Genomic DNA, 115,343 nt, shown 5'->3' with positions numbered 1-115,343 from the left:
TCTAGCCAGGTTAACCAATTTGGCAATAGTGTGTTTAGATAATTAAATCCGTCGACGAGCCAATCGTATAAGAAAAATAATGAACTACCAAAGAGTAAAATATTAATTAGTAGAGGAATAAAAACAAAGCGCTTTAGACCTTTTTGCGTAATTAAAGAAAAGCCGGAAAAAAAGTATTCCATACCTTGGGCTAACTGCACTTGACACCTCAATGAAAGTTTAAGAGATATATTTGTCGCCAAGTATATCTTAGTCAATGTATGAAGTATGCCTAATTAAGTAACAAACTGTTGCAGAAATCGGAGTTTAGGATTGTAGGTTTTTTTTAACATTATGAAATTAATGTTTTTATTTGTTTTTCTGTATTCTGCTATGTCATCAAAGCGAGATTTATTGATGGTAGTGACTTGTTTATCACGAGTGATGACCATACACTATTATACAAGGTTGAAAGTCATTTATATTTGAGCTTGGAGCTTTATAAACGTGCAGTTTCCTAAGTGGTTTATTATATCTGTGTTGTGTGTATTGTTATGTTTAATAGCAAACGCACCGCTTGGTTATGCATCCACTGAGTTAAGTTACCAACAACAGCTTATTATTTTTGATGAATCTAATCAAAGCGAGATTGAGCCAGATGAATTCACGGCTTCAGAACTTTTACAACCCAACCATGTTCAATATCCTGAGTGTGATAAGCCGTGCTTAGTAGCACAAAATTTTGATAGACATACGATTTATATAATACGAGCGCCGCCTATAATTTAAGCAAAAAACATAATACATTTTTTTGTCAGCTTAAATTATTAATAGGCGGTAGTATGTCAGTTTATACTTCAATTAACACTCAAAGTTTATCTAAGTATGACCAAGTTGGTTGGTTGTTACATAATGATGCTCAGTTGTCATTAGACAGTCCTGCATTTCAGGCTATGCATTGCTTCAACTTAATACCAGTGCAAGTGATCGAAGGGGGTATTAATTTAAATGAGGCTGCGCTCATTTTAGATAAAACGCATATACGTACGAGTTTTGTTATTGATCAGCAAAGCTTAATACAAGGTATGATTTCAAGAGCGCGTTTATCCAGTCGTCACATATTAAAAATAGCAACTAAGTTAAGACTCAAACGTCACGAGCTTACAGTATCTCAAGTAATGATCACTTTGCCACAATTACATAGCATATCAAGCCATATTGTCACTCAGTTACAAATTGGTGATATTTTAAAGACGATGGAAAGTGCAGGTCATGAATATTTATTAGTAACCGATGAAGAGAATGGTCAGCTTTGTGGATATTTTGACTTAATCAATTTGTCAAAAATGATCAAACGACCATTAAATCAAGCAAAGCAGGCGAACACTTTTAGTGAAATTGTTGACTCTTTGTGGCACCACACTGAAATATAACGTATTTCCAACCATAGGGCGTACAGTCGTGCCAGATGGTTAGATTGTCCAAAAGTAATGTAAATTAAAGAAAAGCCAAGGCGCCATTAGGCGCCTTTTTCATGAATGTAACTATCGGGAAAACATCACTTGCCATCGTTTAGCGTACCAAATGAACATAGGTACTTGTAATATGATAAACGTCAGTAAGGTGAACCAAAACCAGTTTACATTAAATGCGAGTAAGGTGAAGCTAAGAGTTGTGTTCATGAAGCTTGTTCCAATTACAAGCAGCGATACACTGAGTGCCATTACATCTTGCATCAATATCTTACGTAAACAATTACCAGCAAAGCTTGGGTTCAGTAATCCATAGGCAATGACCAGCACTATCATATTTAGTGTGAGCACCGCGAACTCAATACCCATTAAATTTATGCCTTTTATAATTAGTGATTATTCAAACAAGCTATCGACCTATAAAGTGAATACTTTAGAAAAATCATGATTTATTTTTAGCAAAAGTCAGTATCAAGAAAAGAAACTGAATGATAACAAGAGTAGATGTACCTTTTTGTACGTAAGAGTGAATGCTTTTGTTAAAATAAATCGATAAAATGTTTGCTGTCAATACAAGTTTTTTTGCTTTTTTTTGCTTTTCATTGAGTGCTCTTGAAGATGTTTTTATGATATATCAGTATGTTTTAGATGGTTTTAATTTTTACTTCGGTATTTATTATTGCATTTGATAAACTATTTTGTAATAAAACATAATATTTACATATATGTTTTTTTTGTGTAGTTTAATTCTTATCGGAACAGAAACAAGTTCATCGGGTGCTTGTGGAAAATGAAAAGGTAATCACATGGGAAAAGCTGCGCGTTTGGCTACAATTGTTACGGCACAGCAAACGATAAAAGAGCAGAGTAATTTATATTATTTACGAAGTATTTTACTCATGCTGGAAGTTGAGTGTGTTTTTTCATTGAATCTTGATATGGCTATTGAGCAAGTCTCAGATGACAATATTCATGATGTCGTGTTTATTGATATGGTTGGGGTTAAATGGAATGAGTATATCCCTGCAAATATAAGTGCACTTGCAAAACGAAACTCTATTGTATTAGTAAATGTAAAAGAGACAGCAGTGTCTGAAAGGAGCGCATTGCTGGCGGGTATTAAAGGTGTGATTTATGATACTGATACGCCTGATGTACAGCTAAAAAGTATCCGTTCTATTATCGATGGTGAGTTGTGGTTTCGTCGAAGCATAATTAGTAGCACATTCTCAGAGTTGTTATCGGAACATTTACAAACAAAAAATATAACACCTGCTGCAGAGATTGATGAAACGCAATATAACTTAACTAAGCGTGAGAAAACAATTATTAAGCTGATTGCAGAAGGGGCTCAGAATAAGGAAATAGCCAACAAATTGCATATTAGTGATCATACGGTAAAAACACACTTATATAGTGCTTTTAAGAAGACAAAATCGCGTAATCGCATCGAGTTACTTAATTGGGCCAGACAGTTTTTCCCCGATGCGTTAACTCGTTACCATACTAACTGAGTTTTTTAGGTGACCAAATTCCTTTTTTGATACCACTTTGAATTAAGTTTACCAGCGCTTTTTCAATCGCCTGCTTTACACAAATATGCATAGGTTCGTTATTTGTGTAGCCGGCTTCAGCTTCGGCTAAGCGCTTATAACTAACGAAACGGAAAAATCCAGCTCTAACCTCATGGCTCAACACCGTTTTGGTTGTTGCAACTGATGTGAGAACAACCCCAGTTCTTACGTCAACAGCACGCATATAGATAGAAATAACATCTTCTCGGTATAATTCAGAAGTGCTTATACCAAAATATTCGGCCCCTAGACCGCCGGTTTTTGTGTTGGAATCGTAACTAATAATACCACCTTCAATCAGTATTTTTGCTGTTTTCAATGGAGGAAGTTTATTCTTTGCGCCTGTATTGCTGTCTTGCGCAGCTCGTATTATTTTTCGCTCTGTTAAGATATTTTGTAAACCTTCTCGCTCAACAGGTATAAACCAATCTGTTTCATTGAGTGCTTGTACTAATATAGCTGAAGCACCTTGTGTTACAGCCGTCGAAAATGAGCTTACATTAGCAATTGGCTTATATTGACCTGTTTGGTCTCGAAATGAGTAGACCGATACAGGGATACTCCCCATCGGTTCAGGTAGCGTTTGCAATTCGGAGAACGTATCTGTTTGTTCTAATGTTTGGGCTATTTTAATATCCGGGGGAAGCACTTGCGATATGTTTGAACAGGCTACAGTGCACCCTAATAGTATAGTCATCATTATTATTTTTATTGTGTACTTTATCATGGGTTAAACCTAGGTACTTCGATGGTCACAATCTCACCATCAATTAAATTAGTGATCTGTACAGTGATACTGTCAGAGTTGCTGGTGATCATCTTAATTTCGTAGTCACCACTTATAAAAGTTGAGTCTTGTCCGAATACATTATCAGCTGGGTTTTCACCAAATGCGAGGTCAGTGAGCTCTCGAACGATTTTATTGATGTATGAACGCTCTAATGACTCTTGTAATCGTTCCGCATACGTCTTTTCTGTTGTATGAGCTTTATGCTTATTCTGAGATTGTGCCTTATTCATGAGCATGCTGGCATTGAGAGGGCTGCCGCCAAAGCTCGGGTTTATTGGCGTATAGACCAATTCACTTGCCAGTAAGTGTGGTGAGATGAATAGGGTAGTAATGAGTATTTTTTTCATATTAAAGACCACTGCTTGCCATGTCTTGGTTAAATTCACTGAAGTTGTTTGATGCGATGAGGTTGACCAGCGTAATGGCTGCCTGCTCGACTTGTTCATCAATCGGTTTGAGTCGTCTCCCCATAAATGTTTGATAAACTATTTTGTTATTGAGCTCAACTTTTAAAACTGTCCCAGCACGAGGAATTAAAGTTTCTTTTATAACAACACTTGCACCTGATGTATTGGGGATATCTTGCCACAACATGCTTAATTGATAATAAAACTCGTATCCAGATCGGCTAATGCTTTGATCTAATAAAAAACCACCAATATCTTCTTGTGCACGAATGGAATTGGAGGTAGAAATAATTATGAAAAAGAAAATTTTCAGTACTGCATTCATAATAATGACTCTTAAATTGTATGAAAGCAGCACGGGAGCTGCCCGCACTGCCTTGTCATACTCTATTACTTTTGTGTTACTGTCGTTGTATTAAAGTCGCCAACTTGCGTAATTGAAACATCGCCATTTAATTGAGACATACCACCTTCGACAAGGTTACCAGTACCTGTTTGGTTGATTGTTAAGCTCAGCTCATTGCCAGCCAATAGGAATGCCCCACCATCGATACCTGAGACCATGTTCATGTCTCCAATTTGTGCAATGTCAATGCTATTACCTGTGCCTTCAAGCATTAAGTCTATGGCATTTAGGCCACCATCTTGTACAAATGTAACTGTGTTGTCGTTACTTGCAATTACACTACTAAGTGTAACGCTCACGTCATTCTCACTGCCTGTTTGTGTTACATCAATAGTGTTGTTAGACGTTTCTAATGATGTATCAGGGTAAGAGGTTTGGATTGTTGCGTGGTTTAAATCCCCACCAGTTTGAGCAATCGAGAATGTGTTATTTGAGCCATTAAAATTTGCGATATGGCTATTGTTTTCATTGCCATCTTGCATCGTTGAGAAGGTATTATTATCACCAATAACACCTAAATAGGCTTTGTTATCATCGCCTTTTTGTCGAACATCAAAGTCATTGTCGTTACCTTGTATATCCAATTCTAGCGTATTGGTATTACCAACTTGATTTGCAACAACTTCGTTATCATTGCCTTCAAATAAGCCACTTGTTAGCGTATTGTTATCGCCATTTTGTTCAAGTGATAGGTTATTATCATCTCCTGTTACAGCTGCAAACTCTAACTTATTGCTATCGCCAATTTGTTCAACTTTAATGTCATTGTCGTCACCAACAATGGCTTCAACGGTTAGACGGTTTCGGTCGCCTTCTTGTTCAAATTCAATTTCGTTTTCGTGTCCTTCTAGGCTATCAACCGTTGCAACATTCCAAAACCCATCTTGCTCGACATCAATTTCATTATCATCGCCTTGAATGCTATTTAAATGAACCTCGCCCCATTCGCCATTTTGGGTAACGTTAATTTCATTTTCGTTACCTTGTAAATCTCTCACAAATGTCCAATGACCACCGTCGCCTTGTTCAATGCTAAGTTTGTTGTCAGTACCGTTGATATTAGTGATTACTTGACTACCAATGTTACCCAAGCCCGCTAAGCCGTCTTGAGTAATCGCAAGCATATTCGCGTCACCGGTAATGTTGATTTGTGTTTTAGCATCACTGCCATTTTGATTATTGGCAAGGTGGTTATCGTTACCAGTGATGGTGGTCGTTTGTAAGTTATTGTCACCGGCTTGTACACTGCTCAGCTGGTTATCGTCACCGGTGACAGTAATTTGTGCACCATTGACAGTACCTGTTTGTGTTACAGAAACGGCATTGCCTATAGAAGGGTTAGTAGACGTTTGACTGATCTCCACTTTATTTTGTTGTGCATTTGCCATAAAGTCTGAGTGAATTGTATTGCCTGTGTCTTTTGAATCAGCAGCAAGTGCTGCATTACCATAACCAAGAGCAAGCGCAATGGCACATGTAATGAGTGATTTTTTTAGCATAGTAATATCCTGTTCTATATTGAATTATTTTGTAACGCTGACGTTCACTATCATATCGTTACCTTGCTGATGGATAACGAATGCGTGTTCGCCTAATTGCGTTAGGTTGACGATATTTGCATCACCTTCTTGTATAATTACAGCAGAGTTATTACTGCCTTGCTGTAGTAAGTTGATGGTGTTATTTGATCCTACTTGTGTAATGTTTGCGAGGTTGTATCTCCCAAGCTGTAATACATTCACGGAGTTCAAATCGTCACTAGATTGATATATTGTTGCTTTATTAAATGTACCGTTTTGTTGAACTAGCGCACTGGTGTGTTGAGCCCTAGCTAAAAAAGACGGGTGTATGCTTATTGATAGTGGAGATTCTTGTAAGTCATGGCTATTGGCACTGATTTTTAACGATACAAAAAACAAATACAATACACAAAGAGCAACACACTTTTGCATTGGCAAGAGTAATTGTTGATGTGCATTGTCCTTTGAGTTTTTTGTTAACATTTTATTTTTCGTGTGTTCACTTATGACCTGAACTCACTGTAATAAAGCAGTAACCTATAATATATAGGTAATTTTATTGAATTATTTATTGTTTTAAATCAATTGATTGGTGTTTTTTGTGTTAGGTTTTTAAATTTTCAGTCAAAAAGGATGGCTTTTTTGGCATGATAGCTAAGAAGTAGACTCATACTATTTTGTTAAAAAAATGTATTTTTTAAATGTGCTAATCAGTTTTTACTGTTTTTCATATTTACGCTTGCAGCATCAATTTTTTTAATGTTATCTATTAGTCGTTGCTTATTTTATTGCTTGTTGTAAGGCGTGCTGACCTTACACGTGATAGCACTCTGTTTTTTACAGGTGTTCGCGAAAACGAGTATGTTATTGATATTGAGAGATCCGAAAACGAGTGTGACGAACACTAAAAATTAATTTAAATAATATTTAAATGGTGGGCAAAACCATTTTGAGTATTATGAGAAAATACTGGATCTAACAATGAAATTAAAACTATCTGCTTTGACGCTTGCGTTACTACCGTGTTTTTCGCAAGCTGCTATCAACGTTGTAACTGATACTGAACATTCAAGTGCAACAAATGACTCTGTTATTGTTGTATTTAAAGAAAGTGCAACCAAAGCGCAAAGGTTGGCCGCTCGTCAATTAGTCAGCGCAAAAATTACCGATGTAAATAAAGACGAAATAGACGACGGCTACAAGCACGTCTTAAAAGGTCGCTTAGCTGAATTTAAACTAGATAAAAAGAATCCAAAAGCCGTTATAAAGGCACTTTCTGAACATGAAGCAGTGCAGTATGTTGAGCCAAATTACCGACTAACAATTCAAGGTACTCCAGATGACCCTAAGTTTTCTGAGCTTTGGGGCCTTCATAATACAGGTCAAACAGGCGGTACAGCTGATGCAGATATTGATGCCGTAGAGGCATGGGATATTTCAGTGGGTAGTCGTGATGTTGTGGTAGGGGTTATTGATACAGGTGTTGATCATACTCACCCAGACCTCACTGCCAATATGTGGATCAATCCAAATGAGATAGCTGGAGACGGTATTGACAATGATAACAACGGTTATATTGATGACATGCATGGGATCAATGCGATAACAGATGTAGGTGACCCTATGGATGACCAAGGCCATGGTACACATGTATCGGGTACGATTGGTGCGGTTGGTAACGATGGCGTAGGTGTTGTTGGTGTAAATCAACAGGTATCCATAGTTGGTTGTAAATTCTTAGATGCGTCAGGCAGTGGTTCATCAGCAAATGCAATAAAATGTATCGATTATTTAGTGGGCTTAAGAAATGCTGGTGTTGACGTCAGAGTCTCTAATAATAGCTGGGGCGGCGGTGGTTTTAGCCAAGCAATGTCAGATGCATTAACCAGTTCAGAAGAAGCGGGCATTTTATTCGTAGCAGCAGCAGGTAATAGCGCGGTTGATAATGATACTAACCCACACTACCCATCAAGCTATGAGCATGCATCAATATTGTCAATTGCCAGCACAACACATACTGATGCTATGTCGAGCTTCTCGCAATGGGGCTTGACCAGTGTTGATTTAGGTGCACCTGGCTCAGCGATTGTGTCAACAGTCCCTGGCGGTGGTTATGATAGTTACTCTGGTACTTCCATGGCTACTCCACATGTTGCTGGCGCTGCAGCATTAGCGTTATCTGTTAACCCTGATTTAACGACCGCAGAGTTAAAAGAGTTACTTATGAACTCTGGTGATGATAATGCAGCTTTAAACGGAAAGACCGTGTCAGGCAAACGCTTGAATGTCGCAACCGCGTTGGAAGAAGCTGATCCAACGCCAGGCTTCAGACTATCAGCAACGCCTGTATCGCAAGAAATTACTGCGGGTGAAACAGCTTCTTATACTTTTGAAGTTGCGTCAGTTGCAGGATGGAGTGGTGATATTAGCTTGGCTGTAACAAGTGATTTAGCCGGGGCTGTGTTATCAACAAGCACAGTGCAGCCAGGCGGCTCATTCACATTAACAGCGCCAACAACAGCGGATACTCAATGGGGCAGCTACTCATTTACTGTTGAAGCAACCAGTGGTGATTTGCGTAAAGACAGTCAATTATCTTTATATGTAAACCCTCAAGGATTAACTGAGTTTGATTATAGTAATAATGAGAAAGTTGATATTCCAGATAATGATCCTACAGGTGCATCTTCTATCATCAATGTGTCAGACGAAGTAACCATATTTGGTTCAGACACATTAGTTGATATATCACATACTTATATTGGTGACTTGGTTGTTACGCTAACCTCACCAGCAGGAACTACCGCAACATTACATAATAAAGCAGGCGGTGGCGCGGACGATATCAATCAATCCTTTGCATCCAGTGCATTTAATGGTGAAGTTGCACAAGGTGATTGGACACTAAAAGTGGTCGATACGTATGCTGAAGATACTGGGTCAATTAATCAGTGGGCATTAACACTGACAGGTCTTGGTGAAGTAGGTCCAAGAGCCCCTGAAGCAGATTTCTTAACTGTTGTAGATTCGTTACAAGTCAGCTTTTTTGACGGTAGCCGAGATGCAAATGATGACATTTCGACTTGGGCATGGGATTTCGGTGATGGCAATACATCATCAGAACAAAACCCTGTACATGTCTATGGCGCAACGGGTTTATATCCAGTGACGTTAACCGTAACAGATGCCACGGGATTGACTGATTCAAGATCTATGGATGTGGTGGTTGCCGGTGATTCAGATACTGCACCAGAGCTAAAAGTAAAGCGTGCAAACAAAACAAGGTTGGGTTTTGCTCGTATCGAATTATCATATCAAGGCGCGGCGACATCAACCGTTGATGTTTACCGTGATGGCGAGCTACTGGCGACGACTTTGAACACAGGTGCGTATCGTGATTTCATTCGTCGCGCTACACAAAGTCAATATGTATATAAAGTATGTACATCAGTTAACTCTGTAGACATTTGTTCTGAAGAAGTGACTGTTACTTTTAATTAATCACTCCCCAAGGTACAAAATAAGGCTCATATGAGCCTTATTTTTTTGGGGAATGGATCAACCACTGTTTCGCCTTTTCAATACAAAGAGATATTCGCAATCTTCTTTACCTCAGGTATAATCTTCGTCACTCAACATTGAGGTGGCTATGATCACTAAGAACCAATCCAAACTCTTGCGTGCTTTAGCGCAAAAAAAATACCGCAAACAGCATCAATTATATTTAGTTCAAGGAGAAAAGAATGTCCTTGAATTACTAGATGCAGGCCTGAAAATTGAACAACTATTTGCAACGGCAGAGTTTTTGTCTTGCTATCACCTAAAGTTGCAGGGCGTTAACGTAACAGAAGCGGATAGTGAAAGTTTAACAAAAGTAAGTACGTTAGTGAGTAATAGTGCAGCAATTGCTGTGGTGCCGTTTCCAAAGGGGAGCGAGATAGATACCTCAGGTATGGTTTTAGCTTTAGACGGTGTATCAGATCCTGGCAATCTGGGGACGATTATTCGTGTTGCTGATTGGTACGGATTAAAGCAAGTTATTGTCAGTGAAGATTGTGCCGATCATCTAAACCCAAAAGTGATCAGTGCAACGATGGGGTCTTTTGTTCGCGTTAATGTGGTGCGTTGTGATTTAACTGAGTTTTTAGCGTCTTACTCGGGTGCTATATATGGTGCGTATTTAAATGGCGAAAATGTACATAAAACGGTGTTTTCCACTCAGGGTGTACTCGTGATGGGAAGCGAATCTCACGGTATCCGAGAGCCCATAAGTAAGTACATAAATACACCTATAACCATCCCTGCGTTCGGTGTTGCGGAATCTCTTAATGTGGCAATGGCGACAGGGATTATTTTAGATAATATCAAACGTCACTAATAACTATGTTTTTGTTTGTACATATTCATATTAATGAGTAGCTAATTAGTATATGCGCTTAAGTAGTATTAAACTTGCGGGCTTTAAGTCTTTCGTTGAACCCACGAAAATTCCATTTGTTGATCAAATGACCTGTGTTGTTGGTCCCAATGGCTGCGGTAAGTCGAATGTTATTGATGCCGTACGATGGGTACTTGGTGAAAGCTCGGCGAAGAATTTGCGTGGTGATGCGATGACTGACGTAATTTTCAACGGCTCAACGAATCGAAAGCCTATATCACAAGCGTCAGTTGAGCTCATGTTTGATAACGCACAAGGTCGTTTACCAGGAACCCTGGCCGACCGAAGTAAGGTGTCTATTAAACGACTCGTAACGCGAGACGGTCAATCACTTTACTTTCTTAATGGCAGTAAATGTCGAAAACGTGATATCACGGATATTTTTCTTGGTACTGGCCTTGGGCCTCGTAGTTATGCCATTATTGAGCAAGGCATGATTTCGCGGCTGATCGAGAGTAAACCACAAGAGTTGCGTACTTTTTTAGAGGAAGCGGCTGGGGTATCAAAATATAAAGAGCGCCGGCGTGAAACTCAAACTCGAATTAAAAGTACCAGAGAAAATTTAGAACGTCTACTCGATGTCCGGAAAGAGTTGCAATTACAGCTAGGTAGGCTTGCAATACAAGCAAAAGATGCAAAATCATACCGTACACTTAAACAGCAAGAACGCACTTATAAAGGGCAACTTGCGGTGCTTAAATGGCAAAATTTTCACGAAAAACAGCAACAAAAATTACATCATATAGAAAAGGTACGCTCAGAAATCGATTTTTTGAACGTTGCGCATAGTGGGCATAACGATATTTTGGCAACCCTTGATACCCAAATTGCGCAGCTTACAGATAGTGTGGCTGAACAAAGTCAGAGCCTGCATAAAACACATACTAGTTTGACTAAAGCAGAACAACAAAAAATACATTTTATAGACAAATCTCGCGGCTTACAGGCGCAAATAGATAAACACCGTAAAAGTGTCATAGAAGAGCGTGCGCAGCTAGAAATCAATCAAGCTGATATTGTTGTGCTAGATGGGGCGTTACAAGACTGTGTAAACAGTGTGCTTGCATCACATACTCAATTAGAAAAGTTAGAAGTATATTGTCAGCAGGTATTGCAAGAGTTTCAGAGCGTTGAAGCGCACCAACAGCAGTTGGCCGACGAAGTAGCACGTGCGCAATCATCTCATATTAAAGCGGAGCAGCAGTATACACAATGCCAGCAGCATGAAAAGTATATAGTAGAAAAGTATCGCGAATGTGAAGTGCAATTACAAGTTTTAGGGCAAGAAGATCCAAGTAAAAAGCTTACAGATGTGCAACATGAATTAGCGGCGAAAACACGCCAGATTGCTAGGTTGCAAGCCTCAGTTCAAGACCAGCAAAACGTAACAGACACACTGACCGGTAATTTAAATGTGGCTAGACAGGCGTTTAATAGTCGCCAACAAAAGAATACAGCTTTAGTTGCAAGTATAGAGGCTCTGACTGGAGTACTAGATCCAGAAAACAGCGAGCCTTATGTTTCTTTACTGAGTGAATTAAGAGTGAAAGCAGGGTATGAAATACCTGTGGAAAGGGCATTACTTGGGTTAAATCATTTGAAAGTCACCACATCTGCTGCAGATGATGCAGTGTGGCCTGATGCTTCTGGTGTAATAAGTGGGTCTGTCGCGGAAGTTATTGTAGACGGTGTGTATCCAGCACTATTAAATCACATTCAGTTGTTAGCGCAAGGGGAGTCATTTAATCCCTCTCAGTTTTGGGTTTTGGGTGTCGATAGGGCTGGGACCTTATATGGAAAAAATTGGCGTGCGACGCTCAAACACACTGATTCAGATAGCTTGTTGAGCCAACATGCAAAGTTAAGGGCGTTGCAGCAACAAGTACCGCAAGCGGAATCTCAACTGACTAAGCTGGAAGAGGAAGTGGAGACTTTGATAGCCCAAAGGGCACAAAGCGCCCATGCTGAAGTTGTTGATAAGGAAGAAATACACGCTTTAGCGCAACAAGTTGCAGGATTGCAATCACGCCACGAAATGCTCAAATCAGCCGTGGAACAGTGGCATGAAAGTTATGCCATGCTGGAAAAAAAACAAGCTGAGTTGTCAGGTCAGTTACGTACTGAACAAGCTGCATTAGCCAAACTACAAACAGCATATGAACAATCGCAAGCACGTTTATCACAGCATCAACTGCACATTACAGCCTCTAAAGCCGATTACGAGCTAAAAGCACAATCTCAGCAGCATGTGCTGCGCGACAAAGATCGTGTATTAGCGAATGTACACGCACAAACCTTGAAAGAACAGCAAGCTAGAAATACCCTGCAACTAGCACAATCAAAAGTTGACCATGTGCAAAAAAGTCTTGATGTGGCACATGAAAGGGCGCAAGGGTTATTGGATGAGCAGCAATTACTTCAGGAGCCTATGCTTGATGTCGATGAGCAAATTGTCAGCTTATTGGCCGAGCAGACAAAACAACAGGCTGCTATCGATTCACTGACTGTACAATTACAAGCAGCGAAAACTCAGCTACAACAAAAGCAGGTGAGTTTAAAGGGATCAAGCAGTGAAGTGTCTCGACTTAAAGAGTTATTGCAAAAGCATCTGCTAGAGGAACAAGGGCTGGCGATTAAAGCACAAGCGGCGTTAGAGCCCCTTGAGGCATTAGAGCAAGACTTGCAAAAAGTACAGGCCAACTTATTTGATGGCGCACATATTTCGGGTTTACAAACTATGTTAAACCAGACGGCTTCTTCATTAAATGAACTCGGTGCGGTTAATTTAGCCGCCATTACAGAATTTGATGAGGCTGCGCAGAGAAAAACTTATTTGGATGATCAACTGGATGATTTAACATCGGCACTAAAGACATTAGAGAATGCAATCCGCAAAATAGATAAAGAGACGAAAATACGATTTAAAACCACATTTGACCAAATAAATGATGACTTAAAAGAGTTATTTCCTAAAGTTTTTGGCGGAGGTAGTGCATACTTAGAACTGACAAGTGATGACTTATTAGAAAGTGGCGTCAGTATCATGGCGAGGCCACCGGGAAAGAAAAACTCCACAATTCATTTGCTAAGTGGTGGAGAAAAAGCGCTGACCGCATTATCATTGGTATTTTCTATATTTAGACTGAATCCAGCACCTTTTTGTATGTTAGATGAAGTTGATGCACCGTTAGATGATGCCAATGTTGGACGCTTTTGTCGTTTAGTGGAGGAAATGTCACATTCGGTGCAATTTATATACATCAGTCATAATAAAATAGCGATGGAAATGGCTGGTAGGCTGACGGGGGTAACTATGGCGGAACCTGGTGTTTCGAGAATGGTTGCCGTTGACGTAGAACAAGCAGTGCAGATGGCACAAGCATGAGAATAAAAAGGTGAGCAATGGCCACAGAATTGAGATGGGCGCTAATCGTGATCAGCGCGTTAGTAATTGGTGGATTACTGATCCATGGTTTATGGTCTGTTCGCAAAAAGGAACAGCCACAAGAACAGCAACGAGAAAAAGAGCTTGAACCTGTGCAAACAGACTCTTTGCGAAATAATGATGAGCCTGACATGGGTGAAATGAATTTTGCGGCTGTTGATGAGGGAACTGTCATAAATAGCTCTGAAGAAGATACGAATGAGCACTCTCAAAATGTGTCAACAGACAGTGAGACTGAAACGCCAACGACAGGCGCTTCAGAGCACTCATCACAAGAACCAAGTGATTTTATTATATTGCATATAGCGATGCCTGAAGGGCTGACAATGGCTGGTTCTCGTTTGTTACCAACAGTATTGAGTTTGGGTTTTAAGTATTCAGATGAAGGCTTTTTTAATCGTCATGTAGAGCCTTCAGGTAATGGGCCAGTGCTATTTCGTTTAGTTAATATGTTTAACCCAGGCACATTCGATATAGACAATATGGAACAGTTTGGTACTGCGGGTGTGAGCTTATTTATGACGCTGCCATGTGAAGGTGATAGTTTAGCCGCTTTTAACATGTTGCATGGTGCGGCTAAAAAGTTAGCAGATGAGTTTGGCGCGACAGTGTTAGATAGCAATCGAGAGCCCTTGTCTGTGAACGCTGTGCGTGCCTACGTAGAAAAAGTACGTGAATACGCAGCATAGTTAAAGTTTAGGCGCCATCGCCGTTTTTATAAGCCACGAGTTGCAGCCGCGCACACTCGTGGCTTTTGTTTTTCCAGAGGTTGAGATGTCAGAGTCAATTAATAAACAAATTCAGTTATTAAAGCAGCAATTAGAGGAACATAATTATCAGTATTATGTGCTAGACAACCCTTCTATTCCCGATGCTGAGTATGATCGTATCATGCGTGAACTAATGGCATTAGAGCAAGCTCACCCTGAGTATCTAACTCCAGATTCACCTTCACAAAAAGTAGGCGGTGAAGCACTTGGTAAGTTTGAGCAAGTTAATCATCAGGTGCCTATGTTATCGTTAGATAATGCATTTGATGAATCAGAGTTCAGCGCATTTAACCGTCGCATCAAAGAGCGATTGCTTGAAAGTAAAGAGTTAGAGTTTTGTTGTGAACCCAAGTTAGATGGGTTAGCGGTGTCTATTTTGTATAGAAATGGTGCGCTTGTACAAGCCGCTACACGTGGTGATGGGCAAGTAGGTGAGAATATAACGGCGAATGTTAAAACGATACGCAATATTCCACTGCGTTTGCGGGGAGACAATATTCCTGAAGAAGTTGAAGTGCGTGGTGAAGTATTTATGGATAGCGCAGGGTTTGCACGTTTAAATGAAACGGCAGCCGCGAAAGACGAGAAAACGTTTGCAAACCCTAGAAATGCAGCCGCAGGGAGCTTGAGGCAACTCGACTCCAAGGTCACAGCTAAAAGACCTCTGATGATGTACGCTTACTCTATGGGGGTTGTCACTGGGGTTGATTTACCAGAAACGCATTTTTCGCAGCTTGAACAGTTGAAAGCATGGGGACTGCCTATGTGTCCAGAAACAAAGTTGGTTTCTGGAGCACAGTCTGCATTGGCATATTATCAAGATATTATGCAGCGTCGTACAGAGTTACCCTATGAGATTGATGGGGTCGTTATTAAAGTGAATGACAAGGCTTATCAACAGCAGTTGGGCTTTGTTGCGCGAGCACCGAGGTGGGCGATTGCATTTAAGTTTCCAGCTCAGGAAGAAATCACGCAGCTACTTGATGTGGAATTTCAGGTAGGCCGAACGGGGGCAATTACACCCGTCGCACGCCTTGAGCCCGTATTTGTGGGAGGAGTGACTGTGTCTAACGCGACTTTGCACAACCGTGACGAGGTTGAACGATTAGGCGTTAAAATTGGTGATACTGTCATTGTGCGCAGAGCAGGGGATGTGATCCCACAAGTGACGCAAGTCGTGTTAGAGCGGCGTCCGAATGATGTAAAAGACATTATATTTCCTGATTCATGCCCAGTGTGTAGTTCTCATGTTGAGCGAGTAGAAGGAGAGGCTACAACGCGATGTACCGGTGGTTTAGTATGCCAAGCACAACGAAAGCAAGCCATTAAGCATTTTGCATCGCGCAAAGCGTTAGATATTGATGGCTTAGGGGATAAAATTGTCGAGCAGCTGGTTGACCGAGAGCTGATACATACACCTGCTGATTTGTTCATATTAAAGCAAGGGCATTTTGAATCATTAGAACGTATGGGGCCAAAATCAGCGAAAAATTTGGTGGCTGCGTTAGAGGACGCCAAAACAACGACTTTGGCCAAATTTCTTTATGCGCTCGGTATTAGGGAAGTCGGTGAGGCAACGGCACAAAATCTTGCCAATCATTACTTAACGCTTGAAAAAGTCTCAGTAGCCACCATTGATAGTTTACAAGAAGTCAGTGATGTGGGCGTTATTGTTGCGCAGCATTTACATGCCTTTTTTAATGAATCGCACAATCAAACCGTCGTGAGTGCGCTTATTGAAGTCGGTGTTAACTGGCCAGACATCGCTGAAAAGTCATCATTAAGTCAACCGCTTGAAGGGCTGACCTATGTGCTGACAGGGACTTTAACTCAGCTAAATCGTAATGATGCTAAAGCACGCTTACAAGCACTCGGTGCGAAAGTGTCAGGCAGTGTTTCTAAAAATACTCATGCGCTCGTTGCAGGTGAAAAGGCGGGGTCTAAATTAACGAAAGCACAAGATTTAGGCATTGATGTGCTCGATGAAGATGCACTTGTTGCATTATTTTCTGAGCACGAATAATTGAAACTGAAGCGTTACCAGTAATGACTCATTAATAGTGGGCTCCTTGCTGGTGGCTGGAGTGTTGTTATGAAGCAATATGGCCCAGAGTATTGGGATAAATATGGCGTGTATAGAACCCCAATTGGATTTAATCTTACTCTGTTAGTATTACTACGTGCTTACTTGTTGTGGATTTTTTCTGCGGTAGCTAGGCGGCCTGATTTAGATTTTATGTCACTATTTTTTCAGTCCAAACAACACTTTTTTGTCTCTTTGGCCATTGGCACAATTGCCTTGGTCCCGACGGTCATTTTCTCATTGCGCAGGCCAACAAGTTCGCAAGTGTTGGCTAAATACTGGCGGTATATGCGTTGGCCTTTACTCATCACGGCAGCAGCTGACCTAATATGGTTAATTTTGCAAGCATCACAAAGTTACTATCAATTTTCATTTTATTTAGCGGTGCAGATGGTGATGCTGTTATGGGTGATTTTGTATTTAGTGAAAAGCCGTTATTTGGTCTGTTTTTTCAATGACTGGCCAGAACCCGAAAGTAAATTAAAAACCTAGAGGTCTTATTGTACGGGTGTAACGGAGTATATTGATTGTAATAAGGTAGATGGTGAGTCTGTTGATATTGATGTTATGGCTTGGTGGGGCCTATCACAGATGTACAACAGAAGCCGTTTTATGTCGATACGTGGTGTGTGTAATGTGGATCAGGGGTATTTGGCGCTGCACACGCCTAACGAGTTATTTTCAGAGGGCGTGAGGGCAACATTTGACGGCTAAATAGTGCCTTTGTCAGTACTGATCAAAGTATACTCAATGATTTATAGTGCAAAAGCTGAGCACCAGTTACGGCGTAAATATCATAGTGCTGTTTATTGTGTTAGCTCGGCTCAAAAAAACAGATGTGATTGACTTACTCTCCAAGAATGGGCTGTGGAGACTCTGGTATTGGGTTTACGCTTGTTTGTTTCATCAGAGGAGCATTATCAGTATTATGATATGACTGATCCGCCCTGACTTTTGTATGACTCGAATTCAGCCGCAGCTTGAGTGTTTAGCAAATGAATTTCCAAATTATTTTAATGATGGATTAATTAACTGAGGTAATAAACATGCTTAAATGGCGCGATATATTAAGATTCAGTAATGAAGGCAACCCAACACCTTCGCGCAGAGTCGAAAAAACAGCGGCTCAGTGGCAATCTCAATTACCAGAAGAGGTATATTATATTACGCGAAACAAGGGCACGGAACGGCCCTTTAGTGGCGGTAGTTGTACTTTATTTGAGCCTGGTAAATATGGCTGTGTATGTTGTGATAACCTGTTATTTGATGCGCGAGAGAAGTTTGATAGTGGCTCTGGTTGGCCTTCATTTACGCAACCTGCAACTGAAAATGCAATTGCGTATATTGGCGATGACTCACATGCGATGCAACGTATTGAGATCGTATGCAATGTATGTGATGCTCATTTAGGGCATGTTTTCCCTGATGGGCCAAAGCCTAGTGGCTTAAGGTACTGTGTTAATGCGCTTTCAATGGTAAAAGTGTCAGATTAATCCACTGATAAGCCCATTTCTTTAAGTTGGGCTATTAGTTTATCCAATCGAGTGATTTGTTCGGGTTCTAATGTACTGCTGCTGTTCAATGTTGAAATGCACTTTTTTGCCAATGCTGAATTGAATGTTTGGCCATTCTTACCCGTGTTATCAAGCAAACATTGCAGGAGGTTAAGGGCAATGCTCGCGTTTTTTGGCATAATCCGAAAAGCTTGTGAAAATGCTTCTAAAGCCATATCAAGATGGCCACGATTAAATTGATTGACCGCGTGATTGTTTAACTCTTTTGGACCCATGGTGATATCACGACGTTCACTTTGCTGCTGCTGAATATAATGCATGGTAATAGGATCACTTACATTATCGTGGCGTTCACAATGTGCCACAATTTGCGCGAACAGCTCTTGAGCTTTGTGGTGGAACCCCAGTTCATGGTACGCCTTCGCTTTATCCAAGGAAGCGTCAACTGAGCGTATGGATGGCTCATCTTCTAATTGCTCAATGAGTTTTCGGGCGTTTCTACTTTCATCTTTTAAATAATGAATACGAGCATTAAGTACATCTATTTGCGCTTGATTATCAGCGTTTGGGAATTGCTTTTTTAGTTCACCCAAATATTGCTGAGTTTGCCGGGTAATACGGCTGATCTGTTCAGTTTGGTCTGTGCTTAAGGCGAAGTCGATTCCGGCTCTCACAGTGTTTAGATATATTTCGGGGTTATCATGAATTGAATGCTTAGCGTATTGGGCGATGTCTTTTTGTGCATGATAGCTGCGTTCATAGTCGTGGTTTATCAAAGCAATGCGGCTTAGAGACTTTTGTCTATCAATATTACGGGGGGCAATTTTGGATGCTTCACTTAAGAAGCCCTGAGCCGTTTCAAACTGGCTTAACTTAATTTCTAATCGCCCAAGTAGGTCTAGGGCAATTAAACGTGTCTCAGAGCGCTCAAGCATGGTTTTAAGCATACGCTGAGCAAGCGCATCTTCGTTATTAGCTATAAGTGCTTCGATAAGTCCAATTTTTGCCCATGTAAATTTCTGTACATTCAAGGCTGATTTATAAAATTGTTTTGCATCTTTAACTCGGCCAAGGCGCAGTAATGCTTCCCCTTTGAGTTTTAGTAAAATAGGGCTGTGGGTATGTCCACGCTTATCGAGTTCTGCATCAATGAACCTAACCGCTTTTGAATCATTGCCATCATCAATAAAGGTGTAGATTTTTTTTAAAGATTGTTTACGTTTAAGAACGCGCTCAATCCTACTTCGAAGTTCTTTGATAGTGAATGGCTTTACTAGAAAGTCATCCGGTTGCAATTCAATAACACTGTGGACCAATTCTCCACTGGTTTCGGCGGATACAAAAATAAAGGAAGTGGCATTTCTGACAAGGCGTTTACTTTTTAACTCTTCGTAAAGTTGATAACCATCTTGACGTTTAGTTAAATCAAAAGAGCAAATGACGAGGTCAAATTTATCAATTCGGCAGTGTTCTATCGCGGCTTGTGCATGTTCAGCAAATTTCAGGTTACGAAAATCTAACTGCTCTAGTGAGCGCTTCATATGGCTAAGCGCCAAAGGTTGCTCTTCAACAATTAAGATTTTGGTGTTGATAAATGGCTGAACACTCATGCAAATGAATAACTTATAATAAATAGTGCTGTGAATAGTTTAGTCGGTTAATGCGTTTTTTGAAATAGCTTTTATGTGGACAAAAAAATTTAATTCGCGTAATTGATTCAGCGAAAAATATAGCTGAAAAGAGAGATGAAGTATAAGGGTAAAAAGGATTCTAAACCTATATGTGGTGGGTGATACTGGACTTGAACCAGTGACCCTCGCCTTGTAAGGGCGATGCTCTCCCAACTGAGCTAATCACCCACATATAGTTTTTTGATTATTTGGTGGGTGATACTGGACTTGAACCAGTGACCCTCGCCTTGTAAGGGCGATGCTCTCCCAACTGAGCTAATCACCCAAATAATCAATATTTGCAACCACCATAATAAAAATGGTGGGTCGTACTGGACTTGAACCAGTGACCCTCGCCTTGTAAGGGCGATGCTCTCCCAACTGAGCTAACGACCCGCAAATGTTTCTAAAATGGTGGGTCGTACTGGACTTGAACCAGTGACCCTCGCCTTGTAAGGGCGATGCTCTCCCAACTGAGCTAACGACCCATTTTAGAATTGCAAAATAACCTGATGTCCACAAAAAGTGGTGGGTGATACTGGACTTGAACCAGTGACCCTCGCCTTGTAAGGGCGATGCTCTCCCAACTGAGCTAATCACCCAGATTATAATCCTATTTGGTGGGTCGTACTGGACTTGAACCAGTGACCCTCGCCTTGTAAGGGCGATGCTCTCCCAACTGAGCTAACGACCCAAATAGAATATTTAGATAATGGTGGGTCGTACTGGACTTGAACCAGTGACCCTCGCCTTGTAAGGGCGATGCTCTCCCAACTGAGCTAACGACCCATATCTAAATCAACAACGTTTGCTGCGTCATTGTGGGGCGCTATTATAGGGAGACTTGAAATAGAGTCAACACTTGAAGTTACAAAATTAGTTTATATGCGGTTTTTATCGCCAATTTTCTTTAGCTCTTCATTTATTACCTATAGGGAATTTATTTTTTAGTTGAATTGAGAAGGCGCTCAATGTTGCTGCAATATGGAGTATGCCATTAGCTTTTACGTGTTGTTTTTATAGCCATTTGTTGTCACTCTTGCCGATTAGGTAGGGGTTAATCTATAAGTTGGCAGTATTGAGCTTCATATGAATGAGCAGCATAGAGGTGCCAATGAGTAAGAATTATCTAGGGGCTGTTGAACTTTGCTGTTCTATTTTTGTTCTCTTTTATCGCGGCGCTTAATGTGGCTTAGTAATCTAAGCGAATATTAAGCAACAAAGAGAAAGGGGTGCTCAAAAGAACCGGTAGGCAGCGCTTGATTGGCTTTTCTACTGTGTTATCGGCTGACTCACATGGAATAACCATGCCACGCAACCTCTGCCTTGTATAAAACCCAATCAAACGGCTGCAAAAATGAACCTGAAAGATCAACAGCCCCTAATCAGTAAGAGTAACTATAACGAGTAAAGCAACACGGGGAGGTCAACAAGAAGCACGCATAAATAGCGCAGCTTGTTACGGTGTCATTTTTTGAGCTGAGTCGTGTAATAGCCGCCGTATTTGTTAATGGCTGGCGAACCACTTTACTTTGATGTTGGGAGTTAAATTGATTGTGGTTACGTGAATCGTGAAAGTATTCCTCTGAATCGGCATTCTCTATTTATGGTGGAGAGCTGGTTACCTATAGAAGTGGAATGGCTTCATAGGTGATAGAAGAGAGGGCTATGGGTACTTACGCATACTTTCATTGGCCAATGACTGTAAATAAAATGAATCAATCGGGTGCTTACTGTTGGATTATCATGTTAAATCACTCATATACTTATGATTGATTATTACTTGAGTGGACTATTGGTAGTTTTTTGAACAAAAACAAGGGTTTTAATTGAAACATGATGGTGGTGTGGTTATATTAGCACCAAGTTGGTGGTTTTTAGAACGCTCGATAAAAAGTTCCGTGAAAACTGTTGACTTTGTTTGTGTGCCTGCATAGAATGCGGCCCGCACTCAGCGATACAGACACGAAAGATTAATCTTTCAAAGTTTGCTAGGTTTGGGGCTATAGCTCAGCTGGGAGAGCGCTTCGCTGGCAGCGAAGAGGTCTGCGGTTCGATCCCGCATAGCTCCACCAAATTATCATAGTGCATTGTCCTAGAGTACACATTTAAGTGTCCCCATCGTCTAGAGGCCTAGGACACCGCCCTTTCACGGCGGTAACAGGGGTTCGAATCCCCTTGGGGACGCCATCTATTTATTAGATGATGTCATTGCTGTAAATTCTCGAGTAATTTATAGTAAACAAACTCATATGGTGAGAGTTTAAATAACCAGTCCTAGTGACACAGATATTTTTCTGCAATTAAGAGTAAGGTCATTCGCCTCACAGGCTCGGTCTCATCTAACGCAGAAATAGCAAAAATTATTTGCAAAAAAATTTCTGCGTCCCCATCGTCTAGAGGCCTAGGACACCGCCCTTTCACGGCGGTAACAGGGGTTCGAATCCCCTTGGGGACGCCACTTTACTTCGGTAGGGTACGTTAAACTCATATGGTGAGAGTTAAAATAGCCAGTCCTAGTGACACAGATTTATCATCTTAAATGATACATTGTGTCCCCATCGTCTAGAGGCCTAGGACACCGCCCTTTCACGGCGGTAACAGGGGTTCGAATCCCCTTGGGGACGCCACTTTACTCCGGTAGGGTACGTTAAACTCATATGGTGCGAGTTAAAATAGCCAGTCCTAGTGACACAGATTTTATTCTGCAATTAAGAATAAGGCCATTAGCCTCACAGGTTTGGTCTCATCTAACGCAGAAATAGCAAATAATAATTTGCAAATCAATTTCTGCGTCCCCATCGTCTAGAGGCCTAGGACACCGCCCTTTCACGGCGGTAACAGGGGTTCGAATCCCCTTGGGGACGCCACTTTACTTCGGTAGAGTACGTTAAACTCATATGGTGCGAGTTAAAATAGCCAGTCCTAGTGACACAGATATTTTTCTGCAATTAAGAGTAAGGTCATTCGCCTCACAGGCTCGGTCTCATCTAACGCAGAAATAGCAAATAATTATTTGCAAATCAATTTCTGCGTCCCCATCGTCTAGAGGCCTAGGACACCGCCCTTTCACGGCGGTAACAGGGGTTCGAATCCCCTTGGGGACGCCACTTTACTTCGGTAGAGTACGTTAAACTCATATGGTGCGAGTTAAAATAGCCAGTCCTAGTGACACAGATATTTTTCTGCAATTAAGAGTAAGGTCATTCGCCTCACAGGCTCGGTCTCATCTAACGCAGAAATAGCAAATAATTATTTGCAAATCAATTTCTGCGTCCCCATCGTCTAGAGGCCTAGGACACCGCCCTTTCACGGCGGTAACAGGGGTTCGAATCCCCTTGGGGACGCCATATCTTCTTTCTTCTTAAGATTCATAAACCTCATTAAATTTAATCATTTAAATTACTTTTCGGTAATTTTATTTATTTCTGCTAGCTTTAATCATGCGTCTGCTTTTTGCTTGTTTAAATATTAATCTAAGTGTTGCTGTTTTTGATCCGCAACAAAGTTTTCTTAGTTTTTGTCACATTCAGGCTAAAGTAATGATTTATTATTGTTTTTTAATCGTTTGAGTGAAGACTATGGCAACAGGAAGATCCGACTATACCAATCGAGAATATGATTACCCAAATACCTATAACTTACTCTCTACTACCAATGTAAATGGTCAAATCAAATACGCCAATAAACAATTTTGTGAAGTAGCAGGGTTTGAACTAAAAGATTTGGAAGGGAAACCACATAATATTGTACGACATCCCACTATGCCCAAAGTTGCGTTTAAGAACTTATGGGATTTTATTGGCTCAGGAAAGCCTTGGATGGGGATGGTAAAAAATCGTTGTAAAAACGGCGACCATTATTGGGTGAATGCTTATGTAACACCAATTGCAGATAAAAACGGGAAAATAGTAGAGTATCAGTCAGTTAGGACCAAACCTGACAGAAATGTAGTGAATAGAGCTGAAAAAGTCTATGCACAACTAAATAATGGCACACCACCTGAATCAATTGCTAGGCAATCATGGTCACTATCTAGTCAAATGATAGCAATTATTATCGCGTTTTATGTACTCACATTATTTTTAACATCGTTAGCTTCTCCTTGGTCTTATATATTGGAGACGGTTCTTGTGATAGGTATTATTGCGTTAACGTATTCTCGTTTAGCGCCAATTAGAGTGTTGAGTGAAAAAGCAAAGAAAGTATATGACAACCCGCTTATGCAAAAAATTTATCTAGATCGCGTTAATGATATTAGTGCCATTGAACTGGCGCTGTTAGCCAGAGAATCCGAGTTAAGGGCTGTGTTAGGTCGAGTAAAAGATTCAAGTAGTACAGTAACAGAGCATGCTGATGAAACGGTGGCTGAATGTAATCGCAGTGCCGACTTATTAAACTCTCAGCAAGCTCAAACTGGGTCGTTAGCAACAGCCATTAATGAGATGACGGCCACCATTGCCGAAATTGCCAGTAATACAACCAATGCGGCGTCTCAATCAGAGTCCGCATTAGAATCGGTTAAGGCTGGAAGCATGGCTGTTAACGAAAATATGGAGAACAACTATGCACTTTCGGAAGAACTATCAAAAACCCAAAAAGATATAGAAGATTTAAACGCGCAAACCGTTAACATTGGCGGGGTTGTTGACGTTATCCGTGGGATATCTGAACAAACAAACTTACTCGCGTTAAATGCGGCGATTGAAGCGGCAAGAGCAGGTGAGCAGGGAAGAGGGTTTGCGGTTGTGGCTGATGAAGTAAGAGCTCTTGCACAAAGAACTCAAGAATCTACTAAAGAAATTGACAGTATCATAGCGGATCTTCGCCAACGCGCTGAGCGTGCCGTGGGTGCAATTCAAAATGGTGTTGATAAGTCAGGGGAATGTGTTAGTAAAGCTGAAGGGACGAAACACAGCTTGGAGAGTATTAATGCACTCGTAAATGATATTTCAAGTTTGAACTACCAAATAGCGACGTCAACAGAAGAAATGTCGGGGGTATCGAATGAGCTCAATAACAATGCAGTGACCATTTCACAGTTAGCGAATGACTCGCTTGAAAGCTCAGATAGAACACTAAAAACCATGTCAGATACGCAAACTTCTTTGGTTGACCAAGAGAGTTTAGTGGATCAGTTTATGGCAAAATTTATTCGATAGAGTTTTTGCATACCAGTAGGGCCTGCATGATTTCAGGCTCTTCTTAATTTACTGTATATTTTTATCGTTGCTGGCCGACGCGAGTTGGGTAAAGATTAGTGCTATTTTTCAGTCAGATAAAGTTTCACATTTGTACTGATGTATTTATAGTGGGGACTTTTCCTTGTCTGAAGTATTGTCTCTTTTGTTCAATAATTCATTTTTTACTTCCTTTAGCATAACGGTTATCAGCCTAAGGTAACTTAATAGCGGTGCTCTGTACTTTTATAAATCAAATATACCGGTAATTTTTAATCTGGTTAATGAATCATTTAGCCCGTTAAAAGAACAATATTTTTGTTAATTTGGTAAAATAAAAGCGCTGAATTTTAGCACCTGACTTAGGGCTGCAGAGCTTAATTTCAATCTATAGATCATAAAAAACTCTTTGGCTAGCGAACATTCAATATCATTGCTTTTTGACAACGATAAAGTAACTCGAAGCACCTTTATATATTTGTTCACTTTCAACTAGTTGGAAGCTTTCCGTGGTAATGAGTTCATCGATGTGAGCACTTTTGTATCTACGTATTGCAATTGGAATTACCCCTATTTTGGATAATATTGTGACCAGATACATTTGCAGGGAAACGAGTAATGATCTCTTGTCAGCTAGGCAAGGGGTTGAAGAAATAAAGAGACCATCATGTTTGAGCAGTTCATGTATTCTTTTGATAACTTTGAGTGGGTTGTCTACGGTATGTAGCATATTAAACGCGAGGACGACCACCTTGCATGTCAAAGGCAGCTCATGCATGCCAAAGACAGATTATTGAATGCGTATAGCACACGCAAATTAAATGGATTAGGAACGAGGAAAAATCAGGGTTAACCGTCAATATATTAGGGGCTGTTGATCTTTTAGGTTCATTTTTGCAGTAGTTTGATTGGGTTTTATACAAGGCAGAGGCTGCGTAGCATGGTTATTCCATGTGAGTCAGCCGATAACACAGTAGAAAAGCCAATCAAGCGCTGCCTACCGGTTCTTTTGAGCACCCCTTTCTCTTTGTTGCTTAATATTCGCTTAGATAACTAGGCCACATATTAAGCGCCGCGATAAAAGCATGCTCAAAGAGAACAAAAATAGAACAGCAAAGATCAACAGCCCCTAAGGCTAACACCCTGACCTTGAGCCATTTCAGATTATTTTAATCGCGTTTGTCGTGTGAATCATCGTTTGAATTGGTTATAGGCAGTGGCCGTTTATTTACGCATATAACGCGTAAGCCAATAGTCGACACTCGCATAACTTCCAGCACCATTAAAAAACAATACCAATAGCATAATAAAGTACGTGGCAGCAAACTCAATGCCATTTTTTAACACAGTCAGGTGTCCCGCTTCTGATAACCACGCATAATTTCCGTGTTCTTGTATAATTTCAATAGCTCTATTTTTACGAATACCGGCTTCAGCAATGAGATCAGTTCGCCATTCCCAGGGCACGGTTAACTCCGCTTCTGGTAAAACATGCCAACCAAACTGCCAGTGAGCGCTAACTGCAGCTACCACCATTATGACCATGAGCGGGATTGAGATTAAGCGTACAGCGAAACCAAACAATAATATAATACCGCCTCCAAACTCTGTTAGCGCAGCCAGCCAAGCCATTAATTCTGGCGCTGGAATACTCAAGCTATCGAACCAAAAGGTTACATTCTCAATGTTGTTTAACTTGTTGTATCCTGCGAGTATAAAGATAGGCGCTAAATAAACACGCAGTAATAGCGGACCAATAAAGTCGACTCTTCCTAACTGTTTGATGACATGTTGATAAGTGGGATAGATTTGATTCATGACCATTCCTTAAGCTATCTCTAACTGATTGAACGGAAACTTTTTACTCGAGAAGCGAGATTGTAAATCGTCAAAGCCACCGATATGCGTGTTACCAATAAAAATTTGCGGCACCGTTCTACGGTCACTTTTTTTAACCATTGCGGCGAAGGCAGCTGGGTCATTCGTTACGTCAATGGCGTTATATTCAAACCCTTGCTGCGTTAATAGTTGCTTAGCTGCTTTGCAGTAAGGACAGTAATCTTTATGGTAGATAGTTACTTTATTCATACGAAGTTTTCTTACTCTGTTTAACGTAAATTAAGTATACTGTTTGGTAATTCAATCCTTTGTATTCCTAAAGCCTGAAACTATGTCAGAAAGTCCTAATATTTATTTGAGCGATCCTGATCCGCTGAGTGTTTTGCTTACACGCTTAGATTTAAAAGCAGAGGTGTACGTCAATGGTGATTTTTGCGGCGCTTGGGCGATTGATACGGGTGGCAGTAAGCGTATTCCATTTCATTTAGTTGGTTCAGGTAGCGCTTGGCTGCATTTTGACGGAAAAGACGCTCAGCAGTTAAACGCACATGATTTAGTGGTATTTCCTAATGATGCCCACCACATTATATCAAATTCAAAAGCAAAACCTGCCCTTGAACTCGTTAATACACCAATGAGCAATGATGGCGATATTACTAATATGGTGTGTGGTTTTTTTGAATTTCGAAACCCACTGTTGTTTCCAATATTAGCTGCTTTACCTCAAGTTGTTGTTATAAAAACTGGAGAAAAGCAGGATGAGAATAGAATTGCGTTTTTAATAAAGCAGATGTTAAATGAGTTAAAATATGAACGGCCCGGTTTCTATACAGCGATTGATCAAATGGCTTTTTTGATTTTTATCGAAGTGGTGCGCCAGCAAGTCGAAGTGGGGGATTTAAGCAAAGGTGTATTGAGCGCCTTATTTGATCCAAGGTTAGGTAAAGCATTAAATGCGATTCATCAACGGCCTGAGTCAGCTTGGACATTGGAGGGGTTAGCACAAGAAGCATTTATGAGTCGTTCGACCTTTGCGGATGTGTTCAGTAAAACAGTAGGCTTAACACCCATGAAATATTTAACACAGTGGCGAATGAGCCAGGCGAGACACCTTTTAAAAACGACACAATTATCCGTTGCGCACATTGCTCAGAAAAGTGGTTATGATTCTGAAGCAGCCTTTCGAAAAGCGTATCGGAATACGTTGGGTGAACCTCCAGGCGTTGTTCGAGCACATTAACTTTAGTAACAATGTTAACCGTGGCGCGCATTGCCGATAAAACCAAAGAACAAAACGCCGTCGGATAGACGGCGCGCTATTGAAGTTGGTTATAGTTTGTTTGCTGGCACTTTTTCAACAGTTGGCCATTGTTGGTTCGCTTGTGAGATGTGCTTGGGAACATCTTTTTTCCATGCTTTGTAAACACTCAGGTTTTTGTTTACAAATAACTTACCGTCAACGATTTCAAACGCTTTGCCATCGATTTCAAACTTTTTACCAAAAGTCATACCATAGGCACAAAACCCGCCATACTGTGGTGCGTATTTTGATGGGTTGGCTTTAAAAGTATCACGGTTTTTTGCACTACTAAAACGATAAATTGCATCATTGTGAACGGCAGTAAACTTAGCAGAGCCTTCGACTGGCTTATTATCGGTAAAGTAGGCAACAGCATCATGTCCGGCAAGGATGACACCATTGGCATCTGTATCGGTATCAGCACCTGCACTCGCAAAAGCGCTGACACTCAGAGCCAAAATAGCAATAAGGTTTTTGAAAGGGGTTTTAAAAAATGTTGAGAATGACATGGTGTCTTCCTTTTGGGTTATTGTTAAGTACAGGGCTAGTTTAGAGAAAATGGTGTTTAGGGGATATGTTCAAAAGTCAGGTTGTTGTGTCTAAAAGTCCGTAGATCCATTAAAAAATGATTGAGACCCAGCATGTATAGTTATGTGGATATAACCGATGTTAAATACGTGATATGCAGTGGAGCAATGAAGTCGTAAATAGGCTGTCAGTCAGAGTGGGCATTAGCTCGCAAGTTACCATTGGCATAGTTTGTGAGCTTCTTTGTTGTATTACTGGCGTACCATCAATTTTAACTCTATGCGTATCAATAATTAGTGCGAGTGAGTTGAAAGTGTAATAATGAACTGCTCATTATGCTCTGTCAGGTGAAAGCCGATATTAAAGCGTTGCGCTAGCTTTGTGACTAAAGTTAACCCAATACCAAAATGTTCATTGGCTTGAACGACATTTTCTTTGGATATTGCGTTTAAAAATTGTATCTTCGTTTGGTCAATTAATATTGACCAGTGTCGTTGTTCTAGTTCCGCAGATGCGTGGTGAACGACATTATTGAATAAATTAAATACGAGTAATTCAAGCACTTCTTCTGGCATGGCGATTGGGCAAGGGTGTTTCACTTCTATGTTTGTTTTTACTTGATGGACAGCCATCAAATCTTGCATGCTGTTGATTGTCTTTCGTATGATGGCAGCTGCATCAATGTGACAATCATAGGTGTGCTGTGACGTGAGCCATAAAAGGCCGTTGCTTAGTCTTTGCATTCGTTGAACTGATTTTTCTAATCGCTTAAAAGCGGGCACTGAGACTATTTCATTCTGAGTATGCGCTAATAACTCTATAGAGTTTTGCATAACTTGCAGGGGGGTGCGTAATTCGTGTGCCATACCTTGATTGAAGCTTTCCTGTTGTGCTAGAAGTGCCGCTTTTTGATGTAATGCACGATGCAATTCTTCGGCTATCTCCCTCACATCTACTTCTTGAATATTGTTAAACGTTTTGCGCTCCAATGGATAAGTGCTGGATTTTTTTAAAAACATCTCACGCAGTTGATGAAATGGTTTCAATGCATGCTTAGCTGTCAGGTGCGCTACCCAGTAGGTGAGTAATGCACTGGGAATTAAAAGTACGCATAATATTAGGAAAATATCATCTAAGGCACGTTGTATTATGGCCGCTTCTGTTGTGTCGTATAGTAAAGTACCTTGCTCGGTTACCAAATAGTGATAGTGGTGGTTACCGACATTAAACTCTCCGCGTTCTTGGTTACTATCTAATTCAAGGTAACGTAGCTTTTGCAGCAAATCAGGCTCTAGAGTTTTATGGGTTTGTATTAAGGTCATATTGTTAGGTGTTGGGCCGCCATTTTTTATTTGCTCGTGTGCTTGCTTTAGCCTGTCATTTAATAATATATCTTCAAAGGCATACGAGATCAGCAAGATGGCGCCAGTAAAAAGCATCACGATTGAAAAGCTAAGCAGTGATAAAACTCTGACGAGTCTACTTGATAAACTTGGCGCTTCAGTCAGTTTTAGATTAAGGATCATAATAGATAAAGCCTACTTTTCTTGGTCGTCGAGTTGAAACTTATAACCGACACCGCGAATGGTGGTAATAAACTCTTGGCCAAATGTGGTCTTAAGTTGTTTTCTTAACTTGTACACATGTGCCCTGAGCGGATCACTGTCTGGTGTATCCTCATTCCATAAAAATCTATGAATATGCTCGGTTTTCACGGTATTGGGTGCCTTTTGCAATAAGAGTTTTAGTAACTCAAAACCAACCCGATGCAATTGCGTGGAGGTATTGTTAAACGACATAGTCATATCATCGCAGTTCAAGGTAACATCATTTAAGTTAATTTCATTCTTTGAGCTACTGTTATTAGATACCTTTGCTAAACATACGGTAATTCTTGCTGACAGCTCGGCAAGGGAAAATGGTTTCGCTAAATAATCCCAAGCACCGCTATCAAATCCAGCTAAGATATCTTTTTCAGTATTTCTAGCTGACATAATGACCACAGGAACTGACGTGAGTTGCGTGGTTAGCAGTGTACGACATACATCTAACCCATCGACAAATGGCAGATTTAGATCGAGCAAAATCAAATCGTAACTATTGGTGGCAATAAAGGTTAATGCTTGTTTGCCGTTATAAGCAAAATCAAGTACGTGTTGGTGTTCAAGGAACTCTGCTATGCCACGTGAAATATCAATGTCGTCTTCTACACACAGTATGTTAGCCATCGTTTTCCCTTTAAAATGCGTTATTCTCAATAAACAGGAGTGTGTTAGTAGGCGAGTAGGTTTCACCTAACTCACCTTGTTTAGCGGCTAATTATTAATTAGTTGGTATACCTGTGGGATCAACCACTTTTCAAGACCAACCCAACCATCTTCAACTTGCATCATAGCAACGACTTCTAGCTCAGATTGCGGATCGCCCCAAAATATGGTGCCACCCATCCCGCCCCAGAAAAAAGTGCCTTGTTTTCGGGTATCTCCAGTCACTTCTTTAATGCCAATACCATAGCCAAAGCCTGTGCCGTTATATACGCGTGGCATAAAGTGAGTATCTAAGCCTTTGGTGTGCGAGCTCAGCATTTTGTCGATTAATTCTTCTGACAATAATTGTGCGTTATTGTGCTTACCTCGATTAAGTAACATACTAACAAACTGACTATAGTCTGTCGCAGTAGAAATTAGGCCTCCACCGCCTGATAATAGGGTTGGTTTCTCTAGAAATTTACTGTCACTGCCTTTTTCAACAAACAAGATTTTTTCTTTGTTAAAGATATAAGCTTGTTCAAATGTCCCAGCGTCATATTCATACATATCAACTAATCGCTCAGCTTGTTCTGTTGGCACGCTGAAATGTGTGTCTTTCATATTGAGCGGTGTGAATATATTACGAGATAAGTAAGTGTCTAATGGCATGGCAGCGACTTTCTCAATGATGGCACCTTGAATGTCACTGGCTATGCTATATTCAAATTTTTCACCCGGAGCGAACTTTAAATCGATACCAGATAAGTCATTAACAAGGTCCTCTAAGGTATTATTTCGACTGAGCGGGTTCGCAAGTAAATACCTTATATCGACCCAGTTTTTAATGCCCCCGCCATAGCCAAACCCCGCGGTGTGTGAGAGCAACTGATGAATGGTCACCACCTGTTTTACACCATCAACTTCAAATGGTTGGAATTTAGGCAAATATGTTCGAATGTCGTCTTCTAGCGATATTTTTCCGCTATCAACAAGTTGTAATAACGCAAATGCAGTAATCGGTTTACTCATTGAATAAATTCTAAATAATGCATCTTTGGTAATAGGCTTGTCGTTATCCACATTTACTTTTCCATGTGCGGAGTAGTGAATAATTTCACCTCGATGTTTTATTTTTAATACTAAACCCGGCAAATCATATTTATTGAGTAATGCGTCTATATTTTGATTGAGAGCTTGGGTCTTGGTTGCAACAATCAACGCTTGTTCTACAGGTTCACTGTAGGCAGCGACGACAGCAGGTTGAATTAACAGATTCATACCAATCGAGCATAAAGCGAATATAACCTTTCGTTTTAAATTGTTCATTTTGATCCCTTAGTTATTAGGTCTACGTTGTTTCGATGAAAGTAATATAAGCGAGTCAATGTAAAACCAATGTAAACTCAGAGGAATGTTGGATGAATATTGCTGTTTAATGATGCCTTCACCTTAGCGCTCAGTGTGCTTATCTCTATTTAAACGTCGTTTTTATTTATGGCAAATTGCGTGTCGCACAGTAAGGTGGCCAAATTCAATGTATCACTACAATACGATGACAGTGAATCAACCGAATACTAAGTGCGTATTAACTGCAATAGGTAAGTTGTGAGGATTAAACAATCATTCGATTTGTCACGTTGGTTGAGTTAGTTGTTGGGCCCACTTTTCCTGTGTGTACTTGAAATGGTAAGGCTGTAATTAGATGAATACGAGTTACCCGTGCTCCACGATGGGGAGTGTGACAGTGAACTCGCTGCCTTTCCCTATTTCACTGCTGACACTTAATTCACCCCCATGGACCAAAGCAATGCGCTTGCATAAAAACAGCCCTAGCCCAACCCCCTGGCTGTTTCGGTTATCTACTCCTGTCGCTTGTGAAAAAGGGTCAAATATTTTCGGAAGAAACTCAGCTTCTATGCCGGAGCCAAAGTCTCGAACGCGAATAAATAACTCCGTGCTTTCTTTCGAACAGGTTAGGATCACTGGACTCGAACTGTGCGAATGCGTGAGGGCATTCTCGATGAGATTACGAATCAAGAATTTAAAGCGCCCGAAATCAATATCTATGGCTATTTCTGGAATTGTACCTTCAACCCTTAATGCGGAATTGTTATCGAAACTATCGAGTATGCCAGTGAGGACATTTGGGAGAAAGTAAGTTTCAAGATTCACTAGTTTGTGAGAGTCTTTCAGGCGTTCACTTTCTAATAACTGTTCGACAATCTCGTCCATCTTGTTAATTTCACTATTTAACTTCGATACGGTTTCGTTATGAGTGAGTAGGGCTAGTAGCACTTTCATTCTGGCCATAGGAGATCTCAACTCATGACTGACGGAAAGCAGTAGCTCATTTTTGGAGGAAAATAACTGTTCTATACTCTCCGCCATGGTGTTTAAGCCCCGGGTTAAATTACTTAGGTCGTTTTTTGGGTGCTTTTCAATTCGAGATTTAAAGTTGCCTTGGCTTATTTGTATTGCGCTATTGATGGCGGTGTTTATGGGCTTTAATTGACTATTAAGCACTTTATAGCTGATCAGTAGCACACATAATGCTGCAAACCAAGGCCACAATGTTAACCCGTTGGAATAGACAATCAAATTAGCAATTTGCGACGTAACGACAATCGTAGTGTTGTTCGATATGGTGTATACGAAATATTTAGCGCCGACTTTGGTAAAGTAGATCTTGCCAAGTGGTGTAGAGTTTTCTTGTAATACGGTTATGGTTGGCAGCTTGCCCCCCGTGTTCCAGTGTTGTGTGCCGCGCGTTATTTGTATTTCAACACGGTTTTTTTTCGCTTCTACTTTGAGCTTTTTAATATCAATAGGTCCTGCGACAAGTTTGGCCATTATCTCGTATAGTGCGTCATGCCGATCGTAAACTATTTTCTTTGCTTCTTTTTCTGACAGAGAAAAACTCCCCAGCAGAATGAATACCACCAATAGAATTGTTGTCACAGTGAATAGCAAAAAAAAGCGGCCATACAAGTTTAAATGAGGTAGCGTCATAGCGGTGTGCCAATAAATGTGTAGCCAATACCTCTTATCGTTTTCACAAACCTAGGCGTTGATGGGGAGTCGTGTAGCTTCTGTCTTAATCTACTTAGCAATATATCGACTGAGCGTCCAAATAGGTCGATTTCAACTCCTTTTAAAGCGCCTATAATTTGCTCTCTATTGAACACTTTGCCAGGATGGGTGGCTAGCGTGTAGAGTAAATGATACTCCATGCCCGACAGCTTTACTTCGCTGCCGTCGACTTTGACGAGTTGTTGTTTAGGGACTATTTCTAATCCAATAAATGTGATTAGTTCAATGGGCTCAAACTGCTTGGTATTATTATCTGTACTTCTGCGCAGTAACGCGTGTACTCGAACCAATAACTCTAATGGTTCGAATGGTTTAGGCAAATAATCATCGACACCAATTTCGAAACCTTGGATCTTGTCTTCTAACCGACCTCGCGCTGTGAGCATAATTATAGGCAAGCTATGGGTTGTTCTAATCTTTTTACATAAAGTGAAACCATCAATTTTGGGCATCATCACATCTAATAACAATAACGCGGGAGATTCAGTTTCTAACAAGTCTAATCCATGCAATGGATCATTGGCATAAATTAACTCAATTTGGTGCTGATGGAAAAAAATGGATAAGCTTTCAGTTAAGCACTCGTCGTCATCAATCATTAGTAACTTTTTCATAGCAAATAACTTGGTAATTTGTTGAGTACCATACTCCCTGATTGGCTGCCTAAAAACAATTCTACTGATGTCATTGTTACACTATGTTACCCAATGCTGATATAGAAACGGGTAAGATTTCTCCAAGTTAATTTTACGGAGTGACTCTATGTCATCAATCAATTACCCCAATCACAAGGTTGCGGCAAAAACGATAGCGGGATTAATGCTGTTGCAAATGGCGTTGGGGTTACTGCTAAACTTCTACTTTTTAACGCCCATTCTTACTTACGATGGTTCGGCCTCTATAGAGGAGATCACAGTCATTTTGGGATGTGCCACGCTCGTTGCTTTGCTGATCAGCGCAATTAATTTAGTGTTCGGGCTGCTTTTACCAAAAAGTCGTATCAAGGAATATGAAGGAACATTTATCTCCCTTATCGTATTCGCTGCGGTAGGAATAGTCTTATGCGCATATGAATATGCAAAACTTGCTGAGTATGTCTCCTTTTTATCCTCTTTTTCTGTCCACGAGTCTAATACGAGTGTCATGAAAAAAATGTTAGCCGTGGGGAGAAACGAAGCCCATTTTTTTTCTATTTTTATGTCAAGTTGTAGTCTAGCTGCGTTCTATATTTTACTGATCCGTGCTGAGCTAATCGCGAAATGGATTGCTTACCTTGCACTCGCATCGTGTGTATTACAACTGATTGCGGTTGGACATACTTTTTTTCAAGCACCGACCCCAAGCTTAGCTCAGCTACCGCTGGCACTGTCACAATTATTGGTCCCCATTTATCTGTTAGCCGCTGGATTTTTAACATCACTCGGCGCACGTACAGATAACCTTCAATCAAATAGCTAGGAGAACAATTATGTTTTTATCAGTAATGACGTTACACATTTTGTCGGGCGCGATGGCTTTACTCGCAGGTTACGCCGTCATTCTTTTCCCTAAAGGAGAAAGCAGTCATAAGTACTTGGGAAGAGCATATGTCGGCGCAATACTAACACTTGGTATAACAGGTACTTACATTGCTATATTACGAGATGTTCCGATATCTATCATGAATGGCTTGGTGTTATGTTATTTTGTATTGTCGGCGTTAAATACGGTCTGGCAGCCTGTAAATCGCATCAATGTATTTGATAAAGCGCTTTTTGTTTTCGCCTTATTGTTAACGGTGGGTTTTATTTGGTATTCATATCAAACAACCCAAGTTGACGATGGAAAATTGGGGGGCTTTGGTATTGAAGCATACTTGGCTTTTGGTAGCGTCGTGGCATTTTGCACCGTGGCCGATTATCATTATATCAAGTTGGGAGGGCTAAGAGGCCGCCGCAAGCTGGTTAGGCACTTATGGCGTATGTTCTTTCCTCTTTTTATGTCAACTGCCGCTTTCTTCCTTGGACAAGCTAGGCATTTACCTGAAGCGTTGCAAAGCATAGAGTTTATTTTACTCCCTGTTGTATTCGTTATATTGTCAGCGGTTTACTGGGTAATAAAAGTAATGGCTAGGAAGCGCAGCCAAGCCATTTCATGGTCTCAGTTTGATAAGGAATAAATGAATTTGCCTTTAGAGGCCGCTTTTTCTCAACGCGGTCTGCGACTCATATCACTTTAAGTCAGTGCGCAAAACCAACAATTAGGTAAGAACGACATTTAGGCTTGCTGGTGGTGTATACATTGCAGCTGCGTAAAATTAATGTTTAGTGTGCGCCGACTTTGAGCTTTTTGGTTCGCGGCAAATTCAATACGTATAAAGCCACGATTAATACTCAGATTTACTAGGATCACTTTAGTCTCGGAGGCTAAAAATGGTTTTTACTTCTTTTAGGTATTTTCGGCCAACAGGGACATGGGTTTGATTGAATACCAAATCGTAATCAGCAGAAGTTCTTCGGTGAAGATGAAAGCCAGTTTTTAAGCCTATAAGGTAAGATTTATGGCAACGGGTCAGCTTTGTTATGGCAATAGAATTTTCGATGGCCTGAATGTTGGTATCAATTAGCGCTTCTTGAATACCATGCGCGTTTTGATAAAAAACGGTCGAATAGTTACCAGCAGCTTTTATGTATAAAGTGTGCTCTAGCAAAGATACGACCTTGGCAATGTGAGGGCATAGAGAGTTATTCGATTCAGTGATACTTAGCTGCTTTTCTGTGTCTGCTAATTGCTGCTCTGTTGTTGCTAATTTGGATTGTAGGTTTTTCCTGTGTGTTTGTTCATATGAAAAATGACTCAATGATTGTTTATACCAATACATTAATCCTGTGGCTAATAAGGTCATATCAAGCGCTGAGCCTATTTTTATCAGCGTCCATTTTACTTGATAGTCTATTAAAGAGGTCATAGATAAACCTGAGATAACACCGCAGAGAAAAAGTATACACAGTGCAGAGATATAAAATAGACTGTGCTTATGCTCGCACTTATAAGATAACATTGCAGCGGTGAGTGACGTTGTGAGAATAGTAAAACAAACGAGCAGTGCACAGCCATAGATAATTTGATAAAGCGTTGGTTCGGCGCTATTAAATGACAAGCAGTAAGAAAGCCAGATAATTGAAAGTATCAACTGACAGCGTTTAAGTATGCAGCCAAGCAGGCGCTGTTGTTTGCTAAGTTTTAGGTAATCATAACTAAAAAGGGCGAACGAAATAAAGAAAAGTAAGCCCAATGAATTGGCTGTAAAAAATGGCTGATGTGTAAAGTACGGTATAAAATGCGTCAGCCACCCTTCACCGGCAGCAATCCATACGGAGATAGAAGCCAATAAGATGGCATACTTTAGGAAAATGGCATGACGAAATAGTAAGTAGCTAATCAAGCTTAACGTAAAGATCAGCGCCGTAAAGCCAAAATATAGGCCATCTTGAACTGACGTCCATTTAATATAGTCGGTAAATTCCTGAGTATTTAAAATTTGGATGTCACCTCTTAAATAACGACCAGTGACTAAAATAAACAGCGGTTCAGAAGATACGTTCTTAGGCATGGCAATGCTGAGTATTTTTGCATCTTTAGAAGATGACTTCATAGGCTCTGTATACGGCGTTGCATTGACCTGATAACTTAAGCTGGCTTGTGTAAAAATATTATTTTTGGATAGAACAATCGTCAATTCTTCACTCGCACTAGTGAGTTCTGTGCGGCGGGGCATAATTTTAATGACTCCATGCTGGTGGGAGCCGAGGTTAAATGTGCCAGCATTAGATTTATGCCAGGGAATATCTGCATTTAATACATAGTCAGTGTTTTTATGGTGACTGAAATGCGTGAAAATAGAGAATCGATTTTTCGAGTCTTTTACTCCTTCCTCAGACAAGTGAGTTGAACTGAGTAAAGAAAAAGCCAATACAACGACAGCTGCTATCAAAATCAGTAAAACAGCATACTTGGGTGAGGTGAACTTTATACTGTTTATCAATTTATAATTAGACCATGAATTATTATTATTCAACTTAATCAATTGGTTAAGTGTATTCTGTTGCATGCTGTATACGGTTGGTAAATAATATTGAATGACACCTCAAATACAACCGCTGTATAAGTTAATCTAAACATAATTAGCATAAAAATTAAATGGAAAGTGATGTATGAAGTGCAGAAATTGTTTTCAGATGTTGATGATTATCAGTGTGTTGTTATTTATTACTGGGTGCAATAATAGTGGAAAGTACAAAACAATCGAAACGGGTGTGCAAACGAATCTAGTGACAACACTTGATGCAGTGCTAGAGGCCAACCTCAATGCGGATGGACCCGGTTTGATTGTTTCTGTATGGCAAAATGATAAAAACCTTTATACAGGAATGAAGGGTGTTGCACGTCCAATGCAGCCAATTAGCGAAGATACGCAGTTTCGTTTAGCGTCTGTGAGTAAAACGTTTACCGCGGTGGCAATTCTGAAGCTTTACGAGCAAGGTCTTTTGGGACTACACGATTCAATTGTTGATTATTTGCCTGAGCTAGATTCATCTTGGCAAGAGATCAGCATTCATCATTTACTTACTCATCAGTCAGGCATACCCGATATATTTAATGACTTAAATACCCATGAAGTTATTAATAATGACATTACCAATCCAAAAATATTACAGTACTTCATAGAAAACCATCAACTTGAATTTGGGTCTGGACGTAAAGAAGAGTACAGCAATACGGGGTATATTCTGTTAGCTGAAATAATTACAAAGGTGGCAAATATGCCATTTCCAGAATTTATGGACCTTGAAATATTTGCCCCACTTAATATGAATAACACATATATACTTGATGAAGACGTTGATATAACCGAACGCACAGCGATGAATCATGCACAGCATCATCAAATTTATGGACGTAATGTGTTTGCTGTAGGCTCATCTTCGCAGGTGAGCTCAATGCATGATATGGAGCGCTTTATGTATGCCCTTATGGCAGGGAAAATACTACAAGCTGAAACAATGCGTTTAATGTTGAAAGCGCACATCAGTAAGGCCGATTCCTCGTTGAATGGCACAGGGTACGGGATCTTTTATTTCAGTGGCGATGGTAAAACAGCATATGGTCATAGCGGCAAGCATGATGGATTCAGAACGATATATGCAATAAACAGAGATAAAAATGCTTTTATTATCATGCTGGGTAATGGTGGCGATTATATGCCTGATTTTACTTATGTGATGGACTTAGCGGGTGAGTTTTTAGAGTAAAGCGGTAAGGTGTCTAATAAAAGCCCCATTGTATTTGGAAACTTATTACCAAATAGATACGCAGAACAAGGGGCTTTCATACTCAGTACTTTTCATCGCTTAGTGTGCATAAGTGCAGCAGTGATATCTTGAGTCAAAAACTCGTCTTTTAACTCTGCTTTTGCCATTTGTATAAGACCATAAAGCGATATCAATAAACGGTATTCTTGAAGAAACAGTACAAAAAATGGCGTAGCATATTCATCAAATATTTAAATAAATGGATGAGACGTTGAAGCAGAGAAAATGGTGAGTTGGTAGAGTGTATTCCTTAGCGGATATAGCATAGATTCCGTAATATTTATTGCCTAGCGCTATAAGGTTTTTATTACAGCAATACCATTATGTAACGGCTAGGGCTGATATGATTAAAATTCGCCCAGCATATAAGAGGCTATTAAAAATTGGCAACCAAGTGAACCTATGTGGCTATTGAAGCAGATAATGCGCGTTTGATCTGATTTACTGCTAAGACTTGTTATTTTATCGTATAACGAGGAAGGTGAAAGGGGCATTGAATATGATTTATAAAACGCATGCTAACCTTCACATTAGTAATGATCGTGTGTACATTTGTGAGCGTGAGTTCATCACCCCGATGAGAAATACCACTAAAGTGTTAATAGGTGCTTCACATTAATACTCATTACTCTAATATATAACCAAACTCATAATGAAGCACGGCCATATATTTTCTGCTATTATGAAAAATCAATTATCCATTCGCTCTTATAGCACAAAGCCTGCACGGCATTCACATCACTTTAATCAATTAGTTTTACCTATACGTGGTGTGATAAATATATGCGTTGGTGATTTCAACGGTAAAGTTGCACCGAGTGAATGTGTTGTCGTGAAAGCGAATGAAGTACACATGTTCACTGCGCAGACTGAAGCTAGATTTGTCGTGGTAGACATGGAAAATCTACCACCGAATATTCTATCTTCTCATTGTATTGTTTTTATGATTAATGCATCTCTTAGAAGCTACTTAACTTTTATTGAAAATCAGCTCGAAAACAAAGTGAATGTCCAATTAGAACAGGCGATGTTTGACATGTTTGGTTTATTGCTAGCAGAGCAACCTTTATTGCCAAAAGTTGATACACGCCTAGGTATGGCTATATCCGTTATAGAGCAAAATATTGACGAACAACTGTCAATTAAATGCTTGGCTGAATCCGCTTGTTTGAGTGAAACACAGTTTAAGAAGTTATTTAAACAACAAATGGGGATGACAGTGATGACATTTATAACAAAAAGGCGGATGGAAAAAGCAGAAGCTTTACTGACGCATACGGATTATCCGTTACAAATTATTGGTGAAAAAGTAGGTTATAAAGCACTTTCAGCCTTTAGCCGAAAGTTTTCACAGTACTTTGGCTTATCTCCAACTCGGTTCAAAAAGTAAACTTAGTCTGAATGGTCAACAATAGCGTCTTAATTGTTAAAAACACACTGTATTACTCGCGTACTATTTCTGTATTGAAGTTATCTAAACAGGTTTCACTATGGAAAATCATCACGGCAATGTTAAAGGGGTTATTGCAATTGTTATGGCCAGTTTTTTATGGGGAACAACTGGTACTGTCGCAAGTTATTCTCATGATGTAAACGCTTTAGCCATTGGTGCATTCTCTATGGGAGTAGGGGGAGTGTTACTTGTCATTATGGCATGGAAAAAATTAGTTATTGATTATAAGCGCATGTTTAAACGGCCTAAAGTATTATTTTTAGGGGTTAGTTCTGTGGTTACTTATCCGTTATCATTTTATTCCTCAATGCAGTTATCTGGTGTTGTTATTGGCACGGTCATATCTATTGCTATGGCGCCGTTTTTTACCGCAATCCTTGAACGTCTAATAAGTCATAAAAAGATATCACTGCAATGGGGCGTGAGCTTTGTCATTGGTGCGATAGGAATTGCTTTTTTGACGTTTGGCAAAGAGCAAAACAGTGGTACTGCTTACAACATGTATCAACAGAGCATGGGGGTTTTTTTGGGGGGTATTGCCGCATTGAGTTATGCCGGTTATTCATGGGCAGCGAAGCGCCTAATTGAAAGTGGCGTTCATTCTCAATCATCCATGTCTGGGCTGTTCGGGTGTGCTGCTTTATTGTTGCTCCCGTCGTTATGGTTTACAGGAGGTAACTTATTTTCAAGCCCAACGAATGTGTTGGTATCTTTGTATACAGCCGTGATCCCAATGTTTTTAGGGTATTTGTTATTTGGATTTGGCTTGGGTTTTGTAGATGCAAGTAAAGCGACACTCATAACCCTTATTGAACCTTTAGTTGCAACTGTTTTCGCTGTTTTGATCATCGGCGAAAAGCTTAAGGTCATTGGGTGGGGAGGTATTACTTTAGTATCATTGTGTTTAGTGATCCAAACCATTCAGCCGCAAAGTAAGTTATTTTATATGCTGAGCCCACTAAGGTTAAAAAAGAGCATGTGACCTTGGTTTCATCTAAGATTCAGCGACCGCTTTAGAGTCAATGCGGTCAAACATTATTTCGTCTTATTTTTAATTCTTCAATAGGACAAGAACCAAAAATAGGTTTACGAGCAATCTTTTGACATGTGCGGTGCTTATGATTGAATTACATCGTTTAAAGTAATCTATGATTTTTTCATATATCGCTTCACATAGCCGGACCAAAGCACGACTGAAGTGTAGCCTAAAATATTAACCTGAAAATTGATGAACTTTCTGATTTAAAGTATCAATTAATACTTTACGTAAAAGCTTTACCTTCATTGAGTTTTTCACGTCGACATGGTTAAGTACCCATAAGCCCCAATCAGATTGAAGGCTATCAACATAACCTAGTAACTTGATATTCTTATCTGACAGTAAGCGGGGTAGGTAACAAGGCATGCAAGCGACTCCAAAGCCTGCACTAACGGCTTTATACATGCTTTCTAAATCATCCACTTTTAATGCGATATGACATTTCTTAAATCGTTCAGTCGCCCAGGAGGGAACCACTACTTCATCGTTCCATAATATTAAGTTTTTAGACGTTTCAGTGTCGTTATCAAGTTTTTTGCTGGAATAGACAGCATGTTGCAACATAGCAATATTATACCCAACGAGATCTTCTGGTGGTTTTTTAGTAAATCGAATCGCAATATCTGATTCACGAAGTGATAAGTTTTGAATGCTATTGGTAAGACTTAGATTCAGCTCTATATCAGGGTACTGCGCTCTAAATTGGACCAGACAATCAGAAAGATAATAATTAAAGAGATCATGAGGCATGGTGATAGTGATTGATCCTGATAATCGCTGATCTTTCCCAACTAATTTTCTTGCAATCGTATAGCTAATATTATCAAGTAATCTTACGTCTTCAATAATTTCTTCTCCGGCTTCTGTTAACTCAAAGCCCTTTGGCGTATGCAATAAGAGTTTAACGCCACTCGTCTGCTCCATCCCTTGCACTCTTCGAGATACAGTTGTGTGGTTTACTTTTAGGACCTTAGCGGCTGAAGAATAGCTCCCTGTATTTACTACATGAAGGAAATAACGTAAATCATCCCAATTAAACATATTAACCTCTGCATAAATGCAGAATTATAGTGCATTTATGTGTATTTTTGAATGCGAGATATTGCTCTATCATTCTCTGTATAGAACTTGGAGTGGTTAATTTGAATACCGTGTTGTTTAAACATTTGCAAATGACAACTCTACAGTAAATTAATTTTAGGAAAAATCTAATGAATAAATTTACCAGCTTATTTTTATTACTATCACCAATATTATCAATGGCATATGCACAGAGCTCATTGCCAACCACGCCTACTGATGTACATAAACAATGGGTCCAAGCGTTCAACGAAAAAAACATATCATGGCTATGTGCTCTATACAAAAATGATGCGATCGTTCAACGTTTAGATGGCACCGTAGCAAAAGGAAAAAAAGAGTTATGTCAGGATCTAACGTTGCTAATCAACTCAGCAAAGAGTATTGAAATGGTGACAGCCTATGCAGTTGCGGGAGAAAAGCTCACAATTTTACGATCTAAATATATGTTTGTTTTAAAGGCAGCTAATAAGAGTGAGCAGAGGGTATTTGGAAGCGGAATAGAAGTTGTTCAAAAGCAAAATGATGGCACATGGCTTATCGTTGCAGACCACCCTCAAGGTGGAAACTAACCAGCAGTAAGTTTAATAGAAATTAGTGAGAGGAGATGCATAAATGAAAATTGCAGTCATTGGTACAGGTATGGTTGGTCGCAGCATATCAGCGAAGCTAGTACAAGTAGGGCACGAAGTGGTAATGGGTACGCGTGATGTTCAAAAAACGTTAGCACAAAATGGAACAGATGTATTTGGGAATGTACCTTTGGCACAATGGCAAGGGGGAAATAATAAGGTCACTCTAAAATCAATTACTGAGGCAGCCAAATTTGCTGAGCTGTTGTTTGTATGCACACATGGATCGGTTGCTAAAAATGCTTTGGATTTAGCTGACTTTGGTGATTTAAAAAGCAAGACTGTTATTGATGTATCAAATGGGCTTGTATTTGGTGCTGAAGGCGAACAACCGTCATTGTCCCCCGTAAATACGACCTCAATTGGTGAAAAGCTACAAAAAGCATTTCCTGAGGCACATATAGTAAAAACGTTAAATAATATTCAGCATACGGTTATGGTGAACCCATCTCTCATCGAAGGGCAGCATAATGTATTTATGAGTGGCAACAACAAAGAAGCGAAATCAATAGCGCAGAAAATATTGAATTCATTTGGCTGGGAAAGTGAGCAGGTTATCGATTTAGGGAATATTACGTACTCACGAGCTATGGAAATGAATGTCCTTCTTTGGTGGCGTATGTATGAGATATTAGGTACGGGAGAGTTTAATTTTCAGCTAATGAAAAAATGATTAATGCGTCGTTATGGTTGGCTGATTTAATTACAGGTCAATATTAAGCCAATCATGCGTTAAACTCTATTAGTACTGATTAAACCTTACATATCACATTGAAAAGGTGAGAGTTACCTGTGTTATTAAAGGTGTTGAATCTTTAATCTAAATAAAAACAGGTCGCTCTCATGTTGACCCTGTAATAGCTTGTAACAGATTCAGTGTAACTGCTTATGTGCAATTGATTTTCACAAGACCTCAAGCAAGGTTATAATTTCTTCCCACAAACTGCGAGACTTGATGGCGTTATTTCTGAGCTCTTTTAAAGTTTCTTTAGAATAAAAAATACCATGTTTAATCACCGCTTCAGGCGATTCAAGTACCGATAAATCCTGTAGTGGGTTTGTTTTGGACAAGATTAAATCTGCATTGTAGTTCTCTACGATACGACCAATATGACTATCTAGTTTGAGTGCTTTAGCGGGGTTAATCGTCGCAGCAGCTAATACGTCAAAAGTACTCAAGCCTGATTCAAGCATCAATTGCATTTCATTGTGGGTTGCCAAACCATGTGGTGACAGTAATACACCAGAGTCAGAACCAACGAGTAACGTGATCCCTGCATCATGGAAAACTTGGGTAATATGTTGCAAAAATTGTAACGTTTTTTGATTGTGCTCAGCCATTTTTTTTGATGCATTTAGCCAACGCTTTACCTGATTGTGTGATGTTTCCAGCGCGATGATATCAGAGGTGTATTCTGTCGGGATCGAATTTAAAAACTGCGCTTTTCCATTACTGAGTTGAGTGAGTTGATAATATATATTCAGGGTGGGTGTGACAGGCACGTTAGTCGCTTTTATGTCATCAGCAATTGTTGACAAGCGGCTGGGGGCAAACTTGTAATTGAGCGGGCCTTGATAAATATCTTCAACATGTTCAAAAGACTGAAGTCCAACGAGCTTAGAGACAGGCATGTTACCAGAGGCATGAGGGCCATGTTTGGCGATAGGAATATTGTGTGTCATGCTTGCTTTAACAAGTGCGGTTAACGCTTTTTCGCTTAAGTTCCCATAGGCTTTGATCAAGTCATAACCTTGTGATTGATACAACTTAACGGCTGCTGTTGCCTGATCAGCAGTATGCACTGTATGGTGTAAATACGCACTGTCATAGGCTGAGATGATCGGACTACTCACGGTTGCACTGCTGCCAATTAATTCCCCAGCGGCGACCTGATCTCTCCATTTTAATTGATTTGGTACCCCATTCATTATACGTACATGAGTGACCCCATGACTGAGTGCTAGCGTCAATGCCGCTTGTTCATACATGTGAACATGCATATCAATAAGACCGGGTGTTATGTACCCACCATCACCTTCGATAACCTTGATTTCTGTTGATATATATCGCATTGGAGACGGGGCAATTTTTTGGATTTTACCTTTACTAATCAAGATTGACTTATTGAGTCGAACCTTTCTGTTGGCAATATCGATGATATTGATATTGTTTAGAATGAATGGTTTTTGTTGCGGTTTTAACTGTGAGTGTGAACTACAACTTATAAGGGTAAATACAGAGATTAAAGTGATAATTAGTTTCATGGTTAACGCCTTCTAAAGATTAAAAGTAAGCTAACAATGATTGTCTTTTCGAGCGTCTAATATCTTGCTTTTAGCCAGCTACAATCCTGATCTTAGACCTTATTTTGAGACTTGTACTCACTTGGTGTCATGCTTGTGTAGTCTTTAAAGACTTTATTAAACGAGGCTTTAGAGCTAAAACCTGCATCGGTGTATAGTCGGGTGAGTGTGAGGTGGGAGCCTGCATCAAGCGCTTGACAAATATGTTTAATGCGATATTCATTGATGTATTCATTAAATGGTTTGTTGGCGACGGTATTAATTGCACGAGAGATATCTCTTGTTTGTAACCCCGAGAGTTCGCTCACATCAGTTAACGTTAAACGAGGCTTTAGAAACCATTGGTTTATTGTGATTAGTTTATCTAATTCAGCAAAGGTTGATAGGTAATTTTCTGGTGCTGGCTCCTTGCTTATTTCTTTGTTTTTGGCTTGTGCCAATGTAGGTGGTGACTTTTGCTCTATGAGCTTAATCGCTATGATCATGACCGCCAGCAACCAAACACTGTTGTTAATGCCTTGACCGATAATATTCAGCTCATAAGAGATATAAGGCTGGCTATTTAGTCTAATTAAATCAATTAAATTAAATAGTGCCATCACGACAATAACCCAAACTAACCAGTTAAAAGAAAACTCCTCTGAATCAGAACGCTCTTCATCTAACGTACGTTTATATTTAGTGAGTAGTGTAGCCGTAAAATAGGCGTAGATTAACCGCCAAATAGTCCCTATGGCTATCACAATAGAAACGTGGGAACTAAACAGCAACAGGGGAGCGGCTGGCAATATATGCACCCAATCTCTTTTTGTGAGTTTTTCATTGGTGAGATGTTTAGAGGCTAAATAACCTGCGGGCCCAAAAAGAAGAATGAATATAGGGCTGATGATGTAGGTATCACGAGTAATCCCTGTTTCTTCTAGAAGATTAACAAGGGTTGCAAAGGCAATGAGTCCAAGGAGTAGAGCAATGCCATCAAAAGTGCCTTTTCGCCATAACAATAGGCTAGCCAAGATAGAAACGCCGACAGTTGCTGCTTGAATTAAATTAACAAAGTTGAGTGAATCCATACTGTCTTTTAAAGTAAAAATTAGGATATTCTACTTAGAGTTTCTCATGTATATTAAAGCACGTAAACGGCTGCTAAGAGGAATATCACTTGGGCGCTATCACTCACTAACATATGACGAAAATGAATGTTTGGTATAAATCTTCATTGGTTACGTTGTTATTCTAACTTGTATTTAAGCTCACACACGTCTTCAATGAGACAACAGCCACATTTAGGTATACGGATGTTACAATATATAACGACCATATAAAATAAGCCAGAGGTGTACATCCACTTTGAATTTGGCGGGTACAACTTTCTAAAGCTATTTTACCTATGGCAAATTTGATACGGTTTGAAACGCGAACGATATGAGTGTCCACCGCTATTGTTGGTTAGTCAAAGTATAACCATGGTAGAGCTTAGCCTAGTTCTGTTTTGTCCGTGTTTACGATTTTGTTATAAGCCTTTTAGTCACCGCCTTCAGAGATATTTTAACGGCTAACCGACATAGCGAAGTTGAACAGATTTAAAATTGCCAATACAAATTAGCTGCTTAAAAGCAGCTAAAAAGAATCGTTATGCTTACTTGGCTGAAGGAGGTTCATATGTGTTAAGTGCCAACATAACTCACTTTTGTTTTAGCAAAATAATCATGCAAACACCTACGTTGTTTACCGAAAATAAATATTGGATCAATAAAGCCAGAAATGAATTGACCGACACCTGGTATGAATGAGCATAGACTCATTGGTAATATTCTAAGTAACAATATTTTTTTGATATCAGCTTTAGTACCATCAAGGTTTTCAATACGAGTGCCAATGATATGTTTACCAATAGTTTGTCCATAGTGAAATAGTAGATAGCCCTGTAATATTAGAGTCGTGAATAAACCGTAAATCACTGCGATAACTATTGTAAAAGCACTCGGCTCTTTAAATGCTTCCATTCCGAAATACCAAAATAGAGGTACCGTAGCTACCATATGAACTACCGCATCGATTAAGCCAGCATAAAGTCTGTCCCATCTAGTTGCCTTTTCACCTGCAACCTTATGTTTAGAATTATCTTCAACTTCACTTTGTGGTTGTTCATTCTGGCGTTTAACTATGAGTTCATCAATTTCTTTAGCTCTATCGGGATATGCATCACGATCGATTGATTGAGCAGAGTCATATAGCTCTTCTAAGGTGTAATTATTGAAGTTTATTTTAGAATCCAAATGTAGAACACTCCTTGGGACTTAACAATTTAGTATTTATGCAGCACGTAGTTTGTGTTGCATAATCGCTTGTTGGACTGAGTTGCTTCTTGCACAAGCTGTTTGGGTTGGCGTATTTATGCTATTGGAATTTGCTTTTAGTGGCTTAAATTGTATTAAGCCAAATTAGTCGGCTTATTGAACGCTTCCACGCTATTTCTAGGATGCTCAGTACTTCTTAAAGCTTCCATTACACCTAATTTTCAATGTTTTATCGAGGATAATTATTTAGCTCTTTTCTAAGTAGCCCCAATGACCGTTTCTCGCTCTAAACAGGCCTTGGCTTAGTCTGTTTTATCTTTAAACTCACACAAATCTTCAATGAGGCAAGAGCCACATTTAGGTTTTCGGGCGGTACAAACATAACGACCATGTAAAATAAGCCAGTGATGTACATCGACCTTAAACTCTGCAGGTACAACTTTCTCAAGCTTTTTTTCGACTTCAACTACGTTTTTACCCATGGCAAATTTAGTGCGGTTTGATACGCGGTCGATATGTGTGTCTACAGCAATCGTCGGCCAACCAAAAGCGGTATTCAGCACAACGTTAGCCGTTTTTCTGCCAACTCCAGGGAGAGCTTCGAGGGCTTCACGATTTTCAGGCACAATAGAGTTGTGTTTTTCAACAAGAATATGGCACATCTTATAAACGTTATTGGCTTTTGAATTAAACAAACCAATGGTTTTTATATAGTCTCTCAGTCCTTCAAGGCCAAGGTCAATGATGGCTTGTGGTGTATTAGCAACCGGAAAGAGTTTTCTGGTGGCTTTATTAACACCTACATCAGTGGCTTGTGCTGAAAGTGTGACGGCCACTAATAGCTCAAAAGGGGAAGAATATTCAAGCTCAGTTTCAGGATGAGGGTTGTCATCTCTTAACCGAGTGAGAATTTCATAACGTTTTACTTTATTCATGACGGTAGATACTTATTGTTACGTTAAATTGGTTACTCGGGCTCGCGGCGCTTTTTCTGGTTGTGCCACAGGGCTTGCCTTTGCTTTTATTTGTGTATCAATCACGTTTTTCCCTGCAATGAGCAATCCTAATCCCAAAAAGGCCCCTGGGGGTAAGATTGCAACGAGAAATTGATTATCAAAAGTGAATAGCTCGATGCGCAGTACAGTTGCCCAAGCGCCTAACAGTAGGTCGGCCCCATCAAACAAAGTACCTTGGCCAATTATTTCACGCATTGCCCCTAGCACGATGAGTACCACCGCAAAGCCCAGCCCCATCATCACGCCATCCCATGCAGAGAGCAGCGGGTTGTTTTTTGATGCAAATGCTTCAGCACGACCAATAATAGCGCAATTAGTCACGATCAAAGGAATAAAGATCCCGAGGGATTGATACAAGCCAAAGGTATACGCATTCATTAATAATTGCACTATGGTGACAAACGCCGCAATTATCATCACGAAAACTGGGATCCGAATGTCTTTAGGCACCCAATTTCTAACGACAGACACGGTAATGTTAGAGCCAACCAATACTAACAACGTTGCTAATCCCAGTCCAAGTGCATTCGTTACTGTACTGGTGACTGCCAGAAGAGGGCATAGCCCGAGCAATTGCACAAGTGCAGGGTTATTACCCCACATGCCTTCTTTCATTAGTGACTTAAATTGACTCATTGTGTATCTCCACAGGCATTCTCAGCATTAAATAGCGCTTCAAAATTTTGTTTGGCGTACCAAGCTGCTTGCTTTACTGAACTTACAACAGCACGTGGGGTGATCGTAGCCCCCGTAAATTGATCAAATTGACCCGCGTCTTTTTTCACAGCAAAGCGTGGATCTGTTTGCGATTCAATTACCATACCATTGAAAGTCGTGATCCAATCAGATTTAGCCAGTTCCACTTTATCACCAAGCCCTGGCGTTTCCTCGTGGCGTGTGACACGGACCCCCGAAATTCTGCCGTCAGCATGTATGGCGCTGAGTACATCTATGTTACCGCTGTAACCGTGCGGTGTTGTATGACGCACAAGCACAGCGGATGGCGCATCATTCTTGTAAGCTCTATATAGCGTGTACGGCCCATTAGGGCCAAGTTCAGGTGCATTACTGAGCACACAATCTTTATAAAGCACATTATCATATTCATTATGTGGCAATACTTGTCCTAACAGCCCCATTAAATGTTGCTGCTCTTGTTCATTGATGCGCTCAGCAGTGAGTGTTTGTACCAATGCCACACTTCCTGTCGTTATTAAAGCAAAGGCAGTAAGAATTGCGCCATTTTTATACATAGATTGAACAATCATTTACTCGCTCCATGTCCGTATGTGCGTGGCTGGGTATAGTGGTCAATCAAAGGCACGGCCATGTTGAGCAGTAATACAGCAAATGCGACGGCGTCCGGATACCCGCCAAATTGGCGAATTACGTACACTAACACACCAATGCTAGCGCCGAAAATAAGCCTGCCTTTGTCGGTGGTACAGGCGGAGACAGGGTCTGTTGCGATAAAAAACGCTCCCAACATCGTAGCACCACTGAGTAAGTGAAATAATGACCCTGCTTGAGATCCTGAATCGGCAATGTATCCAATTGCGCTACATAAAGCTAATGCTCCTATGAAAGCGGTAGGAATGTGCCAATTTATAACTTTGGCCTTCAATAAATACAGACCACCGATTAAGTAAGCGACGTTCACCCATTGCCATCCAAGGCCTGCATAGGCTGAAAATTGCAATTGATTCATTGCTTCTGACACAGTTAAATTTTGGCTCACTGCGGTTTTTACCGTGTCTAGAGGCGTTGCCATTGTTGTACCATCGATTGATGTACGCAGTGTATCGAGCGTCAAGCCTGTGCTATTTGTTTGAGTGAAAATGATGGTTAATTGATCTAAAAAGCTAATAGGGGAAGCTAATAAGTGATCCACAGGCATCCAACTTGTCATTTGCACAGGAAAAGAGATCAGTAATAAAACATACGCCCCCATTGCTGGGTTAAATAAATTAAAACCCAAACCACCATATAACTGCTTTACCATACCAATCGCAAACACAATACCAACGACAATAACCCACCAAGGAGCGAGCGAAGGGATACTGACTGCGAGTAAAACTGCGGTTAACCAAGCACTTCCATCACTTAGTGAGGGCAAAATAGGTCGATTGCGTAACTTTAAAATAGCCGCTTCTACAAGAGAGGCCGTAATAATGGCAATAATAAGTTGTATGAGTACGCCAAAACCAAAAAAGTAGGCTTGTGTGAGTATGCCCGGAATACATGCGCACATTACCGTAATCATTAACTTACTCACAGATTTTTGGCTGTGATTATGCGGCGATGAAGCCATAGTCAGTTTCATGACGGGTCATTTCCTTCTTGTTCTTTGGCTTTTTTCTTTGCTTTTGCACGTGCTATTGCAGCGGCAATGGCGGCTTTACGTGGGTCAACTTCGGTTGCTGGTTGTTCAGCATCTATTGAGTCAATTGGGGGTTCTATTGTACCCCGTATTGGTTGCGAGTCTGTATTGTTAACCTCAGCTTCATTCGCTTGCGCAAGCTTTGCGGCTTTTTTGGCCTTAGCACGGGCAATCGCTGCGGCAACGGCCGCCTTACGCGGGTCTTCCTCTGTAGCTGCTTCTTCTTCAGTGGCAACGGCGTGAGCAGGGGGGTTAACAGGTGCCTCACTGGCATCATTAGTTTCGCTGGCTTTTGCGGCTTTTTTGGCCTTAGCACGGGCAATCGCTGCGGCAACGGCCGCCTTACGCGGGTCTTGCTCTGTAGCGGTTTCTTCTTCAGTGGCTACGGCGTGAGCTGGGGGGTTAGCAAGGCCCTCTCCCGCATCATTAGTTTCGCTGGCTTTTGCGGCTTTTTTGGCCTTAGCACGGGCAATCGCTGCGGCAACGGCCGCCTTACGCGGGTCTTCCTCTGTAGCTGCTTCTTCTTCAGTGGCTACAGCGTGAGCTGGGGGATTAACAGGGGCGTCACCCGTATCATTAGTTTCGCTGACTTTTGCGGCTTTTTTGGCCTTAGCACGGGCAATCGCTGCGGCAACGGCCGCCTTACGTGGGTCTTCCTCTGTAGCGGTTTCTTTTTCAGTGGCTACGGCGTGAGCTGGGGGATTAACAGGGGCGTCACCCGCATCATTAGTTTCGCTGACTTTTGCGGCTTTTTTGGCTTTAGCACGCGCTACGGCGGCAGCAACGGCAGACTTGTTGTCATTGCTATTTACTTCCGCGGTTTGCTTTTGCGCTTTATAGTTACGGGCTTGTTCTTTACGTTTGGCACGCTCTAATACCACTTCACTGTTATCAGGCTCGAGACTGCCATCCGCCATTTTCTTCGCTTTCGCACGCTCAATTGCGGCCTGTACGGCTGATTGTTCACCCTGCTTTTTAGCAACACGGGATAACGCATCGGCCACTTTCGCTTTTTCTGCTGCAGGCTTAGCCGCTCGGGAAGGTGAGCGTGTATGTCTATTCTTACGCTCAGCTTGCTCCTGCTCTAATCGTGCCTTTCTCGCTTCAAATCGGACTTTAGCGCGCTCCGCGTTTACTTGTTCTATTTTTTGTTCTCGGATTTCTGCTTTTGCAACACGGTAGTACTGTACTAATGGGATTTCGCTAGGACAAACATAAGAGCAGGCACCACATTCGATACAATCAAATAAGTTGTAATCTTCTAACTTGTCGTACTCTTTGCCTTTGGCAAACCACTGTAATTGTTGGGGCAATAAAGTCTGCGGACAAACATCTGCGCATGCACTGCAGCGTATACAGGCTTTTTCTTCTCCTGGTTCTGCAAGCTCAGTATTATCTGGTGCCAGAATACAGTTAGTTGTTTTGACAACAGGGATCCTCACCGAGGGAAGGGTAAAGCCCATCATTGGACCGCCCATAACAACACGTTGTGCGTCTACAGGTTCGAAGCCTTGGCTATCAAGTAGGTGTTTAATTTCAGTACCAATGAGCGCCCACACATTTTGTGGTCGCTTTATGGTGTTACCAGTGACTGTAACAACACGTTCTATTAGTGGTTTACCGGCAAATACTGCTTCACTAACAGCAAACAGTGTTCCAACATTTTGCACTAGAACACCGATATCAGCGGGGATCCCGCCACTGGGCACTTCCTTTGAAGTGAGTACACGTATTAATTGTTTTTCCCCTCCAGAGGGGTAAAGAGTGGGAATCGCTTTTACGAGAATTTTTTTATTGTGCTGGCAGGCTTGCTGCATCGCGCTGATAGCATGCGGTTTATTATCTTCTATACCGATGAGGATGAGCTCTGGAGTCAAAAGTTGCTGCATCACTTCAATACCTTTGACTATTTGGTCTGCGTGTTCACGCATTAACATATCGTCAGCGGTGATATAGGGTTCACACTCAACACCATTGATGACAAGAAACTCAACAGGTCGTTGGCTATCGGCTTTGATATAAGTTGGAAAACCCGCGCCTCCCATACCGGCTATACCAGCGTTATGAATAATATCAATCAATGCTTGGTGCGATAGAGTATCAATATGTGTATTTTCAGTTAGGGGTATCCATGTATCTTTGCCATCAGGCGTTAAAATAATACTGAGCTCAGGTAAGGCTGAAGGGTGCGCTGATGGCATGGCTGCAATATTGGTTATCTCACCAGAGGTAGGTGCATGAATAGGCAAAGACCAGTTACCACTGGGCTGAGTTAAAGCTTGGCCTTTTAATACGGTTTGACCTTTACTTACAATTAACTGACCATTTGCACCAATATGCTGTTTGAGCGGTAGTATGAGCTTTTCGGGTAACGGTAAACGTGCAATCGGCGCGTGATTTGACAATGATTTTTGTTGTGGAGGATGGACGCCTCCTGGGAATTGCCACAATGTGCCATTTTCTATTTGTTCAAGTAATGTATCCACTTAAACCTCTTAATCTATTTGCGTCACGGCAATGGCGTTGATTTGCCATTTCCATGTTTGCTTAGTTTGTTCGACGGGAAGCATATCAATACAGTCAACTGGACAAGGTTCAACACATAAGTCACACCCAGTACATTCATCATCAATAACGGTGTGCATTTGGCGAGTGGCACCAACAATGGCATCCACAGGACATGCTTGAATACATTTGGTGCATCCAATACATTCATCTTCTCGGATATAAGCAACGGTTTTTATGGGTTCAGCTTCCTCACCGCCAGCAAGGGGTTTCGCATCGACACCCATTAAGTCAGCAAGTTTCTTAACCGTTGCATCACCCCCTGGGGGGCATTTATTGATTTCGTCACCATTTGCAATGGCTTCTGCATACGGGCGACAACCAGGGTAGCCACATTGTCCACATTGTGTTTGCGGTAATATAGCGTCGACTTGCTCTACAATAGGGCTACTTTCAACACGGTATTTTACGGCAGCGTAGCCTAAGATGAGTCCAAAAACGAGCGCTAATGAGCCAAGCGCAATTAAAGCGTACATCAAGGTCATGGTTATAATTTCACTAATCCAGAAAAGCCCATAAAGGCAAGAGACATTAGGCCAGCAGTGACCATAGCAATAGAAGCACCTTTAAAGGGTGACGGCACATCAGCAACGGCTAATCGTTCCCTAAGAGCGGCAAATAAAATTAATACCAGAGAAAACCCAACTGCCGCACCAAAGCCATAGACGGCAGATTCAATAAAGGAGTGATCGTTTTTTATGTTTAATAACGCCACGCCAAGCACGGCACAGTTGGTGGTTATCAAGGGTAAAAATATGCCCAGTAATCGATATAGAGTAGGGCTGGTTTTACGTACCACCATTTCTGTAAATTGCACAACAACAGCAATGACCAAAATAAAGCTCATGGTTCTCAAAAACTCAAGGTCGAGTGGCTGCAAAATATATTGATTGACTAAATAACTTGTCACTGACGCTAATGTCAGTACAAATGTGGTCGCTAAAGACATACCGACGGCGGTGTCGAGCTTCCCAGATACCCCCATAAATGGACATAAGCCAAGAAATTGCACTAACACAAAGTTATTTACCAGCACGGTGCCGATAAGCAACATAATATATTCAGTCATTACAGCCCCTTTTGCTAAAAACTGAGGTATTTTTTGTTTGGTCGCGATTTTAGCAATTTTAACCGAGAAGATCATAATTAATGTAAACACATTTAATGGATATCTTGATGAACTGCGCGCATTTGTTGACAGTTAAGTCTATTCATTTCAAAGTAAACAAGGCCAGAGTTGGCCTTGTTGGTTATACGGACTGACGTGGTATTTAGATTTCTTTTGGTTTTTCTATGTAATACCCTTGAACGCCATCTAAGCAAAGCGTTTCGACAATATGCTTTTCTTCTTGGCTTTCAACACCCTCTGCAAATACACTAACCCCAATTCGGTGGGCAAGGTCAACCATTAACCTCATGAAATATTGATTGTTTTTGTCTTCTTCTAAACCTCGCGTGTAACTGGCATCCATTTTTATAAAGTCGGGTTTTAGATCTCGGAAAAATTTGAATGAGGTTAAACCAACACCAAAACGTTCTACTGTGATACGTGCGCCAACTCTGTGCACCATATCAATAAAGCGCTTACTGGCCTTAATGTTTTGTTGTAATCCAAACTCACTGACCTCAAAGACCAATTTTGACGCTATATTGGCATCTTTCAATAAACGTCGTTCTAGCCATATAACGAATTGATCACTGTGAGCACTTGATGCAGTCACGTTAATACCAAAGAATTTTTCGGTAAAATTACGTGATTTAATAAGCTCAAGGGAGCTGTCAATAATTAATTTATCAATTTCAATGGCCATATCAAGCTTTTCAGCCATCGCTAAAAAAGACGCTGTTGGCAGCATTTGGCCTTCTTCAGTTTTGAATCTAGCTTGTATCTCAGCATAGGCTTTGACATTTTTGCCAATTGGCATGATGTTTTGCATCATTAAGCTTACGCGTTTTGAATCAATCACATCGTGAATAACTTTACGCCAGTTTTGGTTACCGAACCCAGCCCCTACATTATTAACCAGATCTGATTCTCGCTGAATATGCCATGCATTGGCTTGTTTACTTTGCGCCATGCTCATCGCGTTATCTACGACGGATAGGAGTTCACCAAGCGGTTTGCCGGTTTCGTATGGCACTATTCCTGTATTCGCTACAGAGCTTAGCTCTTGATTTTGTTGGAATTGTGTAAATCTTGCTTGTAAAGTCTCGCCAAAATGTTCCGCTTCTTTTGTGGGTACATTGGGTAATATAACCGCAAAGTCAGAACTATTTAGTCTGAATGTTTGGCTGCCGGTATAAGTGCCACTGACGTGTTTTATGATATCAGAAACCGACTTTATGTATTCATCGCCTTTTTGGTAGCCTCGTGTTTGGTTGATTACCTGCAATTCACTACAGCGGATCATCGCTAAAGTACCAAAACTTTTCTTACTGGTTGATTCAATTTGATGTTCGTAATATTCCACAAACATATTGCGATTACCTAGCCCGGTAATAACATCTTTATAAGCTTCTTGCTTTATACTCTGCGCCGCGGTTTGAATGTCTTCTTGTTTGCTTTTCAAAAAGTGTGCTAAGCGATTAAACGAAGGAGCGAGTTCGGCACTGAGGGCTTGCATTTTTGAGGTGTTAAATTCATTTTCAATGCTTTCAGTGACTTGGTTTTGCGTTATATAAACATCAACGGCATTTGCCACTGTAATACTGACATTACGATTCAAACGCTTATATATTGCTTTCATGTAAATTATTGGAATAAACGCAACCAAAGCTGTCAGCACAAAAAGTAGTAATAATGCTTGTTGTAAAAGCTGCGCTTGGCTTTGCGCATTGATCACAAATTCAATTTTAATGTCTTTGGCAATATTCACTGAAAACTGCGGGCGAATTGCATTGATGCTGTTTTCAATAATGTTTGTTAGAAAAGGTAGGGGAGTTGGGGCATTTATATTCAACACCGTATCACCATTAAAATCACGAACAATGAAGGTTGAGAATACGTTACCACTGGCCAATGCTTGGCGTATATGCTCAGGCGTTACGTTTTCCATTGTTTTGTTTTGAATATATTGGGTTACCATTACTTGAGAGCTTCTTTGTGCTTTGCTCACAGCTGAATCAAAACTTGAAGCAAAAAAGAATGTGCCTATAAGTGAAAATGTTAACCACAGAGACAATTGTAAAAATATAAGTTTTTTAAAACCAGCCATTGTTTTATCTATCTGTTAAGGAAGAGAAATTTTTGTATTTTTAGTAACCAAAAGAGGTTTTCAGAAAACTTTTGTAGAGTAGTGCAAATAAGAGGAAAAGTCTAATAGATTCGTTATATTGGCTCCCCCTCCCCGACTCGAACGGGGGACCTGCGGATTAACAGTCCGTCGCTCTAACCAACTGAGCTAAGGGGGAACTATATAAGATGTGTGATATTGGCTCCCCCTCCCCGACTCGAACGGGGGACCTGCGGATTAACAGTCCGTCGCTCTAACCAACTGAGCTAAGGGGGAACAATTATCACATAACGATTTGGCTCCCCCTCCCCGACTCGAACGGGGGACCTGCGGATTAACAGTCCGTCGCTCTAACCAACTGAGCTAAGGGGGAATCGTTATATTAAGAAATTTGGCTCCCCCTCCCCGACTCGAACGGGGGACCTGCGGATTAACAGTCCGTCGCTCTAACCAACTGAGCTAAGGGGGAATCGTTATATTAAGAAATTTGGCTCCCCCTCCCCGACTCGAACGGGGGACCTGCGGATTAACAGTCCGTCGCTCTAACCAACTGAGCTAAGGGGGAATCGTTATATTAAGAAATTTGGCTCCCCCTCCCCGACTCGAACGGGGGACCTGCGGATTAACAGTCCGTCGCTCTAACCAACTGAGCTAAGGGGGAAGCGTGTATCTCTCAACGGGGCGAAATATTAATGACACACGTGCAAGGTGTCAACTAATAAAATGCGAGAAAATCAAAAAACTGTGTTGTTCGGTGGATTTATACTCGATTTGATGGTTTTTATGGCGAATTTGCGCCAGAGACTTTTAGTTTTTTATAAATTGAACACAAAGCAAGTCGCGACAAGGGGATACGAAAGTGACAAATTTTAAGCGTTAAGTCTTTTTTTTAAACAAAAGCTCTGTTTTTACAAAATTAAATAAGATCTTATACTTACTATAGCGATCTATTTCTTAAGATCTCACATTTTGATAGACAAAACTTTGCATACTATAGGAATATGTCAGGTGATTTGTGCTGATTGATGAATCATTTTCAGTAGTTCTATCTAGCTATTTTTTTTTCTACTAACAAAACAGATGGTTATAATTTTTTTGTGTAGAGTGAAATGAAAGTAAGGTGTGCCCACATAGCATAAAAAAATTGTTTGGCAGGTCGAGATCAACAAACGTATGTATAAAGATCAAGCAAGGCGAAGTACAGGTGAATATTTGATCGTGCCGTAGGGCCTTATTTTATTGGTGTTTATAGAGTTACCCACAGAATCTGTGGATAACATTGTTTATTAATATTTAAGAAGTGTGTCAAAGCCATGAATATAGGGCCTTGTAGACATTTCAATAAGTTTTTATAAATTATTTTTATTGTTATTTATCAATGCTTTAAATATATGCCAAGGAAAAGAAAGATTATTTGCCATGAATGAACCTTTTGTGACCATACGAAGATTTTTCTGTGCAAAAAAAATACCGTTATTTGTCGAAATTGTAAGCAAATTGTCATCTAAAGGCTTTAGCGCTACTTTTAGAGCTTATTCCATGCAAAATAGCACTGAAAAGCTGATCCTTGCGTTTTTTTAGGCAATAAAGTAATTATTCGGCTTATTGTCTGGGTTTAGAAGAGGGGATGATCTAGAATACTTGGCTTAATAAGAGAGGCTTAAAACGTATGGCATCTGTGCAGCAGTCAGACAAAGTAAATGACATTCTTGAAGGGTCAATCCCACGAACTTTAAAGAGAATGACCATCCCCATGATATTCGGCATGATCACGCTGATGATGTTCAACCTAGTTGATACTTTTTTTATAAGTATGTTGGGGACCGAGCAATTAGCTGCAGTGAGTTTTACATTCCCCGTTACTTTTACTGTTATTAGCTTAGCAATCGGGCTCGGCATCGGCACGTCAGCCGTTATTGCAAAAGCCCTGGGGAGCGGCAATATAGAAGAAGCGAGGTTTGATGCAACGGTTGCACTGCTTATGTCAGCTGTATTTGTTTTTTTATTATCATTGATTGGTTTTTTGTTAATTGAACCAATATTTTCTCGCTTAGGTGCAAACCAAGATGTCATGCCTTACATTTATGACTACATTTCGATTTGGTTTTTAGGCAGCGTATTTTTAATAACGCCCATGATTGGTAACTCGGTGCTTAGGGCCAGTGGTGATACAAAAACACCGAGCTACATTATGGGGCTCGCAGGACTAATAAACGCAATATTAGACCCTCTTTTAATTTTTGGGGTAGGGCCTTTTCCTGAACTCGGTATTAAAGGCGCTGCGATTGCGAGTGTTATAGCATGGTCTGTCGCGGTAGGTATTATTTTATATCTATTGGCTGTCAAAAAGCGTCTCCTCAGTGTGAATCCAGGTCAACAGGGAGTGCTAAGTGCGAGTAAGAAAATTCTTAAAATAGGTTTCCCCGCAGCTGGTGCAAATATGTTGACGCCCATAGCGATGGCAGTAATGACAGCTATCGTTGCGTCGTATGGTCCCCAAGCGGTTGCTGCGTTTGGTGTTGGTAGTCGTATAGAGTCTATAGCGAGCTTAGTTGTGTTAGCGTTGTCGATGACACTTCCGCCTTTTGTTAGCCAAAATTATGGCGCACAAAACTTCGATAGAGTTAAACAAGCATATAAAAGCAGTTTAAAATTTGTGATGTATTTTCAGTTTGCAATTTATGCCGTGCTATTGGCGAGCTCTAGCTTAATTAGTCGCACTTTTGGTAATGACCCTGAAGTTATCCGTGTAATTGAGCTGTTTATTTATATTTTGCCTCTGAGCTATGGATTTCAGGGGGTTATTATATTGACGAACTCGTCTTTGAACGCGTTGCATAAACCGATGAATGCACTGGTGTTGAGTGTTGTTCGTTTGTTTGTTTTTTATGTACCATTGGCATTTGTTGGTTCGCACTTTTGGGGGCTACAAGGGTTATTTATTGGCGCTGCGTTTGGTAACTTATTGACTGCTATCGTGTCTTATCAGTGGTTCTGTCGCAGTCTGGAGCGTATGCATCGAGCATCTATAGAGAGGTCAACATCATGAGTGATGACGTGTTTGAATTGGTATCTGAGTTCACCCCAAATGGCGACCAACCAAGTGCAATAGCCCAATTATGTGAGGGGTTGGAATCTGGACTGGCACACCAAACTTTGTTAGGAGCAACAGGGACGGGTAAAACTTTTACGATGGCCAACATTATTAGCAATTTGAATCGGCCAACTATTATCATGGCGCATAATAAAACTCTAGCGGCTCAGTTGTACGGCGAGATGAAAGAGTTTTTCCCCAAAAATTCCGTCGAATACTTTGTCTCGTATTACGACTATTATCAGCCGGAAGCGTATGTTGTCGCCAGCGATACTTTTATTGAAAAAGATGCCTCGATAAATGAACATATTGAACAAATGCGCTTATCAGCGACTAAAGCATTACTAGAGCGCAGAGATACAATCATTGTTGCTTCCGTGTCTGCGATATATGGCTTGGGAGATCCTGACTCATATATGAAAATGATGCTGTTGTTAAAAGTAGGTGAAAGTATCAACCAGCGCGATATGTTAAGACGCTTGGCTGAATTACAATATACACGTAATGATATCGACTTTAGTCGAGGCACGTACCGAGTTCGCGGGGAGGTGATTGATATTTTCCCCGCAGAGTCAGATACATATGCGGTGCGGGTTGAGATGTTTGACGATGAAATTGAACGTTTAAGTATTTTCGATCCCCTTACTGGCGCTGTTGAGAAGCATCTCGTTAGAGCTACTATTTACCCAAAAACTCACTATGTTACACCAAGAGAGAAAATCCTTGGGGCGATAGACAACATCAAAGATGAATTGAAAATACGGCGAGAGCAATTAATATCTAACCATAAGTTAGTGGAAGAGCAACGTGTGGCTCAACGTACGCAATATGATATTGAAATGATGACCGAGCTTGGGTATTGCTCTGGCATTGAAAACTATAGCCGTTATCTTTCAGGCAGAAACCCAGGTGAGGCACCTCCTACTTTACTTGATTACTTGCCAGACAATGCGTTAATGATCATTGATGAGTCTCACGTGACAGTATCTCAAATTGGCGCGATGTATAAGGGGGATAGAAGCCGCAAAGAAAATCTGGTTGAGTATGGATTTAGATTGCCTTCGGCAATGGACAATAGGCCATTAAAGTTTGATGAATTTGAATCAATTGCACCACAAACGATTTATGTGTCGGCGACCCCAGGTGACTTTGAATTAGAACGCTCTAATGGCGATGTCGCAGAGCAAGTTATCAGACCTACGGGGCTATTAGATCCGCTGCTTGAAGTACGCCCTGTTGGTACACAGGTGGATGACTTATTGTCGGAAATTTATATACGAGTCGCAAAGCAAGAGCGTGTATTGGTGACCACATTAACCAAACGTATGTCTGAAGATTTAACCGATTACTTAAGCGACCACGATGTAAAAGTGCGTTATTTACATTCAGATATAGACACGGTTGAACGAATGGAGATCATCCGAGACTTGCGTAAAGGGGTGTTTGATGTGTTGGTTGGCATCAATCTGCTAAGAGAAGGCCTAGATATGCCAGAGGTTTCTCTTGTAGCGATACTTGATGCTGATAAAGAAGGTTTCTTACGCTCGGCACGGGCCTTAATTCAAACAATAGGCCGTGCAGCTCGCCATCTAAATGGAAAAGCAATCCTCTATGGAGATAAAGTCACCAAGTCAATGCGAAAAGCTATTGATGAAACTGAGCGCCGCCGTGAAATACAGCAAGCCTATAACGAAAAGCATGGCATTGAGCCACAGGGGCTAGTGAAAAAGATCATTGATGTGATGGATGTGGGAGAGGAGATAACGGATCAGTCATCTGTAAGCTCGGCAACGCACGATGAAAATCGTTCAGGTGGCACTTTGAATGCGACGCAGCTTGCACATAATATTAGTGAACTGGAAACACAAATGATGCATCATGCGCGTGAGCTTGAGTTTGAAAAAGCGGCCCGAGTTCGAGATGAAATTCATGAGTTGCAACAGCAATTAATGCGCGTTTAGTCATTGAGGTAGTACATGTTATGACTATTAATTGGGTATATTCATACTTACTCCATGATTACAGTCTAACCTTTACTTGGACTTTGTAATTTGCAAAGATTAATAATCTACATGCAGTATATTACCTTCATATGAGACTTAGCTTTTTATTTCAGTACATGATAATCGGTGCGTTACTTTGCATGAGTAGCGCCGCTTTATGTGTGCAAGAATTAAAAAGCATGCAAAATTTACTGGCACATAACCCCACCGCTGCTTTAAAAGAAGTTTCAACTAAGCTCCACTCACTGAATAACTCGTCTTTACCAATCAATCAAGAGGTTTGGTTTTCATATAAAAATATAGAGATTTCAGCACAAATTAAGTTGGGTTTATTAGATGAAGCAAAAGCGAATGGGCTCGTTCTTTACGCAAAATATGATGCCGAAAACTATCCTTTATTTCGTGCTAAAACGGCGTTTTTATTAGCGGTTGTGAATCAATCTACGAGTAACTCGCAACAAAGCCTAGCGTATTTAACGGAAGCGATGGCACTTATTGAGAATAAAGATGAGCCAGAATTAAAAGCCGATTTATTTGCTAATTTGGGTAGGATATATCGTTATCAAGCGGACTACCAACAAGCATTAAGTTATACGTCACGTGCTTTAGATATGGCAAATGAATTACGCAATAAATTAAAGCAAGCCAGTTTCCATAATCAAATAGGGGTGATTTATGATTACATTGGAAATCTAGCATTATCTCTTGAGCATCATGAACAATCATTAAGGCTGCAACAGCAGTTGGGTAACCAACAGGGTATTTCAGACTCATTATATAATATTGGAGAAATTTACAGGGATTTAAATAAATTGCCGTTGGCATTGTCTCATTTTAGCCAAGCTTTAGTGGTTGATCAATCTTTAGGTAACCCCATTCATATCGCCAATAGTTATAGCAAACTTGCTCAAGTCAATATGGCGCTCAATAAGTTGGATGTGGCAAAGTCACACGTCGAACAGGGTTTAGCATTGGTGCGTAAACTGAATGTACCAAGTGATATAAGTTGGCAGCTGAGTATATTAGCCAGTATTTACATGGCGATGGGGGAATTGCCTCAAGCGAAAGCGTCAGCTAATGAAGCACTTGAGCTGGCTCTCTCTGCGCAGGCAAAAAGGACAGAGCGCTCGGTACGAATGATACTTATTGAAATCGCGATTGCACAAAAGCAAAGCAGTAATGCACTCACTCAAATAGCAGAAATGCTGGCACTACCCGGTATCAGTCGTATTTATCAGAGTCAGTTATATAAGTTACAAGCTGAGTTGTATGAAAAACAAAATGAACTGGTGCGTGCGATTAAAAGCCACAAAGATTACCAAGAGGTTCAGCAGCAGCTTTTTGAACATCTAGATAAACAGCAAACTGAGCGGATGAAAAAAAGTGTTGAGGTCATTCGCCAAGATCAGGAATTGTCAATTTTACAAAAAGAGCAAGCACTGCAAAAAGCAAGTCTGGCAAATTTAGAGTTACAGCGCGGGATTGTTATTTTACTGCTTTTGTTATTGTTTGGCGTACTCTGCCTTATTTTTACGCGACAAAAACAAAAACAGCGTTTGTTTGATGTTAAAGCTAAATTATTAGCTGATAATTTAGAGCAAAAAAACCGACTATTAGCCGATGTGTCTCATGAGCTAAGAACACCTTTAACGGCATTAAAACTCTCTATTGAAGTATTGCAGTTTAACTTAGAACCGAACATTGAGCGTGCGTATATCAAAGTGCATAGTAAAATTTCGCAATTGGATAACTTGATAGCGGATATATACCGTTCTGCACAGTATGACAATAATACGCTACGGCTAGATAAAGATGTATTTTCAATCAATGAGCTTATTGAAGATGTTCATCAAGACTTTATCCCTCGTTTTAATGAAAAACCTCAAGGGCTGGCTGTGAACAGCCAAGATAATGTCACAATTGGGGTCGACGCAGAACGTATTAAACAGGTCATTATTAATTTGTTAAATAATAGTTTGGCGTATACGAATAAAGGTGGCGAAACTCGTTTGGCAATGTATGAAAATCATAGTGGGATCAGAATAACGGTTGAGGATTCAGCGCCAGGTTTAAGCGATGAAGACTTGGTCCGAGTATTTGAACGGCTGTACCGCTGTGAAGAGTCAAGGAGTCGAGATTTGGGGGGATCAGGTCTTGGGTTATCAATTTGCCAGCAAATAGTCCTTGCCCATGACGGTCGTATTTATGCTGAGCATAGTGAACTTGGTGGTGTTAAATTTGTTGTATTGTTACCCAAATAAGCTATTTTATTATTTGGTATTGAGGTGATAAAGAAACGCCAGTGGGCGTTTCTTTATGCATATCGTTAAATTAGAATCGATAACTGATGCCGGCACCTAGAGTGTTTACATCTAAATCACCCATGTCAATGTATTGCCAAGCGACATTTACGGCGACGCCATTGTCCCAGTCATATTGCCAACCGGCCTCAGCAAATAGCCCTACGCCATCTTCATCAACGAGTTTATTATTACCTCTGGCGATTTCATAGTTATAAAACTGAGCGCCTAATTTTCCGTAAATATAATTGTTCTCGGTTAGTTGATATTGACCTTTACCAGCTGCAACAAAGTTCGAGTAATCTACTTTGTTGGCATTGAGATCAAACAACAATTCATCATTACGGTCGCAGACAAATTTACTATTGGTAAGCTCTTTACACGTCCAATCATCGGCTTCAGAGCCTGTACTGATACCAGCCTCAAGCGCCCACGTTGAGTCTAGTTGGTAATTATAATAAGCATATACTTGTCCTACTCCATCACCGTCTTGGCTAGAGCTTTTATAGGATGCACCACCGCCAGAAACTTGTATCCCAACACGATGTTGTTCATCATTTTGAGCTGCTTGAGTGTTAAAAGCCAAAGCGGTTAATAGTGAGATTAAAGAGAGTGTTTTCATCGTTTCCGTTCCTGAATGTTTAACTTGGTACTTATGTTATAAAGTTCTACTGTGAGAGTCTGTTGGAAGCGTGTTAGTTGATGTAGGGAGAGTGTGAAAATCTGTAAAAGAGTGATTAAATAACATGCTTTTAAGTGTGTCAGCCCCCCTAGCTGTGAGCCTGAGTGCAGCAAAGGAAAGGGTTAACGCACTTTTTACTGAGTATCAGTGATAACAGTATCTATAAAGTGTATTACGCCGTTGGAGGCATAAATATCCTGGTTTGTGATGTTAGAGACTGTTTCGACGAGTGTGCCAGTTAAGTTCATTGCGGCGGCGGCATCAACTTCTCCTGACACGACATGATAGGTCAAAATGCTGCTGAGCTTGTCCGTATCTGCCAGTACAGCAGCAATGGGGTCTTGCCCTAGGCCTGCAAATGCTGTATCAGTGAGGGCAAATACGGTGAATTTTTTCTCAGGGTTTGCCAAGGTGCTGTTAAGATTCGTGATTTAAAGAGTTGCAATCGGTGTATTATAGCTATCTGCATTTTTTTTCGAGATCAACAATAGTTGATGTCTTGATTGACTCACACGGGTAGCTGCATTGCGATCATTATCGCTGTTACAGCTCATTAAAATCGATGTAGTAAATGGCATAGATAAGGTGTGCATTAGTCCTGTAAATGTTCCGTTTCTTCAAGTTAATAACTAAACGAACAATATTTTGACTGATTTATAAACGCACTAAAATAGCTCAGCCTCTTGATGGGCGAGATTTCCTCGTAATTTCTCTACCATTATATTGAGATCATGATTGGCATTAGCAACGGTTTTACTGACCTTATCGCTTTGTGCTAACTGCTTATAGTTTTCAGAGATTTGCTGAAGTTGAAGTAAAGTGTGTTGTAATGATTCAGTGATGTTCGATTGTTGTTCTGCAGCGTGTGCGACTTGGTTATTGAGATGTGTCATTTGCTCCATTTCTTGAATAATTTCTCTCAATGATTGTTGCGCGAGAGAGGTTTGCTCTGCATTTTTGGTGGTGATCGAAATTTCTTCTTGCATGGCACTGACTGCATTTTGTGCTGCGCTTTGCAGGTTGTTGATCACAGACGTAATACTTAATGTTGATTGTTGTGTTTTTGATGCCAAGCTTCTGACTTCATCAGCAACCACGGCAAAACCTCTACCCGCTTCCCCAGCTCTCGCTGCTTCAATAGCAGCGTTGAGGGCCAGTAAGTTAGTTTGTTCTGCAATACTACTGATCACGTCTAATACCGAACTAACACTGCCAGCTTGCTGTTCTAAGTCTTGGATCACAGCTGAGGTTTTTTCTACTTCTGAGACCAGTATTTTCATACTATTTGCAGAATTATCTACAATGTCAGCACACTGAGTTGCTTGATTAGTAACCGTGTTGGTGGAACCAAGCGCCATTTGGCTATGTTGTTGTAATTGTTCTGCAATTTCGGCTAAACCGGCAATGGTATTTTCCATATCAGTACTGCAGCGTGCTTGGTCATGTGAGCCTTTCGAAATTTGTTCGCTTACATTATCAATTTCGCTAAAAGCTTCTTCAACTTCACCTTTTACTACGGTGATGTTAGAGACCGCTTCAACAATATGTGTTTTTATATCGACGATGGCATTAGATAAATCTCCCAGTTCATCTTTGTACGGATACGCCATGGCTAAATCATATTTTCCTTCAGAGATTAAAATGGTGTTGGAGATCAAGCCACGCAGAGGCCGAATAATTGTTTTTTTAATCAGTTGCAACATTACTACGATGACGACGATAGAAATGATTAAGGCAATAATGGGGTACACGGTCATGACTAAAGTTTGCTGTTTATTGATTAATACAAGGTGTGCATCAGAGGCGCTTTGTACATTGAGGCGTGTTGTTTGTAATAATTTGGCTAAATCTCGGTCTATACCTCGGACGAGTGTATCTGCTTGAACAAGGTTGTTAGTTGTTTGTAAATGTGCATGACCTTGCTGATATTTAGAGAGGAGCTGAGCGTGTTGTTGTTGTATGCTCTTTAGTGTGGAGGCGTGTGAGCTCCCTGTGCCGCCAAGCTGGCGGATAGTGTTTGTTAAGCTGTTTTGAACCTCATTGTGATGCTCATTAAAGCGCTGCCAATATTTTTCTTCATTGCGAATAAGCACGTTCTTCCAAGCTTGGACCTGGCTTTTGAATGTAGATTCAATGCTGGCAATGTGGTTTAAGCGGTGAATATCTTGGTGAAATAAGTCTTGATATTGATGAATTAAAAGTTCCAATCGAACAATACTAAAAATACTGCATGTTAAAACCAGTGCCATTGCACAGACAACAGGAAGGGTAATTTTGTATCTGATATTCATAACAACCTACTTCATCAATCAGTCACCATCAAGTGTTGATGACATCGTGAAGTTTGTCTAATTTAAAATCAGTTAATGCAAAAGTTGGTGTCGTAGCATTCATCGAAAAATACGAAAGTACAGGCTCAATCTTTAACCGTGGTGTCTTTATTGCGTATATCAGTGTATCGATGGTGTCATGCGCAGGCTAAGGTGAGTGCAAAATAATCATCACTTTATTGTTGACTTATTACTCAGTTTTGATAAAAAGGTTGTTCATTAATATTTTCAGATAGATACAATGAATATACTAACCTCAGCAATGATTAATCGACCTTGGCAACTTCTGTGTGCCACGCTGTCGTGCATGCGCTGCGGTTAACGTTTCGACTAACCGCGATGATAGAAGCGGTTAGTAATCTTAGTTTTTCTCCCACCACTTTTATCGTCCTTATTTAAAGGAATGGCATTATGCCCGTTCAGGCATCATACATGTTTGTTATTTTTATTTGGTCAACAACCCCATTGGGGATAGTGTGGAGTAGTGAGTCTATGCCGCCCACGCTAAGTGTTTTTATTCGCATGAGCATCGCGCTGGTTTTGGCGGCATTTGTTGTCTCACTGAGCAATATTAGAGTGCCTTGGCATAAACGGGCTTGTACTTTATATACGTATTCAGCGCTGGGTATTTTTGGTGGCATGCTGATGAGCTATATGGCTGCACAAACAGTGCCATCCGGAGTGATTTCTCTCATTTTTGGTATGGCGCCTATTATCTCTGGTTTATTGGCTCAACGGCTGTTAGGTGAAGCACGTTTTACAGCCATTAAATTTGTGTCGTTAGGGTTATCTTTGATTGGCTTATATTTAATTTGCGCGGCGCAAATTCAGACACTGAATTTACCACCAAAAGGGCTGCTTTACGTATTCTGTGCGGTGTGTAGCTTTAGTTTAAGTGGCGTTATGATCAAAAGAGTAAAATTAGCAATTCACCCTATGGCAACCACGTTTGGCGCATTGGTATTTGTTACACCGCTGTTTGCGCTTTTCTGGTATTTGATTGATGGTGAATTTAACCCTGAGATATGGAGCGAGCGGTCGATGTGGGCAACGGTATATTTGGGTATATTTGGGTCTTTATTGGGGTTTTTGGCCTATTTCCATGTGTTACAAAAACTCTCAGCAAGCACCGTCGCATTATCCACCTTGATCACACCCGCTTTTGCTGTTGGCTTGGGGGCATGGCTTAATAATGAAACGATTACAGTGACCTTGATTGTGGGGGCCGTGACCGTGTTATTGAGTTTAGCCTTGTTTATTTTTGGCGATCAATGGTTAGTTGGTAAAGCAAAGTGTGCGGATTAATATCGTTATGTCATACGGTTATGAGAATAAGTCAGGCTTTATTCATGCAGGGTATGGTAAATGAAAGGGCAACCATGCCCTTCTCATACGTATTGTGCTGTATAGAATCAATCATTATGTGCAGAATTCAGGTGTGGATAATAATTTTTACTAGGATGGAGCCACTTTTGACGACAATTGCTTTTCATTACCCAAGTCAGACTATATGTACCGATAGCTATACGACTACACATGATTGTATTGTGACTGCGCGAGCGCAAAAATTTTTTGATGTTGCACAAGGGCGCGTCTTTGCGACCGGCAATTGTGCGGAGATATACCACTTAAAAGAATGCTGGTACACCGGGGAATTCAAACCGATCACCTGCGAGTTTTTAATGGTTGATCAAGAGAATAAGGTGTTTTTTGGTGAAGTTAGGCGTGGCTTTAAATATCTTGAACCTTTAGAGCAAAGTTGGGCGATTGGATCTGGCGCTAAGTGGGCTATTGCCGCAATGGATTTTGGCAAAAATGCCATAGATGCCTTGAGTTACGCGTGTACGAGAGATAAATCGACCGGTGGTCAGTTGCAATCGTTTCATGTCAATGATTGTATTGCGATTGAGCAAGGTCTAACATAAAGTTTCTAATTATCAATGGTTTGATTTTATGGCAACATTATATATTACCGGAGCGGGCGTAAGTGCTCAAAGTGGTATTCCCACATTTAGGGGAGATGAAGGTTTTTGGACTATTGGCAGCAAAAACTATACCCCACAAGAAATGGCCACACGCTCAATGTATATCGAACATCCGCTAGAGTTTCTGACCTGGTATTATCATCGCTTTGTGTGCTATCGAAATCACGGACCTAATGACGTTCATCGGTGGTTGGCTGATAAGCAATTAATAACACAAAATATCGATGGACTGGATGGTAAAGCGGGTAATGAAAACTATATTAGTATCCATGGTAGAATTGATGAAGTGACGGTATTCCACTCTCAAGGTGATAAGGTAAGTCGTACTCTTGCACCATGGGCGGAAATAGATGAAGCGCACTTAAGTGACTCTTTATTATCTTTGTTTAGAATCGGTAAAAATGGCCCACAATTAAATGAGTCTTTGAAGCCGTATGTACTTTTGTTTGATGAATACTACACCGACCTTTATCAAATTAATGTCGCCCAAGAGCGCATGTTAAATGCGGATAGAATCGTTTTTATGGGGACATCGTTCAGCGTCAACATTACGCAAATGGCGTTAGATATTGCACGGGAAAAGTCGATACCGGTAGAAATTGTCGACCCTGATCCCGCGCATATACTTTATCATAATGTTACGGTTCATCGTATGACTGCACAACGCTATATAGAATATATAAAATGACCCTGGTTACAACGCTTTGCAAATGGCTTTATGAAGCGCTTTAATGTCTATTGGCTTCGCGAGGTAGTCATCCATGCCAGCAGCTAAGCATTTTTTAGCTTCTCCACTCATGGCGTTCGCGGTTAACGCAATAATATGACTGTTCCGGTCATCACTAGAGCGTTGACGTATCGCTTGTGTAGCTTGATATCCATCCATGTTGGGCATTTGGCAATCCATAAGAATAACGTCGTAAGGTGTGTCGGATGCTTGCTCAAGCCTCGCTAATGCTTGTTCTCCGTCAAATGCAAAGTCGTACTGGAGTTGCCACTTTTTCAAAATCTGAGCGAGAACAATGCGATTTACAGCGTTATCTTCTACTACTAATATTTTGAAATCAGTCGGGATGTCTTGTTGATTTCGAGCTTGCTGAGACGTTAAGTCAGGCGCTTCACCAATTCCCAGAACCAGTGTAAAGCTAAAGACACTGCCGATGCCAAACTCGCTGGTGACACTAATGCTGCCAGACATGAGTTCACACAAGCGCTTGACAATTGATAGCCCTAAACCGGTACCACCATACTGACGCGTCGTGCTTTGATCTGCTTGTGAAAAAGGAGAGAACAGCGAACTTTGTACTGTGTCACTCATGCCAATGCCTGAATCGGAGACTTGACCATTGATAATGCATTTTCCATCATGCTCTACGCTGCATAATGTGACTGTGATATGACCTTGTGCTGTGAATTTAATCGCATTACTAATTAAGTTTTGCAGCACTTGCTTTACGCGAACAGGATCACCGACCAGATACTGATGTTTTAAATTTGATAAGTTAAAATCAAGGCCGATGCCTTTTTCATTACACTGAGTTTGATAAGCTAATTTGAGCCCGTTAATTAAATGATGTAGTTCAAACTCGGTTTGTTCTAACGATAGCATACCCGCGTCAATTTTAGAGAAATCTAAAAAGTCATTTAACAAGCGGGTGAGAGATTGTGTACTGCGGTTTGCCACGTCGACCATATTTTTTTGAGTATCATCTAATGTTGATTGCTCTAGCAGTTGCAGCATGCCAACAATCCCGTTCATTGGCGTACGGAGTTCGTGACTGACATTGGCAAGAAATAAGCTGCGAGTTTGTAACATTCTTTCGGCAAGATCTTTTTGTTCAGTTAACGCAATTCGGGTTTTTACCCGCTCATCAACATTCTGAATTGCACCATATAATCGAATGCACTGGTCATTCTCAAATACCGCTTTACCTTGTGTTTCTACCCAGACTTGATTCCCAGTGGCGGTATTTAATAAAAACTCCGCTTTCCATGGAGCGCCGGTTTCAATCGCGGTATTGACTAAACTTGTTACCGTGTCGCGGTCCTCTTCTTGATAGAATTGAATCGCAGTTTCTAAAGTCGGTTGAAAGTCATCCGATACTTCGTGGATTGCTCGAGTTGTGTCAGTCCATATCACCGTATTATTGAGCAAATTGACTTGCCAACCACCAATGATGGCAAGTTCACCCATTGCATGCTGAATTTCCTGGTTTTGCTTCATGAGCAAAAGCGATTGGTTACGTGTTATTTCATTACCAATCCACTGTGATAATAGCCATACAAAGTCATGATCGTCTTGTGTAAATTGACCTTTATGAATATCAGGTGATGAAAAGTTTACTGTACCATAGCGATTACCTTGCACTAATAAGGGGGCGCCAATATAGCTTTCGAGACCAAAATTTAGATAGCAAGGGTGGGTTGCAATGTGGCTGTCACTGGCATGATCAAATGCCAAAGACGAGTTGGCTGCTAAGGTATGACAGCAGTATGTTTCGCCCAGCGGGAATTGCGCACCGACAGGTAAGCTGTTATCAGGTGTATGAACATGTTCAACATAGTAAGTTTGTGCCTGGATCTGGCTAACAATCGCAATTTGACAGTTAAAGATGCGGCACCCTAATTGCAAAAGCTCTTGGATTTTTTGCTCAAATGGTAATGTGTGGTCCGCAGTAATTGAATGCAAGAGTTTTAATTTATTCATGGGCATACGCCTTCCTAAGCAACAACATTTGGCAGTATAACGAAGCGTGTTAAAAAAGCGAATTTCTGTGTATTGGTAAAGTTTATGCGCTTAATAAACTCAGTACTTCTTTTGTAGTCAGATTATAGGTCGTAGCCAGTAGCAAAACTCGGTGATTTTGACTATCTAATTTTGTGGCATTATTACACTGCTTGAGTCGTTTACATATGGCGGCTAAAACTTGGCTTTGCTGAGATATAAGCTGAGCTTGCGCTTCTATTAATGCCAAAATTGCCGAGAGTTCATGCCTTGGTAACGCTGATAAGTGCGGATTGTAGGCAAAATAGCACTCAATCGCAGTGAGCTGCTGTTGATTGCGCTGCTGCAGCGCTTGGATAAGCCCTTCATTACTTTCAAACAGTAGCAATGAGCGGATGTAATTAAAAGGCGGTAGAATGTTGTTTGGGTTAGCAAATAATACATGCAGTACCGTATTGCCTTGGGCGTTTTTCTGCGAAAAGCCGCCATTATGCTTTAGCGATGGCGTAAAAAAATTAAACCGTTCGCTGTCGTTAATTCCGGCTATTAAACCAGTAGGCAAAGCTTTACGCTGTGCTAGCTGTTCACATAAATCTTGATAAAACCCATAAACTTGTGGGTTTTGTTGTGCGCTTTGGTAGATGAATTTCAATTGCAGTATGTTATCTGGTTCTTTTGAATTCTCATATAGTTCATACACAGCAGCAATGTCTTGCTGTTTTATCAGTGTAATCAATGCTGATATACAGGGTTCCACAATATATTACCTCTTAATAATAATCGCTTTATGCTATGTGAAAGCACGACAAAGAAAAAGGCTTGAACTCTAAAATTTAACGCCCATATATTTAATTTTGGTAGGGAAAGGAAGTGATATGACGTTATTTATTTGGCTATTTGTTTATGTGACTATGATTCCCCTGATTATTTATATATTCATAAGGTTGGTTAAATGGGCTAAAGGTATGCCTAAAGGGGCATACCTTTTTATCGCGTTCATGCCATTGATTTCATTGTTTCCGATACCTCCAACGGTATTTAAAAATGTTGCAAAAGCAAAGCAGGAACAGCGGAAAAAGCAAACAGATAGTGATCAGTAAAAAACTATCGCTAAACTATGCGGGTTACTTGTTTATGCGTCCTATGGGTTATGACTTACCTTCTGATATGACTAACCTATAACCCCAGATATAAAATAGACCACATAGGAACCAGAGCATGCCTGCAATAACCGCAAAAATACTTGCTAATGCGGGTTGTAAGATTAGCAAAGGCAATGTTGCCCCACCACGCACGATGCATAAACTGCTAATAGTAAATATAGCAAAGCGTGTTAAAGGGATATGAGGGATCAGCTTGGCAGCACTGAGGGCATACAACGCACATAACAAAAATAAACTGGAAATAAACAGCGTTGCCAATGGTGCAAAGTATGTTCCTTGTAGTGCGGAGTCAATAATTATGTTCGGCGCTAACTGGGCTCGATAACATTGCTCACCCAGCACAATGCATGACATATGTGCAACTGCAGTAACGGTTGCTGTGAATGCGCAAAACAGCAGTAGAGCGCGGGCAAATACGAGGGATTTGATCTTCATTTATTGGTGTCTCTTAGTAAATGTTCCTAAAAATACGATTGTGCTCGCGGAATGTAAACGGGTGTGCAACTAACCAAGCTATGTACACTTAAGTATTTTGTATTAATGAAACCAACCAATTTTTAAATATAAGGATACGCTGTATACGAGGCGATGATGGGTCATGTAAGCAGGTATAGCGTATCTCTGGTTTGGCGCGGATATCAAACGGCGCCACTAGCAGTCCTTGGTCAATAAAATGCTTAGCTTGACGGGCTGAACCTAAGCATGCGCCATGGCCGGCCATAACGGCGCTTAATGCAATATCCATATTGCTGACTTCTAGCCATTGATTATGATTGTCAGTATGCGTGAGCCCTGCGGTGGCAAACCAATTAGCCCAGTAATCGTTTTTTGTATAATTGACTAACCAGCATTTTTTAATGTTTTCAATGCTAGAAAAATCAAATTCTTGGGCCAGTTTTGGTGAGCATAATACGACCGTTTCATCACTAAATAAAGTGGTTTGTTCTAATTCAGGGTATGTTGATTGCCCATAACGAATAGCGATATCAACATGACCATGTTTGATATCTTCTACGTCTGTAGACACAATAACCCTAACAATGATGTTAGGGTGGTCGACTGAGAATTTCCACAAATTAGGCATGAGTAGCATTGAAGCAAATGACTGGGTGGTTGTAACCGTAATACAGCCAGGAATAGGCTCACTTTGAATGCTACGAATGCCATGGGTAATTGTGCCAAATCCATTATTTAATGCCATCGCAAGTTTTTCCCCCTGTGCAGTCGGTTGCATAGACTTGCCTTTTCGGAAAAATAACTTACAACCAAAGTTTTGTTCTAGTAATCGAATCTGTTGGCTAATGGCCGCTTGTGTTACGTTGAGCTCTAACGCAGCTTTACTATAGCTGTGATGACGGGCGGCAGCCTCAACGCAGCGTAGCGCAGTTAAATGAGTTAATTCACTAAACATAAGTTTTTCTTATAGTTACTGTTAAAAATGATCGTTCGCGTCTTATTTGTATTCTAGCCATACTGGTGTTTTAAACACAGAGCCTCTTAGGTGGGTAAGATGCATAAATATAGTAAGGTTATTGAAAATAATGGTATTTCATTTAGTTCTGAAATGAAAGAAGAGACATGTTGGATTGCGAAAGTGATTAAAATGATCGCTGAAAAGCTACCATGCGAATATATGAGTAAATTAAAATAGTATTATGTTACTAGGTTTGCTTTGGTGTCGTTTGGTTGTTTGCAATGAGTTTGCGCTTTATAGTCATACTTATTCCCAAAAAGGACAATGAACTATGGAAATCAACAGTGTTAAGAATAAAACGATACTGATCACTGGGGCATCAAAAGGGGTGGGCGCTGCATGTGCTCATGCATTTGCCAGCACCTATTCGCAAGGGGTCAATTTAGCGTTAGTCGCGCGTAATCTCGACCCACTTGAGCGATTGCAAGAAGAGCTGCGTGAGTATACACAGTGTCGTACTGTACTGATTGTCGCTGATATGGCGAATTTGGAAGAGTGTGATTGGGCTGTGTCACAAACAATCGATGCTTTTTCGCAAGCGAGTATTGATGTTTTAGTTAACAATGCAGGGCTTCACGTACGGGGAGAGTTTATTACTCGTCGCGCGCAAGACATATCTGCCATGATTGATGTAAACCTACGTGCACCCTTATATCTTTCAGCGTTAGTGTTGCCATATATGCACCGGAATAATCAAGCGCCTTGCGCAATAGTCAATGTTGGCTCGCTGGCTGGTATGACTCCGTTACAAGGAGCGGCTACTTATAGCGCAACAAAGGCTGGATTGCGTGCTTTTTCCTATGCATTGCATGATGAACTTGCCGATCACAATATAAATGTGGCAGTGGTTTCACCTGGTCCTATTGATACTGGTTTTATCATGCAGGAGATGGATCAAGTAGAAGATATTGTGTATTCACAGCCTATGAGTAGTGCGACACAGGTAGCAGCTGCTATTGTACAGCTAAGCATGTCAAAGCGATATGAAATAGCAATGCCAAAAATGAGTGGCTTACTTGCTACGCTTGGCTATTTATCGAGTCGGTTCAGGCGTTCAGTGCGGGGCACTTTGTACCGAATTGGCAAGAAAAATAAAGAAAAATATCGCCAACGATGTGATTAATCAGTGCGCCACCACCATCTTGTTAGCGAATAATACTTAACCTCGATTAATTATGTACTTTCACATTGTTTGCACTTTGTGTTGCAACAGTTGAGTCTCCGAAGTAGAGAATATGTGGGAGTCACCATGAGCAAGCAAACCTATTTGACAGGCTCAATCATCGCGTTGAGTTTATTTTTTGGTAATGCCAGTGCCACAATACAATTGTCAGACCGTAAAAAACCACCGACCAAGTCAGTGCCGAAAAAAAATACAGCACAATTAGATGCACAGTTGCGTGCGTTGATATCGCAATTAGGCTTAACAGGTGATGTGGAGGGCCAAGATACCGCGCCAAACATCAGTGATCCAATACCACAATTGGGGATGCAGCTATTTTTTAGTAAAGCACTTGGCGGTGAAAAGAGTGTTGCATGCGCGACTTGTCATCACCCAAAATTGGGAGGCGGGGATAGGTTGAGCTTATCGATAGGTGTCAATGCCATTGATGCAGACATTATAGGACCAAGACGACAAGCCGTTAATAATGAAATTGATATACCTCGTAATTCGCCAACGATTTTTAATGTTGGTTTAGCAAAGAAAGCCTTATTTTGGGATGGCCGAGTTGAACAGGTGACGCGAGAGGAAGATGGTAATGTACGCACCTTTATCAGCACCCCAGATTCTGGGTTCGGGATAGCAGATGAAAATGCGGGGTCTACGCTTGTTGAGGCGTTATCTCGCTTTCCTGTAACATCAACACAAGAAATGCGAGGAGCTGCATTTTCCGATGCGAGTACGACAGAAGAGATTCGTAGTCATATCGCTCAGCGTATTGGCGATTATGGCTCAGAGGAAGGAGGCCTTGCAACGAATGATTGGCTTGCAGCATTTCGATTCGCATTTGACAGTGAACAAAGTGCTGAGTCATTGATCACATTTGATAGTATTGATTTCGCACTAGGTCAATATCAAGCATCATTCGTGCTGGTGGATAGTGATTGGAGTCGCTATGTTAAGGGGGATAAAAGAGCGCTTAATCCGGCGCAGAAACGGGGGGCAAAGCTATTCTTTACACAAGCCGCAGAGGGGGGGGCTGGATGTGTGAATTGCCATAGCGGAGAGCGCTTTAGCAATGACGGCTTCTTTAATTTGGCCTTCCCACAATATGGCATAGGTAAAGATGTTAATGGTGCCGATTTAGGCAGAGCGTTACTTGATGCTCAACCACAAAATCAATTTGCTTTTCGCGTACCGAGCTTATTAAATGTCGGTTTAACGGCCCCGTATGGGCATGCAGGGGTGTATGATACGTTAGCACAAGTTGTATCGCATTATGTTGATCCAGCTAAGGCGATTGAAGCATTCTTTCAGCGTGGCGGTGCGTGTGGTCTCAAGCAATTCTCCTTAAATGAAAATTGTGATGTATTAAATAATCAAGCAAGAGAAAACAGCCAGTTAGCGCTCACATTATTGCAAAGCTCGCCTTTTGTTGCTGCCCCATTAGATATGGCTCAACAAAAAGACTTAGTAGCATTTTTGCACGCATTAACAGACAATTGCACAAAAGATAGTCGTTGTTTGCAAAAGTGGATCCCAAATAGACGGACGGTTGATCCTGACAATTTACGCTTAAATGTACTTAACCGCCATAAAGGATAGAGTTCTACCCAATGAAAGTGACGATACGTGTCAAATTATTATTCATGATCTTGATCGCTAATTCGGCGTTAGTGATGGCTATTTACATTGCTAACCAGCTCGCTTTTGAGAAAAGCTTTGCTCAGTATGTGCAAAGCAATGCGCGAGATAAAATGCAGCCTGTCATTGTTAAAATGGTGACAACGTATAAAGCACACAATGGATTTTCTTGGGTTAAGCATCGCTCCCCTGAAATGGGGGAGGTGATAAAGTTATATAGAACGGCGAACGGAAAAAGCGCGGAACCACCGCATCGAGGAAAAGGACCTCCGCCTCGTGGCAGCGGGCATAAAAAAGGTGCTGGACCAGAGCGAGGATATAAAAAAGGGGAACAAGATGTTCGACATAGACCGCCGAAAGGCGATAAACGACCAGAGCGTCGACCCCCGCACAAGGGAGGGGCCAATCGGTTGTTATTTAAAGGTGTTGATGGTCAATTATTGTTAGGTAAAGCCGACATGGGCCCAGCGGCATTGTGGCTCCCCATGTACTTTGGGGACGACAATATAGAAACTGCTGGGCAAGGAGAATTGATCGGGTACTTAGGAATTGAAAATGGCTCGGTGGTTACCTCCCGATTCGATGCTATTTTTTCTAAACAGCAAGAACAGCAATTTATGCATATTGCACTGTTGGCATTGTTAATAACTGTGATTTTGGCAATTCCATTTAGTAAATATTTAGTGCAGCCTATTATTCGCTTACGTCGTAATGCTCGACGCCTTGCTGGGGGGGACTATGCGCATAAGGTGCAGCTTGACCGCCAAGATGAACTCGGTTTATTAGCGCGTGATATGAATAAGTTGGCAGATACTTTGGCGAAAAACCAAACAGCTAGGCAGCAATGGATTGCGGATATCTCCCATGAGTTACGCACCCCAATTGCCGTTATTCGTGCTGAACTTGAAGGCATGATAGATGGGGTGATTGATACTGATGAAATCCAATTAAGCTCTTTGTATGAAGAAATAGAGCGCCTCACGAATCTGGTAGACGATTTACATCAACTCTCACTATCAGACCGGGGCGCGCTGACATATAATATGCTGCCTTGTACGCTAGCGGGTGTACTCAATCGGTGCATTGATAAGCGCAATGCGTCGCTGAGTTTATTTGATGTGAAAATAACGTGCAATGAGGCCCTAACGTTACATTGTGATCCACAAAGAATGAGTCAATTGTTTGATAACCTCCTACAAAACACCATACGTTACACTGATACGTCCGAAAAAGTAAAAGGGCGGCTCACGGTAAACGTTACGCAAAATGAGAAAACAACCCAAGTCGTCTGGCAAGATAGCTCCCCCAGTGTTGAACGTGATCAACTACCAATGCTATTTGACCGTCTTTATCGAGTAGATAGTGCAAGGACTCGGCAAACAGGGGGATCCGGGTTGGGGCTTGCTATCTGTACCAGTATTGTCGAAGCCCATCACGGCACAATTGAAGCCGACTTGAGTGATTTGGGTGGGCTCGCTATTATAATAGAGTTTACTCATTAAAAAACGGATAGCGACTTTTGGATAAGCCACGCATATTGATTGTAGAAGATGAACCCAAGCTTGCTGATATCCTCAGTAAGTATTTGACTAAAGCGGAATATGAAACGCATATTGTTGTTGATGGTGCTGACGCTGAGCACGCATTCAACCACTTTGACCCACATCTTATTTTATTAGATATCATGCTACCTAATGTGGATGGAATAGAGATATGTAAAATAATACGTGCTAAGTCGAATGTACCTGTAATTATGACTACGGCTAAAGTAGAAGAGATTGACCGTTTATTGGGCTTAGAGATTGGCGCCGACGACTATGTATGCAAGCCATATAGCCCAAGAGAAGTTGTCGCGCGAGTTAAAGCTGTACTGCGCAGAATGGCGCTTAATAGTAATGGTGAAAAGCACGATGCTGAGAAAAAACTCAAATTGGATGACAACACGTTCTTTGCATCATTTTTATCAAATAGTATTAGCTTAACGCATGTTGAATACTTACTTTTGAAGTCAATGCAAGCGCATCCGGGGCGGATATATAGCCGAGATAAACTAATGGATCACATTTACGATGATGATCGTATAGTGAGTGATAGAACCATTGATAGCCATATCAAAAAGATCCGCAAAAAACTACATGATATAGCGCCAGAGCATGAGTTTATTCATTCAATTTATGGTGCTGGTTATAAATTTGAAGCACAAGGTGTGTAGTACTCGGCGTGGTTAGTTACGCAGCACATAGCGATGTGATGAATATCAGCTATATCTATGATCATTTTCCATGGGGCGCTTTATTTGGAGTCAAGACATCATAAATACCAGCTAAAGTGGACAACGACAGTGTCGTTAATTTAAAAGTATTCAGTATTTATAGCATCTGCAAAGTGTTACGGCTTCGTATAAACTGAGCTGTGATTACTATTTCGCATTTATGTATTTGGTAAATAACCTCAGGTTTGGATAAGGGTTTTGGAATAGAAAATGTTTTGTAAAAAAACTACGTACAATCCAATGATGATATTTTTTCAATATCAAGGCGCTTTTATGTGGTAATAGCGGGCTATTACAAATGAAAGCAACGCCGAGAGTGAGAAAAATAGCTTTATTGGGCAAATTCGCTTATCCAGAGCTGAGGTTAAATAAGTGAATGAGCAAGCATTCGTTTTACTTGCTCAACTATATGACTCAGCTTCTCGTAGTTGAAAACTAAATTCAGTTCCTACGCCCACCTTACTTTGTACTCGGATCTCGGTTTTTAGTAATTGAATTAGACGTTCTGTAATAGCCAACCCGAGTCCTGCGTGTGATTTCTTACACCCTTTGGCATTACTTGCTCGGTAGCGCGCCTCAAAAATATAGGGTAACTCTTTTGCGGAAATACCGACTCCCGTATCTTTTACTGACAAGGTGAGGTTTTCTCCATGCTGATTTATCGCTATTTCTATCGCGCCATGTTCTTGCGTGTGACGCAATGCATTTTCAATGAGGTTCGTGAGCACCCGTTCCAATTTCCCAATATCCGAGTAGGCTTTTATATCGCAAACAGCTGGTGATATGGTTAAAGAGATCCCCATTTTCTCAGCTCGAATTGCAAACTTGGCCATTACGTCATATAACAGTTCGCCCAAGTTGAATACTTCAAACTGCACATTCGCGTGACCTGATTCTAAATGGGCCAGTTCAAAAATTTGGTCAATGAGAGATTTCAGTTGTTCGCAATTTTTGAGCGCGATATCAAGATGTAATTTTTGCTGCTCTGGTTCATGTTTCTTGAGCGAAATAATTTCTAAGTATCCTTGTAGTGACGCAAGAGGAGTACGTAAATCATGTGACAAATGCGCTAGCAATTGGCGACGTTGGTCGTCAAGTTCAGCAAGTTGCTTTACTTGTGTATCAATGGTTTTTACCATGTTATTGACGCTTTCACCAAGTTGATGTACTTCGTTACTATGTGCTTTATTCCAATCTAATAACGTAATTTTAGTGATATCAAATTGTGCATGCTCGAGTTGTTGTATATGTTCTGTCAGTGCTGCAACAGGCCGCGTTAAATATTTGAAGAGTAACAGCAGGGCGGTTAATAAAAACCCGAGGGCTAAACCCAACCAACTTAAACCAATAACGAGTTGGTCATTACTTTTTATGTTACTGACAATCGAGTCATAAAGTTTGGAGCCAATTATGACATATAAATAGCCTTGTAGAGTCTCACCGTTGTACACAGGAGCAACAGAAAATATTTTTTCTCCGGATAAATTGCGAGGATCATCGCCATACACGGGTAATTGTTCTGGACGTTCTATCAATTGTACTAAGGGTACAAGGTCAATGTGTTGACGTTTAACTTCCCCAGGTTTTGCTGAATAAGTTAAGAGTTTGCCACTTGGGTCAACAAAATAAAACTCAAATGACGGCCCGAGGATCATTAAAGTATGAAATAAATTCTCAAGGGCTTTGTAGTCATATACCCCTTGTTGAAGTAAAGGGTTATCTCCAACGAGATGCTCCGCTAAACCCATATGTAACTGTTGCTCAGCTTGAGCGCGAGATACTTGTGATAATGCTTGGGTCCACCAAATAAACAACGAAGCGATTAAAATGAAAATACCAGCCAATGACATGGCGAGCTTGTGGTATAAAGACAGTTTCATGACTTATGCCTGTGTTAGTTGCTTCGCGTTAAGCTTGTAGCCTACGCCCCAGACGCTTTCAATGACTCCTTCACCGCCGTATTTTTCGAGCTTACTGCGTAATCGGTTAATATGAGAATTAACCGTATGCTCATAACCAGAGTGTTGATAGCCCCAGACCGATTCAAGCAATTGTGTTCGAGAAAAAACTTGATTTGGGTGAGCAGCGAAAAAGTGTAATAACTCAAATTCGGTTGCAGTTAGATCAAGTGCCTGTTCACTTAAACTTGCTTCATGACAAATTGTATCAATACCCAGTAGACCGAGTTGCAAACGTGCTTGCTCCGGTTGTGTGCTTTGCTGCTCTTTTGCCTGTAATAGCCGAACATGGCGCAGCTGCGCTTTTACCCGGGCTTGGAATTCTCGGTAACTAAATGGTTTACAAATATAATCATCAGCACCCATTTCTAGCCCAATAATTCTATCCATTTCACTGCTTTTTGACGTTAATAAAACAACGCTAATGTGTGGACTTGATGTTTTGATCTCCCGACACAGTGTTAATCCATCAACTCCTGGGAGCATGATATCTAACAATACAATAGCGTAGTTTTCTTGTTGCAGCTTATCCATGGCGCTTTCCCCATCAAACACATGGTCGACGCCCAACGATAATTCAGTTAAATGAACTTGTAGAAGACGCGCAATGTCTTGGTCGTCTTCTACAATCAATACCTGTTGTTGCATAATGTGGCCTTATTACCGCCCACACTCTGCGCATAGGCGTTATTTAACTCTTGTTATAGTGACGGCCATGAGTGGGTTGTCAAATTTATGGGCAGAAGTCAGTACGGAAGAGCTTAGTCCGTCATCATTGCCAACAACACCGGGATGCATAGCCACTTTATCAATGTCATCACGTTCTGCGTTAAAACCTTCACCACCATCGGCAGGACCAGGCATTGAGCCACTTTGTTCAGAATTAGCTTCTGTCCCAGAGTCATAAGCTCGAGTGGTCATTTTAGCGTAGTCGCCAACAGCCATTTGTGACACATCAATGCTATTAAGACCGGTAAAGCCATCATTTGTATTCACCATCATCGTAACTAATGAGAGTTTTTGGTCAGTTAAGCTGGTCGTTGTCAGCATTAACTCAGCCGTTTTACCTGGCCCTAAAGGTGCAGCGCCAGAGACTGAGCTATTGACGACAGATAGTCCGAGTAGCCCAGAGTTATCACCTCCTTCAGCTAGAGATTCAAGTTCTGCACTGGCCATTTCGCCAATCGTCCAAAATTGGCCACTGGTATGCAGTGCCGCACCAAGAGGCGATAAAGGCTGACCATGAGTTAAATTTATAGCAGTTACTTTAAATTCATATTGAGTTGGCTCTGGTGCAGGCTCTGGTGCCGGTGCCGGAGGTGTAACCGATGTCGTGTTATTATCACTACCACAGGCTGCTAATAGCAAACAAGCAAGTGAAATTATTGGGGTGAACTTATTCATAATATGCCCCTTACTTAACTGTTACTGTCACTTTAGCAACAGGGTTTAACCAACGATGTACGGTGTTATGTAAATCACTTTTACCACCAACGGCTTCATCATCACCTACATTACCTCGGTGAATGTGAATCATAGAGTTGCCCTCTACATCAGTCACACCAGCGCCTTGTGTACCAGGTGCGACACCAGGAGAAGCTGGGATCCCAGGTGTGCCAGGTGCGCCAGAGCCTTCAACAACTAATTCATTGTTTGCTTCTGTGCCTGCGTCATAAGCATTCAAATAGATATGGTACGTGCCTGCTTCTGTTGGAATTTTCCATCCATCTAACCCGATGAAGCCATCATTGGTTGGCAGCATCATTGCGACAATCGACAGCGTGGTATTATTTTCTGCTGTTGTTAAGCTACCCATTGCTGAGCTGGCTGGCGCGAGCAACCCTCCAGCTGGGTTTGCGAGTTTGTCGGCATTAATACTGTCAAGTGTTGTTGATAACGCTTCAATACTGCCACCTTCAGCCATGGCTTGTAGGCCTTCGGAAGCGGCTTGACCTGTTTGGAATAAATGTGCATCACTGGTGTGGGCACCAATTAATATGGGGGTGAAGTAAATGCCTTGCGTCAGGTTTGTGATTTTCACATCTACAGCAGCAGCTTGGGCTGCTGACATTGCTAATAAACTGCTAGTGCAAACAAGTGATAGTAATTTAGCCTTCATGATATTCTCTTTCTTGGTTGTTATGACAGGATTAAGGATGCAGGTTAAATGTCTCGTTGGTTTCACTAAAACATCACGTTTTTATCACAATATTAGTGCGAGTTATTCACACTTACTTTAATTGTTGTTTTTAAAAGAAAAAACCGCACAAGAGTACGGTTTTAAGTCGATTGATTCGATCGTAAAACTTTATTGCCAATAGCCTAATGCCATTTCTGTTGTAAATCCGGGGCCAAATGCGGCTAACACGCCTTGCTCCATACTAGTCCGCTGTGAGAATTGTCGAGCGAGTACATCGATAACAGCCACGCTGGATGTATTCCCGGTATCGCGTAAGCAAGCTCTGGAATAATCGAGTGCGTCATCAGATAGAGTTAAGCAACGTGTCACTTCGTCTTGAATTCGACGGCCTCCAGTATGGAAAATGTAAAAGTCTAGCTCGCTCGCTCGTTTATTTGCATGCTCTGTTATAAAAGTTTCAATATGTGGCGCTGCCTTGGAGATCGAGTACATGACGTCTTTATCGAGAGAAAATTTAAAACCAGAGTCAGTTAACGTGTATTGAATATACGCTTCGGTGTCAGGCATAAAGTGGCTCTGCGTATGAGTAATATGAAAGCCATTGCAGTCATTATCAGCACGCATAACCACACTTGCCACACCATCGCCAAAAAGTGAGTCGGTGATAAAGTCTTGTAACCGATTGGCACTGCGATGAAAGCACAGTGATGATGTTTCTAATGACACAATAAGCACGTTATTGCGTTTAGAGGCTTTGCAGTGCTCTGCCGCGCGATTAACAGCAGACGCGCCCGCTACACAGCCTAGCTGTGCTATGGGGAGTTGTATGGTATTGGCTGGCAAACCTAAATCATTGATTAAACAAGCTGTGAGCGAAGGCATCATAAACCCAGTACAGGAGGTAACGATAACCATGGTCACGTCCTTGGGCTTAAGTAGCGCTTGTTGTAGTGCTTTAGAGGCCGCATCATACGCCATAGTACGGGCAACTTTTTGGTAAATAGCGCCACGTTCACCAAAATCTTGTAGAGACAAAATTTGCTCTAGCGGCAGTATCATATGTCGTTTTTGAATTGCGGAGTTTTCAATCATTTTGAACGCTTGATGCTTATGCGGAGCATCTTGATGCAATTCATCTAAAAACGATAACATATCGCTATTTGTGACAATGTTTTCTGGGTGTAATATTGCAGGTCGAGCAAGTGTTGGCATGGTGTTTTCCTTAATCAAATAGGGGAGAGGTAAGCGCTATGTTTACGCGACCTCATTGGTCTGACTAAGATTGAGATATTTTTAATATGAATTCATAACGAAATTATAACAAGTTAATAACAAATTGAATGTATATTCATTTACCTGATTTTGCTAGGGAAACAAAAAAATAGTTTATATCTCAATTAGTAGTGCGCCATATGTCGATTAAGGGTGCGCTACAAAAGTGCTGTATTGCTCAAGCATATGATGCAAAAAATTAACATTATATTGAAATATTGAAGTCGCTTTACTCGTTTGAGCAATTGCTGATTGTGTTCGGATAACTTTTGGGTGTGCTGGTGATTGTTTTCTAATTTACGTGTATGCAAATCATATTGATATTGTAGTTGTTTATAAGAAAGGGTGTAACTATGTAAGGTGTTTGTTTGTGCAATCAAATTACGTTCGGCATTTTGCAGTGTCAATTGTTGTTGTTCAATATGAGAGTTAGATAGGGCTCTTTGTCTAATTAAACGAATAGACAGCGTTTGCAACCGACTTACATGGCGAGCAACCCGTTTGTTGGCCGATGAAAGGGTTGTTATTTTGATACTCGATGATATTTTTAGTCGTTGAAGCTTGTTAGAAAATCGACGACAGAGTGATTTATATTTTCTAAGTCGTCGCCTTAACTGGTGGTTTTCTCTACGTAGTTCGTTTAATTGTGTGTCATTTTTGAATATCCCGCGTGTGATAACGGCCATGATCCGTTTTTTTGTGCTTGTTTCTTCAGGATGCAAAATGGGCAAAGGGGTAACATTCATATTCGGCTTCATAGTCCTATCCTTTAAACTTGACGAGTAGTAGTGATGTAAAATAGCTTCTTGACCTAAAGCTATAGTGCTATTGTAAATTGATTACCTGAAATAACGCTTAATAGGTACCAATGAAAGATGGCTTTTTTTCGGATGCATTATTGATGCTGATATAGGATTGACAGAGCTCTAAGCAGGTGATGTCTGTCACTGGGTTTTGACTGCTATTTGCGCGGATTAATACAATGTCGACAATCGGCAACGCTGGGAGTGATTGGCAGTCGAGCGGGGTTAAGTCGCCAATGCTCAGCTTTGCCATAGCACCAATTGCCACTCCACTTCTGACGATACCGCGTTGTGCGCTTGCACTACCGCTGCAAGCAATGATTTTAAATGCACGATTTTGTTTATGTAACCCGTCTGTAGCTGCTTGGTGAAAGCGACAATCCCGCTGAAATATCGCAATAGGCAGAGGCTCAATACGGTGCGCGTTAAAGAGAGGGTTGTATGTCCATACCCCTTGCGATGATTCAAGCGTGTATCCTTCTTCGGTGTCAGAAGAGCGCGTAATGATGCCTAAATCTAGATGTCCGCTATCAATCATGATCTTTACGCGATTGCTTGGAGTACATGTGATTTGTAGGTCTAAATTTGGCCAGCATTTGTGTAGTAATTTTATTAGTTTAGGGAGTACTGATTCAGCATAGTCATCAGGACAGCCTAAGCGTAGTAAGGTACTTGGTTGAGCTGCATTCATTTGTTTTACTGTTTCGTCATGTAATTGCACGAGTTGTTTAGCGTAACGTGCGAATACTTGCCCATCATGAGATAAGTTGAGTAGTCGGCCTTGTTTTTGGAAAAGCTTTTTATTTAGATCTTGTTCTAGCTTTTTCATTTGCATGCTAATTGCTGACTGAGTTCTATGAACTTGTTTTGCGGCACGAGTGAAGCTGCCAGTTTCAACAAACGCCAGAAAGCTTCTTAAAGCATCAATATCCATTTATAAACCTTAACCTATTCGATATCTTGATAGGTTATATCAAAATTATCCGTTAGTCAGTAGGGTAAATAATCGCTAACGTATTTGCTAATTAATCCAACAGGTATTGTGTATGCAGTTATTTATAGGGAATAAAAATTACTCGTCTTGGTCACTAAGAGCATGGTTGATGCTGGCAAAGTCGGGTATTGACTTCAATGAAGTACAACTGGTTTTAGATACGCCAGAGTTTTATCAGCGACTGGAAAGTGTGACCCCCACTTTGAAAGTTCCCACTTTGGTTGATGACAGTACGGTGGTTTGGGATTCCTTGGCTATTTGTGAATATATCAATGATGCTTATTCATTAGGGAAATATTGGCCAACAAATACGGCGCAGCGAGCAAAAGCTCGAGCTATTGCATGTGAAATGCACTCAGGCTTCAATGGTGTTCGCAATGAAATGCCAATGAATATAAGAGCAAAACGATGTGTAGTATTGAGTGAACAAGTGAAGCAAGACATTGCACGTATCGAACAGATCTGGAGTGAACAGTACAATGAGTATGCTGCACAGGGGGGCTGGTTATTTGGGCAGTGGTCTATCGCAGATGCAATGTTTGCCCCAGTGGTATTACGTTTTAAGACTTATGGGATAACGGTGAATAGTGCCGCGACAAATTACATGGAGCAGGTTTTAAATTGCCCTGTATTACAGCGCTGGGTTGAGGAAGCATTAATGGAAACTGACATTGTGGCAATTGATGAAGCAGGTGAAGAGCGAGAGTAGGCAGATGAAAACACTGGGACTAATAGGGGGGATGAGTTGGGAGTCAACAGCGAGTTATTATCGATTGATCAATCAAGGAATAAAGTCAAAGTTAGGTGGGCTACATAGTGGAAAAATTATTTTAAATAGCGTTGATTTTGCGCAAATTGAAGCATTTCAACAATCAGGAGATTGGCAAAAAAGTGCGGAGGTATTACAAAGTTCAGCTCTGAGTTTAGAGGCCGCTGGCGCGCAGTGTATTATGATTTGCACTAACACAATGCATAAAGTGGCGGATGAAGTAGCCAGTGTTGTAACCTTACCCCTATTACATATTGCCGACGCTACGGCGAAAGTGATTTGCAAGCAAAAGCTGAATAAAGTGGCTTTGTTAGGTACGCGTTTTACTATGGCAGATACTTTCTATATAGATCGACTAGAGCAGCATGGCATTGAAGTATTGGTGCCCAGTGAGCAAGATCAAATAGTCATTCACGACATTATATATCAACAGTTATGTGTGGGAGACATTCGGCCTCATTCAAAACAATTGTACTTATCGGTTATTGCTCACCTCAAGGCGAAAGGTGCGCAAGGTGTGGTGTTAGGGTGTACAGAAATAGGGTTATTGATCCAGCAAGAAGATACTAATGTTCCTTTTTTTGATACGGCTGAAATTCATGCTAATGCGGCTGTGGAGTTCGCATTGTCTGATTGATTATTGTTTGGTTTTTTTAATACTTTCTTTTAAGTGGTTTAATTTACTTAATACCGGTGAGCGCGACGCTGTTATCAATACTCGTATTGCAAAGTACACATAGATTATGTAGAAATGTTTGGGATATTGGTGACATCGGTCGCTGTTTTTATGGTGAATAGACCTAAGACTTCAATAAGCTTAGTTATAAAAAACAACGTAATACCTTAATAAAGAATTAGTAAGTATTGAATTAGGAAAACTGAGTTCATCTTCAGGGAGACTGGGGTAGTAATTGACTTTTGAACTCAGCTTGGCCATCCCCAGTTAGCAGTAAGAGCAAAGTCAGTAAAATAGAAAACCAAATAATTGATTTAGCATGGTGTTTACGTATTATTGGAGTATTAAGGGCTGTTAGATACAAATATAAGTATGTCATCGAATTTACATATCCAAGCGATTGTGCAAAGCATTAAAGCAGAAGAACAGTCGCTAAGAAGTCAGTTTCCTATATTGGCTTATCAAAACATGCTGGGCGTATCATTGCTTATGTGTGCAGTGTTGGCCATGTTGCTCGTTGCCGGGCTCTATGCAGTATCTTATATTCCAGCTTGGCTTTGTATTGTTTTGATCGCCTTCATTACGTCTATTTCTCATGAAATTGAACATGATTTGATCCATAAGCTTTACTTTAAGCGCAATCCTGTTGTACATAATTTAATGATGTTAATTGTATGGTTGATGCGGCCAAATACGATTAACCCATGGTATCGACGAAAAATACATTTGCATCATCACAAAGTATCAGGAACTAACCAAGATCTCGAAGAGCGTTTGGTTGGTAATGGTATAAAAAACCCAGCTTTGAGAGTTGTCTCAATTGTTGATGGTTTACTGGGATTGATTATTTCTCATAGAGCGTTTAAACGGGAAATCACAGGGTTCAGATTTTTAAGTATATTTAATGCAGGATTTCCAATCGCAACGGTATATTTTGGTATTTTATACGGGTTTATCATTTTTCACAGCATAGATGGGTTTCTTTATGACACAGCGACACATCCAACTTGGTTAATTGATGTTATGAAGTGGGTAGACTTTTTAATGGTTGTGTTAATTGCACCGAATATAATTCGTTCCTCTAGCTTAAACCTGGTTACGTCTTCAATGCATTATTATGGTGGTGTGGGTAACCTTATGCAACAAACTCAGGTACTCAATCATTGGGTGTTTTTCCCGTTCCAGTTATTCTGTTTTAACTTTGGAAATACGCATACAATTCACCATTTCTTACCAAATCAGCCATTTTATATTCGACAAATGATCAGCGGTCGAATACTACCAGTCATGAAACACCATGGTGTACGTTTTAACGATATTAAGAGTATAAAGCAGGCTAATTTTTACAGTGCATCAGGATTACAGTCAGATAAAGATATGTAGCGTATTGATGAGGCAATCTAGTTTAGATGCTTTTAATATGAGGCTTAACGCTTTTTACACTATACTCTAGTCGAATATAGCTAAAGCTATTTTGGTCCAACTACATTTTTTCTACACATATTTATAGTGTAATCTGAACAGGGTAAATGTCATAGGGTGGGTAACTTGAATAGGCTAGCGGTTGTTTTTATTGCGTGTATCTCACATTTTTTACTCGTTCAATTTGGTAGTCAGTTTCTCATTCCATTTGGATACGCAAGTGTCATCTGGCCTGCAACAGGTGTTGCGCTCGGGTTATATCTATTAAAAGGTTGGCCGGTTTTAGTGGGTGTATTACTCTCTTTTATCGTTTGCTTGCACAGTGATACTTTAATCAGTGGCTTACCGCCAGAAGTGGTCTATCTTCTCGCTTTGATAAGTACAATTCAGTTATTTATTAGTCGACAGCTTGTTTTACAGTTTTCTCAAGTGCCTATTCGGATCTCTATTCCATTTGAAATAATTAAGTTTTTGTTCATTACAGGGCCTGTCGCAACATTGTTATCGAGTGTTGCGATTTATTGTGTGCTGTCGCTTTATTTGCCATTACCGCAAGAAACATTGTTATATATCAGCGTGACAAAGTGGGTGGGAGATTTTTTGAGCGTGGTGCTCTTAACGCCTATTTTTCTATTTTTATATCCCAATATTTTTGTTAAAAAAGCACGAAAAGCATCTGCCGCTATCATGACCAGCTTATTGAGCTTTTCTATAATTTGTTTTGTATATTTTGTATCAAGTAATAACTTTAATCGAGATAAAAAACAGCAATTCATGAGCGGTACCGTATCTTTTGTAGAACAGATAAACAGCACCCAAGCGACTATAAAATTGTACTTAAAGGCACTTGAAGCATACTTTCAAGCAAGTGAACAAGTGACGAAAGAAGAATTTAGTGCTTTTACATCTATAATACAAAACACATCCATTAAAGTGAGAGCAATTGGTTGGATCCCCTTGGTGAAAAACGAGGCGAGAGCGCAATTTGAAGCTAGCATGCAAAGGTTGTATTCAGAAGGTGCCTATATTCAGCAATTGACCGCGACAGGGATTCAAAGTGCACCTGAACAACCTTATTACTTACCCATCTATTACACGTACCCATTGCAAGAAAATAAGTCTGTTATTGGTCTTGATGTGTCTACTCACCCGGTTGCAAGTAAGAGTATTAAACATGCAATTGCGCATCAGAGCTTTGCAGTCACTGATATTTTCACTTTAGTTCAGCAACAAGATAAAACCGACGGCGTGGTGGTGTATTACCCGATTTTTAAAAAGAGCGAGGTACCTAGCTTAGCGTCTTTAATTGGGTTTGTGGAAGTGGTACTAGAGTTAGAGTTGTTATTAGATCCCATGTACACCACAGAGCGTAAAAGTGTATTTACTTATCAAATTAGTTTTGGTGAGGGCAATGTATTTTCTCACCCTAATTATGAAAGCGGGCATTTTATCTCTCATGAAGTCCAATTTACGTTGTTTGATAAGCAAGGCACCATACAGTTTTCCAGCTCTGATAGTTTTGCTTCTCATTTGATTAATTGGGTTGATTTTATTATCGTATTGATAGGCTGTATCTTGGGCGTCATTTGTGTGATGTTTGTATTTTTTATCGTGTCTTTTAATACAAGTTTAGAAAAAAAGGTGAAAGCAAGCACGCATGAACTTATTGAAAAGAATAATGAGTTGGAGCTGGCGAATGAGGCGAAGAACTTGTTTTTAGCAAATGTAAGTCATGAGTATCGTACTCCATTAAATGCCATTATCGGGTTTACGGAATTGGCGACAAAAGAAACGTCAGATCTGCCCACGTTAGATTATTTAGCGAAGATAAACGATGCTTCGAATATTTTGTTAAGCACAGTCAATGACGTATTAGATTTTTCGAAAATGCAGGCGGGTCAATTAGATTTAGATTTAAAGGTGTTTAAGCCATCAGATGTCACCGCGTCAGTTATAGGAATGCTGTCTCATTTGGCTTCTGAGAAGTCGATTACGATTCAATATCAGCATGACGCAAATTATAAAAGCTGGGTCGAAGGGGATGAACTTCGCTTTAAACAAATATTGATTAATTTACTGAACAACGCGCTTAAGTTTACACCCAAAGGCAGTATTCACCTTGATTGTAAATGTGTTGAAATAAATGATAATGCTACAGAGCTCACTATCAAAGTGCGTGATACGGGAATTGGCATTAAAGAAGAAGATCAACAACGATTGTTTAACGCATTTGCACAAGCACAAAGCTCAACAACACGGAACTATGGCGGTACCGGGCTTGGCCTTTCTATTGTAAAGCAGTTATGTATTTTAATGGGAGGAGGGATTTCTGTTACGAGTCAAGAGAATGTTGGCAGTGAATTTACCGTGGTTTTAAAACTCAAAGGGGTGACTGCGGAGCAGGTTGCACTGCAAGAAAATAGCGTTGAAAGCGATGCCGGGCAACAGGGCCATCATTTTCAAGGAATGCGTGTTTTAGTTGTAGAAGATAATAAAATCAATCAGATTGTGGTACAAAAGCACCTAAGGAATTTAGGGTTAGACTGTGATTTCGCAAATGACGGTCAACAGGCTTTAGAGTATTTAAAAGCACAACAACCCGACTTAATTTTGATGGATTTACAAATGCCTGTTATGGATGGCTTTACTGCATCAGCCCACATCAAAAATGATGAAGCGTTAAAACATATTTCAATAGTGATACTCAGTGCCAGTGTTGGTAAAGAAGAGAAGCAACAAGCCGCGAGGTTAGGCATTGAAGATTTCATTCATAAGCCATATCAACAAAGTGATCTAGTGAGGGTATTAAATAAATATGCGAGCTGAATGAGCTCTGCATGATTTGAATTACTTCTTTTTAATACCCGACACAATGACTTGGTTTACGACTATTGAAATGCTGATTCAACGAGACTAAGGTATTGACCCTCACAATCTAACTCAATGGTGACCCCAAGTGGTAGTATGAGTTGTGGGTCGGTGTGGCCGAAGTCTAAATTACATATAATGGGTAAATCACAAACGTTGAATTCATCTTTAACCACCGCTTGAACTGTGTTTATTAACGCTAATTGTTCGTCTGTATTATAGTCTCTGGGTCTACCAATCATGAGGCCTGATAGTTGCTCAAAAACCCCCATAACCCCATAGTTTCTTAACCAGTAGCGCACATAGTCGATACTTGGTTTGTCTTCTGAAGTTTCTAAAAATAGCACTTTATTGTGCCAAAAGTTAGGTTTTGGCCAATATTTAGTCCCTTTGAGCATTTCAAGTACTTCAATACATCCACCAAAAAGTTGCCCTCTAACACGGCCGGTACCTTGAACAAAAGTGGGACCTGGATTTGTAATTGGCGAATTGAGTTGACCTGTAAGTGCCATTTTATGCCAGTCAGGGTAGCCGTGATGATATTGAGAAAATGTTGGTAACACGTATTGCTGTTCCGCAGATAAGAGCTGTTTGGCTAGGTAACGTTGATAGTCAGCACTGTGATTATGTAGTTGCGCAAAGCCAGCCATAATAGACGGGCCGTTAAAAGTAACTAAGCCGTGTTGGTTAAGGTAGGTTGTAATGGTGGTAATATCTGAAAAGCCCATAAAAAACTTAGGGTTGGCTAGAATAGTATCTAAATCTAAATATTGTAACAATCGAGCTGAATCTGAACCGCCAATCGTCGCAATTATGCCATCAACGTCAGTATTGGCAAACGCGGCGTTGATGTCATCAGCACGCATTTTTGGATTTGCAAAAAGGTGGTTATTATGTGCTTTAGCACTAGGATACTCGACAATATTAAATCCCATTGCTGTTAGGTTCTTAATACCCATTTGGTAAATATGAGGGAATATTGAAGGGCCGCCCCAAGAAGGCGACACAATGGCGAGTGTTGCACCCTGAGTAAGTGATTTTGGTTTAATTTTTTTCATGACCAGCTCCTTAGCGTTTGATGGCTAAAGACATTAACACATTGATTGTGAGTTTCTAGTGCGCCATGATGAACTTAAAGCAAAGCGTGTGAAGCTTTGCTTTATAGAATTTAGTTGATAACGTCGTTAACTAATACGGTGGGGAGGAATATCTGATTTAAGTAAATGACTGTTTTCTAGATACAAGGAGCCTTGATAAACGGTTTCCCCGTCAGAACTAAATTCGAACATAAATTGGCTTTTAATTCCAGGTTTACCGCTGCGCAAAATGCCTAGGCGTCGTTTTTGACATGCAACGCTTAGTAATTGTACTTGTAATCGCTCAGCTTGACGTTCAGCATGCTGTTTGGCCGATTCAGCAAACTGGCGACTAAACCAAAAGAATGCGATCACGGCACCTGTGAGTATAAAAATCCAAAGTGTTGCCATTTAAGAAAATAACCTACCAATTGCACGAGACAAGGTCTCACTGCGATTTTCTGCTCTAAGAATACTTAAAACATGAGGGCGAAGGCTTGGAATTGCAACCAAATCAGCAAAAATACTTGTAAATAAACCATCAACTTGTGTGTTATGTGCAGCTTTATCTAACAAGATAAATAATCGGCTTTGCTCATTGAAAGCCTCCCAGCAACGGCCAGTTAAAGTCAGCAGTATATCTGCTTCGTTGGCGAGTTCATCCGCCAATATCAAATCAGTCGCTTGCAGTAATAACCCCTGTGCTTTAGTTGCTGATAGTGCTCTTAAATTACAGATAAGTATATCGAGCTGTTTATTTCTTAGCGCGCTTATACAGTCGTTGTAAAATAGTTTACTTAAATGAGTACCGGTTGGCACATGCTCAAGCATCGCGCTTAAAGGTTGTTTCACTTGAATTGGCAGTGATGACCAAACAGAGTGTAAGTTTTTGGCATTATGGCTGTGCTCTAGGCGAAATGCAAAGTCGGCCAAACCCTGTACCGCAACATTTTGCCAAGCGTTTTCAGGTAGCTTACCCGCAAAATATAATTCGGCATACTCATAATACTGTGATGCAGGACGGTTTATCTCTCGTTTGAGTAATGCATTGAATGCGGCAAGTTTATTTGCATTCGGTGTAAAAACGTAAGGGTTGTTATCAAGTTTACCCTGAGCTTGTTCACCGGTAATTTCTGTACCAAGCGCTTCTAGTACCATATTTGCAAAGTGGTCTCGACTTGCTGCGACCAATTTACTCTGTTCATCAAGTGGTAACTTTAAAAACCAGACATATGGGTCTAACGTGGCATTATTGTCCCAAAATTGAATCGCAATAAGTGCATGCCCTGCCAGTGGGTAGGGGTAAGGAATTAATGTGCCCTCAATTTGCGCAAATTGTTTTTTGTCGATTTTGGTGATCCTGCGACCAATATCATAAGCTCGCCATTGAGTACCTGCGGCTGAAAGGAGTTGGCCAAGAGTGGAGATTTGCGCTGTCATAATTCATGCTAAATTGGGGAATATGTGCCAGATTATACCTGCAATTTACGGCGCTGGTAAGCTTGTGCTGGGGATTGCTATTGAGCTTGGGTATAATTGTCCAATTATTTGTAATATTGGGCCTTTAGCGAGTGCAAAAAATGGCAAAAAAGAATCAAGTGGACGCGTTGCTAACGCAGTTGACGCAAGAGCTGACGCAGGCAGAGCTTTGGCAGTATACACCGATAGAGCCTCGCAAACTGCTTTCTAGCGAGCCTTTTTGTTGTGATACGTTACAGTTTGAACAATGGCTACAATTTATTTTTATCCCGAAAATACGCCAATTGATAGTGACGGGGGCACCGTTACCAAACAATATATCGATTGCACCCATGGCAGAAATACACTATTCAAAACTGGCTTGTTTTTTGCGTTTGCACCGCGTGCTTAGCGAACTAGATGCGATACTGAGTGGGAGATAAGAGATGTTAGAAATCATCTATCAAGATAAAGATTATGTAGCAATAAACAAGCCTTCAGGGCTATTAGTACATCGCTCACTACTCGATAAAAGAGAAACCCAATTCGCAGTACAAATGCTAAGAGACCAACTCGGTCAATATGTTTTTCCAGTGCACCGTTTAGATAGGCCTACATCTGGTGTGTTGTTATTTGCATTGAGCTCAGAAGCGGCTCGCGATATGAATCAGGTTTTTATCGATGGCAATATTGAAAAGCGTTATCTGGCATTAGTGCGTGGCTTTGCGCCAGAGTCGACATTTATAGATAGGCCATTGAAAGAAGAACTTGATAAAATAGCAGATAAATTCGCAGATCAAGATAAAGCCCCGCAAGAAGCGCAAACACAGTTTAATTGCTTACATAAAGCGAGTTTACCGATCCCTTTTGGTAAGTATCCATCCATCCGTTATTCATTGGTAGAGTGTTTTCCAAAAACAGGTAGGAAGCACCAAATTCGCCGTCATTTAAATTATTTATCAACACCAATTATTGGCGATGTAAATCACGGCGATAACAAACATAATCATTTCTTTGTTGAGCATTTTAGCTATCGCCGCTTAATGTTGTTTGCAAGTTCGTTAAAATTTATCCATCCTTATACGCATAAATCAGTAACAATAAGCGCTGAGTTGGGTGAGCAAATGCTGGCAGTTTGCGACCAATTAGGCTGGCCTAACCAAGAGAAGGATTATGAATAATGGCAGTCGTATCAATTTTTGTCGGTAGTATGTATGGTAATGCAGATAATTTAGCCGCAGAGATTAAAAAAGCATTGCTCGCTCAAGGTCATGAGGCGGCAGTGTATGACAGTGGTACATTAGAGCAAATCAAACAATCAGATAATATTTTGTTTGTATCATCGACAACAGGATCTGGTGATATTCCTGATAACTTAGAACCGCTTATATCTCAAATGCATAGCCAAGCACCCATGCTTACAGGAAAGAAGGTCGGGGTAGTTGCATTGGGAGATCGTAGCTATGGAGAAACTTTTTGTGGTGCTGGTCGCCAAATCGATGAACTTATACGCGGGCTAGATGCGACGAGTGTGACGTCCAGGTTAGACATCGATGCGGGAGAGTATTTTGAACCATGGGAACCGACTGAGTTATGGCTAAGGAGTTGGCAGCAAGCTTTATAATGCCATGATATACAAAATTAAACATTAAAATGGCGCACATGATGAGCGCCATTTTATGTCCAACAGCCCCTAGTGCTAGGTACGTTTCACATCGACTTTTAATTTCAGTTTTTGACCCGGATGCAAATATTTCTGGCCAGCGAGGTTATTCCATTTGATGATTTCTTTCACCGTTAAATTAAATTTACTGGCAATACGGGCTAATGAATCACCGCGTCTGACTTTATAAGTAATAGTGCGAGACGTACTCACAAGCGTGGTATTTGGTTTGCTTTTGGTATTTTGATAAACCGTTAATTTTTGCCCTAATCGTAATACCGATTGCGTTTTAAGTTTATTCCAACTGGCAAGCTGCTTAATCGTTACATCGTATTCTCGACTGATATCCCACAGCGTATCGCCACTTTTTACAACATGGGTTTTTTTACTTTTTTGATTCTTATTGACCGCCATCCTGACTTGTGATGGTAAGTGCTCACTTTTCAATTCTCCATCACTTAAAGGCACGAGTAGTTTTTGACCAATTCGAATAATATGACTGTTTAGTTTATTTAAAGATTGAATAGCACTGGAACTGGTTGAGAATTTTTTCGCTATTACAGACAGTGTATCACCTCGGTTAACGGTATAATATTGCCACCTTAAACGGTCTTTAGCTTCTGTAACGGCTAATTTTGTTTTAAATGTATCAATTTTATCTGATGGGAGTAGTAAGATATGAGGCCCATCAGGGTCTGTTGCCCAGCGATTGAATCCGGGGTTAAGTCGATATAATTCAGTTAAAGTAATATCGGCCATTTGCGCTGCGAGTGCCAAATCAATTTGAGAGTCAACATCAATGGTCTCAACAACTTGGGCATTGATAATGGGGTTCCAGGTTACTTTGAATTCATCTTGACGCTTCAAAAGATCAGATAAAGCGAGTAACTTTGGTACATATGCGGTTGTCTCTCTTGGCAAGTCTAAAGACCAAAAGTCGGTGGGTAAATGTTTTTTGCGGTTTTTGCGAATGGCCTTTAGCAGTCGACCTTCACCTGAGTTGTATGCCGCGATTGCATTGAGCCAATCACCCTCAAGGGTTTTATGTAAATAAGTTAAGTAATCAAGTGCTGCGCGGGTTGATTGAACAATGTCACGTCGTCCGTCATACCACCAATTCTGCTTTAAGTTAAAACGCTCGCCAGTTTGTGGCATGAACTGCCAAATACCCGAGGCACTACGATGAGAATAACCAAAAGGGTCAAATGCGCTTTCTACGATTGGTAGGAGGGCAATTTCAATGGGCATTTCACGTTTCTCTACTTCTTCAACAATGAAGTAGAGGTAAGGTTCTGCGCGTTTTGATATTCTATCCATATAGCGCTGGTGCCGTTGATAATAATTACGCTCAGCAACCACAGGTCTGTTTTGCGGCACTTCTATCGAAAGCTGGTAGCGAATACGTTCCCATACGTCGTCAAAGACCGGGGGGGGCTCATCTACTTCAATTGGAGCTTGGATTGCACTCAGTAATGTCTCACTAATTTCATGCGGACTTGCTGCGTTATCTAATACTTGAGCTTCTACGCGTTGTTCAATCGTTGATGTTAATGTTTGGCAACCACTTAACAGTGCTACCAGTACAATTAAAATAGGTGATTTAGTCATATTTCTTTATATATTCGGGCAAAAACCCGCCAATACTACCTGTAAATAAGATAAGTTTAAAGAGCTGTGCTGAGCCTGTGCTGACTAAAATTGGTCTTTCCATAATCGCAGAGCTGCAAAGTTATGCCAAGGCGTAAGATTATTCACTGTTACATCATGAGGTAAGTGATGCAACATATGTGGTAGATCCGAGCGCAAAAATGGGTTGATTTTTCGTTCAATACCAAAACGAGTTGGTAGACTGGGTAAATTATTTTTACGCTGTGTAGTGACCCATTCAATGTGTGCTTTGATATCGTTATTATCAGGCTCTACTGCGATAGCAAATGCTAAGTTCGCAGCGCTATATTCATGTGTGCAATAAATTAGGGTGTTGTCATTAAACTGTGAAAACAGTTTAAATGAGTGCCACATTTGCTCTGCACTGCCTTCAAATAATCGTCCACATCCGGCGCTAAACAGCGTATCACCCGTAAAGCACAATACATCATTACAGTAACAGATGTGATCTAATGTATGGCCAGGTGTCGTGAGTACACTGAAAGTGTGTTCAAAAACAGTGAGGCTATCACCATTTCGCAGGGCGTGTGTGATCCCTTTAAATTTGGAGTTCTGAGGACCATATACATTGGTGTTAGGGAAGACGTGAGTGAGTTCAGCAACACCATTGGTATGGTCCCAGTGGTGGTGTGTGATCAAAATACCGCAAAGGGTTGCGTCATGTTGGGCGAGATATGAAAGCACAGGCTCAGCATCACCTGGGTCAACGACCCAAACCTGTTTTTTATCGGTGTCTCGAATAGCCCAGATATAATTGTCATCAAATGCATTGATTGGCTCTACTTGCGCCATGGTTAATTGCTCTATAAAGTGAACGTTAGCAATAGTATAGCGAGCAAGCTCTAACGATGAAACCAGCACTCAGTTTTCAACAAGGCCCAAAGCCACTTAATTGGCAAGATTTTCCACATGGGGACTATGTACGGTATGGCATTGAGCGGCGAATGGGGAAATGGTTAACGCGAATGTTTGGTTATCATATGCTTAAGCTTGGAGGTTTAAGTGGCCAACTCGATACGTCAAAAAGCGCCATTAAGCATCAAGTTTGTGTCGCCCCTACATCGCAGCAACATGTGGGGGTTGTGGCTGAAATTGATGAATTACCCTTTTCTGAACACAGTGTTGATGCATGTATTCTAAGCCATTGTTTGGAGTATCATTCAGACCCACACCATATTTTACGTGAGGCACACCGCACTTTGATCCCAGGCGGGTATATCGTCATTTCTGGGTTTAACCCATTTAGTTTGTGTGGCCTTGCTCATTGCCTGCCATTTAGTGGTCAAAAGCTGCCTTGGTCAGGACGCTTTTTTACGCCAGCACGCGTAAAAGATTGGTTGGATTTATTGGGGTTTGAGATATTAGCGGATGAGCGCTTTATTCATGCCTCTTTAGCCAGAGGTAGTCGATTGTCTCGATTTGCGCCTTGGCGACATTTTTGTCGCCATTATTTGAAACCAATGGGGAGTTGTTACTTGCTAGTGGCAAGAAAGCGTGTTGCGCCATTAACCCCGATTAAGCCGAAATGGCATGCTCGTCCTAAATGGGCCCCAGCCGTGAAAAGTGCGAGAGTAAGGCAATCTAGAGAGTCATTTCAGGAAGAGAATTAAGCGTCTGGCTGGTAACCATTATCAGGCAATAAGTCATCCATAGAGGCAGCTTCACGGGCTAGGTCGTCAACTATTTCGTTGTACTTGTTGCCACTGTGACCTTTTACCCATTTCCATTGGATAGTGTGGCGCTGGCAAGCTAAATCTAACCGTTGCCACAAGTCGACATTTTTAACTGGCTTTTTGGCCGCTGTTTTCCAGTTGCGCTTTTTCCAGTTTGCGACCCAAGATTCAATGCCTTGTTTGACATATTGGCTATCGGTATAAAGTATAACACGACAAGGGTGCTTTAATGTTTCTAACGCAACCGTTGCGCCAAGCATTTCCATTCGATTATTTGTGGTGAGTTGATACCCTTGATTTAACGTCTTTTCATGGCCTTTATAGCTCATATAAATACCATAACCACCAGGACCTGGATTACCTAAACATGACCCATCGGTATAAATCTCTACGGTTTTTTGCACGAATTGACCTGTTTTTATGTAGAATAAAGATATTGAATGCTAACAATAGCAAAGTTAGGTTACTGACGAAATGTTAAAAAGACAAATAGTCCTAGATACAGAAACAACGGGTATCGACCCTAAATCGGGCCATCGTATTATTGAGATAGGGTGTGTAGAGCTTGTAAATCGCCGCTTAACTGGTAATAACTTTCATGTGTATATAAACCCTCAACGTAGTATTGAAGAAGAAGCGATAGATGTGCACGGTATTACGAATGAGTTTTTAAAGGGCAAGCCGCTATTCCAAGATGTTGCACACGAGTTCTTTGAGTTTATTAAGGGAGCTGAATTGGTGATCCACAACGCGCCCTTTGACGTCGGCTTTATGGATCATGAATTTGCGATGTTAAACCAAGGTTACCCGCTGACACACGATTACTGCGAAGTATTAGATACCTTAGTCATGGCGAGAGACTTACATCCAGGTCAAAAGAACAACCTAGATGCGCTATGTCGTCGCTATGATATTGATAATGCTAAACGAACTTTGCACGGCGCATTACTGGATTCTGAAATTCTTGCTGATGTTTATCTCGGTATGACCGGGGGGCAGAAAAAACTCAACTTGGCATCGGGTAATGAAACCGGTGGCAATAAACAGCAAGGCGATATAATAAGATTAAGCGCTGATAGACAACCACTTAAAGTTATTTTGGCAAGTGCCGATGAAGTAGTTGCTCACGAAGAACGCTTGAAAGTGGTCAATAAAGATGGCAATACGATATGGCAGCAATAATGAGGTAAACTATGAGGCGATTAATTGTGGGGGCTTTGCTAATAGCCATAGGGTTTGGTGCGTTAGCTTTGCCGTCCATCACGCTTTTACAGCGAAATGGAAAAATAAATGAAATTCCGCTACTAGACAATCGCTTTCGAATTGATCATAAAGTCGACAAAATTACGTTGTTGTTTTTTCGAACCCGAGGAGCGCCAGCGGTTGTATTAGTCAAACCCGATGGCAGTAAGCTCTACGCGCCACAAGCCCTTAAAAATGAAAACCTTGATTGGTTTGATGAACCAAGCTATGACCTCATAACCATTTCAAACCCGACCCCCGGACCTTGGCAAGTGGTTGGTAGTATACAGCCGAATAGTCGAATTATGGTGCTGGGTGAAGTTGAACTTCATGTAGACCCTTTACCTCCTTTGTTGTTTAGAGGGGAAACGTTAAAAGTCAGTGGCCATATCACCAATGACGGCAAGCCGATACAAACCGGTTATTTTCGCGATGTTGTGAGTTTATTTGTCGAATTTACCAGTACCAATAATAACAACTATGCAAACTTTGGAGCAGGGACACAAAGCGTCACTGCATTTAAAGATGATGGTCGAGAGTTTGATGAAAGGCCGATGGATGGTATTTTTACTGGAGAGTTTAAGTTGAGTTTCCCTGCGGGGGAGTGGCAACCTGAATTTTTCATAGAAACCCCGATACTAAAACGCAGAGTTGTTAAAGAGCCGCTTATTATTGCTGAGCCGCCTTTTGACTATCATTTAGAACTTGCCACGGACAAAGAGTCAGAACACGAGCTATTACTGCGAATTGACCAAGATATTGTTAAACCTGAGACGGTGATTTTTCAGGGGAAAATCTTTTACCCGAATGGTGAAGAGAAAATGTTCACCTTAAATGAAGAAGCGCGATTATATAGAAAAGTCATGATTCAAAATTATGATTGGGGCAGATATAGCATTGAGCTGTCGGCGTTTGGTGAAAATGTAAATGGTCGAGAGTTCATGGCAACATTGCCGATGTATAAATTTGAAATAGAGCGACCAATAGAAAAGGTACCTGAGTTACCGTTAGCTGAACAAAAAATGGCGAACCAAGAAAAGGCAGCAGAAATAGTTGATGATACGATGAGTTCTAGCACGATGATTGCGATTATTTTGTTTGGCAATCTGATGGTTTTATTGTTTGGGTGGTTGGCTATTCGTATTTTTGTGCAAAATAAACCCATTAAGTTGCGCTTTAAATTGCCTTCATTTAAGAAAAAGTCAGAACTTGAAATAGAAGAAACAGAAATAGAGAATCAAAAGTCAGATGGGAATGGCTCAAAAAATGATAAATCAGGTGATATTTTGAACCTTTCGATGTCAGATGACTAAAAAAGAAGGAAAATTGCAAAAAAACTGTTGACTCCAAAGGGGTCCATTCGTATTATTCACGCCGCTGTCAGGGAGCAACCTAACAGCAAGAATAATGCGGAGTGGTAGTTCAGTTGGTTAGAATACCGGCCTGTCACGCCGGGGGTCGCGGGTTCGAGTCCCGTCCACTCCGCCAATTATTCAAAAATTTGTAAGAGATGCTGGAGTGGTAGTTCAGTTGGTTAGAATACCGGCCTGTCACGCCGGGGGTCGCGGGTTCGAGTCCCGTCCACTCCGCCAATCCTTACAACGCCGAAAGGCACGCTTTTCCTTAGTGGAGTGGTAGTTCAGTTGGTTAGAATACCGGCCTGTCACGCCGGGGGTCGCGGGTTCGAGTCCCGTCCACTCCGCCAATAGGAAAGCACAGATTAAAACGTCGAGGAGTGGTAGTTCAGTTGGTTAGAATACCGGCCTGTCACGCCGGGGGTCGCGGGTTCGAGTCCCGTCCACTCCGCCAACGTCTTAATCGAAATTTTATTTGCTCAGCGGAGTGGTAGTTCAGTTGGTTAGAATACCGGCCTGTCACGCCGGGGGTCGCGGGTTCGAGTCCCGTCCACTCCGCCAATGCAAATAACAAAAATGATATCTCAGCGGAGTGGTAGTTCAGTTGGTTAGAATACCGGCCTGTCACGCCGGGGGTCGCGGGTTCGAGTCCCGTCCACTCCGCCATTTGATATCTAGGGGACGCCCGAAATACGTCATATACCACTGCGGAGTGGTAGTTCAGTTGGTTAGAATACCGGCCTGTCACGCCGGGGGTCGCGGGTTCGAGTCCCGTCCACTCCGCCATATATGTTAAATTCCTCCCAAAGCATATATTCATAATTATTCCTTTAATAATTAAAAAATCCTGAAATTACATATCAATTATTAATATTCTTTATCTGCTTATCTGCTTATCTGCTTATCTGCTTATCTGCTTATCTGCTTATCTGCTTATCTGCTTATCTGCTTATCTGCTTATCTGCTTATCTGCTTATCTGCTTATCTGCTTATCTGCTTATCTGCTTATCTGCTTATCTGCTTATCTGCTTATCTGCTTATCTGCTTATCTGCTTATCTGCTTATCTGCTTATCTGCTTATCTGCTTATCTGCTTATCTGCTTATCTGCTTATCTGCTTATCTGCTTATCTGCTTATCTGCTTATCTGCTTATCTGCTTATCTGCTTATCTGCTTATCTGCTTATCTGCTTATCTGCTTATCTGCTTATCTGCTTATCTGCTTATCTGCTTATCTGCTTATCTGCTTATCTGCTTATCTGCTTATCTGCTTATCTGCTTATCTGCTTATCTGCTTATCTGCTTATCTGCTTATCTGCTTATCTGCTTATCTGCTTATCTGCTTATCTGCTTATCTGCTTATCTGCTTATCTGCTTATCTGCTTATCTGCTTATCTGCTTATCTGCTTATCTGCTTATCTGCTTATCTGCTTATCTGCTTATCTGCTTATCTGCTTATCTGCTTATCTGCTTATCTGCTTATCTGCTTATCTGCTTATCTGCTTATCTATTTGTAAAATGGATAATATGGGCCGGAGTGACAATAACCGCAGTATCACTTTCATGCGGCTATGTTATGTTTACTGAGGGGTTACTAGTCGAGTGAGCTTTTTAATATCGCCTTCAATTGCTTCCATTTTAGCGATATTTAATGAATTATCTTTGGCAATATCGTAGTGCCAAATCAGTTCATCTGATTTGATAAGTGAGATCGATGTCTCTTCTAAAGGCAGTTGCCAAATATAGTCTTTTGCAGACCAGCTTGATAACCAATATAAGGTGTTATCTCGTAGCTTGAAATTACGAAGTTGATTATATTGTTGTTGTGAAAAGCGGTGGATTAGCGTCCAATTTTCATGCGTGCTCAAATTGGCCAAGCTATTCACTTTATATAAGGTATAGTTGTCAAAAACTAGCCATTGAGCATTTTGGTTGTCGTAAATGAGTGCGTCAACTTGCAGAGCGACTTCTTTGAGTCGCTGACCTGTTAAAGTATAAGTAGACAATGTATGCGTATCATATATCCAAACCCGCTCATTTGTATGCCAACCTAATTGGGTGATTGTGCTAACTTGCTCAGGTGAGAACTGTGAGACTTTACCCTGCCGGTCATAAAGCAGTACATTCTTATCGCGATTGGTGAGAAGCAGATTTAGTTTAGGTTGCCACTCAATATGTTTAACATAGTCATAGCCTTGATTGTAAGAAAGTTGTTTGATTTGATCGTCAGCATGCAAATAGACTTCACAGACACCGCTTCTTTTTGACATAAAAGCGGTTTCGCCAAGTGGATTACTTACTGGTAGGTAATCGATACTGGTGGTTGAAAAAATAGGGAGTCCATCTTTATCACGAATATTCACTTGCCATGTTTCTACTGCCGTATAAATATCACCTGCTAAGTCGATGGATAAGTCAGTGAACATACCTTGTACTGCATTGGCAATAATATGTTGATGGCCATCTCGCGTTGTGGCTACCAATGTATGATGTTTATCTGAGTTGTTGGTAATAATGCTTTGTTGCTTTGGATCGAAAGACAGTAAGGAGATGGGGTGTGCCCACTGCATATGCACAGTGCCATCGAGTGTGATTAATTTACTGCTATGATCAGTGGAGGTGATAAGGTAATAGGTCTTTCCTTGCCAAGCCTTGATACTGTGCTGGAAGGTGTCCCCTGCGTTAAGTGTAATTGGAAGGGCCAGCGCCTTACCAGTATTAAAGTCATAATGAAAAGGCTTGAAGTGCGCGCCATGTGCTACATTAATCGTTAGTTGGGTGCTTGATAACCAAGAAGATGCTCTGGAGCGTGTACATTTTTGACCTTTGGCGCGGTGAATAGCTTGCCCTGAGGATTTATACACATGGAGAATGCATTGGTCTTGGTAATATTGCCAGAATGTAATTAAGTCGAGTTCATGATGCCAGCTAGGGTGATGTATGCGGCTGGGGAACTTGATGGTATTTAACACCATACCTTGTTTATTGCTAAATACGAGATTATTAAAGTTTTTTATATAGGCAATTAAGTCTTTAGTTTTATGTGCGTCAACATTGTACTCAAGACCAAGATCATAACTCAGATCTGACAGCTCGTAAGTAGGTTTTGGCGTTTTTATGGTATTTTTAGAATAAAATGCAATTGCGCTACTGCATACAATTACAACTGGAATTGTTGCCCATTTCCACCATTGAGACTGAGTGAGGAGCTTATTTTTTTTCGATATTAGAGGTGTTTCTTGTAAAGTGTAAACATCTGTTCTGGCTATGAATTGATAGCCTTTTTTAGGGATAGTTTTAATCGCCTTAGGTTGTTTTGGATTATCATTGAGTAACCGTCTTAATTTTGTTAATAATTGATATAAGCTATTATCTTCAACGATGATATTAGGCCAAATATGTTCAGATATCGCCTCGCGCGCAAGTAACTCCCCATTACTGTAAATAAACAGCCTGAGTAATTGCGCTACTTGTGGCTCTAATTTTATGACTTCTTTGGTGCTTAGATTGAGTAACTCATCTGTGTTGTCAAAAAATACCCAAGTTAAGAATTGTATATTTGTATGCATAGCGCATCATCTATGTTCTTTATATGAGTACAAAGTTAACTTTTATCATTATAAAGTCAAGACTCGTAAGGGTTTAGCTAGCTTTCTTCAGATAAAATTCAGTATTTTTCACAGTGATATTTGTTTTTATAGGGAAAATTTTTTCAATTGGATTGAAGTATGAGTGGTGTGTTACGAAATATATATGTGTTGATTTTAGGGTTAATGAGTACATTGGTTTGTGCAAAAGATAACGTGTCAATAGTGTTAGATGGCCAGTTAATTGATCAAGCTTGGCAGGATGTCTCTGCAACAAAGACCTTTTATGAAGTCGTACCAGCCACGCATACTGAGTATTTAGATAAAGTGGAAAGTAAGGTAGTGACCACAGCACAAGGCGTGTATGTCGGTATTATTAATTGGCAAAAAGAAGGAGAAAGAAAGAAGCAATTCAATTTACAAGATGGGTTCATCCAAGCTGATTTTAATCGTATCTATTTAGACTTTTCTGGTGATGGCAGTGGTGCGTATTTGTTTGTGGTCGGATTAGGTGGAGGGGTTCAAGATGCAGTTCTTACGCCACAATTAACAACCGACAGTGATTGGGATGGAGATTGGCAGACCTCATACTTTGAGGCAGCAGACTTTTGGTCTAGTGAAACGTTTATTCCGTGGCATACAGTGTCTTTTTATAATAAAAAGAATCTACGAGATGCATCAGAAATTGGTGTGTCAGTGCAGTTGTATCAGTTAGTTAATAATCATCTATATGCATCACAGAAACAGACGACGGCCAATGCTGACTTCTTTTTAACGATGCCTAAAGTAAAAGCAATTATCCCCCAAGAGCATCAGGTCACGTTTGTTCCGTATATCACTCGTCAGCAAGACCTGATTGACAATATAGGGTTAAATAATATCGGCTTCGACTTAATTTATAAGCCAGATCACCATCAAAAGCTGAGTGTTGCGATAAACCCTGATTTTGGTCAGATAGACAGTGATGAGGTGGACTTAAATTATAGTGCAGTCGAAACACTGCGCTCAGACAAACGTGCATTTTTTACCCAAGACATTAATGTCTTTAATGTACAAAGCCTGCAAGATACCACACTTATTCATACTCGGCGTATTGGAGCGGGTAGTGATGATATGATGCATATAACAACACCGATAGATGCCGCAGTCAGGTTTGTACAGCAGACAGAGCAGCTACAACTTGGTGCTTTTGCCGTAAAAGAAGATAAATTAGGTAATGATGTGGGTAAGTCATTTTACGCCATAAGGGGCAAGTATCGTCATAAAGCTTGGCAGACTGGGTTACTGATGACACATACTGAACGTCCATTTATAGAGAGAGATGCTCGCAGCGTTGCGTGGGACACTCAATACCAAAGTGCTACTTGGTCAATGCAAAGTACCATGATGCACAGTGATATTTCGCAAAGTCAGACAAGTCAACAAGGCCGAGGTGCGTCACTAAAGTTGGGGTATCAATTTTCTGCTAATACTCAATTTGAGTCGTCTTACTTACAGTTAGACGAAAAGTTTGATGTAAGTGATTTAGGGTATATTAAGCGCAATGACTGGCGTTATTGGCAAGGGGAGTTCAGTCATGCTATTAATTTTAATTCGCCATTGGTCACGAGCGTAAAACAAAAAATAGCGGTCGCTTATGAATCTAATGATGAGGGGATTAAATTACCAGCTCAACGTCAGTACAGCGCTAATGTGATGTTAAATGGTGGTGCAGAGGCATCGGCGACACTGACACATAATTCATCGGGGTGGCAAGATAATGTGGGCTATAACAGTGATCGTTTTCAGCAACCAGATACATGGGGGTCTCGGGTATTTTATCGTAGCTCTTATGTTGGGAAGTTTAGCTGGGCTGCCAGTTACCAGTATGATCAAGAAGGACTAAATGGCATCGCGCAACAGTTTGCGTTAGATCTTACTTTTATGCCGCATGAAAATTGGAATATCAATATAAATAACTTTTACCGTAAAGGGGACGGTTGGCTAATAGCGAATTCTCATAACCAGCTAACGCAGTACGATAGAGCGTATTTCGTGAATGAAAATAAAGTTACAGGACTATTAACTGATGATCTTGAACTGAGTATTTATTTGCAATGGGCCGTACTTGAAGCAAAAAGTGAGCAGGTATTTAGTATCACAGACGGGAGTTTAACAGAGCTTACTAATCTGGATACCAGTTTTGAAGACAAGCGATTAGTATCGCAAATGAAGTTGCGTTATCGATTAGGTGCTTTTTCCGATATATATTTGGTTTATGGCCGAGGGGCGACGCAAATTGATAATATGCAAAAGCAGAACGTGGCGGCTGAACCTTGGTCACGCAGTGTTGAGCGGCTTTGGCAAACCCCGAATGAAGAGCGTATCATTTTGAAATTTAGATACGGTTTCTAAATTTGAAGTGATTGATGGGGTATTAGCTTTAACTTGCTAATATTCCTTGTTATTCTTGAATATTCACCTTGGTATTAATGCATGACTAGCCAAGAATGGGCTGTGATTTCAAGCCATAACAAGGATTAAAAGATGACACTCGGTCACTACATAAAACACTTACGTACCACAGCAAATATGAGCCAGCCTCAACTGGCGGAGAAGATGGGGGTAGAACAGAGTTATTTATCAAAATTAGAAAATGATAAATCTGTGCCCTCTAATGAGGTTTTTCGCCAGTTACTAGATGCTTTAGAGCTCACCGTTGAGGACTTTATGCTTGGCGTTCAAGGGCAAGCGAATCAACACCATTTCAGCCAAATTCCAGATATAGAGTCATGGTATGCTCGCCAGCTACGCGACAATTCAATCAAACAACGTACTTTGTTATACGTTGCTATATTGCTGGTATCACTTGGTGGCAGCTGTTTTTACGTCGGATTTCAAAACTTAGTGTTCCCACAAACATTGTATGAATATGAGTCTCGAGGGGTTGTTTTACCTAATGAGGCCCAAGATATTTTTTACAGCTGGTCTCGTTTTGTACCTCATGATGTAGACATACAAGAGGTACGGCGAGCAATGCTCAAACGAAGAGATATATCGATTATTTTATCATTTGACTATTTAGGTGATGAATTTATCAAAGAGATTGAACAGGGTCGCCGGCTTTATAAAGTAAGTAAAGATGTAAAGCAGCAAACGAGATTTGGTAATACTTTACTGCAATTTATAGGTTTGACAGGGGCTTTGCTGGGTATCGCACTGATGCTCATTGAGCCTAGATTGACGCGTAACAAACTTTAACTCGTGTGATAAAGCTCGGCATATGATCTGTGTATTACTTATTCTCAATTAACAAGAGTCATTTCGCAGGTCATACTCAATAATTTTAAGGACAAAGATAATAAAATGCAGAAGTTTTTTTGGGTGATGCTAACGTTGCTAGGTGGTTGCCAAAATAGCACGGTGCACTTTAACGAGAATAACCCCGTTATTTTTCAAGCAATGGATTGGGTAGCCGATGGTACATTTACCGAGGGTGTTGAAGGTCCTGCGGTTGATAGCCATGGAGCTTTATACGCGGTGAACTATGGTCAACAGGGCACAATAGGGGTAGTTCAAGGCAAGAACAATACAAAGCTTTGGCTCACTTTGCCGGAAGGGAGCGTTGGTAATGGTATTCGTTTTAATCAGCATGGAGATATGTTTGTGGCAGATTATACCGGCCATAATATATTAAAAATCACACCGCAAGGTGCTGTGTCGGTTCATGCCCATGAGCCACTTATGAATCAACCAAACGACATTGCCATTCGTGATGATGGAATGATTTATGCGAGTGATCCTAATTGGTCTTCCGGGCGGGGTCAAATTTGGCGGATAGCGACGGATGGCACGGTGAGCTTGTTACAAGCAGAGATGGGTACAAGTAATGGTATTGAAGTTAGTCCCGATAACCTTACCTTGTATGTAAATGAAAGCAAGCAACAAAAAATATGGGCATTTACGCTAAATGAGCAAGGCGATGTGAGTGACAAGCGGTTGTTTTACCAATTTACGAAGCACGGCCTTGATGGTATGCGCACAGATAGCCAAGGTAATTTATATGTAGCTCGCTATGGCGCAGGTGAAGTCGTAGTGCTGTCTCCAAGTGGAAGCTTATTACATACCGTGCGCTTAAAAGGAAAGTACCCAACAAATATTGCATTTGGTGGAGTGCAGGGGACTCAAGTGTTTGTGACAATGCAAAAACGTGGCGCGATCGAATCTTTTTACAGTGAATATGCCGGACGTGCTCACGCATTACATTAATCTTGTATACTTGTCGCAGATCGACTAATGCTGTCATATAAATGATTTCAGCAATACAACAAATAAATACATATTCTTTTTAAGGGAACACCATGATTGAACAAGGGCAAACTTTATCACAAGCGACACTCAGTCATTTAACAGATGACGGTATGGTAGAGCACCAAGTAACAGAATTGTTCGCAGGCAAAACCGTTGTTTTGTTTGCGGTGCCGGGCGCTTTCACACCAACATGTTCAGCGGCCCATTTACCGGGCTATGTGGTATTGGCTGATCAGCTTAAAGCCAAAGGCGTTGATGTTATTGCTTGTGTATCAGTAAACGATGCGTTTGTGATGAAAGCGTGGGGTGAAGCGCATAATGCATCAGAATTAATGATGCTAGGCGATGGCGATGCAAGCTTTACTAAATCTCTAGGCCTTGAAATGGACACAGCGACATTTGGTGGCATTCGTTCGCAGCGCTATGCCATGATTATAAAAGATGGCGTTGTCACTCAGCTTAATGTAGAAGCGCCTAAGTCATTTGAAGTCAGTAAAGCGGAAGTGATCTTAGCGGCGCTGTAACATACAAGCAAATATCGCTATTTATCAAAACGGGCACTCTATGCTCGTTTTTTATATTGGTAATTATTAAGTGACTAAATAACACATTGTGTAACATTCTTAATGACACCTGCAACTTTGCATATGTTAGAGTCACCTAATAAAGGAACAGATATAAGCCCTGCATAATAATGATTGAAGTTGCTAATTTAACAAAGTATTTTGGTAAAAAATGTATATTTGAAAATTATAATAATACGTTTACCGCGCAAAAGCTTTGTGTAGAAGGAAAGAATGGCCTAGGGAAAACCACACTTTTTACAATAATAGCCGGACTGGATAGTTTTTATTCTGGGCACATTACGCTCAATGGTCAGCAACACGCCCATTTGCAAAGCTGTGTGAGTTTAGCATCGGATAAAATTGTTTTTCCAGAATATTTAACAGCTCAGCAGATACTCACAATGACAGCATCAAGTTGGCAATGTACCTTACCTCAACAATTTATAACCGATTTGTGTTTTGATGCGTTTTTGCATACTCAAGTGGAAGATTTATCATCTGGTAACCTAAAGAAATTACAGCTTATTAATGCTGTGATGCGAAACACTCCTTACTTGATTTTAGATGAACCGAGTGCGGCATTGGATAAGCGAGGCCTTGATGTAGTGTTAGAGTGGATCTGTGCCTACGAAGGCCAAGTCATTATAAGTAACCATGAACCGCAGCCATTTTTGGATATAGGTTTTGATAGTCAGCCACTTAAGAAAGTTTAACCGTGAAGGTGTTTAACAGATTATGATGAAACACTTCTATCAATATCGATACCGAGCTTTTAAGGCGGAACTTAAAGAGTTAGTTAATCAACTTAATCAATTTATTTTGATGATCACCACGCTATTCTATATTTTTTTACCAGGGTTAATTGCGTCTCTGTTTTTTGGTTTAGGTAAGATCGTGCAAAGTGATAGCATATTGGTTAGCATACAAGTTGCATTTGCTTATTTACTAATTCAAACTCTGTTAATTACCGTTCTAAAACCTGCAATTTTAGATAGTCGGCATAGGTGTTTCCAAAATAGTATATTACCCCGTGCATGGCATAAGTATTTGGCTGATGTTGTGTTATTACTCGCAAGTCATGTTTTGCTTGTCACAACATTGATATTGGCAGTCGCTATGGGTTGGGAAAAGCTCAGTCAGGCGCCACAGCTTTTGCTCTTTATGTTGACTCAAGTTAGCTTTGCTATGGGGTTATTATACCGACCACAAGCAGTCAACTGGGCGTTATTAATGGCGTTTATATCACTGTGGTGGTCACCATCTATCCTGCACTTTTTAGTTTGTACAAACGTGCTATTGATTGGTTGCTGGTTTATACCCAAAGTACATTCCCCCAATCTGACCTATCCAATTAATATATGGTCGTTTTGGGTTCATTATGCATTTGCGCATTCTTGGGTGCTGACTTGGCGTGCAACGGCCACTTTTTTAGTACTGTGGGCTGCGGACATTATTCAAATTATGCGGCCTGATTTACTACACTGGTATATGTTAGCTGCGGTACTTATTAACCAGCTTTGGTGGTCAACATTAATGATTGAAACCAACCAGCATTTACAAGAAACACGCTTATTTTGGGAGTCTTTGGGTAAGTATAAGGATATTAAACGTGTGCAAATTTTTTTATTATCAATATTATGCATTATATTGTGGTGTTGCTCTGGCTTTTTACTGGGCTTTGACATCTACATGAGTGGCGCTTTACTTTGTATGCCGGCTCTTATGTATAGTGCTATAAATAAGCCGAAATTAACGGCAGTTGTATGGGCTTCAAGTTCGATCTCCTTGTTTGTAATTAAAGTGATCACTTAAGGGATTTATTCCCATTTAGTGAAACCAGCCATCATGCTAGCAGGCCAAATGACTTATTCATTATGTTAAAGGTGATGGGTGTAGAATAACGATACATCGAAATTTTTGCCTGATTACTACGTCATGTACCTGCTGTAATACCTAAACATTTATTTAATACAATTGAATTTAGGAGTATTACATTGTTGCATGGTTACAAAAAAGCCAGCATATGCTGGCTTGTTTAGGGTTGGGTTGATCTTATCTTGGTGGGTTATTACATATTTAGACACTAAGCCTATGCTGCATCTACCCCCTGGACTGTCGGTTTAGCAGCTTTCCCGGCCATAAGCTCACTGGGGTCAAAGTCATCGACATTGATCACCGCAAGACGTTTGGCTTCAACCTCAGCGAGTTGTGTTGCCTCATCTTCATTGAGAATTTTTGCGTCAAGTCCCATTTGGGCGACTTTGTCTAATTGTGTGAATGGCAGTTTTTGCCCTTTGGCGCGACACACTTTATCAAACAAGGGTTCCACAGCAAGGATGTCTTTTAAAGTCTGTTCTTGTCTACCAATTAGGTTTAAAGGTTCATCCGTTAAATAAATATGAGCAGCAAGCCTGTCTCTTGATTCATTTGGTGTTTGTAGCAAATGTGCAAGTTTGTGTTCTAACGTGTCAGTTGGTTTACGAATAGGTCTACCAAATGGGAATAAAACCAGTTTTAATACGGCACGTAATGGTGCTGATGGCATATTGTTGATGAGATCTGCCAATGCGCGTTGGCACAAGTATAAGTGCTCCTGACAGCTCCACTGTACAAATGGCAAATCTTCTTTCTTACGACCTTCATCGTTGTAGCGCTTAAGCGTTGCAGAAACAAGGTAAAGGTAACTGAGTAAATCACCTAGTCGTGCTGAGATTCGCTCTTTTCGTTTCAACGAACCACCAAATACAGCCATACAAATGTCTGACATAAGCGCTAAAGATGCGCTATACCGACTTGCGTTACGATAAAAAACTGCCGTTTCATCGTTATATGGTACTTTAGTAAAGCGTGCCCCCGTTAGTGCTAACCATTTAGTGCGTACAAGGTTTGATATTGTGAAGCCAATATGGCCCATTAATGATGAATCAAAACTGTCAAGTGCGGCTTGTTTGTCACTCATGCTGACGGCATTAAGTTCAGCCAGTACAAATGGGTGACAACGAATAGCACCTTGTCCATAGATGATCATATTACGGGTTAATATGTTTGCGCCTTCAACCGTGATGGCGATAGGGGCACCTTGATAACCGCGGCCTAGATAGTTATTTGGGCCAAGGCAGATACCTTTACCACCATGAATATCCATCGCATGCATCGTAGATGCGCGCATTTGTTCTGTTAGGTGGTATTTTAAGATGGCAGACACGACTGAAGGTTTTTCACCTAAGTCAACCGCACCGGTAGACATACTCACTGCAGCATCTGTGCTATAAGCGTAGCCAGCTAATTTTGCGAGAGATTCTTCAACCCCTTCCATTTTACCAATTGGTAATTTGAATTGACGACGAATACGACTATACGCACCGCTTGCTAGCGCTAAAGATTTTATCCCACCAGTCGAATTTGACGGTAAGGTAATAGCGCGACC

General features: G+C 40.8%; 97 protein-coding genes, 27 tRNA genes and 1 pseudogene (2 of these 125 only partly in view). 59 read left to right on the top strand and 66 right to left on the bottom strand.

Features of this window, described 5'->3' with window-relative positions; genetic code table 11:
• A protein-coding gene (gene cysZ, locus PAUR_RS13370; RefSeq protein ID WP_192508193.1) for a sulfate transporter CysZ crosses the window boundary here: on the bottom strand, positions 1-200 show its 5' portion. It extends 526 nt beyond the left edge of the window; the window shows 200 of its 726 coding nt (coding positions 1-200); the start codon lies at positions 198-200; its stop codon lies off the left edge, out of view.
• Positions 201-821: 621 nt separating this feature from the next.
• Here cysZ and PAUR_RS13365 point away from each other — a divergent pair.
• Positions 822-1,412 carry a CBS domain-containing protein gene (locus tag PAUR_RS13365; RefSeq protein ID WP_192508192.1) on the top strand — a complete coding sequence of 197 codons (591 nt, stop codon included), beginning with the start codon at positions 822-824 and terminating at the stop codon, positions 1,410-1,412.
• Between the two features lie 111 nt (positions 1,413-1,523).
• On the opposite strand, the gene PAUR_RS13360 is transcribed toward PAUR_RS13365, so the two are convergent.
• The gene (locus tag PAUR_RS13360; RefSeq protein WP_192508191.1) at positions 1,524-1,820 is read right to left on the bottom strand and encodes a hypothetical protein; all 297 of its coding nucleotides are present in this window, start codon (positions 1,818-1,820) and stop codon (positions 1,524-1,526) included.
• A gap of 437 nt (positions 1,821-2,257) precedes the next feature.
• Here PAUR_RS13360 and PAUR_RS13355 point away from each other — a divergent pair, with 437 nt between their 5' ends.
• Positions 2,258-2,965 carry a helix-turn-helix transcriptional regulator gene (locus PAUR_RS13355; RefSeq protein WP_192508190.1) on the top strand — a complete coding sequence of 236 codons (708 nt, stop codon included), beginning with the start codon at positions 2,258-2,260 and terminating at the stop codon, positions 2,963-2,965.
• Here the strand turns inward: PAUR_RS13355 and PAUR_RS13350 are convergent.
• The 5 genes from PAUR_RS13350 to PAUR_RS13330 all read right to left on the bottom strand — a co-directional run bounded on the left by PAUR_RS13350 (position 2,958) and on the right by PAUR_RS13330 (position 6,631).
• On the bottom strand, positions 2,958-3,725 hold the full coding sequence (locus tag PAUR_RS13350) for a CsgG/HfaB family protein (RefSeq protein ID WP_404821687.1): 768 nt from the start codon (positions 3,723-3,725) through the stop codon (positions 2,958-2,960). The genes PAUR_RS13355 and PAUR_RS13350 overlap by 8 nt on opposite strands.
• A 23-nt stretch (positions 3,726-3,748) precedes the next feature.
• Positions 3,749-4,162 (bottom strand): curli assembly protein CsgF, encoded by a 414-nt coding sequence (locus PAUR_RS13345; RefSeq protein ID WP_192508188.1) that lies wholly within the window; start codon positions 4,160-4,162, stop codon positions 3,749-3,751.
• Position 4,163: 1 nt separating this feature from the next.
• A complete protein-coding gene (locus PAUR_RS13340; RefSeq protein ID WP_192508187.1) occupies positions 4,164-4,547 on the bottom strand; it encodes a CsgE family curli-type amyloid fiber assembly protein in 384 nt (127 codons plus the stop codon).
• A gap of 65 nt (positions 4,548-4,612) precedes the next feature.
• Complete coding sequence (locus PAUR_RS13335; protein ID WP_192508186.1) at positions 4,613-6,127, bottom strand: curlin; 1,515 nt, start codon at positions 6,125-6,127, stop codon at positions 4,613-4,615.
• Positions 6,128-6,151: 24 nt separating this feature from the next.
• Positions 6,152-6,631: a curlin subunit CsgB gene (locus PAUR_RS13330; RefSeq protein WP_192508185.1), complete on the bottom strand. Its 480-nt coding sequence runs from the start codon at positions 6,629-6,631 to the stop codon at positions 6,152-6,154.
• A gap of 498 nt (positions 6,632-7,129) precedes the next feature.
• Here PAUR_RS13330 and PAUR_RS13325 point away from each other — a divergent pair, with 498 nt between their 5' ends.
• The 7 genes from PAUR_RS13325 to msrB all read left to right on the top strand — a co-directional run bounded on the left by PAUR_RS13325 (position 7,130) and on the right by msrB (position 18,377).
• Positions 7,130-9,649 (top strand): S8 family serine peptidase, encoded by a 2,520-nt coding sequence (locus tag PAUR_RS13325; protein WP_192508184.1) that lies wholly within the window; start codon positions 7,130-7,132, stop codon positions 9,647-9,649.
• A 148-nt stretch (positions 9,650-9,797) separates the two neighbouring features.
• Positions 9,798-10,526, top strand: coding sequence for an RNA methyltransferase (locus tag PAUR_RS13320; RefSeq protein ID WP_192508183.1), 729 nt, complete (start codon positions 9,798-9,800; stop codon positions 10,524-10,526).
• Between the two features lie 52 nt (positions 10,527-10,578).
• Positions 10,579-13,971, top strand: coding sequence for a chromosome segregation SMC family protein (locus PAUR_RS13315; protein ID WP_192508182.1), 3,393 nt, complete (start codon positions 10,579-10,581; stop codon positions 13,969-13,971).
• Between the two features lie 17 nt (positions 13,972-13,988).
• A complete protein-coding gene (gene zipA, locus PAUR_RS13310; RefSeq protein WP_192508181.1) occupies positions 13,989-14,720 on the top strand; it encodes a cell division protein ZipA in 732 nt (243 codons plus the stop codon).
• An 85-nt stretch (positions 14,721-14,805) separates the two neighbouring features.
• The gene (gene ligA, locus PAUR_RS13305; RefSeq protein ID WP_192508180.1) at positions 14,806-16,824 is read left to right on the top strand and encodes an NAD-dependent DNA ligase LigA; all 2,019 of its coding nucleotides are present in this window, start codon (positions 14,806-14,808) and stop codon (positions 16,822-16,824) included.
• Positions 16,825-16,893: 69 nt separating this feature from the next.
• Entirely contained in the window at positions 16,894-17,376 is a 483-nt protein-coding gene (locus PAUR_RS13300) for a DUF2919 domain-containing protein (protein WP_192508179.1), read from the top strand.
• A gap of 554 nt (positions 17,377-17,930) precedes the next feature.
• Positions 17,931-18,377 carry a peptide-methionine (R)-S-oxide reductase MsrB gene (msrB, locus tag PAUR_RS13295; protein ID WP_192508178.1) on the top strand — a complete coding sequence of 149 codons (447 nt, stop codon included), beginning with the start codon at positions 17,931-17,933 and terminating at the stop codon, positions 18,375-18,377.
• Here the strand turns inward: msrB and PAUR_RS13290 are convergent.
• The 8 genes from PAUR_RS13290 to PAUR_RS13255 all read right to left on the bottom strand — a co-directional run bounded on the left by PAUR_RS13290 (position 18,374) and on the right by PAUR_RS13255 (position 20,857).
• Positions 18,374-20,008, bottom strand: a complete 1,635-nt coding sequence (locus PAUR_RS13290) for a tetratricopeptide repeat-containing response regulator (RefSeq protein ID WP_192508177.1) — start codon at positions 20,006-20,008, stop codon at positions 18,374-18,376. The genes msrB and PAUR_RS13290 overlap by 4 nt on opposite strands.
• A gap of 173 nt (positions 20,009-20,181) precedes the next feature.
• Positions 20,182-20,257, bottom strand: a tRNA-Val gene (locus PAUR_RS13285).
• 21 nt (positions 20,258-20,278) lie between these two features.
• Positions 20,279-20,354 (bottom strand) — tRNA-Val (locus PAUR_RS13280).
• Positions 20,355-20,388: 34 nt separating this feature from the next.
• Positions 20,389-20,464, bottom strand: a tRNA-Val gene (locus tag PAUR_RS13275).
• Positions 20,465-20,480: 16 nt separating this feature from the next.
• A tRNA-Val gene (locus PAUR_RS13270) sits at positions 20,481-20,556 on the bottom strand.
• 38 nt (positions 20,557-20,594) lie between these two features.
• Positions 20,595-20,670 (bottom strand) — tRNA-Val (locus PAUR_RS13265).
• A 16-nt stretch (positions 20,671-20,686) separates the two neighbouring features.
• Positions 20,687-20,762, bottom strand: a tRNA-Val gene (locus PAUR_RS13260).
• Between the two features lie 19 nt (positions 20,763-20,781).
• Positions 20,782-20,857: transfer RNA gene (locus PAUR_RS13255), tRNA-Val, on the bottom strand.
• Between the two features lie 1,210 nt (positions 20,858-22,067).
• On the opposite strand from PAUR_RS13255, the gene PAUR_RS13250 reads away from it, so the two are divergent.
• From PAUR_RS13250 to PAUR_RS13215, 8 genes are all read left to right on the top strand, one after another.
• Positions 22,068-22,143 (top strand) — tRNA-Ala (locus PAUR_RS13250).
• Positions 22,144-22,182: 39 nt separating this feature from the next.
• Positions 22,183-22,258: transfer RNA gene (locus tag PAUR_RS13245), tRNA-Glu, on the top strand.
• 195 nt (positions 22,259-22,453) lie between these two features.
• Positions 22,454-22,529 (top strand) — tRNA-Glu (locus PAUR_RS13240).
• Positions 22,530-22,622: 93 nt separating this feature from the next.
• A tRNA-Glu gene (locus PAUR_RS13235) sits at positions 22,623-22,698 on the top strand.
• Positions 22,699-22,862: 164 nt separating this feature from the next.
• Positions 22,863-22,938: transfer RNA gene (locus PAUR_RS13230), tRNA-Glu, on the top strand.
• Between the two features lie 164 nt (positions 22,939-23,102).
• A tRNA-Glu gene (locus PAUR_RS13225) sits at positions 23,103-23,178 on the top strand.
• Between the two features lie 164 nt (positions 23,179-23,342).
• Positions 23,343-23,418 (top strand) — tRNA-Glu (locus tag PAUR_RS13220).
• Between the two features lie 231 nt (positions 23,419-23,649).
• Positions 23,650-25,230, top strand: a complete 1,581-nt coding sequence (locus PAUR_RS13215) for a methyl-accepting chemotaxis protein (RefSeq protein WP_192508176.1) — start codon at positions 23,650-23,652, stop codon at positions 25,228-25,230.
• 448 nt (positions 25,231-25,678) lie between these two features.
• Here the strand turns inward: PAUR_RS13215 and PAUR_RS23995 are convergent, their stop codons facing one another.
• From PAUR_RS23995 to grxC, 3 genes are all read right to left on the bottom strand, one after another.
• Positions 25,679-26,026: a methyltransferase domain-containing protein gene (locus PAUR_RS23995; RefSeq protein ID WP_404821686.1), complete on the bottom strand. Its 348-nt coding sequence runs from the start codon at positions 26,024-26,026 to the stop codon at positions 25,679-25,681.
• 446 nt (positions 26,027-26,472) lie between these two features.
• The gene (locus PAUR_RS13210; protein ID WP_192508175.1) at positions 26,473-27,066 is read right to left on the bottom strand and encodes an HvfX family Cu-binding RiPP maturation protein; all 594 of its coding nucleotides are present in this window, start codon (positions 27,064-27,066) and stop codon (positions 26,473-26,475) included.
• A 9-nt stretch (positions 27,067-27,075) separates the two neighbouring features.
• Positions 27,076-27,336: a glutaredoxin 3 gene (grxC, locus tag PAUR_RS13205; RefSeq protein ID WP_192508174.1), complete on the bottom strand. Its 261-nt coding sequence runs from the start codon at positions 27,334-27,336 to the stop codon at positions 27,076-27,078.
• Between the two features lie 82 nt (positions 27,337-27,418).
• Between grxC and PAUR_RS13200 the strand changes: the two genes are divergently transcribed.
• A complete protein-coding gene (locus tag PAUR_RS13200; protein WP_192508173.1) occupies positions 27,419-28,327 on the top strand; it encodes an AraC family transcriptional regulator in 909 nt (302 codons plus the stop codon).
• Positions 28,328-28,416: 89 nt separating this feature from the next.
• On the opposite strand, the gene PAUR_RS13195 is transcribed toward PAUR_RS13200, so the two are convergent.
• From PAUR_RS13195 to PAUR_RS13170, 6 genes are all read right to left on the bottom strand, one after another.
• Complete coding sequence (locus PAUR_RS13195) at positions 28,417-28,896, bottom strand: YHS domain-containing (seleno)protein (protein ID WP_192508172.1); 480 nt, start codon at positions 28,894-28,896, stop codon at positions 28,417-28,419.
• A 312-nt stretch (positions 28,897-29,208) separates the two neighbouring features.
• Positions 29,209-30,441: a sensor histidine kinase gene (locus PAUR_RS13190; protein ID WP_192508171.1), complete on the bottom strand. Its 1,233-nt coding sequence runs from the start codon at positions 30,439-30,441 to the stop codon at positions 29,209-29,211.
• Positions 30,442-30,453: 12 nt separating this feature from the next.
• Positions 30,454-31,143, bottom strand: a complete 690-nt coding sequence (locus PAUR_RS13185; protein WP_192508170.1) for a response regulator transcription factor — start codon at positions 31,141-31,143, stop codon at positions 30,454-30,456.
• An 87-nt stretch (positions 31,144-31,230) separates the two neighbouring features.
• A complete protein-coding gene (locus tag PAUR_RS13180) occupies positions 31,231-32,490 on the bottom strand; it encodes a serine hydrolase domain-containing protein (protein WP_192508169.1) in 1,260 nt (419 codons plus the stop codon).
• 387 nt (positions 32,491-32,877) lie between these two features.
• The gene (locus PAUR_RS13175) at positions 32,878-34,173 is read right to left on the bottom strand and encodes a HAMP domain-containing sensor histidine kinase (RefSeq protein WP_192508168.1); all 1,296 of its coding nucleotides are present in this window, start codon (positions 34,171-34,173) and stop codon (positions 32,878-32,880) included.
• A complete protein-coding gene (locus PAUR_RS13170) occupies positions 34,170-34,868 on the bottom strand; it encodes a response regulator transcription factor (RefSeq protein ID WP_192508167.1) in 699 nt (232 codons plus the stop codon). Before PAUR_RS13170 ends, PAUR_RS13175 begins: the two co-directional genes overlap by 4 nt.
• Before the next feature lie 148 nt (positions 34,869-35,016).
• On the opposite strand from PAUR_RS13170, the gene PAUR_RS13165 reads away from it, so the two are divergent.
• Both PAUR_RS13165 and PAUR_RS13160 read left to right on the top strand, forming a co-directional pair.
• On the top strand, positions 35,017-35,712 hold the full coding sequence (locus tag PAUR_RS13165; protein ID WP_192508166.1) for a DUF4386 family protein: 696 nt from the start codon (positions 35,017-35,019) through the stop codon (positions 35,710-35,712).
• A gap of 10 nt (positions 35,713-35,722) precedes the next feature.
• A complete protein-coding gene (locus tag PAUR_RS13160) occupies positions 35,723-36,412 on the top strand; it encodes a DUF2306 domain-containing protein (protein ID WP_192508165.1) in 690 nt (229 codons plus the stop codon).
• Positions 36,413-36,646: 234 nt separating this feature from the next.
• On the opposite strand, the gene PAUR_RS13155 is transcribed toward PAUR_RS13160, so the two are convergent.
• Entirely contained in the window at positions 36,647-38,344 is a 1,698-nt protein-coding gene (locus tag PAUR_RS13155; RefSeq protein ID WP_192508164.1) for a 7TM diverse intracellular signaling domain-containing protein, read from the bottom strand.
• Positions 38,345-38,447: 103 nt separating this feature from the next.
• Here PAUR_RS13155 and PAUR_RS13150 point away from each other — a divergent pair, with 103 nt between their 5' ends.
• The 3 genes from PAUR_RS13150 (at position 38,448) to PAUR_RS13140 (ending at position 42,040) form a co-directional block, all read left to right on the top strand.
• The gene (locus PAUR_RS13150; RefSeq protein WP_192508163.1) at positions 38,448-39,545 is read left to right on the top strand and encodes a serine hydrolase domain-containing protein; all 1,098 of its coding nucleotides are present in this window, start codon (positions 38,448-38,450) and stop codon (positions 39,543-39,545) included.
• 742 nt (positions 39,546-40,287) lie between these two features.
• Positions 40,288-40,995 (top strand): AraC family transcriptional regulator, encoded by a 708-nt coding sequence (locus tag PAUR_RS13145; RefSeq protein ID WP_192508162.1) that lies wholly within the window; start codon positions 40,288-40,290, stop codon positions 40,993-40,995.
• Between the two features lie 100 nt (positions 40,996-41,095).
• The gene (locus PAUR_RS13140; protein WP_192508161.1) at positions 41,096-42,040 is read left to right on the top strand and encodes a DMT family transporter; all 945 of its coding nucleotides are present in this window, start codon (positions 41,096-41,098) and stop codon (positions 42,038-42,040) included.
• 231 nt (positions 42,041-42,271) lie between these two features.
• On the opposite strand, the gene PAUR_RS13135 is transcribed toward PAUR_RS13140, so the two are convergent.
• Positions 42,272-43,138, bottom strand: a complete 867-nt coding sequence (locus PAUR_RS13135; RefSeq protein ID WP_192508160.1) for a LysR family transcriptional regulator — start codon at positions 43,136-43,138, stop codon at positions 42,272-42,274.
• Positions 43,139-43,308: 170 nt separating this feature from the next.
• On the opposite strand from PAUR_RS13135, the gene PAUR_RS13130 reads away from it, so the two are divergent.
• Positions 43,309-43,749 carry a YybH family protein gene (locus PAUR_RS13130; protein WP_192508159.1) on the top strand — a complete coding sequence of 147 codons (441 nt, stop codon included), beginning with the start codon at positions 43,309-43,311 and terminating at the stop codon, positions 43,747-43,749.
• Positions 43,750-43,792: 43 nt separating this feature from the next.
• Entirely contained in the window at positions 43,793-44,482 is a 690-nt protein-coding gene (locus tag PAUR_RS13125) for an NADPH-dependent F420 reductase (RefSeq protein WP_192508158.1), read from the top strand.
• Positions 44,483-44,712: 230 nt separating this feature from the next.
• Here PAUR_RS13125 and PAUR_RS13120 read toward each other — a convergent pair whose 3' ends face one another.
• The 18 genes and pseudogenes from PAUR_RS13120 to PAUR_RS13035 form a co-directional block, all read right to left on the bottom strand.
• On the bottom strand, positions 44,713-46,074 hold the full coding sequence (locus tag PAUR_RS13120; protein ID WP_192508157.1) for an amidohydrolase family protein: 1,362 nt from the start codon (positions 46,072-46,074) through the stop codon (positions 44,713-44,715).
• 92 nt (positions 46,075-46,166) lie between these two features.
• The gene (locus PAUR_RS13115) at positions 46,167-47,183 is read right to left on the bottom strand and encodes a helix-turn-helix domain-containing protein (RefSeq protein WP_192508156.1); all 1,017 of its coding nucleotides are present in this window, start codon (positions 47,181-47,183) and stop codon (positions 46,167-46,169) included.
• A 158-nt stretch (positions 47,184-47,341) separates the two neighbouring features.
• Positions 47,342-47,559, bottom strand: a pseudogene (locus PAUR_RS13110) (endonuclease III); the annotation flags it as partial.
• 218 nt (positions 47,560-47,777) lie between these two features.
• Positions 47,778-48,389: an RDD family protein gene (locus PAUR_RS13105; protein WP_192508155.1), complete on the bottom strand. Its 612-nt coding sequence runs from the start codon at positions 48,387-48,389 to the stop codon at positions 47,778-47,780.
• A 323-nt stretch (positions 48,390-48,712) separates the two neighbouring features.
• Positions 48,713-49,345 (bottom strand): endonuclease III, encoded by a 633-nt coding sequence (gene nth, locus PAUR_RS13100; protein ID WP_192508154.1) that lies wholly within the window; start codon positions 49,343-49,345, stop codon positions 48,713-48,715.
• Between the two features lie 18 nt (positions 49,346-49,363).
• The gene (locus tag PAUR_RS13095) at positions 49,364-50,062 is read right to left on the bottom strand and encodes an electron transport complex subunit E (RefSeq protein WP_192508153.1); all 699 of its coding nucleotides are present in this window, start codon (positions 50,060-50,062) and stop codon (positions 49,364-49,366) included.
• Entirely contained in the window at positions 50,059-50,694 is a 636-nt protein-coding gene (gene rsxG / locus PAUR_RS13090; RefSeq protein ID WP_192508152.1) for an electron transport complex subunit RsxG, read from the bottom strand. Before rsxG ends, PAUR_RS13095 begins: the two co-directional genes overlap by 4 nt.
• Positions 50,691-51,749 (bottom strand): electron transport complex subunit RsxD, encoded by a 1,059-nt coding sequence (gene rsxD / locus PAUR_RS13085; protein ID WP_192508151.1) that lies wholly within the window; start codon positions 51,747-51,749, stop codon positions 50,691-50,693. The genes rsxG and rsxD overlap by 4 nt, the downstream gene beginning before the upstream one ends.
• Positions 51,746-54,292 (bottom strand): electron transport complex subunit RsxC, encoded by a 2,547-nt coding sequence (rsxC, locus tag PAUR_RS13080; protein WP_192508150.1) that lies wholly within the window; start codon positions 54,290-54,292, stop codon positions 51,746-51,748. The genes rsxD and rsxC overlap by 4 nt, the downstream gene beginning before the upstream one ends.
• Positions 54,293-54,301: 9 nt before the next feature.
• Positions 54,302-54,856 carry an electron transport complex subunit RsxB gene (rsxB, locus tag PAUR_RS13075; protein ID WP_192508149.1) on the bottom strand — a complete coding sequence of 185 codons (555 nt, stop codon included), beginning with the start codon at positions 54,854-54,856 and terminating at the stop codon, positions 54,302-54,304.
• A gap of 2 nt (positions 54,857-54,858) precedes the next feature.
• Entirely contained in the window at positions 54,859-55,440 is a 582-nt protein-coding gene (gene rsxA, locus PAUR_RS13070; protein WP_192508148.1) for an electron transport complex subunit RsxA, read from the bottom strand.
• Between the two features lie 202 nt (positions 55,441-55,642).
• A complete protein-coding gene (locus PAUR_RS13065; protein ID WP_192508147.1) occupies positions 55,643-57,586 on the bottom strand; it encodes an EAL domain-containing protein in 1,944 nt (647 codons plus the stop codon).
• A 119-nt stretch (positions 57,587-57,705) separates the two neighbouring features.
• Positions 57,706-57,782, bottom strand: a tRNA-Asn gene (locus tag PAUR_RS13060).
• A gap of 21 nt (positions 57,783-57,803) precedes the next feature.
• Positions 57,804-57,880: transfer RNA gene (locus PAUR_RS13055), tRNA-Asn, on the bottom strand.
• Between the two features lie 20 nt (positions 57,881-57,900).
• Positions 57,901-57,977: transfer RNA gene (locus tag PAUR_RS13050), tRNA-Asn, on the bottom strand.
• Positions 57,978-57,996: 19 nt separating this feature from the next.
• Positions 57,997-58,073 (bottom strand) — tRNA-Asn (locus tag PAUR_RS13045).
• A 19-nt stretch (positions 58,074-58,092) separates the two neighbouring features.
• Positions 58,093-58,169, bottom strand: a tRNA-Asn gene (locus tag PAUR_RS13040).
• A 19-nt stretch (positions 58,170-58,188) separates the two neighbouring features.
• Positions 58,189-58,265, bottom strand: a tRNA-Asn gene (locus PAUR_RS13035).
• A 1,008-nt stretch (positions 58,266-59,273) separates the two neighbouring features.
• On the opposite strand from PAUR_RS13035, the gene PAUR_RS13030 reads away from it, so the two are divergent.
• The 3 genes from PAUR_RS13030 to PAUR_RS13020 all read left to right on the top strand — a co-directional run bounded on the left by PAUR_RS13030 (position 59,274) and on the right by PAUR_RS13020 (position 64,962).
• Positions 59,274-60,653 (top strand): MATE family efflux transporter, encoded by a 1,380-nt coding sequence (locus PAUR_RS13030; protein ID WP_192508146.1) that lies wholly within the window; start codon positions 59,274-59,276, stop codon positions 60,651-60,653.
• Positions 60,650-62,659 carry an excinuclease ABC subunit UvrB gene (uvrB, locus tag PAUR_RS13025; RefSeq protein ID WP_192508145.1) on the top strand — a complete coding sequence of 670 codons (2,010 nt, stop codon included), beginning with the start codon at positions 60,650-60,652 and terminating at the stop codon, positions 62,657-62,659. Before PAUR_RS13030 ends, uvrB begins: the two co-directional genes overlap by 4 nt.
• A gap of 221 nt (positions 62,660-62,880) precedes the next feature.
• On the top strand, positions 62,881-64,962 hold the full coding sequence (locus tag PAUR_RS13020; RefSeq protein WP_192508144.1) for a tetratricopeptide repeat protein: 2,082 nt from the start codon (positions 62,881-62,883) through the stop codon (positions 64,960-64,962).
• 70 nt (positions 64,963-65,032) lie between these two features.
• Here PAUR_RS13020 and PAUR_RS13015 read toward each other — a convergent pair whose 3' ends face one another.
• The 3 genes from PAUR_RS13015 to PAUR_RS13005 all read right to left on the bottom strand — a co-directional run bounded on the left by PAUR_RS13015 (position 65,033) and on the right by PAUR_RS13005 (position 67,974).
• Positions 65,033-65,623 (bottom strand): porin family protein, encoded by a 591-nt coding sequence (locus PAUR_RS13015; protein WP_192508143.1) that lies wholly within the window; start codon positions 65,621-65,623, stop codon positions 65,033-65,035.
• A gap of 194 nt (positions 65,624-65,817) precedes the next feature.
• Positions 65,818-66,114: a fasciclin domain-containing protein gene (locus tag PAUR_RS13010; RefSeq protein ID WP_318782619.1), complete on the bottom strand. Its 297-nt coding sequence runs from the start codon at positions 66,112-66,114 to the stop codon at positions 65,818-65,820.
• 234 nt (positions 66,115-66,348) lie between these two features.
• The gene (locus tag PAUR_RS13005; RefSeq protein WP_192508141.1) at positions 66,349-67,974 is read right to left on the bottom strand and encodes a methyl-accepting chemotaxis protein; all 1,626 of its coding nucleotides are present in this window, start codon (positions 67,972-67,974) and stop codon (positions 66,349-66,351) included.
• A 450-nt stretch (positions 67,975-68,424) separates the two neighbouring features.
• Here PAUR_RS13005 and PAUR_RS13000 point away from each other — a divergent pair, with 450 nt between their 5' ends.
• The 3 genes from PAUR_RS13000 to PAUR_RS12990 all read left to right on the top strand — a co-directional run bounded on the left by PAUR_RS13000 (position 68,425) and on the right by PAUR_RS12990 (position 70,686).
• Positions 68,425-69,318, top strand: coding sequence for a DMT family transporter (locus PAUR_RS13000; RefSeq protein ID WP_192508140.1), 894 nt, complete (start codon positions 68,425-68,427; stop codon positions 69,316-69,318).
• 167 nt (positions 69,319-69,485) lie between these two features.
• Positions 69,486-69,938 carry a proteasome subunit alpha gene (locus tag PAUR_RS12995; protein ID WP_192508139.1) on the top strand — a complete coding sequence of 151 codons (453 nt, stop codon included), beginning with the start codon at positions 69,486-69,488 and terminating at the stop codon, positions 69,936-69,938.
• A gap of 28 nt (positions 69,939-69,966) precedes the next feature.
• On the top strand, positions 69,967-70,686 hold the full coding sequence (locus PAUR_RS12990; RefSeq protein ID WP_192508138.1) for an SIR2 family NAD-dependent protein deacylase: 720 nt from the start codon (positions 69,967-69,969) through the stop codon (positions 70,684-70,686).
• Positions 70,687-70,692: 6 nt separating this feature from the next.
• Here PAUR_RS12990 and PAUR_RS12985 read toward each other — a convergent pair whose 3' ends face one another.
• Together PAUR_RS12985 and PAUR_RS12980 are read right to left on the bottom strand one after the other, a co-directional pair.
• Positions 70,693-72,705 carry a GAF domain-containing hybrid sensor histidine kinase/response regulator gene (locus tag PAUR_RS12985; protein WP_192508137.1) on the bottom strand — a complete coding sequence of 671 codons (2,013 nt, stop codon included), beginning with the start codon at positions 72,703-72,705 and terminating at the stop codon, positions 70,693-70,695.
• Between the two features lie 82 nt (positions 72,706-72,787).
• A complete protein-coding gene (locus PAUR_RS12980) occupies positions 72,788-73,480 on the bottom strand; it encodes a hypothetical protein (RefSeq protein ID WP_192508136.1) in 693 nt (230 codons plus the stop codon).
• Positions 73,481-73,634: 154 nt separating this feature from the next.
• Between PAUR_RS12980 and PAUR_RS12975 the strand changes: the two genes are divergently transcribed.
• Complete coding sequence (locus PAUR_RS12975; RefSeq protein ID WP_404821699.1) at positions 73,635-73,823, top strand: hypothetical protein; 189 nt, start codon at positions 73,635-73,637, stop codon at positions 73,821-73,823.
• Between the two features lie 48 nt (positions 73,824-73,871).
• On the opposite strand, the gene PAUR_RS12970 is transcribed toward PAUR_RS12975, so the two are convergent.
• Together PAUR_RS12970 and PAUR_RS12965 are read right to left on the bottom strand one after the other, a co-directional pair.
• Positions 73,872-74,321, bottom strand: a complete 450-nt coding sequence (locus PAUR_RS12970; protein WP_192508135.1) for a hypothetical protein — start codon at positions 74,319-74,321, stop codon at positions 73,872-73,874.
• A gap of 88 nt (positions 74,322-74,409) precedes the next feature.
• A complete protein-coding gene (locus PAUR_RS12965) occupies positions 74,410-75,297 on the bottom strand; it encodes a LysR substrate-binding domain-containing protein (RefSeq protein WP_192508134.1) in 888 nt (295 codons plus the stop codon).
• A gap of 334 nt (positions 75,298-75,631) precedes the next feature.
• On the opposite strand from PAUR_RS12965, the gene PAUR_RS12960 reads away from it, so the two are divergent.
• The 4 genes from PAUR_RS12960 to PAUR_RS12945 all read left to right on the top strand — a co-directional run bounded on the left by PAUR_RS12960 (position 75,632) and on the right by PAUR_RS12945 (position 80,378).
• The gene (locus tag PAUR_RS12960; protein WP_192508133.1) at positions 75,632-76,483 is read left to right on the top strand and encodes an SDR family NAD(P)-dependent oxidoreductase; all 852 of its coding nucleotides are present in this window, start codon (positions 75,632-75,634) and stop codon (positions 76,481-76,483) included.
• 126 nt (positions 76,484-76,609) lie between these two features.
• A complete protein-coding gene (locus tag PAUR_RS12955) occupies positions 76,610-78,127 on the top strand; it encodes a cytochrome-c peroxidase (RefSeq protein WP_192508132.1) in 1,518 nt (505 codons plus the stop codon).
• An 11-nt stretch (positions 78,128-78,138) separates the two neighbouring features.
• Positions 78,139-79,668 carry an ATP-binding protein gene (locus PAUR_RS12950; protein WP_192508131.1) on the top strand — a complete coding sequence of 510 codons (1,530 nt, stop codon included), beginning with the start codon at positions 78,139-78,141 and terminating at the stop codon, positions 79,666-79,668.
• Positions 79,669-79,685: 17 nt separating this feature from the next.
• Positions 79,686-80,378 carry a response regulator gene (locus tag PAUR_RS12945; RefSeq protein WP_192508130.1) on the top strand — a complete coding sequence of 231 codons (693 nt, stop codon included), beginning with the start codon at positions 79,686-79,688 and terminating at the stop codon, positions 80,376-80,378.
• Between the two features lie 461 nt (positions 80,379-80,839).
• Here the strand turns inward: PAUR_RS12945 and PAUR_RS12940 are convergent, their stop codons facing one another.
• The 7 genes from PAUR_RS12940 to PAUR_RS12910 all read right to left on the bottom strand — a co-directional run bounded on the left by PAUR_RS12940 (position 80,840) and on the right by PAUR_RS12910 (position 87,545).
• Complete coding sequence (locus PAUR_RS12940; RefSeq protein WP_192508129.1) at positions 80,840-82,318, bottom strand: sensor histidine kinase; 1,479 nt, start codon at positions 82,316-82,318, stop codon at positions 80,840-80,842.
• A gap of 3 nt (positions 82,319-82,321) precedes the next feature.
• A complete protein-coding gene (locus PAUR_RS12935; RefSeq protein ID WP_192508128.1) occupies positions 82,322-83,044 on the bottom strand; it encodes a response regulator transcription factor in 723 nt (240 codons plus the stop codon).
• 39 nt (positions 83,045-83,083) lie between these two features.
• Positions 83,084-83,800, bottom strand: coding sequence for a spondin domain-containing protein (locus PAUR_RS12930; RefSeq protein WP_192508127.1), 717 nt, complete (start codon positions 83,798-83,800; stop codon positions 83,084-83,086).
• Between the two features lie 10 nt (positions 83,801-83,810).
• Positions 83,811-84,515: a spondin domain-containing protein gene (locus PAUR_RS12925; RefSeq protein WP_192508126.1), complete on the bottom strand. Its 705-nt coding sequence runs from the start codon at positions 84,513-84,515 to the stop codon at positions 83,811-83,813.
• Positions 84,516-84,704: 189 nt separating this feature from the next.
• The gene (locus tag PAUR_RS12920; RefSeq protein WP_192508125.1) at positions 84,705-85,748 is read right to left on the bottom strand and encodes a type III polyketide synthase; all 1,044 of its coding nucleotides are present in this window, start codon (positions 85,746-85,748) and stop codon (positions 84,705-84,707) included.
• 218 nt (positions 85,749-85,966) lie between these two features.
• Positions 85,967-86,566 (bottom strand): hypothetical protein, encoded by a 600-nt coding sequence (locus PAUR_RS12915; RefSeq protein WP_192508124.1) that lies wholly within the window; start codon positions 86,564-86,566, stop codon positions 85,967-85,969.
• Positions 86,567-86,663: 97 nt separating this feature from the next.
• Positions 86,664-87,545, bottom strand: a complete 882-nt coding sequence (locus PAUR_RS12910; RefSeq protein WP_192508123.1) for a LysR family transcriptional regulator — start codon at positions 87,543-87,545, stop codon at positions 86,664-86,666.
• Between the two features lie 112 nt (positions 87,546-87,657).
• Here PAUR_RS12910 and PAUR_RS12905 point away from each other — a divergent pair, with 112 nt between their 5' ends.
• The 4 genes from PAUR_RS12905 to PAUR_RS12890 all read left to right on the top strand — a co-directional run bounded on the left by PAUR_RS12905 (position 87,658) and on the right by PAUR_RS12890 (position 93,298).
• Positions 87,658-88,314, top strand: a complete 657-nt coding sequence (locus PAUR_RS12905) for a glutathione S-transferase family protein (RefSeq protein WP_192508122.1) — start codon at positions 87,658-87,660, stop codon at positions 88,312-88,314.
• 4 nt (positions 88,315-88,318) lie between these two features.
• Positions 88,319-89,011: an aspartate/glutamate racemase family protein gene (locus tag PAUR_RS12900; RefSeq protein ID WP_192508121.1), complete on the top strand. Its 693-nt coding sequence runs from the start codon at positions 88,319-88,321 to the stop codon at positions 89,009-89,011.
• Between the two features lie 411 nt (positions 89,012-89,422).
• The gene (locus PAUR_RS12895) at positions 89,423-90,433 is read left to right on the top strand and encodes a fatty acid desaturase (protein ID WP_192508120.1); all 1,011 of its coding nucleotides are present in this window, start codon (positions 89,423-89,425) and stop codon (positions 90,431-90,433) included.
• 165 nt (positions 90,434-90,598) lie between these two features.
• Positions 90,599-93,298 carry a CHASE domain-containing protein gene (locus PAUR_RS12890; RefSeq protein WP_192508119.1) on the top strand — a complete coding sequence of 900 codons (2,700 nt, stop codon included), beginning with the start codon at positions 90,599-90,601 and terminating at the stop codon, positions 93,296-93,298.
• A gap of 62 nt (positions 93,299-93,360) precedes the next feature.
• Here the strand turns inward: PAUR_RS12890 and PAUR_RS12885 are convergent, their stop codons facing one another.
• The 3 genes from PAUR_RS12885 to PAUR_RS12875 form a co-directional block, all read right to left on the bottom strand.
• The gene (locus tag PAUR_RS12885) at positions 93,361-94,398 is read right to left on the bottom strand and encodes a S66 family peptidase (protein ID WP_192508118.1); all 1,038 of its coding nucleotides are present in this window, start codon (positions 94,396-94,398) and stop codon (positions 93,361-93,363) included.
• A gap of 126 nt (positions 94,399-94,524) precedes the next feature.
• The gene (locus PAUR_RS12880; protein WP_192508117.1) at positions 94,525-94,827 is read right to left on the bottom strand and encodes a DUF3301 domain-containing protein; all 303 of its coding nucleotides are present in this window, start codon (positions 94,825-94,827) and stop codon (positions 94,525-94,527) included.
• The gene (locus PAUR_RS12875; protein WP_192508116.1) at positions 94,828-95,856 is read right to left on the bottom strand and encodes a DUF3549 family protein; all 1,029 of its coding nucleotides are present in this window, start codon (positions 95,854-95,856) and stop codon (positions 94,828-94,830) included.
• Between the two features lie 140 nt (positions 95,857-95,996).
• Between PAUR_RS12875 and PAUR_RS12870 the strand changes: the two genes are divergently transcribed.
• The 3 genes from PAUR_RS12870 to PAUR_RS12860 are packed head-to-tail and all read left to right on the top strand — an operon-like array spanning position 95,997 to position 97,498.
• Positions 95,997-96,317, top strand: coding sequence for a YqcC family protein (locus PAUR_RS12870; protein ID WP_192508115.1), 321 nt, complete (start codon positions 95,997-95,999; stop codon positions 96,315-96,317).
• Between the two features lie 3 nt (positions 96,318-96,320).
• Positions 96,321-97,055: a tRNA pseudouridine(65) synthase TruC gene (gene truC, locus PAUR_RS12865; RefSeq protein ID WP_192508114.1), complete on the top strand. Its 735-nt coding sequence runs from the start codon at positions 96,321-96,323 to the stop codon at positions 97,053-97,055.
• Positions 97,055-97,498 carry a flavodoxin domain-containing protein gene (locus PAUR_RS12860; protein WP_192508113.1) on the top strand — a complete coding sequence of 148 codons (444 nt, stop codon included), beginning with the start codon at positions 97,055-97,057 and terminating at the stop codon, positions 97,496-97,498. The genes truC and PAUR_RS12860 overlap by 1 nt, the downstream gene beginning before the upstream one ends.
• A gap of 75 nt (positions 97,499-97,573) precedes the next feature.
• Here PAUR_RS12860 and PAUR_RS12855 read toward each other — a convergent pair whose 3' ends face one another.
• Together PAUR_RS12855 and gloB are read right to left on the bottom strand one after the other, a co-directional pair.
• Complete coding sequence (locus PAUR_RS12855; protein ID WP_192508112.1) at positions 97,574-99,145, bottom strand: lytic transglycosylase; 1,572 nt, start codon at positions 99,143-99,145, stop codon at positions 97,574-97,576.
• A gap of 84 nt (positions 99,146-99,229) precedes the next feature.
• The gene (gloB, locus tag PAUR_RS12850) at positions 99,230-99,997 is read right to left on the bottom strand and encodes a hydroxyacylglutathione hydrolase (RefSeq protein ID WP_192508579.1); all 768 of its coding nucleotides are present in this window, start codon (positions 99,995-99,997) and stop codon (positions 99,230-99,232) included.
• Positions 99,998-100,053: 56 nt separating this feature from the next.
• Here gloB and PAUR_RS12845 point away from each other — a divergent pair, with 56 nt between their 5' ends.
• Positions 100,054-100,815, top strand: coding sequence for a class I SAM-dependent methyltransferase (locus tag PAUR_RS12845; RefSeq protein ID WP_192508111.1), 762 nt, complete (start codon positions 100,054-100,056; stop codon positions 100,813-100,815).
• On the opposite strand, the gene rnhA is transcribed toward PAUR_RS12845, so the two are convergent.
• Positions 100,812-101,282: a ribonuclease HI gene (gene rnhA, locus PAUR_RS12840; protein WP_192508110.1), complete on the bottom strand. Its 471-nt coding sequence runs from the start codon at positions 101,280-101,282 to the stop codon at positions 100,812-100,814. The two genes, PAUR_RS12845 and rnhA, sit on opposite strands and share 4 nt — an antisense overlap.
• A 70-nt stretch (positions 101,283-101,352) precedes the next feature.
• Here rnhA and dnaQ point away from each other — a divergent pair, with 70 nt between their 5' ends.
• The 9 genes from dnaQ (at position 101,353) to PAUR_RS12795 (ending at position 104,261) form a co-directional block, all read left to right on the top strand.
• Positions 101,353-102,060, top strand: coding sequence for a DNA polymerase III subunit epsilon (gene dnaQ, locus PAUR_RS12835; RefSeq protein WP_192508109.1), 708 nt, complete (start codon positions 101,353-101,355; stop codon positions 102,058-102,060).
• Between the two features lie 11 nt (positions 102,061-102,071).
• Entirely contained in the window at positions 102,072-103,433 is a 1,362-nt protein-coding gene (locus PAUR_RS12830; RefSeq protein WP_192508108.1) for a TIGR03503 family protein, read from the top strand.
• Between the two features lie 98 nt (positions 103,434-103,531).
• A tRNA-Asp gene (locus PAUR_RS12825) sits at positions 103,532-103,608 on the top strand.
• A gap of 27 nt (positions 103,609-103,635) precedes the next feature.
• Positions 103,636-103,712 (top strand) — tRNA-Asp (locus PAUR_RS12820).
• A gap of 36 nt (positions 103,713-103,748) precedes the next feature.
• A tRNA-Asp gene (locus tag PAUR_RS12815) sits at positions 103,749-103,825 on the top strand.
• 27 nt (positions 103,826-103,852) lie between these two features.
• Positions 103,853-103,929, top strand: a tRNA-Asp gene (locus PAUR_RS12810).
• Positions 103,930-103,959: 30 nt separating this feature from the next.
• Positions 103,960-104,036 (top strand) — tRNA-Asp (locus PAUR_RS12805).
• A 28-nt stretch (positions 104,037-104,064) separates the two neighbouring features.
• A tRNA-Asp gene (locus tag PAUR_RS12800) sits at positions 104,065-104,141 on the top strand.
• 43 nt (positions 104,142-104,184) lie between these two features.
• Positions 104,185-104,261: transfer RNA gene (locus PAUR_RS12795), tRNA-Asp, on the top strand.
• A 792-nt stretch (positions 104,262-105,053) separates the two neighbouring features.
• On the opposite strand, the gene PAUR_RS12790 is transcribed toward PAUR_RS12795, so the two are convergent.
• Positions 105,054-107,042: a winged helix-turn-helix domain-containing protein gene (locus PAUR_RS12790; protein ID WP_192508107.1), complete on the bottom strand. Its 1,989-nt coding sequence runs from the start codon at positions 107,040-107,042 to the stop codon at positions 105,054-105,056.
• 159 nt (positions 107,043-107,201) lie between these two features.
• Here PAUR_RS12790 and PAUR_RS12785 point away from each other — a divergent pair, with 159 nt between their 5' ends.
• The 6 genes from PAUR_RS12785 to PAUR_RS12760 all read left to right on the top strand — a co-directional run bounded on the left by PAUR_RS12785 (position 107,202) and on the right by PAUR_RS12760 (position 113,728).
• A complete protein-coding gene (locus tag PAUR_RS12785; RefSeq protein ID WP_192508106.1) occupies positions 107,202-109,454 on the top strand; it encodes a DUF5916 domain-containing protein in 2,253 nt (750 codons plus the stop codon).
• A gap of 132 nt (positions 109,455-109,586) precedes the next feature.
• Positions 109,587-110,300 carry a helix-turn-helix domain-containing protein gene (locus PAUR_RS12780; RefSeq protein WP_192508105.1) on the top strand — a complete coding sequence of 238 codons (714 nt, stop codon included), beginning with the start codon at positions 109,587-109,589 and terminating at the stop codon, positions 110,298-110,300.
• Positions 110,301-110,405: 105 nt separating this feature from the next.
• Entirely contained in the window at positions 110,406-111,308 is a 903-nt protein-coding gene (locus tag PAUR_RS12775; RefSeq protein ID WP_192508104.1) for an SMP-30/gluconolactonase/LRE family protein, read from the top strand.
• Between the two features lie 92 nt (positions 111,309-111,400).
• Positions 111,401-111,874 (top strand): peroxiredoxin, encoded by a 474-nt coding sequence (locus PAUR_RS12770; RefSeq protein ID WP_192508103.1) that lies wholly within the window; start codon positions 111,401-111,403, stop codon positions 111,872-111,874.
• A gap of 170 nt (positions 111,875-112,044) precedes the next feature.
• Positions 112,045-112,629, top strand: a complete 585-nt coding sequence (locus PAUR_RS12765; RefSeq protein WP_192508102.1) for an ABC transporter ATP-binding protein — start codon at positions 112,045-112,047, stop codon at positions 112,627-112,629.
• Between the two features lie 22 nt (positions 112,630-112,651).
• Positions 112,652-113,728, top strand: a complete 1,077-nt coding sequence (locus tag PAUR_RS12760; protein ID WP_192508101.1) for a DUF6136 family protein — start codon at positions 112,652-112,654, stop codon at positions 113,726-113,728.
• Positions 113,729-114,005: 277 nt separating this feature from the next.
• Here PAUR_RS12760 and fadE read toward each other — a convergent pair whose 3' ends face one another.
• On the bottom strand, positions 114,006-115,343 hold the 3' portion of the coding sequence (fadE, locus tag PAUR_RS12755; RefSeq protein ID WP_192508100.1) for an acyl-CoA dehydrogenase FadE. Its footprint extends 1,116 nt past the window's final position; only the last 1,338 of its 2,454 coding nucleotides appear in the window; its start codon lies off the right edge, out of view — the gene reads right to left on this strand; its stop codon occupies positions 114,006-114,008.

It is taken from the genome of Pseudoalteromonas aurantia 208 (genome assembly GCF_014858725.1).
Classification (GTDB): Bacteria; Pseudomonadota; Gammaproteobacteria; order Enterobacterales; family Alteromonadaceae; genus Pseudoalteromonas; species Pseudoalteromonas aurantia.
Note: the sequence above shows the minus strand (reverse complement) of the source record. Positions and strands in the feature narration are given on the sequence as shown.

What these genes read in the sequence shown, in the direction of transcription:
- PAUR_RS13365 (WP_192508192.1), top strand. Translation starts at nt 822, where the DNA reads ATGTCAGTTTATACTTCAATTAACACTCAAAGTTTATCTAAGTATGAC.
- PAUR_RS13360 (WP_192508191.1), bottom strand. Translation starts at nt 1,820, where the DNA reads ATGGGTATTGAGTTCGCGGTGCTCACACTAAATATGATAGTGCTGGTC.
- PAUR_RS13355 (WP_192508190.1), top strand. Translation starts at nt 2,258, where the DNA reads ATGGGAAAAGCTGCGCGTTTGGCTACAATTGTTACGGCACAGCAAACG.
- PAUR_RS13350 (WP_404821687.1), bottom strand. Translation starts at nt 3,725, where the DNA reads ATGATGACTATACTATTAGGGTGCACTGTAGCCTGTTCAAACATATCG.
- PAUR_RS13345 (WP_192508188.1), bottom strand. Translation starts at nt 4,162, where the DNA reads ATGAAAAAAATACTCATTACTACCCTATTCATCTCACCACACTTACTG.
- PAUR_RS13340 (WP_192508187.1), bottom strand. Translation starts at nt 4,547, where the DNA reads ATGAATGCAGTACTGAAAATTTTCTTTTTCATAATTATTTCTACCTCC.
- PAUR_RS13335 (WP_192508186.1), bottom strand. Translation starts at nt 6,127, where the DNA reads ATGCTAAAAAAATCACTCATTACATGTGCCATTGCGCTTGCTCTTGGT.
- PAUR_RS13330 (WP_192508185.1), bottom strand. Translation starts at nt 6,631, where the DNA reads ATGTTAACAAAAAACTCAAAGGACAATGCACATCAACAATTACTCTTG.
- PAUR_RS13325 (WP_192508184.1), top strand. Translation starts at nt 7,130, where the DNA reads ATGAAATTAAAACTATCTGCTTTGACGCTTGCGTTACTACCGTGTTTT.
- PAUR_RS13320 (WP_192508183.1), top strand. Translation starts at nt 9,798, where the DNA reads ATGATCACTAAGAACCAATCCAAACTCTTGCGTGCTTTAGCGCAAAAA.
- PAUR_RS13315 (WP_192508182.1), top strand. Translation starts at nt 10,579, where the DNA reads ATGCGCTTAAGTAGTATTAAACTTGCGGGCTTTAAGTCTTTCGTTGAA.
- zipA (WP_192508181.1), top strand. Translation starts at nt 13,989, where the DNA reads ATGGCCACAGAATTGAGATGGGCGCTAATCGTGATCAGCGCGTTAGTA.
- ligA (WP_192508180.1), top strand. Translation starts at nt 14,806, where the DNA reads ATGTCAGAGTCAATTAATAAACAAATTCAGTTATTAAAGCAGCAATTA.
- PAUR_RS13300 (WP_192508179.1), top strand. Translation starts at nt 16,894, where the DNA reads ATGAAGCAATATGGCCCAGAGTATTGGGATAAATATGGCGTGTATAGA.
- msrB (WP_192508178.1), top strand. Translation starts at nt 17,931, where the DNA reads ATGCTTAAATGGCGCGATATATTAAGATTCAGTAATGAAGGCAACCCA.
- PAUR_RS13290 (WP_192508177.1), bottom strand. Translation starts at nt 20,008, where the DNA reads ATGAGTGTTCAGCCATTTATCAACACCAAAATCTTAATTGTTGAAGAG.
- PAUR_RS13215 (WP_192508176.1), top strand. Translation starts at nt 23,650, where the DNA reads ATGGCAACAGGAAGATCCGACTATACCAATCGAGAATATGATTACCCA.
- PAUR_RS23995 (WP_404821686.1), bottom strand. Translation starts at nt 26,026, where the DNA reads ATGCATGAGCTGCCTTTGACATGCAAGGTGGTCGTCCTCGCGTTTAAT.
- PAUR_RS13210 (WP_192508175.1), bottom strand. Translation starts at nt 27,066, where the DNA reads ATGAATCAAATCTATCCCACTTATCAACATGTCATCAAACAGTTAGGA.
- grxC (WP_192508174.1), bottom strand. Translation starts at nt 27,336, where the DNA reads ATGAATAAAGTAACTATCTACCATAAAGATTACTGTCCTTACTGCAAA.
- PAUR_RS13200 (WP_192508173.1), top strand. Translation starts at nt 27,419, where the DNA reads ATGTCAGAAAGTCCTAATATTTATTTGAGCGATCCTGATCCGCTGAGT.
- PAUR_RS13195 (WP_192508172.1), bottom strand. Translation starts at nt 28,896, where the DNA reads ATGTCATTCTCAACATTTTTTAAAACCCCTTTCAAAAACCTTATTGCT.
- PAUR_RS13190 (WP_192508171.1), bottom strand. Translation starts at nt 30,441, where the DNA reads ATGATCCTTAATCTAAAACTGACTGAAGCGCCAAGTTTATCAAGTAGA.
- PAUR_RS13185 (WP_192508170.1), bottom strand. Translation starts at nt 31,143, where the DNA reads ATGGCTAACATACTGTGTGTAGAAGACGACATTGATATTTCACGTGGC.
- PAUR_RS13180 (WP_192508169.1), bottom strand. Translation starts at nt 32,490, where the DNA reads ATGAACAATTTAAAACGAAAGGTTATATTCGCTTTATGCTCGATTGGT.
- PAUR_RS13175 (WP_192508168.1), bottom strand. Translation starts at nt 34,173, where the DNA reads ATGACGCTACCTCATTTAAACTTGTATGGCCGCTTTTTTTTGCTATTC.
- PAUR_RS13170 (WP_192508167.1), bottom strand. Translation starts at nt 34,868, where the DNA reads ATGAAAAAGTTACTAATGATTGATGACGACGAGTGCTTAACTGAAAGC.
- PAUR_RS13165 (WP_192508166.1), top strand. Translation starts at nt 35,017, where the DNA reads ATGTCATCAATCAATTACCCCAATCACAAGGTTGCGGCAAAAACGATA.
- PAUR_RS13160 (WP_192508165.1), top strand. Translation starts at nt 35,723, where the DNA reads ATGTTTTTATCAGTAATGACGTTACACATTTTGTCGGGCGCGATGGCT.
- PAUR_RS13155 (WP_192508164.1), bottom strand. Translation starts at nt 38,344, where the DNA reads ATGCAACAGAATACACTTAACCAATTGATTAAGTTGAATAATAATAAT.
- PAUR_RS13150 (WP_192508163.1), top strand. Translation starts at nt 38,448, where the DNA reads ATGAAGTGCAGAAATTGTTTTCAGATGTTGATGATTATCAGTGTGTTG.
- PAUR_RS13145 (WP_192508162.1), top strand. Translation starts at nt 40,288, where the DNA reads ATGAAAAATCAATTATCCATTCGCTCTTATAGCACAAAGCCTGCACGG.
- PAUR_RS13140 (WP_192508161.1), top strand. Translation starts at nt 41,096, where the DNA reads ATGGAAAATCATCACGGCAATGTTAAAGGGGTTATTGCAATTGTTATG.
- PAUR_RS13135 (WP_192508160.1), bottom strand. Translation starts at nt 43,138, where the DNA reads ATGTTTAATTGGGATGATTTACGTTATTTCCTTCATGTAGTAAATACA.
- PAUR_RS13130 (WP_192508159.1), top strand. Translation starts at nt 43,309, where the DNA reads ATGAATAAATTTACCAGCTTATTTTTATTACTATCACCAATATTATCA.
- PAUR_RS13125 (WP_192508158.1), top strand. Translation starts at nt 43,793, where the DNA reads ATGAAAATTGCAGTCATTGGTACAGGTATGGTTGGTCGCAGCATATCA.
- PAUR_RS13120 (WP_192508157.1), bottom strand. Translation starts at nt 46,074, where the DNA reads ATGAAACTAATTATCACTTTAATCTCTGTATTTACCCTTATAAGTTGT.
- PAUR_RS13115 (WP_192508156.1), bottom strand. Translation starts at nt 47,183, where the DNA reads ATGGATTCACTCAACTTTGTTAATTTAATTCAAGCAGCAACTGTCGGC.
- nth (WP_192508154.1), bottom strand. Translation starts at nt 49,345, where the DNA reads ATGAATAAAGTAAAACGTTATGAAATTCTCACTCGGTTAAGAGATGAC.
- PAUR_RS13095 (WP_192508153.1), bottom strand. Translation starts at nt 50,062, where the DNA reads ATGAGTCAATTTAAGTCACTAATGAAAGAAGGCATGTGGGGTAATAAC.
- rsxG (WP_192508152.1), bottom strand. Translation starts at nt 50,694, where the DNA reads ATGATTGTTCAATCTATGTATAAAAATGGCGCAATTCTTACTGCCTTT.
- rsxD (WP_192508151.1), bottom strand. Translation starts at nt 51,749, where the DNA reads ATGAAACTGACTATGGCTTCATCGCCGCATAATCACAGCCAAAAATCT.
- rsxB (WP_192508149.1), bottom strand. Translation starts at nt 54,856, where the DNA reads ATGACCTTGATGTACGCTTTAATTGCGCTTGGCTCATTAGCGCTCGTT.
- rsxA (WP_192508148.1), bottom strand. Translation starts at nt 55,440, where the DNA reads ATGACTGAATATATTATGTTGCTTATCGGCACCGTGCTGGTAAATAAC.
- PAUR_RS13065 (WP_192508147.1), bottom strand. Translation starts at nt 57,586, where the DNA reads ATGGCTGGTTTTAAAAAACTTATATTTTTACAATTGTCTCTGTGGTTA.
- PAUR_RS13030 (WP_192508146.1), top strand. Translation starts at nt 59,274, where the DNA reads ATGGCATCTGTGCAGCAGTCAGACAAAGTAAATGACATTCTTGAAGGG.
- uvrB (WP_192508145.1), top strand. Translation starts at nt 60,650, where the DNA reads ATGAGTGATGACGTGTTTGAATTGGTATCTGAGTTCACCCCAAATGGC.
- PAUR_RS13020 (WP_192508144.1), top strand. Translation starts at nt 62,881, where the DNA reads ATGCAAAATTTACTGGCACATAACCCCACCGCTGCTTTAAAAGAAGTT.
- PAUR_RS13015 (WP_192508143.1), bottom strand. Translation starts at nt 65,623, where the DNA reads ATGAAAACACTCTCTTTAATCTCACTATTAACCGCTTTGGCTTTTAAC.
- PAUR_RS13005 (WP_192508141.1), bottom strand. Translation starts at nt 67,974, where the DNA reads ATGAATATCAGATACAAAATTACCCTTCCTGTTGTCTGTGCAATGGCA.
- PAUR_RS13000 (WP_192508140.1), top strand. Translation starts at nt 68,425, where the DNA reads ATGCCCGTTCAGGCATCATACATGTTTGTTATTTTTATTTGGTCAACA.
- PAUR_RS12990 (WP_192508138.1), top strand. Translation starts at nt 69,967, where the DNA reads ATGGCAACATTATATATTACCGGAGCGGGCGTAAGTGCTCAAAGTGGT.
- PAUR_RS12985 (WP_192508137.1), bottom strand. Translation starts at nt 72,705, where the DNA reads ATGAATAAATTAAAACTCTTGCATTCAATTACTGCGGACCACACATTA.
- PAUR_RS12975 (WP_404821699.1), top strand. Translation starts at nt 73,635, where the DNA reads ATGATTCCCCTGATTATTTATATATTCATAAGGTTGGTTAAATGGGCT.
- PAUR_RS12970 (WP_192508135.1), bottom strand. Translation starts at nt 74,321, where the DNA reads ATGAAGATCAAATCCCTCGTATTTGCCCGCGCTCTACTGCTGTTTTGC.
- PAUR_RS12965 (WP_192508134.1), bottom strand. Translation starts at nt 75,297, where the DNA reads ATGTTTAGTGAATTAACTCATTTAACTGCGCTACGCTGCGTTGAGGCT.
- PAUR_RS12960 (WP_192508133.1), top strand. Translation starts at nt 75,632, where the DNA reads ATGGAAATCAACAGTGTTAAGAATAAAACGATACTGATCACTGGGGCA.
- PAUR_RS12955 (WP_192508132.1), top strand. Translation starts at nt 76,610, where the DNA reads ATGAGCAAGCAAACCTATTTGACAGGCTCAATCATCGCGTTGAGTTTA.
- PAUR_RS12950 (WP_192508131.1), top strand. Translation starts at nt 78,139, where the DNA reads ATGAAAGTGACGATACGTGTCAAATTATTATTCATGATCTTGATCGCT.
- PAUR_RS12940 (WP_192508129.1), bottom strand. Translation starts at nt 82,318, where the DNA reads ATGAAACTGTCTTTATACCACAAGCTCGCCATGTCATTGGCTGGTATT.
- PAUR_RS12935 (WP_192508128.1), bottom strand. Translation starts at nt 83,044, where the DNA reads ATGCAACAACAGGTATTGATTGTAGAAGACGACCAAGACATTGCGCGT.
- PAUR_RS12930 (WP_192508127.1), bottom strand. Translation starts at nt 83,800, where the DNA reads ATGAATAAGTTCACCCCAATAATTTCACTTGCTTGTTTGCTATTAGCA.
- PAUR_RS12925 (WP_192508126.1), bottom strand. Translation starts at nt 84,515, where the DNA reads ATGAAGGCTAAATTACTATCACTTGTTTGCACTAGCAGTTTATTAGCA.
- PAUR_RS12920 (WP_192508125.1), bottom strand. Translation starts at nt 85,748, where the DNA reads ATGCCAACACTTGCTCGACCTGCAATATTACACCCAGAAAACATTGTC.
- PAUR_RS12915 (WP_192508124.1), bottom strand. Translation starts at nt 86,566, where the DNA reads ATGAAGCCGAATATGAATGTTACCCCTTTGCCCATTTTGCATCCTGAA.
- PAUR_RS12910 (WP_192508123.1), bottom strand. Translation starts at nt 87,545, where the DNA reads ATGGATATTGATGCTTTAAGAAGCTTTCTGGCGTTTGTTGAAACTGGC.
- PAUR_RS12905 (WP_192508122.1), top strand. Translation starts at nt 87,658, where the DNA reads ATGCAGTTATTTATAGGGAATAAAAATTACTCGTCTTGGTCACTAAGA.
- PAUR_RS12900 (WP_192508121.1), top strand. Translation starts at nt 88,319, where the DNA reads ATGAAAACACTGGGACTAATAGGGGGGATGAGTTGGGAGTCAACAGCG.
- PAUR_RS12895 (WP_192508120.1), top strand. Translation starts at nt 89,423, where the DNA reads ATGTCATCGAATTTACATATCCAAGCGATTGTGCAAAGCATTAAAGCA.
- PAUR_RS12885 (WP_192508118.1), bottom strand. Translation starts at nt 94,398, where the DNA reads ATGAAAAAAATTAAACCAAAATCACTTACTCAGGGTGCAACACTCGCC.
- PAUR_RS12880 (WP_192508117.1), bottom strand. Translation starts at nt 94,827, where the DNA reads ATGGCAACACTTTGGATTTTTATACTCACAGGTGCCGTGATCGCATTC.
- PAUR_RS12875 (WP_192508116.1), bottom strand. Translation starts at nt 95,856, where the DNA reads ATGACAGCGCAAATCTCCACTCTTGGCCAACTCCTTTCAGCCGCAGGT.
- PAUR_RS12870 (WP_192508115.1), top strand. Translation starts at nt 95,997, where the DNA reads ATGGCAAAAAAGAATCAAGTGGACGCGTTGCTAACGCAGTTGACGCAA.
- truC (WP_192508114.1), top strand. Translation starts at nt 96,321, where the DNA reads ATGTTAGAAATCATCTATCAAGATAAAGATTATGTAGCAATAAACAAG.
- PAUR_RS12860 (WP_192508113.1), top strand. Translation starts at nt 97,055, where the DNA reads ATGGCAGTCGTATCAATTTTTGTCGGTAGTATGTATGGTAATGCAGAT.
- PAUR_RS12855 (WP_192508112.1), bottom strand. Translation starts at nt 99,145, where the DNA reads ATGACTAAATCACCTATTTTAATTGTACTGGTAGCACTGTTAAGTGGT.
- gloB (WP_192508579.1), bottom strand. Translation starts at nt 99,997, where the DNA reads ATGGCGCAAGTAGAGCCAATCAATGCATTTGATGACAATTATATCTGG.
- PAUR_RS12845 (WP_192508111.1), top strand. Translation starts at nt 100,054, where the DNA reads ATGAAACCAGCACTCAGTTTTCAACAAGGCCCAAAGCCACTTAATTGG.
- dnaQ (WP_192508109.1), top strand. Translation starts at nt 101,353, where the DNA reads ATGTTAAAAAGACAAATAGTCCTAGATACAGAAACAACGGGTATCGAC.
- PAUR_RS12830 (WP_192508108.1), top strand. Translation starts at nt 102,072, where the DNA reads ATGAGGCGATTAATTGTGGGGGCTTTGCTAATAGCCATAGGGTTTGGT.
- PAUR_RS12790 (WP_192508107.1), bottom strand. Translation starts at nt 107,042, where the DNA reads ATGCATACAAATATACAATTCTTAACTTGGGTATTTTTTGACAACACA.
- PAUR_RS12785 (WP_192508106.1), top strand. Translation starts at nt 107,202, where the DNA reads ATGAGTGGTGTGTTACGAAATATATATGTGTTGATTTTAGGGTTAATG.
- PAUR_RS12780 (WP_192508105.1), top strand. Translation starts at nt 109,587, where the DNA reads ATGACACTCGGTCACTACATAAAACACTTACGTACCACAGCAAATATG.
- PAUR_RS12775 (WP_192508104.1), top strand. Translation starts at nt 110,406, where the DNA reads ATGCAGAAGTTTTTTTGGGTGATGCTAACGTTGCTAGGTGGTTGCCAA.
- PAUR_RS12770 (WP_192508103.1), top strand. Translation starts at nt 111,401, where the DNA reads ATGATTGAACAAGGGCAAACTTTATCACAAGCGACACTCAGTCATTTA.
- PAUR_RS12765 (WP_192508102.1), top strand. Translation starts at nt 112,045, where the DNA reads ATGATTGAAGTTGCTAATTTAACAAAGTATTTTGGTAAAAAATGTATA.
- PAUR_RS12760 (WP_192508101.1), top strand. Translation starts at nt 112,652, where the DNA reads ATGATGAAACACTTCTATCAATATCGATACCGAGCTTTTAAGGCGGAA.